105 protein-coding genes and 2 pseudogenes (1 of these 107 running past the window's edge) are annotated in these 115,343 nt (G+C 39.1%); 71 read left to right on the forward strand and 36 right to left on the reverse strand.

Annotated features, from left to right (window positions below):
- The first annotated feature begins 200 nt into the window (after positions 1 to 200).
- The gene (locus tag KTI79_RS14450) at positions 201 to 512 is read left to right on the forward strand and encodes an ankyrin repeat domain-containing protein (RefSeq protein ID WP_086376337.1); all 312 of its coding nucleotides are present in this window, start codon (positions 201 to 203) and stop codon (positions 510 to 512) included.
- Positions 513 to 557: 45 nt separating this feature from the next.
- On the opposite strand, the gene KTI79_RS14455 is transcribed toward KTI79_RS14450, so the two are convergent.
- The 5 genes from KTI79_RS14455 to ribF form a co-directional block, all read right to left on the reverse strand.
- Positions 558 to 1,100: an NADPH-dependent FMN reductase gene (locus tag KTI79_RS14455; protein WP_086376338.1), complete on the reverse strand. Its 543-nt coding sequence runs from the start codon at positions 1,098 to 1,100 to the stop codon at positions 558 to 560.
- 137 nt (positions 1,101 to 1,237) lie between these two features.
- Positions 1,238 to 1,720: a peptidylprolyl isomerase gene (locus KTI79_RS14460; RefSeq protein ID WP_086376339.1), complete on the reverse strand. Its 483-nt coding sequence runs from the start codon at positions 1,718 to 1,720 to the stop codon at positions 1,238 to 1,240.
- 1 nt (position 1,721) lies between these two features.
- Entirely contained in the window at positions 1,722 to 2,252 is a 531-nt protein-coding gene (lspA, locus tag KTI79_RS14465; RefSeq protein WP_005804840.1) for a signal peptidase II, read from the reverse strand.
- Positions 2,245 to 5,082 (reverse strand): isoleucine--tRNA ligase, encoded by a 2,838-nt coding sequence (gene ileS / locus KTI79_RS14470; protein ID WP_086376340.1) that lies wholly within the window; start codon positions 5,080 to 5,082, stop codon positions 2,245 to 2,247. Before ileS ends, lspA begins: the two co-directional genes overlap by 8 nt.
- 61 nt (positions 5,083 to 5,143) lie before the next feature.
- A complete protein-coding gene (gene ribF / locus KTI79_RS14475; RefSeq protein WP_002120723.1) occupies positions 5,144 to 6,145 on the reverse strand; it encodes a bifunctional riboflavin kinase/FAD synthetase in 1,002 nt (333 codons plus the stop codon).
- Positions 6,146 to 6,352: 207 nt separating this feature from the next.
- On the opposite strand from ribF, the gene KTI79_RS14480 reads away from it, so the two are divergent.
- Together KTI79_RS14480 and KTI79_RS14485 are read left to right on the forward strand one after the other, a co-directional pair.
- A complete protein-coding gene (locus KTI79_RS14480; RefSeq protein WP_086376341.1) occupies positions 6,353 to 7,486 on the forward strand; it encodes a TDT family transporter in 1,134 nt (377 codons plus the stop codon).
- Between the two features lie 80 nt (positions 7,487 to 7,566).
- Positions 7,567 to 8,133: a 5'-nucleosidase gene (locus KTI79_RS14485; protein WP_086376342.1), complete on the forward strand. Its 567-nt coding sequence runs from the start codon at positions 7,567 to 7,569 to the stop codon at positions 8,131 to 8,133.
- Positions 8,134 to 8,169: 36 nt separating this feature from the next.
- Here KTI79_RS14485 and KTI79_RS14490 read toward each other — a convergent pair whose 3' ends face one another.
- From KTI79_RS14490 to ubiG, 12 genes are all read right to left on the reverse strand, one after another.
- A complete protein-coding gene (locus KTI79_RS14490) occupies positions 8,170 to 8,790 on the reverse strand; it encodes a TetR/AcrR family transcriptional regulator (RefSeq protein ID WP_009387703.1) in 621 nt (206 codons plus the stop codon).
- Positions 8,791 to 9,049: 259 nt separating this feature from the next.
- The gene (locus KTI79_RS14495) at positions 9,050 to 9,850 is read right to left on the reverse strand and encodes an ABC transporter ATP-binding protein (RefSeq protein ID WP_086376343.1); all 801 of its coding nucleotides are present in this window, start codon (positions 9,848 to 9,850) and stop codon (positions 9,050 to 9,052) included.
- Between the two features lie 13 nt (positions 9,851 to 9,863).
- Positions 9,864 to 10,661, reverse strand: coding sequence for an aliphatic sulfonate ABC transporter permease SsuC (gene ssuC, locus KTI79_RS14500; protein ID WP_002120785.1), 798 nt, complete (start codon positions 10,659 to 10,661; stop codon positions 9,864 to 9,866).
- Positions 10,658 to 11,833, reverse strand: coding sequence for an FMNH2-dependent alkanesulfonate monooxygenase (gene ssuD / locus KTI79_RS14505; protein WP_086376344.1), 1,176 nt, complete (start codon positions 11,831 to 11,833; stop codon positions 10,658 to 10,660). Before ssuD ends, ssuC begins: the two co-directional genes overlap by 4 nt.
- 26 nt (positions 11,834 to 11,859) lie before the next feature.
- The gene (locus KTI79_RS14510) at positions 11,860 to 12,843 is read right to left on the reverse strand and encodes a sulfonate ABC transporter substrate-binding protein (protein WP_086376345.1); all 984 of its coding nucleotides are present in this window, start codon (positions 12,841 to 12,843) and stop codon (positions 11,860 to 11,862) included.
- A gap of 71 nt (positions 12,844 to 12,914) precedes the next feature.
- Complete coding sequence (locus tag KTI79_RS14515) at positions 12,915 to 13,883, reverse strand: sulfonate ABC transporter substrate-binding protein (RefSeq protein ID WP_032042524.1); 969 nt, start codon at positions 13,881 to 13,883, stop codon at positions 12,915 to 12,917.
- Between the two features lie 334 nt (positions 13,884 to 14,217).
- Positions 14,218 to 15,573 (reverse strand): amino-acid N-acetyltransferase, encoded by a 1,356-nt coding sequence (gene argA, locus KTI79_RS14520; RefSeq protein ID WP_017482366.1) that lies wholly within the window; start codon positions 15,571 to 15,573, stop codon positions 14,218 to 14,220.
- Between the two features lie 119 nt (positions 15,574 to 15,692).
- Positions 15,693 to 16,022, reverse strand: coding sequence for an RcnB family protein (locus KTI79_RS14525; RefSeq protein ID WP_017482365.1), 330 nt, complete (start codon positions 16,020 to 16,022; stop codon positions 15,693 to 15,695).
- 240 nt (positions 16,023 to 16,262) lie between these two features.
- Entirely contained in the window at positions 16,263 to 16,676 is a 414-nt protein-coding gene (locus tag KTI79_RS14530) for an RcnB family protein (RefSeq protein WP_009387402.1), read from the reverse strand.
- Positions 16,677 to 16,893: 217 nt separating this feature from the next.
- A complete protein-coding gene (locus tag KTI79_RS14535; protein WP_057085045.1) occupies positions 16,894 to 17,640 on the reverse strand; it encodes a YciK family oxidoreductase in 747 nt (248 codons plus the stop codon).
- A gap of 68 nt (positions 17,641 to 17,708) precedes the next feature.
- On the reverse strand, positions 17,709 to 18,410 hold the full coding sequence (locus tag KTI79_RS14540; protein ID WP_081035361.1) for an HAD family hydrolase: 702 nt from the start codon (positions 18,408 to 18,410) through the stop codon (positions 17,709 to 17,711).
- Positions 18,407 to 19,120, reverse strand: a complete 714-nt coding sequence (gene ubiG / locus KTI79_RS14545) for a bifunctional 2-polyprenyl-6-hydroxyphenol methylase/3-demethylubiquinol 3-O-methyltransferase UbiG (RefSeq protein WP_005804826.1) — start codon at positions 19,118 to 19,120, stop codon at positions 18,407 to 18,409. The genes KTI79_RS14540 and ubiG overlap by 4 nt, the downstream gene beginning before the upstream one ends.
- 180 nt (positions 19,121 to 19,300) lie before the next feature.
- On the opposite strand from ubiG, the gene KTI79_RS14550 reads away from it, so the two are divergent.
- Positions 19,301 to 19,918, forward strand: a complete 618-nt coding sequence (locus tag KTI79_RS14550; RefSeq protein ID WP_002120747.1) for a thiol:disulfide interchange protein DsbA/DsbL — start codon at positions 19,301 to 19,303, stop codon at positions 19,916 to 19,918.
- Positions 19,919 to 20,005: 87 nt separating this feature from the next.
- Here KTI79_RS14550 and KTI79_RS14555 read toward each other — a convergent pair whose 3' ends face one another.
- Together KTI79_RS14555 and KTI79_RS14560 are read right to left on the reverse strand one after the other, a co-directional pair.
- Complete coding sequence (locus KTI79_RS14555; RefSeq protein ID WP_025464204.1) at positions 20,006 to 20,653, reverse strand: TetR/AcrR family transcriptional regulator; 648 nt, start codon at positions 20,651 to 20,653, stop codon at positions 20,006 to 20,008.
- A gap of 138 nt (positions 20,654 to 20,791) precedes the next feature.
- Positions 20,792 to 21,430 carry a TetR family transcriptional regulator gene (locus KTI79_RS14560; RefSeq protein WP_033850857.1) on the reverse strand — a complete coding sequence of 213 codons (639 nt, stop codon included), beginning with the start codon at positions 21,428 to 21,430 and terminating at the stop codon, positions 20,792 to 20,794.
- Between the two features lie 192 nt (positions 21,431 to 21,622).
- Here KTI79_RS14560 and KTI79_RS14565 point away from each other — a divergent pair, with 192 nt between their 5' ends.
- The 5 genes from KTI79_RS14565 to KTI79_RS14585 all read left to right on the forward strand — a co-directional run bounded on the left by KTI79_RS14565 (position 21,623) and on the right by KTI79_RS14585 (position 27,774).
- A complete protein-coding gene (locus tag KTI79_RS14565) occupies positions 21,623 to 22,648 on the forward strand; it encodes a ferredoxin reductase (RefSeq protein WP_086376346.1) in 1,026 nt (341 codons plus the stop codon).
- A 30-nt stretch (positions 22,649 to 22,678) separates the two neighbouring features.
- Positions 22,679 to 23,821, forward strand: a complete 1,143-nt coding sequence (locus KTI79_RS14570) for a fatty acid desaturase family protein (protein ID WP_086376406.1) — start codon at positions 22,679 to 22,681, stop codon at positions 23,819 to 23,821.
- Between the two features lie 159 nt (positions 23,822 to 23,980).
- Entirely contained in the window at positions 23,981 to 24,697 is a 717-nt protein-coding gene (gene rph / locus KTI79_RS14575) for a ribonuclease PH (RefSeq protein ID WP_002120794.1), read from the forward strand.
- Between the two features lie 289 nt (positions 24,698 to 24,986).
- On the forward strand, positions 24,987 to 27,155 hold the full coding sequence (locus KTI79_RS14580) for a phosphocholine-specific phospholipase C (RefSeq protein ID WP_086376347.1): 2,169 nt from the start codon (positions 24,987 to 24,989) through the stop codon (positions 27,153 to 27,155).
- 451 nt (positions 27,156 to 27,606) lie between these two features.
- Positions 27,607 to 27,774: a hypothetical protein gene (locus tag KTI79_RS14585; protein WP_000938938.1), complete on the forward strand. Its 168-nt coding sequence runs from the start codon at positions 27,607 to 27,609 to the stop codon at positions 27,772 to 27,774.
- Here KTI79_RS14585 and nadC read toward each other — a convergent pair.
- On the reverse strand, positions 27,771 to 28,616 hold the full coding sequence (gene nadC / locus KTI79_RS14590) for a carboxylating nicotinate-nucleotide diphosphorylase (protein ID WP_086376348.1): 846 nt from the start codon (positions 28,614 to 28,616) through the stop codon (positions 27,771 to 27,773). The two genes, KTI79_RS14585 and nadC, sit on opposite strands and share 4 nt — an antisense overlap.
- Positions 28,617 to 28,787: 171 nt before the next feature.
- Here nadC and ampD point away from each other — a divergent pair, with 171 nt between their 5' ends.
- Together ampD and murJ are read left to right on the forward strand one after the other, a co-directional pair.
- On the forward strand, positions 28,788 to 29,357 hold the full coding sequence (ampD, locus tag KTI79_RS14595) for a 1,6-anhydro-N-acetylmuramyl-L-alanine amidase AmpD (RefSeq protein WP_086376349.1): 570 nt from the start codon (positions 28,788 to 28,790) through the stop codon (positions 29,355 to 29,357).
- A 72-nt stretch (positions 29,358 to 29,429) separates the two neighbouring features.
- The gene (gene murJ / locus KTI79_RS14600) at positions 29,430 to 30,980 is read left to right on the forward strand and encodes a murein biosynthesis integral membrane protein MurJ (protein ID WP_170248985.1); all 1,551 of its coding nucleotides are present in this window, start codon (positions 29,430 to 29,432) and stop codon (positions 30,978 to 30,980) included.
- A 46-nt stretch (positions 30,981 to 31,026) separates the two neighbouring features.
- On the opposite strand, the gene KTI79_RS14605 is transcribed toward murJ, so the two are convergent.
- From KTI79_RS14605 to KTI79_RS14625, 5 genes are all read right to left on the reverse strand, one after another.
- Positions 31,027 to 31,722 (reverse strand): FKBP-type peptidyl-prolyl cis-trans isomerase, encoded by a 696-nt coding sequence (locus tag KTI79_RS14605; protein ID WP_199964132.1) that lies wholly within the window; start codon positions 31,720 to 31,722, stop codon positions 31,027 to 31,029.
- Positions 31,723 to 31,770: 48 nt separating this feature from the next.
- A complete protein-coding gene (locus KTI79_RS14610) occupies positions 31,771 to 32,496 on the reverse strand; it encodes an FKBP-type peptidyl-prolyl cis-trans isomerase (RefSeq protein ID WP_086376352.1) in 726 nt (241 codons plus the stop codon).
- A 191-nt stretch (positions 32,497 to 32,687) separates the two neighbouring features.
- Positions 32,688 to 34,871 (reverse strand): polysaccharide biosynthesis tyrosine autokinase, encoded by a 2,184-nt coding sequence (locus tag KTI79_RS14615; protein ID WP_086376353.1) that lies wholly within the window; start codon positions 34,869 to 34,871, stop codon positions 32,688 to 32,690.
- A gap of 18 nt (positions 34,872 to 34,889) precedes the next feature.
- A complete protein-coding gene (locus tag KTI79_RS14620) occupies positions 34,890 to 35,318 on the reverse strand; it encodes a low molecular weight protein-tyrosine-phosphatase (protein ID WP_086376354.1) in 429 nt (142 codons plus the stop codon).
- A gap of 4 nt (positions 35,319 to 35,322) precedes the next feature.
- A complete protein-coding gene (locus KTI79_RS14625; RefSeq protein ID WP_086376355.1) occupies positions 35,323 to 36,423 on the reverse strand; it encodes a polysaccharide biosynthesis/export family protein in 1,101 nt (366 codons plus the stop codon).
- A 354-nt stretch (positions 36,424 to 36,777) separates the two neighbouring features.
- Between KTI79_RS14625 and tviB the strand changes: the two genes are divergently transcribed.
- From tviB to KTI79_RS14730, 21 genes are all read left to right on the forward strand, one after another.
- Positions 36,778 to 38,052 carry a Vi polysaccharide biosynthesis UDP-N-acetylglucosamine C-6 dehydrogenase TviB gene (gene tviB, locus KTI79_RS14630; protein WP_086376356.1) on the forward strand — a complete coding sequence of 425 codons (1,275 nt, stop codon included), beginning with the start codon at positions 36,778 to 36,780 and terminating at the stop codon, positions 38,050 to 38,052.
- A 13-nt stretch (positions 38,053 to 38,065) separates the two neighbouring features.
- Entirely contained in the window at positions 38,066 to 39,262 is a 1,197-nt protein-coding gene (locus KTI79_RS14635; RefSeq protein WP_086376357.1) for a UDP-N-acetylglucosamine 4,6-dehydratase, read from the forward strand.
- Positions 39,262 to 40,410 (forward strand): LegC family aminotransferase, encoded by a 1,149-nt coding sequence (locus KTI79_RS14640; protein ID WP_086376358.1) that lies wholly within the window; start codon positions 39,262 to 39,264, stop codon positions 40,408 to 40,410. The genes KTI79_RS14635 and KTI79_RS14640 overlap by 1 nt, the downstream gene beginning before the upstream one ends.
- Before the next feature lie 5 nt (positions 40,411 to 40,415).
- Entirely contained in the window at positions 40,416 to 41,552 is a 1,137-nt protein-coding gene (neuC, locus tag KTI79_RS14645; RefSeq protein ID WP_086376359.1) for a UDP-N-acetylglucosamine 2-epimerase, read from the forward strand.
- Complete coding sequence (locus KTI79_RS14650; protein ID WP_086376360.1) at positions 41,542 to 42,636, forward strand: N-acetylneuraminate synthase family protein; 1,095 nt, start codon at positions 41,542 to 41,544, stop codon at positions 42,634 to 42,636. The genes neuC and KTI79_RS14650 overlap by 11 nt, the downstream gene beginning before the upstream one ends.
- Positions 42,637 to 43,278: a sugar O-acyltransferase gene (locus KTI79_RS14655; RefSeq protein WP_086376361.1), complete on the forward strand. Its 642-nt coding sequence runs from the start codon at positions 42,637 to 42,639 to the stop codon at positions 43,276 to 43,278.
- The gene (locus tag KTI79_RS14660; RefSeq protein ID WP_002063376.1) at positions 43,271 to 44,326 is read left to right on the forward strand and encodes a nucleotidyltransferase family protein; all 1,056 of its coding nucleotides are present in this window, start codon (positions 43,271 to 43,273) and stop codon (positions 44,324 to 44,326) included. The genes KTI79_RS14655 and KTI79_RS14660 overlap by 8 nt, the downstream gene beginning before the upstream one ends.
- Before the next feature lies 1 nt (position 44,327).
- Complete coding sequence (locus KTI79_RS14665) at positions 44,328 to 45,299, forward strand: Gfo/Idh/MocA family protein (protein WP_086376362.1); 972 nt, start codon at positions 44,328 to 44,330, stop codon at positions 45,297 to 45,299.
- 10 nt (positions 45,300 to 45,309) lie between these two features.
- On the forward strand, positions 45,310 to 45,996 hold the full coding sequence (locus tag KTI79_RS14670) for a cytidylyltransferase domain-containing protein (RefSeq protein ID WP_086376363.1): 687 nt from the start codon (positions 45,310 to 45,312) through the stop codon (positions 45,994 to 45,996).
- Between the two features lie 3 nt (positions 45,997 to 45,999).
- Positions 46,000 to 46,770, forward strand: a complete 771-nt coding sequence (locus tag KTI79_RS14675) for an oxidoreductase (RefSeq protein ID WP_032005736.1) — start codon at positions 46,000 to 46,002, stop codon at positions 46,768 to 46,770.
- A gap of 38 nt (positions 46,771 to 46,808) precedes the next feature.
- Entirely contained in the window at positions 46,809 to 48,014 is a 1,206-nt protein-coding gene (locus KTI79_RS14680; RefSeq protein ID WP_086376364.1) for an oligosaccharide flippase family protein, read from the forward strand.
- A complete protein-coding gene (locus tag KTI79_RS14685) occupies positions 47,998 to 48,963 on the forward strand; it encodes a glycosyltransferase family 52 (protein WP_086376365.1) in 966 nt (321 codons plus the stop codon). The genes KTI79_RS14680 and KTI79_RS14685 overlap by 17 nt, the downstream gene beginning before the upstream one ends.
- A gap of 2 nt (positions 48,964 to 48,965) precedes the next feature.
- Positions 48,966 to 50,051 (forward strand): hypothetical protein, encoded by a 1,086-nt coding sequence (locus KTI79_RS14690; protein WP_086376366.1) that lies wholly within the window; start codon positions 48,966 to 48,968, stop codon positions 50,049 to 50,051.
- Entirely contained in the window at positions 50,048 to 50,857 is an 810-nt protein-coding gene (locus KTI79_RS14695; protein ID WP_086376367.1) for a beta-1,6-N-acetylglucosaminyltransferase, read from the forward strand. The genes KTI79_RS14690 and KTI79_RS14695 overlap by 4 nt, the downstream gene beginning before the upstream one ends.
- Positions 50,858 to 50,866: 9 nt before the next feature.
- Entirely contained in the window at positions 50,867 to 51,697 is an 831-nt protein-coding gene (locus KTI79_RS14700) for a glycosyltransferase (RefSeq protein WP_086376368.1), read from the forward strand.
- A gap of 12 nt (positions 51,698 to 51,709) precedes the next feature.
- A complete protein-coding gene (locus tag KTI79_RS14705) occupies positions 51,710 to 52,330 on the forward strand; it encodes a sugar transferase (protein WP_025470407.1) in 621 nt (206 codons plus the stop codon).
- 24 nt (positions 52,331 to 52,354) lie between these two features.
- Entirely contained in the window at positions 52,355 to 53,230 is an 876-nt protein-coding gene (gene galU, locus KTI79_RS14710) for a UTP--glucose-1-phosphate uridylyltransferase GalU (RefSeq protein WP_086376369.1), read from the forward strand.
- A gap of 116 nt (positions 53,231 to 53,346) precedes the next feature.
- The gene (locus tag KTI79_RS14715; RefSeq protein WP_086376370.1) at positions 53,347 to 54,609 is read left to right on the forward strand and encodes a nucleotide sugar dehydrogenase; all 1,263 of its coding nucleotides are present in this window, start codon (positions 53,347 to 53,349) and stop codon (positions 54,607 to 54,609) included.
- Positions 54,606 to 56,276, forward strand: coding sequence for a glucose-6-phosphate isomerase (gene pgi, locus KTI79_RS14720; RefSeq protein WP_086376371.1), 1,671 nt, complete (start codon positions 54,606 to 54,608; stop codon positions 56,274 to 56,276). The genes KTI79_RS14715 and pgi overlap by 4 nt, the downstream gene beginning before the upstream one ends.
- Positions 56,269 to 57,285 carry a UDP-glucose 4-epimerase GalE gene (gene galE / locus KTI79_RS14725; protein ID WP_086376372.1) on the forward strand — a complete coding sequence of 339 codons (1,017 nt, stop codon included), beginning with the start codon at positions 56,269 to 56,271 and terminating at the stop codon, positions 57,283 to 57,285. Before pgi ends, galE begins: the two co-directional genes overlap by 8 nt.
- A 153-nt stretch (positions 57,286 to 57,438) precedes the next feature.
- Positions 57,439 to 58,584 (forward strand): acyltransferase family protein, encoded by a 1,146-nt coding sequence (locus tag KTI79_RS14730; protein ID WP_086376373.1) that lies wholly within the window; start codon positions 57,439 to 57,441, stop codon positions 58,582 to 58,584.
- Between the two features lie 70 nt (positions 58,585 to 58,654).
- On the opposite strand, the gene KTI79_RS14735 is transcribed toward KTI79_RS14730, so the two are convergent.
- Positions 58,655 to 60,025, reverse strand: coding sequence for a phosphomannomutase (locus KTI79_RS14735; protein WP_086376374.1), 1,371 nt, complete (start codon positions 60,023 to 60,025; stop codon positions 58,655 to 58,657).
- A gap of 373 nt (positions 60,026 to 60,398) precedes the next feature.
- Between KTI79_RS14735 and lldP the strand changes: the two genes are divergently transcribed.
- The 4 genes from lldP (at position 60,399) to dld (ending at position 66,145) form a co-directional block, all read left to right on the forward strand.
- Positions 60,399 to 62,066, forward strand: a complete 1,668-nt coding sequence (lldP, locus tag KTI79_RS14740) for an L-lactate permease (RefSeq protein ID WP_171304916.1) — start codon at positions 60,399 to 60,401, stop codon at positions 62,064 to 62,066.
- A 19-nt stretch (positions 62,067 to 62,085) separates the two neighbouring features.
- Positions 62,086 to 62,838: a transcriptional regulator LldR gene (gene lldR, locus KTI79_RS14745; RefSeq protein WP_086376376.1), complete on the forward strand. Its 753-nt coding sequence runs from the start codon at positions 62,086 to 62,088 to the stop codon at positions 62,836 to 62,838.
- Positions 62,835 to 63,986 carry an FMN-dependent L-lactate dehydrogenase LldD gene (gene lldD, locus KTI79_RS14750; RefSeq protein ID WP_004706043.1) on the forward strand — a complete coding sequence of 384 codons (1,152 nt, stop codon included), beginning with the start codon at positions 62,835 to 62,837 and terminating at the stop codon, positions 63,984 to 63,986. The genes lldR and lldD overlap by 4 nt, the downstream gene beginning before the upstream one ends.
- A gap of 452 nt (positions 63,987 to 64,438) precedes the next feature.
- On the forward strand, positions 64,439 to 66,145 hold the full coding sequence (gene dld / locus KTI79_RS14755; protein ID WP_199964133.1) for a D-lactate dehydrogenase: 1,707 nt from the start codon (positions 64,439 to 64,441) through the stop codon (positions 66,143 to 66,145).
- A gap of 48 nt (positions 66,146 to 66,193) precedes the next feature.
- On the opposite strand, the gene KTI79_RS14760 is transcribed toward dld, so the two are convergent.
- Together KTI79_RS14760 and KTI79_RS14765 are read right to left on the reverse strand one after the other, a co-directional pair.
- Positions 66,194 to 67,408, reverse strand: a complete 1,215-nt coding sequence (locus tag KTI79_RS14760) for an aromatic amino acid transaminase (RefSeq protein ID WP_013199242.1) — start codon at positions 67,406 to 67,408, stop codon at positions 66,194 to 66,196.
- Positions 67,409 to 67,743: 335 nt separating this feature from the next.
- Positions 67,744 to 67,878 (reverse strand): annotated as a pseudogene (locus KTI79_RS14765) (hypothetical protein).
- 45 nt (positions 67,879 to 67,923) lie between these two features.
- Here KTI79_RS14765 and KTI79_RS14770 point away from each other — a divergent pair.
- From KTI79_RS14770 to KTI79_RS14805, 8 genes are all read left to right on the forward strand, one after another.
- Positions 67,924 to 68,634, forward strand: a complete 711-nt coding sequence (locus KTI79_RS14770) for a GntR family transcriptional regulator (protein WP_086376378.1) — start codon at positions 67,924 to 67,926, stop codon at positions 68,632 to 68,634.
- Positions 68,627 to 69,511 (forward strand): methylisocitrate lyase, encoded by an 885-nt coding sequence (gene prpB / locus KTI79_RS14775; RefSeq protein ID WP_086376379.1) that lies wholly within the window; start codon positions 68,627 to 68,629, stop codon positions 69,509 to 69,511. Before KTI79_RS14770 ends, prpB begins: the two co-directional genes overlap by 8 nt.
- A 241-nt stretch (positions 69,512 to 69,752) precedes the next feature.
- Positions 69,753 to 70,910, forward strand: a complete 1,158-nt coding sequence (prpC, locus tag KTI79_RS14780; RefSeq protein ID WP_004795430.1) for a 2-methylcitrate synthase — start codon at positions 69,753 to 69,755, stop codon at positions 70,908 to 70,910.
- A complete protein-coding gene (gene acnD / locus KTI79_RS14785; protein WP_086376380.1) occupies positions 70,910 to 73,516 on the forward strand; it encodes a Fe/S-dependent 2-methylisocitrate dehydratase AcnD in 2,607 nt (868 codons plus the stop codon). Before prpC ends, acnD begins: the two co-directional genes overlap by 1 nt.
- Before the next feature lie 81 nt (positions 73,517 to 73,597).
- Positions 73,598 to 75,421, forward strand: a complete 1,824-nt coding sequence (locus tag KTI79_RS14790; RefSeq protein WP_002120817.1) for an ATP-binding protein — start codon at positions 73,598 to 73,600, stop codon at positions 75,419 to 75,421.
- 344 nt (positions 75,422 to 75,765) lie between these two features.
- Complete coding sequence (locus KTI79_RS14795; protein ID WP_001983336.1) at positions 75,766 to 75,900, forward strand: zinc ribbon-containing protein; 135 nt, start codon at positions 75,766 to 75,768, stop codon at positions 75,898 to 75,900.
- A gap of 123 nt (positions 75,901 to 76,023) precedes the next feature.
- The gene (locus KTI79_RS14800; RefSeq protein ID WP_086354728.1) at positions 76,024 to 76,599 is read left to right on the forward strand and encodes a DUF4126 domain-containing protein; all 576 of its coding nucleotides are present in this window, start codon (positions 76,024 to 76,026) and stop codon (positions 76,597 to 76,599) included.
- 405 nt (positions 76,600 to 77,004) lie between these two features.
- Positions 77,005 to 77,514: a GNAT family N-acetyltransferase gene (locus tag KTI79_RS14805; RefSeq protein WP_086376381.1), complete on the forward strand. Its 510-nt coding sequence runs from the start codon at positions 77,005 to 77,007 to the stop codon at positions 77,512 to 77,514.
- Positions 77,515 to 77,879: 365 nt separating this feature from the next.
- Here KTI79_RS14805 and KTI79_RS14810 read toward each other — a convergent pair whose 3' ends face one another.
- Positions 77,880 to 78,164: a hypothetical protein gene (locus KTI79_RS14810; protein WP_086376382.1), complete on the reverse strand. Its 285-nt coding sequence runs from the start codon at positions 78,162 to 78,164 to the stop codon at positions 77,880 to 77,882.
- Positions 78,165 to 78,837: 673 nt separating this feature from the next.
- Complete coding sequence (locus KTI79_RS14815) at positions 78,838 to 79,530, reverse strand: tetratricopeptide repeat protein (protein WP_086376383.1); 693 nt, start codon at positions 79,528 to 79,530, stop codon at positions 78,838 to 78,840.
- Positions 79,531 to 79,791: 261 nt separating this feature from the next.
- Here KTI79_RS14815 and KTI79_RS14820 point away from each other — a divergent pair, with 261 nt between their 5' ends.
- Genes KTI79_RS14820 through KTI79_RS14850 form a run of 6 tightly spaced genes read left to right on the forward strand, consistent with a single transcriptional unit; the run spans position 79,792 to position 85,479 of the window.
- Positions 79,792 to 82,584 carry a type VI secretion system Vgr family protein gene (locus tag KTI79_RS14820; RefSeq protein ID WP_143225032.1) on the forward strand — a complete coding sequence of 931 codons (2,793 nt, stop codon included), beginning with the start codon at positions 79,792 to 79,794 and terminating at the stop codon, positions 82,582 to 82,584.
- Positions 82,581 to 83,699 carry a hypothetical protein gene (locus KTI79_RS14825; RefSeq protein WP_032055683.1) on the forward strand — a complete coding sequence of 373 codons (1,119 nt, stop codon included), beginning with the start codon at positions 82,581 to 82,583 and terminating at the stop codon, positions 83,697 to 83,699. The genes KTI79_RS14820 and KTI79_RS14825 overlap by 4 nt, the downstream gene beginning before the upstream one ends.
- Positions 83,700 to 83,713: 14 nt before the next feature.
- On the forward strand, positions 83,714 to 84,229 hold the full coding sequence (locus KTI79_RS14835) for a hypothetical protein (RefSeq protein WP_086376384.1): 516 nt from the start codon (positions 83,714 to 83,716) through the stop codon (positions 84,227 to 84,229).
- 52 nt (positions 84,230 to 84,281) lie between these two features.
- On the forward strand, positions 84,282 to 84,638 hold the full coding sequence (locus KTI79_RS14840) for a hypothetical protein (RefSeq protein WP_086376385.1): 357 nt from the start codon (positions 84,282 to 84,284) through the stop codon (positions 84,636 to 84,638).
- A gap of 6 nt (positions 84,639 to 84,644) precedes the next feature.
- A complete protein-coding gene (locus tag KTI79_RS14845) occupies positions 84,645 to 84,986 on the forward strand; it encodes a hypothetical protein (RefSeq protein WP_086376386.1) in 342 nt (113 codons plus the stop codon).
- Between the two features lie 4 nt (positions 84,987 to 84,990).
- Positions 84,991 to 85,479, forward strand: a complete 489-nt coding sequence (locus KTI79_RS14850) for a hypothetical protein (RefSeq protein ID WP_086376387.1) — start codon at positions 84,991 to 84,993, stop codon at positions 85,477 to 85,479.
- A 97-nt stretch (positions 85,480 to 85,576) separates the two neighbouring features.
- Here KTI79_RS14850 and KTI79_RS14855 read toward each other — a convergent pair whose 3' ends face one another.
- Positions 85,577 to 86,278, reverse strand: coding sequence for an SDR family NAD(P)-dependent oxidoreductase (locus KTI79_RS14855; RefSeq protein ID WP_086376388.1), 702 nt, complete (start codon positions 86,276 to 86,278; stop codon positions 85,577 to 85,579).
- 608 nt (positions 86,279 to 86,886) lie between these two features.
- Here KTI79_RS14855 and KTI79_RS14860 point away from each other — a divergent pair.
- The 5 genes and pseudogenes from KTI79_RS14860 to KTI79_RS14880 all read left to right on the forward strand — a co-directional run bounded on the left by KTI79_RS14860 (position 86,887) and on the right by KTI79_RS14880 (position 89,857).
- Positions 86,887 to 87,391: pseudogene (locus tag KTI79_RS14860) on the forward strand (DUF2867 domain-containing protein).
- A gap of 77 nt (positions 87,392 to 87,468) precedes the next feature.
- The gene (locus tag KTI79_RS14865) at positions 87,469 to 88,170 is read left to right on the forward strand and encodes a DUF1003 domain-containing protein (RefSeq protein WP_143225033.1); all 702 of its coding nucleotides are present in this window, start codon (positions 87,469 to 87,471) and stop codon (positions 88,168 to 88,170) included.
- A gap of 111 nt (positions 88,171 to 88,281) precedes the next feature.
- Entirely contained in the window at positions 88,282 to 88,947 is a 666-nt protein-coding gene (locus tag KTI79_RS14870; RefSeq protein ID WP_086376389.1) for an RluA family pseudouridine synthase, read from the forward strand.
- Positions 88,948 to 89,073: 126 nt separating this feature from the next.
- The gene (locus KTI79_RS14875; RefSeq protein WP_069035888.1) at positions 89,074 to 89,451 is read left to right on the forward strand and encodes a ribonuclease E inhibitor RraB; all 378 of its coding nucleotides are present in this window, start codon (positions 89,074 to 89,076) and stop codon (positions 89,449 to 89,451) included.
- A 28-nt stretch (positions 89,452 to 89,479) separates the two neighbouring features.
- Entirely contained in the window at positions 89,480 to 89,857 is a 378-nt protein-coding gene (locus KTI79_RS14880; protein ID WP_086376390.1) for a nuclear transport factor 2 family protein, read from the forward strand.
- Positions 89,858 to 89,902: 45 nt separating this feature from the next.
- Here KTI79_RS14880 and KTI79_RS14885 read toward each other — a convergent pair whose 3' ends face one another.
- Positions 89,903 to 91,993, reverse strand: coding sequence for a TonB-dependent receptor (locus KTI79_RS14885; RefSeq protein ID WP_199964134.1), 2,091 nt, complete (start codon positions 91,991 to 91,993; stop codon positions 89,903 to 89,905).
- A 75-nt stretch (positions 91,994 to 92,068) separates the two neighbouring features.
- Between KTI79_RS14885 and KTI79_RS14890 the strand changes: the two genes are divergently transcribed.
- Complete coding sequence (locus KTI79_RS14890) at positions 92,069 to 93,214, forward strand: DUF1624 domain-containing protein (protein ID WP_086376391.1); 1,146 nt, start codon at positions 92,069 to 92,071, stop codon at positions 93,212 to 93,214.
- Positions 93,215 to 93,255: 41 nt separating this feature from the next.
- Here the strand turns inward: KTI79_RS14890 and KTI79_RS14895 are convergent, their stop codons facing one another.
- Positions 93,256 to 93,723: an Lrp/AsnC ligand binding domain-containing protein gene (locus KTI79_RS14895; RefSeq protein ID WP_005804788.1), complete on the reverse strand. Its 468-nt coding sequence runs from the start codon at positions 93,721 to 93,723 to the stop codon at positions 93,256 to 93,258.
- Positions 93,724 to 93,859: 136 nt separating this feature from the next.
- Here KTI79_RS14895 and KTI79_RS14900 point away from each other — a divergent pair, with 136 nt between their 5' ends.
- The 5 genes from KTI79_RS14900 to KTI79_RS14920 all read left to right on the forward strand — a co-directional run bounded on the left by KTI79_RS14900 (position 93,860) and on the right by KTI79_RS14920 (position 100,024).
- Positions 93,860 to 95,125: a D-amino acid dehydrogenase gene (locus tag KTI79_RS14900; RefSeq protein WP_001263969.1), complete on the forward strand. Its 1,266-nt coding sequence runs from the start codon at positions 93,860 to 93,862 to the stop codon at positions 95,123 to 95,125.
- Positions 95,126 to 95,145: 20 nt separating this feature from the next.
- Entirely contained in the window at positions 95,146 to 96,249 is a 1,104-nt protein-coding gene (gene alr / locus KTI79_RS14905; protein WP_086376392.1) for an alanine racemase, read from the forward strand.
- Between the two features lie 10 nt (positions 96,250 to 96,259).
- A complete protein-coding gene (locus tag KTI79_RS14910; RefSeq protein WP_000071347.1) occupies positions 96,260 to 96,619 on the forward strand; it encodes a RidA family protein in 360 nt (119 codons plus the stop codon).
- 161 nt (positions 96,620 to 96,780) lie between these two features.
- Positions 96,781 to 98,220 (forward strand): amino acid permease, encoded by a 1,440-nt coding sequence (locus KTI79_RS14915; RefSeq protein ID WP_086376393.1) that lies wholly within the window; start codon positions 96,781 to 96,783, stop codon positions 98,218 to 98,220.
- 370 nt (positions 98,221 to 98,590) lie between these two features.
- A complete protein-coding gene (locus KTI79_RS14920; RefSeq protein ID WP_410374438.1) occupies positions 98,591 to 100,024 on the forward strand; it encodes an amino acid permease in 1,434 nt (477 codons plus the stop codon).
- Between the two features lie 57 nt (positions 100,025 to 100,081).
- Here the strand turns inward: KTI79_RS14920 and KTI79_RS14925 are convergent, their stop codons facing one another.
- Complete coding sequence (locus KTI79_RS14925) at positions 100,082 to 100,963, reverse strand: LysR family transcriptional regulator (RefSeq protein ID WP_017387402.1); 882 nt, start codon at positions 100,961 to 100,963, stop codon at positions 100,082 to 100,084.
- Between the two features lie 166 nt (positions 100,964 to 101,129).
- Here KTI79_RS14925 and KTI79_RS14930 point away from each other — a divergent pair, with 166 nt between their 5' ends.
- The 7 genes from KTI79_RS14930 (at position 101,130) to KTI79_RS14960 (ending at position 109,721) form a co-directional block, all read left to right on the forward strand.
- A complete protein-coding gene (locus KTI79_RS14930; RefSeq protein ID WP_044425017.1) occupies positions 101,130 to 102,647 on the forward strand; it encodes a CoA-acylating methylmalonate-semialdehyde dehydrogenase in 1,518 nt (505 codons plus the stop codon).
- A gap of 11 nt (positions 102,648 to 102,658) precedes the next feature.
- Positions 102,659 to 103,549, forward strand: coding sequence for a 3-hydroxyisobutyrate dehydrogenase (mmsB, locus tag KTI79_RS14935; RefSeq protein ID WP_032025528.1), 891 nt, complete (start codon positions 102,659 to 102,661; stop codon positions 103,547 to 103,549).
- Positions 103,550 to 103,626: 77 nt separating this feature from the next.
- Positions 103,627 to 105,276 (forward strand): AMP-binding protein, encoded by a 1,650-nt coding sequence (locus KTI79_RS14940; RefSeq protein ID WP_086376394.1) that lies wholly within the window; start codon positions 103,627 to 103,629, stop codon positions 105,274 to 105,276.
- Between the two features lie 11 nt (positions 105,277 to 105,287).
- Positions 105,288 to 106,415 (forward strand): acyl-CoA dehydrogenase family protein, encoded by a 1,128-nt coding sequence (locus tag KTI79_RS14945; RefSeq protein WP_086376395.1) that lies wholly within the window; start codon positions 105,288 to 105,290, stop codon positions 106,413 to 106,415.
- Positions 106,416 to 106,436: 21 nt separating this feature from the next.
- Entirely contained in the window at positions 106,437 to 107,210 is a 774-nt protein-coding gene (locus KTI79_RS14950) for an enoyl-CoA hydratase (RefSeq protein ID WP_086376396.1), read from the forward strand.
- A 12-nt stretch (positions 107,211 to 107,222) separates the two neighbouring features.
- Positions 107,223 to 108,248: an enoyl-CoA hydratase/isomerase family protein gene (locus KTI79_RS14955; RefSeq protein ID WP_086376397.1), complete on the forward strand. Its 1,026-nt coding sequence runs from the start codon at positions 107,223 to 107,225 to the stop codon at positions 108,246 to 108,248.
- 120 nt (positions 108,249 to 108,368) lie between these two features.
- A complete protein-coding gene (locus tag KTI79_RS14960; protein WP_086376411.1) occupies positions 108,369 to 109,721 on the forward strand; it encodes an MFS transporter in 1,353 nt (450 codons plus the stop codon).
- Between the two features lie 90 nt (positions 109,722 to 109,811).
- Here KTI79_RS14960 and abaI read toward each other — a convergent pair whose 3' ends face one another.
- Entirely contained in the window at positions 109,812 to 110,378 is a 567-nt protein-coding gene (abaI, locus tag KTI79_RS14965; RefSeq protein ID WP_086376398.1) for an acyl-homoserine-lactone synthase AbaI, read from the reverse strand.
- Between the two features lie 84 nt (positions 110,379 to 110,462).
- Complete coding sequence (locus KTI79_RS14970; RefSeq protein WP_086376399.1) at positions 110,463 to 110,858, reverse strand: DUF4902 domain-containing protein; 396 nt, start codon at positions 110,856 to 110,858, stop codon at positions 110,463 to 110,465.
- Between the two features lie 759 nt (positions 110,859 to 111,617).
- Between KTI79_RS14970 and abaR the strand changes: the two genes are divergently transcribed.
- The 3 genes from abaR to KTI79_RS14985 form a co-directional block, all read left to right on the forward strand.
- The gene (abaR, locus tag KTI79_RS14975) at positions 111,618 to 112,334 is read left to right on the forward strand and encodes a LuxR family transcriptional regulator AbaR (RefSeq protein WP_086376400.1); all 717 of its coding nucleotides are present in this window, start codon (positions 111,618 to 111,620) and stop codon (positions 112,332 to 112,334) included.
- Between the two features lie 552 nt (positions 112,335 to 112,886).
- The gene (locus KTI79_RS14980) at positions 112,887 to 114,776 is read left to right on the forward strand and encodes a fatty acyl-AMP ligase (protein WP_086376401.1); all 1,890 of its coding nucleotides are present in this window, start codon (positions 112,887 to 112,889) and stop codon (positions 114,774 to 114,776) included.
- 50 nt (positions 114,777 to 114,826) lie between these two features.
- On the forward strand, positions 114,827 to 115,343 hold the start of the coding sequence (locus KTI79_RS14985; RefSeq protein WP_086376412.1) for an acyl-CoA dehydrogenase. It continues 1,259 nt past the right edge of the window; only the first 517 of its 1,776 coding nucleotides appear in the window; the start codon lies at positions 114,827 to 114,829; the stop codon falls past the right edge of the window.

Raw genomic sequence — 115,343 nt, forward strand, 5'->3', positions numbered from 1 at the left:
CGCTGATGGTAGTGTGGGGTTACCCATGTGAGAGTAAGTCATCGCCAGCTCATTATTCTAAACACCCCCATTCTAATAAATGGGGGTGTTTTTTATTGTGTGGTATTTAATTTTTATAAAAGATAGATCCAAAATTAGATTTGTATCCTGACTGTATTCTATGAATATAATAATGAACTCTATTATTTTTGGGTACATCCATGAAAATCAATTCTTTCTCTCCAATACTTGAAGATGATGAAGAGCTATCTTTGCCTGCATTGATTTATTGGGCATCTTTAGGTGATATCGATCAAGTAAAAGAATTACTAATAGAGGGAGAAGATCCTAATCAGACAGATGATGAGGGATATAGTGCTCTACAAGCAGCTGCTGAAAATGACCATTTAGAGATAGTTCAATTCTTAGTTGAAAAAGGTGCGTATGTTGCTTACAAAAGTGAATACACAGCATTAGAGCTTGCAGAAATGGCAGGTAATACTGATGTAGTGGAGTATTTAAAGAGTTTATAAAATTAAAAAGGCCTCTTTTGTTTAGAAAAGAGGCCTTTTGTTCGATTAAGACAAATGATATTTCTGTAGTTTCTCAACAATGGATTGAAGTCCTTTTACTTCAAACTCATTAGCTTCGAATTTTTCATCTTTATTACGTTTAAATATATCTCTTATCTCTATTACAGCATTTGAATCAATGATACTTAAACTTGAGGTGACTTGACGTATTTGGCTAATCGAGCGAGAACCATTTGTTGAGCCATAGCCAATAAATGCAGCAGGTTTACCACTCCACTCTTTGCCTAAATAGTCCAAAGCATTTTTTAAGGCTGGACTGTAACCATGATTGTATTCTGGACTGATAAAAATAAATGCGTCTGCTTGAGCAATTTTGTCTGCCCATTCTTGTTGTTTAGGTTGATCATAAATCCCGGTAGCAGGTGGGTGAGAGCCTGAAAATAACGGTAAATTCCATTCTTTTAAATCAATTACTTCTGTCTGAAAATCTTCTAGATTAAATGATGGAATTGTGGATTCTAGCCAATTGGCAACTTTAATTGCTGTACGTCCTTCACGAACACTTCCTACGATAATATAGACCAGCATGTATTCTTCCTAAGAATTTTTATCTTTATAACTTAATTCATTATATAGATAGGAGAGAATATAGAATTTGTAAGGATTCTTATGTCTCTAATAAAAATTGAATCATAAAAAAGCCCTCATTTAGAGGGCTTTTTTATTTACATTAGCTTAATGCCTTGTTGGCCTTCAGGAGTAACCTTGAATATTTCTACTTCAAAGGTAATGTTTTTACCAGCTAACGGATGATTAAAATCAATTTCTGTAATGTCATCATTAACTGATTTTACTACACCGAATAAGGTGGTTTTTGCCTTATCTTCAAATTCGATCATGTGACCAGGAATAGGGCGTTGCTCAAACTTAATTGTATCGAAAGTTTGAACATTTTCTGGATTCCACGGACCAAAAGCATCTTCTGGTGGAAGGTGTACTGTACGGCGGTCACCCGCACGTAAACCGAATAATGCTTTTTCGAAACCTGGTAAAAGGTTTCCGTCACCAATCGTCAGACTAACTGGCTCTTCACGGCTACGTGTATTGTCAATTTCTACACCATTTTCGATAGCTACAGAAAAGTGTAGATCGACTTTAGAACCTTCTTGGATACGAATTTCTTCGTTAGGTTGAATAATTTCGGTCATATTATGCATCCGAATTTTGGTTACGTTGCTTCTCAAGGAAGAATGTATCAATGAGTAGCAAAATCGTACCTAGGGTGATGGCACTGTCCGCAATATTAAAAGCTGGAAAGTGATGATTTTGGTAATAAACATGAATGAAATCGACCACATAACCTAGGGTAATACGGTCAATTAAATTGCCTAAAGCTCCACCTAAAATTAAAGCGATGGCTACAGGTAGTACCACCATTTTTTTAGGCATACGCATTAACCAAAATACAAAAAGTACTGAAACTAAGCCCGCTAAAGATGTGAAGAAATAGCGCTGCCATCCTCCTGCATCAGATAAAAAGCTAAAAGCTGCACCATAGTTATGTAATAGTGTCCAGTTTAAAAATGGAAGTACCGGTACAGGATCTGCATAGTTGAGATGTGTACTCGCAATCCATTTTGTCCATTGATCCAATACAATGGCAAGGACAGAAAGTCCAAGCCAAATCAGATTATGTGGATAAAACTGGAATAAGCCTTTTTTAGCTTGTGAATTAGGCATATTTTCTCACTTCGCCACGACCAGTGACGTTCACAATACAACGACCACATAAACCAGGATGATCGGCATGTGTATTTACATCTGGAAGAACGTGCCAACAACGTGCACATTTTTCACCTTCAGCTGCAGATATTTGTACACGTAAGCCTTCCATTTCAGTTGCTTCACCTTGCTCAGCAAATGGATGTACTACTACTTGCGAAGTAATAAGAACAAAACGGAGTTCATCAGCCAGTTGGTTTAAAACTGTTTGTAATGATTCACTTGCCCAAAGTTCAACTTTGGCTGAAAGATTACTGCCGACAAGTTTAGCGTTACGCGCTGCTTCAATCTGTTTATTTACTGCAGATTTTACGCTAATCAATGTTTGCCAATCTTCTTCAGAAAGCAAGTTTGCTTTTGATGAAACAGGCAAGTCATACCATTCTGATGTAAATACATACTTTTCAGTTTGTTCTGGAATCAATGGCCAAGCTTCTTGAGCGGTAAAGCTTAGGATTGGGCTCATCCAACGAATAAATGCTTGGACAATATGGTAAAGCGCTGTTTGAGCAGAACGACGTGCCTGAGAATCCGCTTTAGTGGTGTATTGGCGATCTTTAATAATGTCTAGGTAGAAACCACCTAAGTCATTAATACAGAAGCTCGTTAACGCACTACACACCACATGGAAGTTCATTTCTTCATAGGCAGTGATAATAGTTTGTTGTACTTCATTTGCACGCTGTAAGATGTATTGATCTAGAGCAATAAGGTCATCTACGTCCAAAGCATCAGTACTTGGTTTGAAACCATTTAGATTGGCAAGTAAGAAGCGTAGAGTATTACGAATACGACGATAGCTATCACTTACACGGCTAAAGATTTCTTTCGATGCTGCGATTTCATAACGGTAGTCACTAGAAGCTACATATAGACGTAAACCATCGGCACCAAGTTGTTTAATGATTTCTTCAAGTGGGATATAGTTACCTAAAGATTTTGATAACTTACGACCATTTTCATCCACTGTAAAACCATGTGTTAACAAGGCCTTATATGGTGCACGATTGTGAATTGCCATGGACGTTAATAAAGAAGATTGGAACCAACCACGGTGTTGGTCTGATCCTTCTAAATATAAATCGGCAGGGCTTTCTAACTCATCACGTTGCTCAAGTACAGCGTAATGCGTTGTACCAGAGTCGAACCATACATCGAGTGTATCGCGAACAGCGTTATATTGTTCAGCATCTTCACCGATGAAGTCTTTTGCTTCACGTTTGAACCATGCTTCGATACCTTCTTCTTCGATCAGTTGAGCAACTTCTTCGATGAGTTCAGGTGTACGTGGGTGTAATTCGTTCGTGTCTTTATGAACGAAGAATGGAATTGGAACACCCCAAGTACGTTGACGTGAAATACACCAGTCCGGACGACCTTCGATCATTGATTCAATACGGTTTTTACCCCAGTTCGGTACAAACTCGATATCATTTTCAATAGCATTAAGCGCACCTTCACGTAACCCTTTTTGATCCATGCTAATGAACCATTGTGGTGTAGCACGGAAAATAATTGGAGTCTTATGGCGCCAGCAGTGTGGGTAGCTGTGTTTAATTGGTTGATGAGCCCATAAACGGCCTACAGCGCCCAAAGCTTCGATAATCTTTGGATTGGCTTTATAGATGTGTTCACCAGCATAGATTGGAGCAGTTGGGAGATAAACACCATTACCACCCACTGGGTTATCTACTTTAAGGTTGTATTGAAGACCTACTTTATAGTCGTCTGCACCATGGCCAGGTGCTGTATGTACGGCACCTGTACCGCTTGTTGCTATAACGTGTTCACCTAAAATAACCGGAACTTGACGATCAGTAAGTAGAGGGTGTTGTAAGGTAAGGTTTTCAAGAGCCGAACCTGTAAAATCAGCTAAAACAACTGGATTTTCAAGCTTGTAACGCTCAATCGCTGAAGCAACTAGGTCTTTAGCAAGAATGAAGTTTTGCTTACCGCGCTCAGTAGAAACTTGTACCAATTGATATTCAATTTCGGCATGCAACGCAACGGCTTGGTTAGCTGGTAATGTCCAAGGTGTAGTGGTCCAGATCACAATATCTGTCGGATCTTGAACTTCTACGTTTAAACGGACACTTAAATCTTTGAGATCAACAACACCAAAACCAACGTCAATTGCGTCAGATTTTTTATCTTCGTATTCAACTTCTGCTTCAGCAAGAGCTGAACCACAGTCCATACACCAGTTCACTGGCTTTAAGCCTGGCTGGATATGGCCATTTTTCTGGATGAGACCTAGAGCACGAACAATATCAGCTTCTTGTTTGTAATTCATAGTGAGATAAGGATTATCCCAATCACCTAAAATACCAAGACGTTTAAAGTCAGTACGCTGTAAATCAATTTGTTTTAGCGCGTATTCACGGCAAAGTTTACGGAAAGTTGCTGCGTCAACTTTTTCGCCCACTTTACCCACTTTCTCTTCGACTTTTAGTTCGATTGGCAAGCCATGACAGTCCCAACCTGGAACATATGGTGCATCAAAACCTGAAAGCGTACGGCTTTTTACAATAACGTCTTTGAGTACTTTATTGACCGCGTGACCCAAGTGAATTGTACCGTTCGCATATGGAGGGCCATCATGCAAAATATATTTTTTCTTGCCAATACGCGATGCACGAATCTGCTGATAAATGTTGTCGGTATACCACTCTTCTAACCATTTCACTTCACGTACTGCCAAATTTGCTTTCATTGCAAATTGAGTATCCGGCAGGTTTAGCGTGGCTTTGTAGTCCACTGCATTCTCAGGAGTTTGCTTATCGCTCATGCAAGTTTTCTTCCAGTTTAATCAGCTTGGGAGCTGACATGTTTTACAATCAAAATTCGAATTAAAAAGGAAATTGTGTCGTGTCGTTACGATATTGTCGTAACTGTTGCACGTCATTATCAATTCCTGCCTTAAGTGCCTCAAGCGAAGGGTAGTTCAATTCACCATGAAGATAGTGAAGAAAAGTCACCCGCATAAATAAGCCATACAGATTAGCAGAAACATCAGGGAAATGTACTTCTAATCTCCATTCTGGATGTTCTTGCTGAATGGCGGGACGTGTACCGACATGACCTGCGCCATAGAGGCTATTTTCATGATATCCGGCAATTCCCGGTTTCTCTGGTGTTTCTTGGCGTACTTTTTCAGTGAGTGAAGTTGTTTCGCAAATGACTTCAACGCCATAAATACCGTTTAAACAAGGTTTGTGGCGGTTGAGACGAACATTAATGGTTGGAAAATCAAGAGTTCGTCCAATTTGGTCGCCATATTGGACACGTCCAGTAATACTGTACGGACGGCCTAATAATTTAGCTGCTAAAGCGAGATTACCCACTTGAAGTACTTGGCGAATACGGGTTGAACTTACGCGTTCACCTTCAAGTTCAATGGTATGTAAATTTGTGACTTGGAAGCCATAATCTTTTAAAAATTCACTATTGCCTTGGCGGTCTTTACCGAAATGAAAGTCATCCCCTAAAACTAATGACTGGGCATTTAATTTATTTTTTAATAAATCTGCGAAGGCAGATGCGCTCATGCTACGGAAATGTTCATCAAATTTAGCAACCGCAATATAGTCAACGCCAAGCTCAGCTAGGTATTCAACTTTTTCCCGTAATGAATTAATACGAGGAGGTGCATCGTAACCTTTAAAGAACTCAAGAGGTTGTGGCTCAAAAATCATGACCAAAGTTTTTAAGCCTTGTGCTGCAGCAATGTTTTTGAGTTGAGCAATCATCGCTTGGTGGCCTAAATGGACACCATCAAAATTACCAATAGTCACCGCTGTTTGAGGTAACTGAAAATTGGGCGATAACGCATTAAGACGAAGCAGTTTCATGAACTTAAAATATGGCTATTTTTGCAAGGGCTATATATTGCCATAATCTCACAGATTCGTCTTGTTGTTGTGTTTTTACTCAGTTATTTTTCAATATGAATATCTTTATATTTAAAATATTGATGAATTAAATAAAAATAAATCAATTTTTCTTATTATTAGTTTGCTCTACTATGCCTTTATCCACTCTTTGATTAGAGAACTAAGATGAAAAAACCTTTTTATCAATTAAATCAAAGCAAAGATGTTATACGACATTTTACCCCAAATTGGTTTACAGCGACTATGGGTACTGGCGTGGTGAGTATGATTTTAATCCAGCTGCCATTTGCTCAATCTTTTTTATTCACGTTAGCAACTTGGTTATGGCAATTTAATATTATCTTATTCAGCGTTTTTTCAGTTCTTTATTTATTGCGGTGGTTTCTTTTCCCTCATGAAGCGAAGCAAATTTTTAATCATCCAAATATGAGCTTGTTTTTAGGGGCTATCCCGATGGGGCTCGCAACGATATTAAACGGGTTTCTAAGCTTCGGTTTTGGGCTTTACGGTGAAGTCGCAATCCATATCGCCCAAGCTTTATGGTACATCGATGTCTTTTTAGCGCTAGCAATTGCGTGGATTGTGCCGTTTTGCATGTTTAGCCGTCAGAACCATCAGTTACATACGATGACCGCAATCTGGCTTTTACCTGTAGTTGCTTGTGAAGTAGCAGCAAGTTCTGCGGGGATGTTGGTTGCACATTTACCAGCAGATGTGCACAGCTTTCATCTATTACTGGCTGGTTATGTGCTCTGGGGAATCTCTGTTTTACCAGCATTCGCTATTTTGACAATTTTAATGTTGCGTATGGCTTTGCATCAGTTACCTGAAAAAGAAGTCGCTATTTCTAGCTGGCTCTCTTTAGGTCCTATTGGTACAGGTGCATTAGGTTTATTGTTATTAGGCCAGCAGGCACAAAGAGTAGCGCCAAACGTAGGATTTAACCAATTTGCGAATATCTTTCAAGCCTTAGGAGTTGTAGGTAGTCTCGTGCTTTTAGGCTTTGGGTTATGGTGGCTTGGTCTTGCGATTTTAACAACGCTTCGTCACGCAAAGACAGGTATTCCATTTAACTTGGGCTGGTGGGGCTTAACTTTTCCATTAGGCGTATTTATTCTCGCACTATTTAACTTAGGACATCAGGTTGAAGTTGTATTTTTACAATACGTTGCTGTGGCATTGAGTTTTTTATTATTGGCAATGTGGGGCGTGGTAATGAAGAAAACGCTTGCAGGCGCATATAGCGGTCAACTGTTCTTTTCACCGTGTTTAATCGCTTTACAACAAAAAGTGCAGTAATGATGAAAAGGTGCAAAAAGCTTTTGCACCTGATTTATACTTATTTTCAAACTTATTTAATTTTGATTTGAGCTTTTTGAATGAACACTGATATTGCTTTAATTATGGCACTTCCTAATGAATCTAAGGGTTTATTTGAACAAGCAGGTGTAGAAGTCCATTACAGTGGTATTGGTAAGATTAATGCTGCCTTTAAAGCATTTGAAGTTATTCAAAAAACAGGATGCAAAACTTTAATTAACTTCGGTACAGCTGGAAGCTCTGCATTTAATCGACATGATTTGGTCGAAGTAAAAACTTTTGTACAACGTGATATGGATGTTTCTCCCTTAGGTTTTGAAGTAGGAGTAACGCCGTTAGATGATCACTTGCCAGCTGAAATTCATCTTCAACCACATTTTGCTGATTTGCCAAAAGCAATTTGTGGAACTGGAGACTCATTTGAAACAGGTCATCCAAAAGTCGCGTGTGATGTCGTGGATATGGAAGGCTATGCTTTAGCCAAAGTATGCCATAAGTTAGGCGTACGACTAATTTCGGTGAAGTATATTACTGATGGGGCAGATGACACCGCGCATCTGGATTGGGAAGAAAATTTATTGTTAGGCGCCCAGAAACTTTTAGCCCTTTATCAAAACCATTTCTAAAAAAAGATCGGCAAATTTGCCGATCTTTTTTTTGTTTTAACGAGGCAATACGCCGTAGAGCATCAGGTGGACTGTATGCTCAATCGAACGCTGGAACATACTGCGGTTACGAAGCGTTTTACCGGTCACCATTTCCATTTGAGTTGCAAAATCTGCATAGTTTTGCGTAAGGCCCCAAATATTTAAGATCAATAATTCTGGGTCGATATCTGGGGAAATCTTTCCTTCTTCTTGCCAAGTCTGAATGACCTTGGCTTTGCGCTTAAATAGCTTTTTCAAAGGCCCTTTCAGTATAGGTAAAATATGTGGAGCGCCTTGAATAATTTCTAGTGCAAACAATCTTGATGCTTTCGGTTGGCTACGAGACAGTTCGATTTTTTGAATTAAATAGTGAGATAAGGCTTCGGCTGGTTCTAATTCAGCTTCTAAAGTTTGTAATGGGGCCAACCATTTTTGTAAAACGGTTGTGAGCACTTCTACATATAAAGACTCTTTATTTTCATAGTAATAGAAAATATTCGACTTATGCATGTCGGCGAGTTGGGCAATTTCATCCAGACTTGCTCCACTGAACCCATAGACTGAAAAGACGTCAAGGGCCGCAGCAAGAAGCTGATTGCGCTTTTGGGTACTCTTTTTTTGTTCCATCTGCTGCATAATTAAAAAAATAATATTCCCATTGTAAGGGAAATTGTTTGATTTGTGCACAGGTGTCTTGCTTTTTTAATCAAAAAACAGCTAGTTATTTGCGTAATAGATATACTATTGTGCAAAAAATAGAGAGATTCACTAGTTTATTGTTATTCTTAAAAATATTTTTTAAATTTCGCCCTAAAAAAGAGCAATAAAGCAGCAGTTTTATTGCTCGTAAATTGGGCATTTTTCGGCTGAAATATTCTCATTGCTCATCGCAACCTTAAGTTGCTAAAACCGCATCGAGTACTTGTTGCTCAAGCTGAGCAAAAGTAATGCTTTTTTTACGCGGACGCGGCAAATTAACTTGGAAACTTTGAGCAATTTTGCCCTTATCTAATAAGATAATACGGTCAGCCAATTGCACTGCTTCACTCACATCGTGTGTGACCAAAATTGCAGTAAAGCCTTGCTCTTTCCATAAACGTTCAATCAAGCTTTGCATCTCAAGCCGAGTTAGAGCATCTAATGCACCTAACGGCTCATCTAACAATAATATGCGGGGTGTATGCGAAAGTGCACGTGCTAAAGCTGTACGCTGACGTTGACCACCTGAGAGTTGGGAAGGCCATTGTCCTGATTTCTCTTTTAAACCGACTTTTTCTAGTAATTCTTCTGCTAAAGCATGTTGCGATTTTGGTAGCCCAAGTTGAACATTTTGAAGAATATTTCTCCAAGGAAGCAAACGAGGATCTTGAAACATGACACGAATATCGTCGCTCGTAATGCCTTCACGCAAATGTCGGGCAGATTTAAATTTAATTTCCCCAAAACTGGCTTTTTCAAGTTGGGCAATTAAACGTAGTAACGTACTTTTGCCACAACCACTTCGGCCAACAATTGCTAAAAACTCGCCCGGCTGAATATGTAGATCAAGATCTTCGAGGACCTTTACCTCACCATAAAATTTATAAAGTTGCTCAATCAGAATCTCTGCACCTAATACTGGTTCTTGAGATTCTGTTGGTTCTTCCGGAATGAGCTGCACTTCATTCTGATTAATATTTAAATTCAGATTTGTCATGTTCTAAGCTCCCTTATTTCTGATATCCAGAATGCCAACGTAGTAAATAGCGTTCTAAAAGCTGTGCTAAAACATCTGCTAGTTTGCCTAGTAAGGCGTACAGAAGAATACCGACCAGAACTACATCCGTTTGTAAAAACTCACGTGCATTCATGGTCATATAACCAATACCTGCTTGAGCCGAAATGGTTTCAGCAACAATGAGCAATACCCAAACCAAACCTAAAGCAAAGCGTAAACCCACTAAAATAGAAGGCATCGCACCTGGTAGGATAATTTCTTTATAGAGCTGCCAACGTGAAAGTCCATAGCTTTTGCCCATCTCAATCAATTGAGGATCAACTGACCGAATACCGTGATAGGTGTTGATATAGATAGGGAAGAAAACACCTACTGCGACTAAAAATAATTTTGCTGTTTCATCAATGCCGAACCACAAGATGACAAGTGGGATAAGTGCTAAGGCTGGGATGTTACGAATCATTTGTAAGGTCGTATCGAGCAGGGTAGAGGCGAAACGCGAAGACCCGTTGAGTAGACCCAATAACAAGCCTAAGCCACCGCCAATCAACAACCCTAGTAAAGCACGTCCTGCACTGACTTTAACGTGCTGCCAGAGTTCACCACTCACCAGTAGATGCCAAAAGGCGGAAACTACAGCAGTAGGTGCAGGTAAAATACGGCTTTCTAAAAGACCCGAACTTGAGGCAATTTGCCAAACAACTAATAGAAGAATAGGGAAAATCCAAGGCAGCAAACGCTGCCCGATTTGTTTTGTTCCACGTGAAACAACACTTTCAGCTTTGCTCATGCAGGCTCCTTGACGGAACTATTTTGCTTCTTCTCGTCTGGAACATAATTGTTGGCAATAATTTCCCCGAATGGCCCGGTTAAATTTGGCTGAGCAAGTTTAGCGCGAGTTTCAATTGGTAATAACGGGAATACCAACTCTGCAAAACGGATTGATTCTTCAAGGTGTGGATAGCCTGAGAAAATGAAGGTATCAATACCTAAGTCAGCATATTCCTGAATGCGAGCAGCAACTGTTTCAGGATCACCTACAAGAGCTGTTCCAGCACCACCACGAACTAATCCAATACCTGCCCAAAGGTTTGGAGATACTTCAAGCTTGTCTCTGTTGCCGCCGTGGAGAGCCGCCATACGTTGTTGGCCTACAGAGTCCATTTGTGCAAATTTTTTCTGTGCTGCAGCAATAGTCGCATCATCAAGATATTGGATAAGCTCGTTAGCTGCTGCCCAAGCTTGTTCGTTGGTTTCACGAACAATTACATGCAAGCGAATGCCGTAAGTTAATTTACGACCTTTAGTCTCAGCTTTAGCACGAACATGTTCGATCTTTTGTTTGACAGCTTCTGGTGGTTCCCCCCAAGTGAGGTAAGTATCGACTTGCTCAGCTGCAAGATCGACAGCGACGTCTGAAGAGCCGCCAAACCAAAGTGGTGGATAAGGCTTTTGAACAGGTGGGTAAAGTAGTTTTGCATCATCCACTTGTAAGCGTTCACCGTGGAATGTAAAAGTTTCACCTGTATGTGAGCGTGTCAAAATCTCACGCCAGATTTTTACGTATTCATTAGCAGTTTGATAACGTGTTGAGTGATCTTCATATAAGCCATCACCGCGTAGTTCTGCTTCATCACCACCAGTCACTAAGTTGAGTAACACACGGCCATTCGACAAACGGTCAAACGTTGCAGCCATACGTGCTGCCAACGCTGGTGTCGTTACCCCTGGTCGTAATGCAACTAAAAATTTAAGGTGTTGAGTTGCATCAATTAGGCTAGCCGCCGTAATCCAAGGGTCTTCACATGAACGGCCTGTTGGAATAAGTACACCTTCGTAACCTAAATTATCTACTGCCACAGCAATTTGCTTCATATAGGCATGGTCAACCTGACGAGCGCCTTTACTTGTACCTAAATAGCGACTATCACCGTGGGTAGGAATAAACCAGAAAATTTTCATGTGCATTACCTATATGTCTATTGAAATTACTTGGCACCCCAAACAGCTTGTTTAATGCTGATTGGTTTTGGAATGATGCCTTGTTGAGTAAAAATGTCTGCGAGTTGCTGCTGCTCAGCAATCACTTTGCTGCTGAGTGGAGCTGCCGATGATGGGCGTGGACGTCGTTTAATGAATAAATCACTGGTTGCAGGCTTAAGTCCTGTGCTTTGGCCAATCGCACCTGCCGTTTCTGCTTGATGGCTTTGAACCCATTTGTCAGCTTGATTGATTTGTTTGATGAGCCCTGAAACAGCTTTAGGATGTTGTTTAACAAAATTTGGAGCTGCTAAATAAAATGTATAGTTCGGGCTTAAACCTTTACCCGATGCAAGAACACGCGCTTGGTCTTCTAGTTGTGCTGAAGCAAAGTAAGGGTCCCAAATTGCCCATGCATCAACAGCACCCTTTTGGAATGCTGCGCGAGCATCGGCAGGAGTAAGCCAGATCGGAGTAATGTCACTCCAGTTTAGGCCTGCTTTACGTACGGCTTGTACCAGTAAGTAATGTGAACTTGAACCTTTTTGCAACGCAATCCGTTTGCCTTTAAGGTCTTTAAGTTGTTTGAGCTGCGAGTTTTTGGGAACTAGAATTGCCGATGCAAATGGCTTAGCCGCTTCATAAGCAATATAATATAAAGGCTTGCCAGCCGCTTGTGCATAGACAGGAGGTGTGTCTCCAGTAACGCCTACATCAAGAGAACCGACAGCTAAAGCTTCTAAAATTTGTGGTCCAGCAGGAAACTCATTCCAAGTAATTTTTGCATTTGGGAATTCTTGCTCAAATAGTTTTTGCTGTTTGGCAATCGCGAAGTTAATCGAACTTTTTTGAAAACCAATACGAAGTTCTTTCACTGTTGGGTCAATTGCCCAAGCAGGTGCTGCGATTGTTAAACCTAATACAGCGACCGCGCTAAAGCGCTTAACTAACTGAGTCCACTGACTCTTATTAAATAATGACTGATGTTGCATATTGATATCCTTGTTCCCTTAACACAAGGCACAGCATTTATATCGTTATTTAAGCTGTGCCCAAGCTGGGTTTATTTCAGTTTTAAAATGGCTTCTTGAATGGTGAGCTTGTTGGGAATGAGCTTTTGCGCGTAGAAGGCATCAGCTACATATTGTTGTTCTTGGGCTACCTTGTCAGATATTGGCTGAACTCCAAAACCCATACGTGAAATGGAAGTTTTGAGTACATCAAACTCAAGTGCGGTAGGTTTTTCGAGTAACTTGGCAGCTTCATCCTGATGTGAACTTACCCACTCAGTGGTCTGGTTAAGTGTCTGTACAACAATGTTGAGTACTTTCGGATTATTTTCTGCAAATTTACGGTCAGCTAAATAGAACTGATGATTACTCACCAAGTTTTCGCCTGTTGCTAAAACTCGGGCCTGAATTTGATGTTCAGCCGCTGCAAAGAACGGGTCCCAAATCACCCATGCATCGACAGCACCTTTTTCAAAGGCAGCACGAGCGTCTGATGGCGGTAAATAAACTGGTTGAATATCACTTAAGCTTAAGTTGTTGGCTTCTAAAACTTTTAACAATAGATAATGAACATTCGAGCCTTTGTTAAGAGCAACACGTTTGCCTTTTAAATCTTTAATAGATTGGATGGGAGAGTCTTTTTGTACCAATAGTGCTTCAGCTTTTGGCGCAGCAGGTTGGTTTGCGACATAGACTAAATTTGGATTGGCAGCCTGAGCAAAGATCGGTGGTGCTTCACCTGCTTCACCGAGTGAAACACTTCCTACGTTTAAACCTTCAAGCAATTGAGGGCCAGCAGGGAACTCAACCCATTTCACTTGCACGCCTTGTTCTTTTAATGCTTTTTCTAAGTCACCACGAGCCTTTAAAATAGGAAGAATCCCATATTTTTGGTAGCCAATATTTAAAGTTGTGGTGGCTTGTTCCTCTTTTTTGGCACAACCACTTAACATCATCACTCCTGCAAGGCTGGCCGCGATGACTGAATATTTTGCCCATGAAGTGGTGTTGAAAAGTGCCATGAGATTTCGTGCTCCCCGAAAGAGAAAAAGAAAAAATAATTGGATGAGCAGATACCCTAAATGGATTTTTATTTCAGAAAAAATAAGTATTCGGTCTTTATTTATGTAAAAAAAAGCTAAACACAATAGGCTATAAACTTATGCGAAAAAATGATTTATCTAATAGAAATATATTTAATGAATTGCGAGTAAGTTGATGTAAATAAAATAAAAAATATTAAAATCTTAAAAAAATAGATTTTAAAAAAAGTACAACCATAAATTAATCGTGTTTACGGTTGTACTTTTTGAACTAAGCTTATCTGAAATAAGAATATCTTAAAAATAGCAAAGGCTAAGGAAGTGGTTTTTTAAAGACTAAAGAATTTCTTTGATAGTTATAGAGTGCCTGACGAGCATTGGGTAAGTCATCAACAGTAACTTGATGAAAACCATGCTCCAAAAACCAGTGAGCTGTCCGAGTCGTTAAAACAAATAATTGACGAATACCTTGTTCTTTTGCTTTTTCTTCAAGGAATTGCAAAATTTGGCTGCCACGGTTCGATTTACGATAACTTGGATGTACTGCGACGCAGGCAATTTCTGCTGAACGTGTTTCATTAAATTCTGTTGGAATTGGATAAAGTGCAGCACACGCTAGAATCGTACCATCGCGTTCGATAACAGCGAACTGGCTAATCTCTTGCTCTAAACGTTCACGTGAACGATAAACCAAGATACCTTCTTCTTCTAATGGACGTAATAAATTCATTAAACCGCCCACATCTTGAATGTTGGCCATGCGAACTTCTTCATAATGCGCATCGGTAATCATGGTACCAACACCATCACGAGTGAACAGCTCTTCAATTAGTGCACCATCATAGGCATAAGATATGAGGTGAACACGGTGTACGCCTGATAAAGACGCTTTTTTTGCTTGTTGCAAATGTAAAGTAAGTGTTGGGCTAATGGTTTGGTATTGTTGAATATAGTAGTCCAGTTGATGTGGGCTTAATTCACGTAATATTTGCTCATCTTCATTCAGCAATCCTTGTTGCTCACCTAGAAAAATGAGTTTATCTGCTTTTAAGTAAGTTGCTGTTTTAGTTGCGACTTCTTCAGCTCTTAAGTTAAATACCTCACCTGTAGTGGAGTAACCTGTTGGTCCTAGCAGTACAATATTATGGTTGTCGAGGTGTCGATCAATCGCATCGGTATCGATAGAACGAACTTCACCTGTGAGCTGGAAATCCATGCCATCACGAATACCATAAGGTTTAGCAGTCACAAAATTACCTGATACCACATCTATGCGAGCGCCGTACATTGGCGAGTTTGCTAAGCCCATAGAAAGTAATGCTTCAATTTCAAGCCGAATAGAACCTACAGCACTCATGACACAGCTTAAAGATTCACGTGTGGTAATACGGCTGTTGTCATAAAAAGGAGTTTCGATTCCTTTTTCTTTAAGATTTTGATTAATTTGTGGACGTGCGCCATGAACTAAGATTAAGCGGATGCCAAGAGAATGTAATAAAGCAATATCGTGAATGATATGTTCGAAATTAGGATGTCGGACTGCTTCACCACCAAACATCAATACAAAAGTTTTATCGCGGTGAGCATTAATGTAGGGCGCTGAGTGTCGAAACCAGTGTACATAATGCTGGGTGTTATTATGCGACTTACTTTCAGGCTTACTTGGCATACCGATCTCGAATCAACAGCAAAAAGATATAAAGATGATTCTAAACAAAAAAGACTAAAGCCGCATGTTTTAGATAAAAAAACACCTAAATTGAAATTTGGGTGTTTAAATTTTTTTGATTAGTGAACAACTCTAATGATTTTATGACTTTGTTCATTCACTAATACGTAATTTCCGTTCACTTTATACCATTTTTGATAACGACCCGGTTTAGTCAATTTTTGGTGTTGACGATAGTCGATCACGTAACGTGAATGTCGATACTCATGCGGTACAACCTGACCTACTCTCCACGCATTACGATGGTCGTCTTTTTTAATCACTTTAACTGTTTTTACTTCATGGTTTTGATAGTTGCCATGATGATTATGATCATTTGGTGCTGCCATTGCTGTTGTTGCAACTAAGCCACTAAGTGAAAGAACAATCGCTGTTGTTAATTTTTTCATTGTAAACCTCGAATGATGAGTTAAATTTCAATAACTAAAGATTAGTGAACAATTGCAGATAAATCGTGGAGGCTAAGAAGAATAAATGTGAAAACTAATTGTGAAATAAGAAGAAATTAAGAAAATATCTAAAGTGAAAATATAAAAAAGCTTGTATTTTTAAGATAGATAAACAATAAAAAAGGATAAAACCCAAAGGCTTTATCCTTTTTTACTCAGCGATAGCGAGGGTCTATCGCCTTAAAAACCACGAATACTCACAATGCTATTAGAGTCTGTGTCGACTAAAATATAGTCATTGTTGATTTTGTACCATTGCTGATTACGGCCTGGTTTCGGCAAGTTACTGTCTTTATAGTCGACTTTATAGCCATTACCACGATAGTGCTGTGGCATAACATAGCCAGGCTGCCAGCGATGTTGTTTTAAGCGTTCAAAGCCACGTTCTTCGCGCATACGGCGTTCGTCACGGATACGATCTTCATCATGATCACGTCCAAATCCTGGCCCACGATCATTCCACTCACCGCGTGGCCCTCCACCTTTAGGTCCTTTGGGACCATGGCCTCGGTCAAAAGGAGGATCAGCAAAGCTCGCCATACTTGTGGTCAGTACGGTTATGCAAAGGGCTAAGATGGTGAACAACTTTTTCATGATGCATCCTCGTTTACATCTGATGTCTCTCATGTTGAATACTCTACGCGCAAAATGCAGAGAAACTGTGAAGATCATTTAATGGTTCAATTAAAATTACGGATAGATCAAGAGTTTTTATCAATAATAAAAAAGGCTTGTATATATCTTTTCAGGTATAGGCAAGCCAGATTTGATGATTGGCCGTAATTTAATCTAGCTTTTCATCTTTAACTTTTTAATCCTGCGCATCAATACTTTGACCATTGAGTGCCAAGCTATCTTCACCCATTAAATAGAGATAGGCTGGCAAGATCGACTCTGGTGTAGGTAAGGTTTTCGGATCTTCTTGTGGGTAAGCTTTCGCACGCATTGCAGTACGTGTTGCGCCTGGATTAATGCAGTTAAAGCGAATATTTGGATAAGTATTCTCTGCTGCAAAAATTTTGCTCACTGCTTCAATGGCAACTTTTGAGACAGAGTATGCGCCCCATAAAGCACGTGCTTCACGACCTACACCTGAACTGGTAAATACGACAGAGGCATTTTCTGATTTTTGCAAAAGTGGCAATAAGGCTTGAGTCAGGGCAAAAGGAGCTCGTAAGTTAACTGCCATCACGTCATCCCATACTTCGGTAGGATAATGTGCTAGCTCTACACGCTCACCTAAAATACCGGCATTATGCAAAATACCATCTAGACGTCCAAATTGCTTTTCAAGTGTATCGACTAAAAAGTCATAATCACGGTCAGAGGCACTTGAAAGTTGTAATGGTAAAATCGCGGGCTGAGGTGCGCCTAGACTTTCAATTTCATCATAAATCACTTCAAGTTTATTTAAGGTTCTACCATGCAGGACAACGGTTGCACCATGTAGGGCATAACTTAGAGCTGCAGCTCGCCCAATTCCATCACCAGCACCGGTAATTAAAATAATTCGATCTTTGAGTAGATCCGGACGAGGTTGGTATTCTGAATATTTCATTGGTAAACCTCCTTCTTTTTATATTGATAAAACAAATAGCCGTTAAAAAAGTCTATAAAACTCTTAAGTTAACTTATCATACGCTGATTTTCCTGTAGAGCAGGAAGCTTTTGACGTAACATATCGTGTAATTCTGTCACTGTATTTACAATCGAATCGGCCTGCCAAGCGGCTAAATCATCACGGTGTTCAATAGGCAAATAACCGTACGCAGCTAAAATAGTGTACATATTGGCATTGCGACCAGCATCGATATCACGTGGGTGGTCGCCCACATAAATAATTTCATCTGCTGATATATTTAACTGTTTAGCAGCCAAATACATTGGTTCAGGGTCTGGTTTGGTTTTACTGACATCTTCAGGACATACCAAAACCGCACAGCGTTCTGTCAGATTTAACTTTTCTAAAAGAGATTCACTTAAACCGCGTGGTTTGTTGGTCACAATACCCCACGGAATTTGCGCAGCTTCTAACTCTTCTAAGAGTGGATACATACCTTCAAACAGATCTGTATCAACCACAATATTATTGCCGTAAATATCTAAAAAGTTTTGACGATGTGCCAAGAAAATTGGATTGGCCATATCCAGCTCTGGATAAACCAATTTCACCATCGCACGTGCACCTTCAGACACCTGAGTGCGAATAAGATCGGCTTCTACAACAGGGCGTCTTGCATCACGGCACATTTGCTGAATAATACGAATGAAATCCGCAGCTGTATCGATAAGCGTACCGTCTAAATCAAATAAAACAGCTTTCATCATGCACCTGTATTAATCGTATGAACCATATAGTTAACGTCAACATTTGGCGCTAACCAGTAATGCTTGGTCAGTGGGTTGTAATGTAGTCCAGTCATTTCTTTTAACGTAAGGCCTGCATTACGAATATCATGTGCCATTTCAGATGGTCGAATAAATTTATGATAATCATGCGTACCTTTTGGCAACATGCGTAGTACGTACTCTGCACCAATAATGGCAAATAAATAAGATTTTGGGTTACGGTTAATGGTCGAGAAGAACACATGGCCGCCCGGTTTAACCAGAGCCTGACAAGCTTTTACAATAGATGCCGGATCTGGAACGTGTTCCATCATTTCCATACAAGTCACCACATCATATTGACCTGCTTGTTCTTGTGCTAATTCTTCTACAGGAATTTGACGATATTCAATATTTTGAACATTTTCTTGCTGAGCATGTAAACGGCCGACAGCTAGAGGTGCTTCACCCATATCAATGCCTAATACATCTGCGCCACGACGTGCCATGCTTTCGGCCAAGATACCGCCACCACAGCCGACATCAAGTACTTTTTTACCAGCAAGACCGCCTGCGCGTTCATCAATCCAGTTAAGACGTAGAGGATTGATTTGATGAAGTGGGCGAAATTCAGAATGTTGATCCCACCATTTGGCAGCAAGTGCTTCAAACTTTGCGATTTCTTGTAAATCAACATTCAATTGCGACATGGTGCTACCTCTAAACTTGAGTTATCTTTTTGGATGTAGTTCGCCGTTAGTGTAGCGATTATTGGGAAAAAAGCGATAAACCCAATAAAAAACTTCACAGAAGCAAAACGAATTTAGCATATTTGTTTTATATTTAGGGCATAAGCTAATGCATAACAACTTAGAGGAAAAGCTGTAGCAATGAAAAAATTGGTTTTGGGTGGTTTGAGTGCAGCAATTATGGCCGTATCGGGTAGTGCAATGGCAGCAGATTTTGTTGCTGGTAAAGACTACACTGTGATTGCCAATCCAGGCAAAGTGGAAGTTCCGGGGAAAATCGAAGTTCGAGAGTTCTTTTGGTATGGATGCCCACACTGTTTTAAACTTGAACCGCATATGCAAACGTGGTTAAAACAGATTCCTAAAGATGTACGTTTTGTACGTACACCTGCTGCAATGAATAAAATGTGGGAACAAGGGGCACGTACGTACTATACATCTGAGGCATTAGGTGTACGTAAACGCACGCATTTACCACTATTCCATGCGATTCAGGTGAACGGTCAACAAATTTTTGATCAGGCTTCTGCTGCGAAATTCTTTACTCGTTATGGCGTACCTGAGCAGAAATTTAATAGTACTTATAACTCGTTTGCTGTGACGGCAAAAGTTGCTGAGTCAAATAAACTTGCTCAACAGTACCAATTAACAGGCGTACCTGCAGTGGTCGTGAATGGTAAATATGTTGTGCAGGGTGAAGATGGTAAAGTTACTCAAGTTCTTAATTATTTAATTGAGAAAGAACGTAAAGCAAAATAAGTTGTTTAGGCTTTACTTCAAAAATGGGCTTCATACGAAGCCCATTTTTATATTTAATTTATCGTTAATTATCACGAAATAATTCAATTAATTTTTCTGGTTTTCATCTTCAATTTGAAAATTTAAAACGTCAAAATTAGCGGTTTGAGTCGGCAGTGATAATGCTTGGTTAATATATAAATTAATTAATTTTTGGCGAGAACCAATCGAACGCTGATAATAAGTAGAATTTAAAAGTAGTGATGCACCATAAGTCAGTGACCAGATATAAGACAAATAATCACGAATCGACATGTCATAATTTAATGATTTTAAATACTTTTCGGTAATATCTTTAATTGCCAAAATACGCTGCTGTCGAATTTCATACAGCTCTTCGAAAAGATGCTTTAACTTAGACTCTGTCATCGTCAGATTTTCTTCAAGTTGATGCAATAGAATCGTTTTACCTGGTGCAAGTAAATGATGAAGCATGTAATGAGGAGCATACTCTTTGAAATCTGTATTATATTTTTTAGAAATTTCTAAAATTTGCTTTTCATTTTGAATAATGAGCTCAAGTAGAAGCTCATTTTTACTTCTAAAATGCTTATAAAGTGTGCCTTTAGCAATATCTAGCTCGGCCACTAACTCGTCTAGAGTAATTTCCTGATTGTTTTCTAATAACAACTTTTCTGCCACGCTCAGAATTTTTTCTTTACGCATCAAAAACTGTGTATGACGATCAAGATTCATAGGTATTCCCACACCAGTTTGGCCTAACTAATAGTTTACTTCCTGTAAAAAAGAAAAAGACTTTTCTCGAAATTTTTAGCCTTTTTCTTTCTCTCTTTACGTATTACCACATAACCTGTTTTTTGTCATTTGCCGCTTCTATCGTTCCCAGTTTGCAATCCCTCTAAAGAGTAAGCGAACTTGTGTAGAAGCATTTTCAATAAAGGCAGTTTGTTGCAGCTTGAGCTGTTCACCTTGATATTGTTTCGATAGGTTGAGCCACGTCATTGCCCATGTAAATGACATATTAGTCAAAATGGTAGATAAGACATTTAAGTCTTGAGAGTTTTGAATATGTTTAAAATTTTCAAGTTTCGTAAGATCAGTTGTTAGATCTTCAATCAGAAATTCAATTTCTCGTGCAATTGCTGCACGGACTGTTTCTGAGCCGCCCCAACGTTCAGCAATCATAAATTGCCATTGCTTAGGGCTATGATTCACTGCCTGCACAAATAGCTCAATACTGGTTTGGGTTTTAGCAGACTTGTGCTGTAAATAACTTTGACCGAGTTGATGTAAGACACTTTTTAAATGTAGGGCAACTTGATCGACCAATTCCTTGCCGAGCTCATCCATGTCCTGAAAATGGCGGTAGAACGCTGTCGGTACTAAACCTACTTCACGTGCAACTTCACGCAAACTGATACTACTGAACGAACGCCCAGACGTGCTCAGATGCAAGGCTGCATCGAGAAGTGCCTGACGACTTTGCTGTTTTCGTTCATCGCGTATCGACATTAAAAGAACCTATTTAAACCGTGAGCCAAAGTCTAACAAAAAAGAGCAAACTTTCATAAAAAAAATAGTGAACAAGTGTTGACTGAGTGAACGGTTATAAATATAGTGTACATGTGTTCACTATACGAACATGTGTTCACTATACGAACATGTGTTCACTCAAATAAATAGCCAGATACAAAAGAGGAACGTATGAACGCAACACTTAGTTATCAGCCACATTGGGTTCGAGAAGATTTCGTTGATTTTGTCTTGCAGAAAATTAACGTGACTTGGGCGTGGAAAAGGGTACTTGCAGAAGTTACCGCCGTTCAGCCACTTCATACCGATATGGTGCTCATTAGACTTAAACCAAATCGTAATTTTAATTTCGATCAGGTCCGCGCAGGTCAAAGTATTTTACTGACTTTACTTATCGATGGCGTTTACCAACAACGTAGTTACTCGATTATTGAAGTGACAACGCAAGGTGAAATTGCTTTAGGTATTAAAGTCCAAGGCTTGGTGTCTCGTGCAGCTCAACTGTTACATGTGGGTGAGTGTGTTGAAATTTCACAGCCACAAGGTGATTTCACTTTGCATCAAGGCCAACAGCCTGCCATTTTAATTGCATCCGGAAGCGGTATAACTGCAATTTATTCACTCTTGCAGCAAGCTTTAAAACAGCAACTTGAACAAATTCATGTCATTTATTTTAATCGTGCGGAAATTTTTCATGCTGAATTAAAAGCTTTGGCAGAACAGCACCCACAGCTTCAATATCACTTTTTTAATACCAGCGAGCAGAAACAGCATTTAACTAAAAGCTTACTGCAAAAGCTGGTTCCAGATTTCGAGCATACAGCAACTTATGTTTGTGGTCATCACGGCATGATGCAGCAGGCGAATGAAATTTATATACAAAAAGGTGCTCAGTCGCAGCTTCATCAAGAGTATTTTCAGCCACTTCAAGTGACTGGTACACATGTAGCACAGCCTGTTATTTTCCGCCGTGCTCAACACGAGTTTTTAGCTGAAACAAATTTACTGAGCAGTGCAGAGCAAGCTGGTTTACGCCCACAACATGGTTGCCGTATGGGTGTCTGCAATAAATGCAGCTGTACCAAGGTAAGCGGAGTCACTCAAAACCTGTTAACTGGTGAAATTGAAGATCAACCGAACCGTCCAATTAAACTATGCGTGAGCCAGGCATTAAGCCCAGTCACGATTGATCTATAAAAAGAATTAAAGAGGATTAACCCTATGAATATGGCATTAGAATTTTCTACTGTTTCTAAATCTGCTCATTTAACACCTGAACAGACTGAAGAGTTTGGTCGCCGTGTTGAGCAGATTCGTCAAGACGTTATGCAAAGTCTTGGTGAGCAAGATGCAAAATATATCTACAAAGTACGTAATTTTGTTCGCTATACCGAAATCGCATCACGTGGCATGTTGATGTTTGGTGGGTGGATTCCGCCTGTTTGGCTACTAGGCACAGGCTTATTAGGCATTTCTAAAATTGTAGAAAACATGGAACTTGGTCATAACGTCATGCACGGGCAGTTTGACTGGTTAAATGAACCAAGCCTGAACGGTAATACTTACGATTGGGATACCATTGCTTCGGGTGATGACTGGCGTGAAACACATAACTATGTGCACCACACCTATACCAATATTGTCGGTAAAGACCATGATGTCGGTTATGGCATTTTGCGAGTAAGTGATCAACAGAAGTGGGAACCTCGCCACCTGTTTAATATTCCACTCGGTCTACAATTAATGTTTTTCTTTGAATGGTATGTAGGCGTGCAAAACTTACATCTTGAAGATGCTTTAGTTTATAAAACCAAGAGTTGGAAACAGGTTTGGAAAGATTCGGCTAAAGTACGTAAAAAAGCCACACGCCAAGTTTTAAAAGACTATGTATTTTTCCCTGTCATCTCTGGTCCTATGTTTTTACCAGTTTTTGCAGGAAATGTAGTTGCGAATATTATTCGGAATTTGTGGTCATCTGCGGTGATCTTTAATGGTCACTTTACTGAAGATGCAGAAACGTTTGAACCAGATAATACCGATACTGAAACCAAGGCAGAGTGGTATTTACGCCAGATTCGTGGTTCAAGTAATTTTAGTGGTACAGAATGGCTGCATTTTATGAGCGGTAACTTAAGCCATCAAATTGAACACCATTTATTTCCAGATATGCCAGCTAACCGCTATAAAGAAGTAGCCCCGAAAATTAAAGCACTTTGCGCAGAATATGGCATTAACTACAACGAGGCGAACTTTATGCGCCAGTTCTGGAGTGTATGGGTACGTTTAGCGAAATGTTCACTGCCAAACCATACCACTGGAAAAGTGATGCAGGCATTGGAAAAGTTAAAAGCAAAATTCAAGTTTGCATAATCTAAATTATTTCAAAATAGCTCCTTTTTAGGGGCTATTTTTATTTTTGAATTATAAAAATTGCAGACTTACATTTGAAAGTAGGGAATAAACTCAACCTGTCAAAATCCTTTGCTATACTATGCCCAAGTTTGTATTTAAGAGAAGTTAGGAAGGATTATGCGTATTGACCAACGTGCATTAGACCAATTACGTGAAGTGAAAATTACACGAAACTACACCCGTTATGCTGAAGGTTCTGTGCTGGTCGAATTTGGTCACACCAAAGTCCTTTGTACTGCAAGCATTGATAACTCAGTGCCACGCTTTTTAAAAGGCCAAGGCCAAGGCTGGGTAACGGCAGAATATGGCATGTTACCGCGTTCAACACATTCACGTTGTGACCGTGAAGCGGCTCGTGGTAAACAAACTGGTCGTACTCAAGAAATCCAACGTTTGATTGGCCGTAGCTTACGTGCGATGGTTGATTTGAAAAAGCTTGGTGAAAACACAATTACCATCGACTGTGATGTCATTCAGGCTGATGGTGGTACGCGTACTGCTTCAATCACTGGTGCTGCTGTAGCATTGGTTGATGCGATGAATGTTTTATTGTCTCAAAAGAAAATTAAGCATGATCCGCTTAAAGGGTTGGTTGCTGCAATTTCTGTAGGCATGTATCAAGACGAAGTGTTGCTCGATCTTTGCTATGAAGAAGACTCGAACTGTCAAACTGACCTAAATGTAGTAATGACACAAGCTGGTGAGTTTATTGAAATTCAAGGTACTGCCGAAGACAAACCGTTTACCCGCGCTCAAAGCAATGCCATGTTAGAAATGGCTGAAAAAGGGATTGCCGAGCTCATTAAAAAGCAACAAGAAGCTTTAGGCTGGTAATTTTACGCTTTCTAAAAAACGCATCTTTGGATGCGTTTTTTTATGCCTTCATCAAATCGACATAAAAACATCACTTGCCTGTCACTTTTACGCTTTATTAGTAGTTCGCATTTAAACCGTTTGGAAAAAATCAATGCGAAAACTTTCACTTTTATTCATTACATCTTTAGCGCTTATGCTCAGTGCTTGTAACGATGATAACGACTCAGATAATTCATCGCCAACAACACCGCCCACCAGTAATTGCAAAATGCACTGTGCACCATAATAAGAACTCAGGATAGAACTAATGAATCGTCGCGAATTTCTTTTAAACTCTACAAAAACAATGTTTGGGACAGCTGCTCTAGCGAGTTTCCCGCTGAGTATTCAAAAAGCGTTAGCAATTGACGCCAAAGTTGAAAGTGGAACAATTCAAGATGTTAAACACATCGTCATTTTGACTCAGGAAAACCGTTCTTTCGATAATTATTTCGGAACATTAAAAGGTGTACGTGGTTTTGGTGACCGTTTTACCATTCCTATGACAGAAGGCCGAAAGGTTTGGGAACAATATGATGCGAATAAAAAGAAAGTATTGCCATACCACTTAGATAGTCGTTTAGGCAATGCTCAGCGTGTTACTGGTACAAATCATTCATGGTCAGATGGTCAAGGAGCTTGGGACAATGGTCGAATGAGTGATTGGGTAGCACACAAACAACCACAGTCAATGGGTTACTACAAAAAACAAGAAGTCGAATATCAGTTTGCTTTAGCGAATGCTTTTACGATTTGTGATGCCTACCATTGTGCTATGCATGCGGGAACTAACCCGAATCGTAAATTTATCTGGACGGGAACAAATGGCCCTACAGGTGCAGGTGTGGCTAGTGTAGTAAATGAATTTGATGGGATTGGGCCATCAACAAAAGGTTATGAATGGACGACTTATCCTGAGCGCTTACAGCAGGCTGGGGTGACATGGAAAGTTTATCAAAACATGCCAGATAACTTTACCGATAATCCTTTAGCTGGTTTCAAGCAATATCGCCGTGCAAACGAGCAATCTGGTCAGCCTGTCAGTAACGATGCGCTAACGTGCCCAGCATATGATGAAAAGATTGATGCGACTCAACCACTTTACAAAGGTATTGCCAATACCATGCCGGACGGGGGGTTTTTAGGAACTTTTAAAGCTGATATCGCACAAGGTAAATTACCGCAGGTGAGTTGGTTAGTTGCTCCTGCAACTTACAGTGAACATCCGGGGCCATCTAGTCCTGTACAAGGTGCTTGGTATATTCAGGAAGTATTAAATGCATTAACTGAAAATCCTGAGCTGTGGAGCCAAACTGTTTTATTGGTAAACTTCGATGAAAATGACGGTTTCTTTGACCATATTCCTTCACCAAGTGCACCGTCTAAAGATATTAAAGGTGTCGTATATGGAAAAACGACTTTAAGTGATCAGCAACTAGCTTATGAATATTTTGACCATCCCGCAGTAGCGGCTTCAAAATCTCAACCTACGCCAGATGGTCGAGTGTATGGACCAGGCGTACGCGTTCCAATGTATGTGATTTCACCGTGGAGCCGTGGAGGATGGGTAAACTCTCAAGTCTTTGACCATACCTCTATTTTACAGTTCTTAGAAAAGCGCTTTGGTGTGCAAGAGCCTAACATTAGTCCATACCGCCGTGCTGTATGTGGTGATTTAACCACAGCTTTTGACTTTAAAACACCGAATCTTCTACCTGTCGCTGAACTAGAGGGGAAAAAAACAAAAGCTGAAGCCGATGCAATTCGTATTGCTCAAGAATTATTGCCGCAAGTTTCTGTTCCAAGCCAACAGCAATTTCCTCAGCAGGAAATGGGGATTAGACCATCACGGGCTTTGCCATATATTTTGCACACCAGTGCCAAAGTTGATGCGACTAAAAAAACGGTAAAGCTCATGTTCTCTAATACGGGTAAACAGGCAGCCGTTTTCCATGTCTATAACAGATTAGATCTTACGGCAATTCCACGTCGTTATATGGTTGAAGCGGGTAAACAGCTTGATGATGTATGGAATACTGCAAATGGACAGTACGATTTATGGGTACTTGGACCAAATGGTTTCCACCGTGCGTTTAAAGGTAATTTGAGCCAAGCTAACCAGACTCAAGCATTACCGGAAATTAGAGTATGTGTGGAAGAGTGTGATGCGAATTTGTATTTAAAAGTTCGTCACGATGGTAATAAATCAGTCAAAATCAACGTCAAGGCAAATGCTTATCTTCCAAACAAGACATGGACGATTGAAACGAATAGTTCTGAAAAAGAACTAGTTTGGGATATGTCTGAATTTGGTGGCTGGTATGACTTTACTGTGACTTTAGCTGATGACGCTACGTTTAGTCGTCGTTTTGCAGGTCGTATTGAAACTCAAGAAGATTCAATTTCTGATCCATATATGGGTTATTTAGAGTCTTAGGTTGGTAAGTTATTTCCCTTAATGTAGGTATTGAAATTTATACCTCATTAACTGGTGCTAAAAGTCATCTGCAACCTGTCTATAATCTATAAGAATCTTATTTTTGCAACAAAATAAGATAGAGGATGAAAGTGGGCAGGTTTTGCAGATGACAATGCCTTTGGTCTTACGTGGCTTTAGCCGCCACTCAGGGCGCAACCAAAGTAACAGAATGGGCTGTTGGCAAAAAATTCTAAGCGATAAGACTCTGTCGCGTAGGAAAAGAGATATCCATGTCACGATAATAAATAAAGGGAGTTATGCTGTTGATATAAAATATTATGTGGGAATATGCTGTCGTATAGATGAATAATAAAAATAAAGACTTACCTTTTGTAACAGAATCTCCTAAGCCTAGTCATATTTATCTTTTATCTTGAAACCCTGATTTTTAAAGTAATGGGGAAAATTTATGCTACAAGGTTTTATTGTATTATTAGCAGTCGTTACATTTGTTTTAATGGCTGCCGACCCACGTGATGGTGGGGCACAAGCGACTCAGTCAGCATGGCAGAAAACACAAGCGGCAGACATGACCAAGTCGCAAAAAAATACCAATAATGACGCAGATTTTATCTAAGCATTAAAACGCATAGATAAATCAACAGCTCTAACGTCTTTAGTTAGGACGCCCATAGAAATATAGTCAACGCCAGTTGTGGCAACTTCACGCAAGTTTTCAATAGTGATATTGCCAGATGCTTCGAGTTTACAGCGTCCCGCCACATGTTTTACGGCATCAATCATTTGCTGTTGGCTAAAATTGTCGAGCATGACAATGTCCGCACCAGCTTCAAGCGCTTGGTTTAGTTCATCCCAAGTTTCAACTTCTACTTCAACAGGTTTGCCTGGCGCAATTTGATGTGCTTTTGCAATTGCTTGGGCAATACCGCCCGCCGCCATAATATGGTTTTCTTTAATTAAGAACGCATCAAATAAACCAAGACGATGGTTTTGTCCGCCGCCAATAGCAACCGCATATTTTTGAGCAATACGTAAGCCTGGTAGGGTTTTACGTGTATCGAGAAGTTTTGTATTTAAACCTTCAAGATGCTGAACATATTCAGCAGTTTTGGTTGCAACAGCCGATAAAGTTTGAATAAAGTTTAAAGCAGGGCGCTCTACGGTCAGTAAGCTACGTGCAGAACCTGCAAGCTTTAAAAATGCTTCGTTTGCAGTAACACGCTCACCTTCTTGTTTTAACCAAATCACCTGTACAGTGTTGTCATAAGCTGAGATGAGTGCATTTACCCACGGTTGTCCAGCTAAAACCATATCTTCGCGGCTAATGATGGTTGCGGTAGCCTGTTCATCTTCTAGCGTGAGCATGGCGGTAATGTCACCGTCCCCAATATCTTCTTGTAATGCTTGTTGAATATTGATTTGAATTGATTGTTCAAGCAAAGACTGAGGTATGCTCATACGGTTTCCATTTTGTCGATGACCCTAAAACTTGCGATATATTAGCATCGTCGACCTGAAAAATAAGCTGTTTTATGAGATTAATCGCGATAAACAATCGCATTTACTACTTTGAAAAGCTCATAACTGTTTTAAACTAAAATAATTGGCAAGCAATTTATTGGCGTCTCAATGAAGCAAATCACACCGTATGAAGTTATAGATGGACAATTAAAAGGGGCGAGACAAATCCCTTCTCCAAATTTTAACCAGCGTCCGACTGGTACCGAAATTCAAATGATTGTGGTTCATAATATTAGTTTGCCGCCGTCTCAATTTGGAGGCGGCTATATTGAGCAGTTTTTTCAAAACAAGTTAGATTGGTCAATTCATCCTTATTTTCAGACTATTGAAAGCATGCAAGTTTCTACACATCTGTTAATTTTACGTACAGGTGAAGTCCTACAGTTTGTTAATTTTAACGAGAGAGCATGGCATGCAGGACGTTCGAGCTATTTAGCTAAAGTTGAATGCAATGACTATTCAATTGGTATTGAGCTTGAAGGAAGTGATGATTTACCTTTTGAAGACGTACAATATGAAGTGCTAACTGACGTTGTTACCGCTATTCGCCAAGCTTATCCTGAAATTAAAAACCATATTGCAGGGCATTCAGATGTTGCTCCTGGCCGAAAAACCGATCCGGGACCTTATTTTAAATGGCAGCACTTTAGACAATTGTTAGCTCAGAAAAAAACTTGAGTTTGTTCATCATTTCACAACGAAAAGATTTTCTAGTTTCATTACAATAGCGTCTTTCGAATATAGCTGTAGGTGAGTGCGATGGCATTGTGGCGATCGACTTTTATTGTCAGTGCAATGACGATGTTGTCACGAGTGTTAGGGCTCGTGCGTGACGTCGTATTGCTCAACGTGTTTGGTGCAGGTAAAGATTTTGATACCTTCGTCGTCGCTTTTCGTATTCCCAACTTCTTTCGCCGATTGTTTGCCGAAGGCGCCTTTTCTCAGGCCTTTATTCCAGTATTAACTGAATATAAAACAGGTCGAGCACACGCTGAAGTACAGATTTTAATTAGTCGAGTATTTGGTTGCTTGCTAACAGTCATGACCTTACTGACTTTTGTGGCTATGGTTTTAGCACCTGCAATTATCTATATGTACGCACCGGGCTTCCACAGCGATCCGGAAAAGTTCGATTTAGCTGTCAGCATGTTCCGTTTGACCATTCCTTATTTAATGTTTATGTCGCTCACGGCTTTTGCCAGCAGCATCTTAAATAGTTATGGCTCGTTTGCTTCGCCTGCTTTTTCACCAGTTTTATTAAATGTGGCAATGATTGCAGGAGCGTGGTGGCTTACGCCGTATATGGCTGAGCCAATCAAAGCTTTGGGTTGGTCAGTTGTTGCAGCTGGGGTATTACAGTTAGCGATACAAATTCCTGAATTGTGGCGTAAGAATCTGCTGATTCCACCTAAGGTTGATTTTAAACACGAGGGTGTAGAGCGTATTTTAAAACTAATGCTCCCTGCATTATTTGGCGTATCTGTGACTCAGATTAACCTGCTGTTAAATACGATTTGGGCATCCTTTATGCAAGATGGTTCTGTATCTTGGCTCTATAGTGCCGAACGTATGACTGAGTTACCTTTAGGTTTAATCGGTGTTGCGATTGGCACAGTAATTTTGCCTTCGCTTTCTGCCCGTCATGCAGAGCAGGATCAAGCAAAGTTCCGCAGTATGATCGATTGGGCTGCAAAAGTCATTGTATTGGTAGGATTGCCGGCAAGTATTGCTTTATTTATGCTTTCAACACCGATTATTCAAGCATTATTCCAGCGCGGTGAGTTTGATTTACGTGATACACAAATGACAGCTCTAGCATTGCAATGTATGAGTGCTGGTGTAATTTCTTTCATGCTCATTAAAGTATTCGCACCAGGTTTTTATGCACAACAAGACACAAAAACACCAGTGCGCGTAGGCTTAATGTCGGTCGCAGCTAATGCGATTTTAAACGTTGTATTTATTGGCTTCTTTAAGCTTATTGATTGGCATGCAGAACATATGGCACTTGCACTAGCATCTTCAGGTTCAGCGTTAGTAAATGCTGGTTTACTCTACTTCTATTTGCATAAGCGTAATATTTTCCGATTTGGTCCGCATTGGAAAAAATTAGGACTTCAATATGGTTTAGCAAACCTTGCTATGATTGCAGCACTTTGGTTTGGGCTCAATTGGTATAACGGAGAGCTTTCACAGTGGCTTCGTGTTGCCGAAGTCGTAGGGCTATGCGTAGTTGGGATAATTGCTTACCTGATCGGGTTAATCCTTACGGGTTTTCGACCTAGAGATTTAAAACACTAAAAATAAAAAAGCGATCTTAAATGATCGCTTTTTTATACTAATACATTTATTTTGGCAAAACTTGTAGCAATTCAATATCGAAAATTAAAGTGCTGTTTGGACCAATCGTGTCACCTGCCCCGACTTCACCGTAAGCAAGATTGGCAGGGATAAAGAAACGAGTTTTACCGCCTTCTTTCATGGTTTGCAGACCTTCGGTCCAGCCTGCAATCACTTGGCTGAGCTGAAACTCAACTGGATGATTACGTGCGATTGAGCTGTCAAATACAGTTCCGTCGAGTAAGCGACCTTCATAATTCACTTTCACACGTGATGCGGCTTTCGGCTTTTTGCCTGTACCTTCTTTTAATATTTGATATTGGAGACCTGATTTAGTCGTGATTACACCTGATTTTTTTGCATTATCAGCAAGAAATGCAGCACCTGCTTGAGCATTTTGTTGACCTACTTTTTGAAATTCAACAAGCTGCTTAGCTTCTAAAGTTTTTTTATAATCATTAATCGCTTTCGCCATTTCTTCATCAGTTAAGCGTGCTGTTTTACTCTGAGCACCTTCCTGTAGGCCTTGATAAAAAATATCTAGATTCAGATCTTTTAATGCATCAGTATTATTACGGCCCATCAAATAGCCATAGCTATAGCTAAATTGTTCTTTCGCCGGGCTTTTATTTGTAATAGGTGCAGCAGCAAAAACAGATAAACTCATTGTTGATGTTGCAATAATTAAACCAATTTTTTTCATGCCGTTTTCCAAAAAAAGGAGAGTACTGCTTTACTCTCCTGAATGTTTTTATTTCACTGAAATGAGTTCTACATCAAAAATCAGCGTACTGTTTGCTGGAATGCCAGGAAGTTCCTGAGGACCATAAGCAAGATTAGATGGAATGAAGAACGTCGCTTTACCACCTTCTTTCATAAGTTGAAGCCCTTCTGTCCAGCCTGGAATAACCTGATTGAGTGGAAACTCAACTGGTTCACCGCGCTTATAAGAACTATCAAACACTTGACCATTAATTAAACGGCCTTCGTAATGTACCTTAACCATAGATTGCGCAGTTGGTTGTTTACCTGTGCCTTCTTTAGTAATGATGTATTGCAAACCAGACGCTGTAGTTTTTACACCAGCTTTTGTTTTATTTTCTGCAAGGAATTGAACATCTGCAGATTCAGACGCTGCTCCAGCAGCTTGTTCTGGTTTATCTTGCTGTTGCATTTTTTGTTGCAACTCTTTTTCATAAGCAGCAACAGCAGCTTTTAATTCTTCTTGAGTATAAGCACTTGGTTGCTTATTACGAGCATCATGAATCCCTTTCACAAATGCTTTTGTATCTAGTTCAGGTGGAGTTTGCTGAGCAACTTCGTACCCAAGAACATAACTGATTTTTTCAATTGGAGAGGCATTTTTATTTGCTATGCTTCCGACTTCTGTGGTCGGATGTTGGCTTGCATAATAAACTGGTACAAGTGCAGCACCGCCTAAAACTACAGCGACAGCAATGGGTAAGGCTTTACTCATAAAAGGTTCCAAAAATAATCATTTGAGTCTAAAAAGGCTGCTTTTGATCTTAGCATGCTTAAGCATAGAATGTTTAAGAAAAAAAACGAGTGGTTTTTTATATATTTTAGTTAGTTTTAGTAGGGATAGACTTAAAAAAATCTTAAATAAAAAACCGGATCATTTGATCCGGTTCTCTTATCACTTTTCGGTTAATCTTCTTTTTGCGCTTTATATGCGTAAGCGTAGTTATAACCATAACCGTAGCCCGCGCTCGCACGTTGAATGTCATTAAGAATAAATCCGTTGACTTTAACACCTGCTTGTTCAAAGCGGTTAAGGGTTAATTCCAGCTCTTTCATTTGCGACTTCGCATAACGGGCAACAATTAAGTTCACACCTGTATATTGCGAAATAATAATACCATCGGTTACTGCAAGTACTGGCGGAGTATCAATAATGATGTGGTCATATTGACTTTGAACTTTTTCAAGCAAGTCTTTAAACTGATTAGAGCTTAAGATTTCCGAAGGGTTCGTTGGGCTCTTACCACGAGTAATCACATCTAAGTTAGCAACTTGTGTTTTGTGAAGAACCTGTTGAAAGTCTACCTGTCCACTTAGTAGTTCAGAAAGACCAGGTTTTACATCTACATCAAAATATTTATGCATATAACCGCGACGCATGTCAGCATCAATCAGTAAAACTTTTTTGTCACCTTGAGCAAAAATAGTTGCAAGGTTGGTCGAAATAAATGATTTGCCCACTTCTGGAGAAGGGCCAGCAATCATGATGATATTATTCTTAGCATTTGTTAAAGCAAAGTGAATGGCTGTCCGAATGCTACGTAAGCTTTCAATTGCAATATCATCACTATTTTTAACAGCAAGGATAGGAATGCTCTTCTTCTTCTTCAAGATATTCATTCGAGTTTCTTGAATTGGAGAACGTGGAACTGTTGCATAAACCGGTAAATCTAGTTCATTCTCAATTTGACCAGAGTCTTTAATGCCAGTACGTAACATATTACGCAATAGAGCAATTAAAGTTCCAATAAAACCACCAACAAAAAGTGATAAAACTAGAACGAGCAGTTTTTTGGGTTTAATTGGTTCAACAGGTTCAACTGCTGTATCAACAATACGGACATTACCAATTTCGCCAGCTTTGGCAATGCGAAGTTGTTGGTAGGAGTTGAGAAGCGCAGTATAGAGCTGGGTTTTGACTTCTACTTCACGATACAATTGTAAATATTGGCGCTGTACATCAGGTAATTGTTTTAGGGTGCTATTGAGTTCGCCAATTTGTTTATTAATAGCTGCAAGCTGTCCATTAATCTCACGCATTGCTGGGTGTTCTGCAGTGTACTTTGCGACCATTTCAGCTTGCTTTTGTTCAAGTTCAGCTTTTTTAGTCTCTAATGTAATGCTTTGAGTTAAATAAAGCTCAGATTCTTTTGTGACATCAACTGTGTTGTATTGTTGACGGAACTTATTAAATTGACGTTCAGCATCATCTAGTTGTTTTTTAAGGTCTGGTAATTGCTCATCCAAAAACTTTAATGTTTGAGCAGATTCTGCTGAGCGGCGTTCAATATTTTGTGCACTATAAGTCGCTAAAATTGCATTAAGTACTTTGGTGATATGCTCTTTATCTTGACCCTGATAATTTAAACCTAGCACTCCAGTAAGCTTACCGCGTTCTCCTACTGAGTAGTTAGCAGTAATAGCATCTACAGTTGCAGGTAAAGATGAATTAGTAATGTTATAAGTTGCATCAAGCTGATCTTTAGTAAAGACGGCAACTTTCCAAACTCCGTGAGGACCAGCAACACGGTTAGCATGATTTAGAGGAACGGTTAATAGAACCTCTTCTGTTTCTGGATCGGTTAAACGTAAAGATTGTTGATCAAAATTAAGAAGTAAATTTTTATCTAAATAGTATGCTGGTACTTCAAATTCACGAATTTCAAAACTTTTTAAGTCGTCTTTAAATAAAACCGATTTTTGGGTGTATTCGGTTTTATATTCAGTATCGCTTAATAAACGATGAGTAAGGGTATTTTCTGTGCTGGAAACTTGTATATTCAGATGTAAGTCTTTAATGACTGAACCCAAAACCAGACGAGATTTTAAAATTTCAATTTCTGCTTGAGCGGGTGATTTTTGCTCAATCATTTGTGACAAATCGCCTAAAAGTGCTGCAGAGGCCCCTTTACTATCTTCAACCTGAACCAAAGCATCAACCGAATAGGTGTCTGGCGTTACACGTAAATAGAGCAGAGCGCACACAAGGCTTAAAATAATACAGAGCGCAATTAGCTTCCACTGAGCAATGAGTGAAAAAAACAATTCTTTTAAATCAATTGTATCTTCGGTGTTTGTATTTTGGTTCATAAGCTTAAAATCTTGGCGTTAAATATAAGGTTTCCAGTCAGCAACACATTGCTGTATGAGTTGGCAGGTTTCATCAAAAATAGTTTGATCGTGCTGATATGGATCTGGCACGTTTTTGTTCTGCCAATGCCCCAAGCGGTAGATTTTACCTTTTGCAAAGGGCCAAGTTTGCTCAATATGCTTTTGCTGGTTGTTACTCATGACCAAAATAAGGTCGGCTTTTTTAATATGTTCAGCGTTAAGCTTACGTGCCACATGTGGTTGCATGTCAATCCCTAAGCGCTGCATACAAAGTTGTGCTTTATTGTCTGCCTGATGCCCCACGAGCCCTGAAATGCCAGCAGACTCAATATTTAATTGGGGATATTGCTGCTTTAAGAAATATTCTGCCATAGGGCTACGGCAGATATTTCCAATGCAAACCACCAAAATATTTTTAATTTGCATAATATTATTGGCCCAAGCGGTCTATATTATATAAAGCATTTGAGAATGGAATAATTTGGTTAATCACACGCTGCCAACGAGTTAAGCCAGTCGCATCCACATACACAATATCATTACTACGTAGTCTAAATTGATTTGCTAAACCAAAGTCGCCAATACTCATTAAATTTAAGTGATAAATTTCTGTTGTGTGATCATTTGGGTTAGTGCGTACTACATAAATGCGGCTTGCACTTGCCGAGTTCGGGTTAATCCCTAAACTTTCACCTAAAGCATCCGTTAGGGTCATGCCTTGGTCACGCATAGGTAAAGCTTGGTTTTTACCTGACTCACCCATGACATAAATTTTCTGGTTTTCGCGTGTGCTCACATAAATTGTGTCATTGGGTTGAACCAAGAGCTTATGGAGTGAATAGCCAGCTTTTTCTAAATCAATCGTATTTAAATTATAAGTCCGGCCATTCCGAATGAGTTGAATATAAGTATTATCACCTGTGGTAGTAACGCCACCTGCCAGACCTAATGCAGTATAAATGCTGACAGGTTGATCACTTAAATAAAACTGACCGCCTTTGGTGACACTGCCTTGCACAGAGAAGCGTTGACCTTCATAAGATAGTACGCGTACAACTACATCAGGGTTCTTCAAAAAACGAGAAAGTTGATTGTGAAGTTCACGGTTAACTTGAGCGAGTGACTTCCCAGCAGCTTTATAACGACCCACTAATGGGAACTGAATATAACCACTTTGGTCAATAGGGTAACCATTCGCTTGAATAGATTGTTCGCTACTAATGTTATTTACAGGTGGGGTAATTTCAGGGTAGGCCCAAAGCTGAATAGAGAGAATATCTCCTGGGCTTAGGCGGTAAATAGATTGCTGATTTTTAAATAAGCTTGCATAGTCACGCTGGTAGTTGACTTGGGCAGGTTGAATTGCTGGAAGCGTTTCTTGAGAAATTTTAACAACATTAACCGTAGTTCCAAGGTCGGTTCTATAAACGCCTTCATTTGGAATATCGTAAGTTTGTAAACCAGAAGTGACTGCACAACTGGCAGCACTCAAACTTAAGGCAAGAACAGAAAAAAACTGGCAATACTTCACACGCAACCCTTTGTGTATTTATCTTTAATTGATATTGTTCACTGCATACTAACAAGTATCTATTAAACGCAGGATGAACAGATTCTAGCTGAAAAGAAATGAAAAAACACCGGAAAATCGTAGTGCTTTGTATGTTTAGTTTATCCGATAGTGGTATCTAAGCTATAGTCATTTACCAGAAATATTAAAAATGTATTATTTTAGCTAAACTCATCAGTTCTACTTATAAATGCTGTAAACACATTTATACAATTGCTGTGCGGGGATAACTAAAAATCTGATATAGTACGCTAGATTATCAGTGCCAAAAGCATGATTTATTAGATTAAACTCTAAGGAAAAAGGCTCGTTTATATGCAAATTGCCAATTTAAAAATAGCAATTATTGGGTTGGGCTATGTAGGCTTGCCATTGGCAGTTGAGTTTGGGAAAAAAGTACCAGTTGTTGGTTTTGATATTTATCAAAAACGTATTGATGAGCTCAAAAACGGTAAAGATCATACCTTAGAAGTGTCACCACAAGAATTACAACAAGCGGAACAATTAAGTTATACTGCTGACTTGAAGGACTTAAAAGACAGCAACTTCTTTATTGTAACGGTCCCCACTCCAATTGATGACTTTAAACAACCGGATCTTACGCCTTTAATTAAAGCATCGACCAGTATTGGTCAGGTGCTTAAAAAGGGCGATGTGGTAGTTTATGAGTCAACGGTATACCCAGGCGCAACAGAAGAGGTATGTATTCCTGTTTTGGAAAAAGTTTCAGGTTTAAAATTTAATCAAGACTTTTTCGCAGGTTATAGCCCTGAGCGAATTAACCCAGGTGATAAGCTTCACCGCGTAACTAATATTTTAAAAATTACTTCAGGTTCTACACCTGAAATCGCTGATTATGTTGATGATGTCTACAATCTTATAATTGAGGCAGGAACTCATAAGGCGCCGAATATAAAAGTAGCAGAAGCTGCCAAAGTGATTGAGAACACCCAACGTGATGTCAATATTGCTCTTATTAATGAATTGGCGCTTATTTTTAATAAATTAGATATTGATACAGAAGATGTGCTTAAAGCCGCGGGTACAAAATGGAATTTTTTACCATTTCGTCCTGGGTTGGTAGGTGGACACTGTATTGGGGTAGATCCATATTATTTAACCCATAAAGCCCAATCTATTGGATTGCATCCGGAAATTATTTTAGCGGCCCGACGCTTAAATGATCGTATGGGTGAACATGTGGCAACCCAACTTATCAAAGAAATGGTGAAACAGCGTATACAAGTTGTTGGAGCTCGTATTTTGGTGATGGGTCTTAGTTTTAAAGAAAACTGTCCAGATATTCGTAATACAAAAATTGTCGACTTTATTAAAGCTCTGAAAGAGTATGATTTAGATTTAGATATCTATGATCCATGGGTCGATGATACAGAAGTACAACACGAATATGGCCTAGCGCCAATTAAAGAATTACAACAAGGCTTGTATGATGCGATCGTCATTGCGGTAGCACATAACCAGTTTAAATCCATGAGTGTTGATGAGTTCCATGCTTTAGGTAAAGAAAAGCATGTACTTTATGATTTGAAATATGTTTTGGATAAAGAAAGTTCAAATATTAGACTTTGATTAGGGTTTTATAATGTCTACAGATATTCAATTAAATTTAATTGGCAGAACACAAGAGCTTTTTGTTGATGATATTCAACATTGGAATAATAAGTTAATCGAAATTGTTTCTTCATCAAAGTTTTTAGTTTTAGGTGGGGCTGGATCTATTGGCCAAGCAGTTGTTAAAGAAATTTTTAAACGCAACCCTAAAAAATTACATGTTGTTGATATTTCAGAAAATAACCTAACAGAAGTTGTTCGTGATATTCGTAGCTCGTTTGGTTATATTGATGGTGATTTCCAAACATTTGCACTAGATATTGGCTCTGCTGAGTATGATGCATATATTCAGAATGATGGTGATTTTGACTACGTTTTAAATCTTTCTGCTTTGAAGCATGTACGTAGTGAAAAAGATCCATTTACATTAATGCGAATGATTCATGTCAATATTTTGAATACTGAAAAAACGATTCAGCAGTCTATTGAAAAAGGCGTGAAGAAGTATTTCTGTGTTTCAACAGATAAAGCTGCTAACCCTGTAAATATGATGGGTGGTTCAAAACGTATTATGGAAATGTTCCTTATGCGTCAAAGTCAGCATATTGATATTTCCACGGCTCGTTTTGCTAATGTTGCATTTTCAGATGGTTCTTTATTACATGGTTTTAATCAACGTATTCAGAAAAGCCAGCCAATTGCTGCGCCAAATGATATTCGCCGTTATTTCGTTACTCCAAAAGAGTCAGGTGAGTTGTGCCTCATGTCTTGTTTACTAGGTGAGAATAGAGATATTTTCTTCCCTAAGCTTAGCGAGCACTTACACCTCATTACTTTTGCTGATATTGCAGTCAAATATCTTAATAACCTTGGATATGAGCCGTATTTGTGTGAGTCTGAGGATGAAGCGCGTAGCTTAATTCAGACTTTGCCAAAACAAGGGAAATGGCCTTGTTTATTTGCTGGAAGCACAACTACGGGTGAGAAAGATTTTGAAGAGTTCTTTACTGATAATGAAACTTTAGATATGCAACGTTTTAATAATTTAGGTGTTATTAAAAACGAACTAAATGTTGAAGAAGACAAGTTGCATGTATTTGAAGAAAAAATTCATACAATGCTTTTAAATAAGCAGTGGAATAAAGAAGAAATTGTTGATCTATTTAACTATATGATGCCTAACTTTGGACACAAAGAAACAGGTTTATATTTAGATGGGAAAATGTAATGGATACTTCTAAATTTAATCAATTTGTACGAGATATTTATCGTACCAATAATTTTATTCCATTACACGAACCTCGTTTTCTGGGTAATGAAAAGAAATATGTATTAGATACTATTGATAGTACTTTTGTCTCTAGTGTTGGCGCATATGTAAATGACTTTGAAGCCAAGGTTCAACAATTTACAGGCTGTGCTAAAGCTATTGCGACTGTTAATGGAACAGCTGCATTACATATTGCTCTTTTACTAGCTGGTGTAAAGCGCGACGATATCGTAATTACGCAAGCTTTGACTTTTGTCGCAACTTGTAATGCCTTGTCTTATATTGGTGCGGAACCATTATTTATTGATGTTTCATTGAAGACACTCGGTTTGTGTCCAAAAGCATTAGACGCTTATTTGCAAGAAAATGCTTTTATTGATGACCAAGGTGTATGTAAACACAAAGCAACGAATAAACGTATTTCTGCAATCGTTCCAATGCATACATTTGGCCATCCTGTTGAAATTGATGAGCTTCAACAGGTCGTAACCAAGTGGAATATTGCATTAGTTGAAGACGCTGCCGAAAGTTTAGGTTCTTACTACAAAGGGAAACATACTGGAACTTTTGGTCTAGTTTCAGCACTTAGCTTTAACGGAAATAAAGTCATCACTACAGGCGGTGGCGGTATGGTCTTGTGTCAAGATGAAGAACTTGGCATAAGAGCGAAGCACATTACGACAACTGCAAAAATACCGCATCCTTATGAGTTTTATCATGATGAAAATGGTTTTAACTACCGTTTACCGAATTTGAATGCTGCTTTAGGTTGTGCACAAATGGAAGGCTTGGAAGGTTTCCTTGCTAGAAAGCGTGATTTAGCTCAGCAATATCAAGATTTCTTTAAAGATAGTGATATTTCATTTGTTGTGGAACCTGAAGACTGCCAATCTAACTATTGGTTAAATGCCATTGTTTGCAAAGATAAAGCACAACGAGATTTGATTTTGGATGAAACCAATTCAAATAAGGTGATGACTCGCCCAATCTGGACTTTAATGATCAGATTGCCAATGTACCAAACTGCATTACAAGGCGATTTAACTAACTCATTATGGTTGGAAGAAAGAGTCGTAAATATTCCAAGTTCAGTTCCTCTGGAGTAATGAGAATGAAAAAAATAGCCGTTTTTACAGGGACTCGAGCTGAATATGGTTTGCTGTATTGGTTAATGCGAGATATTCAGCAAGATCCAGAGCTAGAGTTACAAATTCTAGCTACGGCTATGCATTATTCGCCTGAGCACGGCGAAACTTGGAAAACTATTGTTCAAGATGGTTTCAAAATTACCGAATCGGTAGAAATGCTATTATCATCTGATACATCGTCCGCTGTTGTGAAGTCAATGGGTGTGGGTTTACTTGGATTTGCAGATGCATTGAAACGTATGCAACCTGATTTATTAGTTGTTTTGGGTGATCGTTTCGAAGCTTTGGCAGTGACGCAAGCTGCTTTAATCATGCATGTTCCTGTTGCACATTTGCACGGTGGTGAAATCACTGAAGGTGCATATGACGAATCAATTCGTCATGCGATCACCAAAATGTCTAATATCCATTTTGCTGCGGCAGAGGAATATAAGAAACGAATTATTCAGTTAGGCGAGCAACCAGAAAAAGTCTTTAATGTCGGCGCCCTAGGCTTAGATCATATCCAGCGTACAACATTTAAAAATATTGCAGAATTGAGTGAATTATATGATTTTGATTTTTCAAAACCATATTTTCTCATTACTTATCATCCCGAAACTAATCTACTAGAAGAAAATGTTGCACCTTTATTTGATGCACTTAAGCAAATAAAAGATGTCAATTTTGTCTTTAGTTATCCAAATGCCGACAATGGTAATACTAACATTGTGAAAGCAATGCTTGATTTAAAAGCACAGTTGCCAGATCGTGTATTGCTTGTAAAGAGTTTTGGTATTCAAAACTATTTAAGTGTTTTGAAAAATGCTTTAGCTATGGTTGGGAACTCATCAAGTGGCTTATCAGAAGCTCCAGCATTACAGGTACCAACAGTAAATATTGGTGATCGTCAAAAAGGACGCTTACGTTGTGAGTCTATACTTGATGTTAGATTAGACGAAAGTGAAATTTTAGGAGCATTGCAAAAAGCAATTAATTTCCCAGACGATGAATTGAGTAAAGTTGTTCCACCATTAGGGTTAGGCAATACTTCTCAGAAAATAATTGAACTTATTAAAACGACCGATTTTAAAAAGAAGGCGCCATTTTATGATCTTTAATCAAGACGAAATTTATGTTATTGCAGAAATTGGTGTAAATCATAATGGCTCTGTAGAGTTAGCAAAAGAGCTTATTTTAAAAGCCAAAGATTGTGGTGCGAACGCTGTTAAATTTCAAACCTTTAAAGCAGATAGTTTATTATCTGATCAAACTGAAATGGCTGCATATCAAAAGGAAAATACCGGTTCTAGCCAAAGCCAATTAGAGCTTGTAAAAAGTTTAGAGCTCACTTATGAGCAGACAGAAGAAATACAGAAATTTTGTGATGAACATCAAATTACTTTTATTTCAACGCCGTTTGACTCTGACAGTTTAAATTTCTTAGTAAATGACATCGATGTACCTTACTTAAAAGTATCATCTGCTGATATTTCAAACTTACCATTTCTTTATGAAATTGCATGTTCAAAAAAACATGTCATTTTATCTACAGGAACGGCGAGTCTAGGTGATATTGAACAAGCCTTATCAGTATTTGCTTTTGTTATTGATAAGGGAACGGAAGTTCGACCATCTCAGCAGTTATTTAGAGAAGCTTATTCTAAAATTTCAGTACGTAAACAGTTGAAGGAACAGGTTTCTATTTTACACTGTGTGACTCAATATCCGGCATTATTTGAAGAAAGTAATCTTAAAGCCATTTCAACTTTAAAAAATGTATTTGATTTGGCAACAGGGTTTTCTGATCATACGCTTGATGAATATGCAGCGGTTATTGGGGTAAGTCTCGGTGCTCGCATTTTTGAGAAGCATATTACATTAGATAAAACGATGGCTGGCCCAGACCACGCAGCATCAATGGAACCCGATGAATTTAAACATTATGTCGAAATTTTGCATAAAACACATGCAGCTTTAGGTGATGGTATTAAATTTATGCTAGAGCAAGAGAGCGATAATTATTACCTAGTACGTCGTAGTATTGTGGCTAAAACAGATATTGCGGAAGGGGAGCTTTTAACCCCTGACAATGTCACGACAAAACGAGCTGGTCGCGTTTGTTTAGAACCAAATAAGTACTGGGATGTTGTTGGTACAAAAGCAAAACGTAGCTTTAAAAAGAACGACTTTATTGAAATTTAAATGAAAAAACTAGCGATTTTTGGTTCAGGTGGCTTTGCAAAAGAGCTAGTAGATTTAGCAATAGATCAAGGCTACCGCCATATATTTTTTTTAGAAAGAAATGCCAAAGATGGTGACACCTTACTTGGTTTCCCCATTTTGCCTGAATCAGTAATACCGACATTAACGGATACGGTATATGCGATCGGTGTTGCTGATCCAAAGATTCGTAAAAGAATATATGAAGCCTATCCCGATTTACCTTATCCCAATTTGATTCATTCTCAATCATCACTTGGGTATGGTATTCGAGAGTTGTTAGAAAATAGTAAAGGTGTGGTAATTGCGGTTGGAGCACGAATTACAAATTCATGTCGTTTTGGTCATTTTATTATAGTAAGTTTTAACAGCACAATTGGGCATGACTGTATTCTAGAAAACTACGTTTCTGTCATGCCAGGTGTTAATGTGTCTGGTTGTGTTCATTTGAAGCAAGGCACTTACATTGGAACAAATGCTGCTATTTTGCCGGGCAAAAGTCCAGAGCAATTGAAATATTTAGGTGAAAACTCCGTTATAGGCGCGGGTGCTGTGGTTGTGAAACATACGGAACCGAATAAGGTCTATATTGGATCACCTGCTAAGGAATTAAGTCGTGACTAGAGATGTTAATAATATAATTTTGCATAAAAATGATTCAATTTTGAAAGCATTAGAGCTACTTGATTTATATGCTTTAAGAATTGTTTTGGTCGTTGATGATCATAATCAATTGATCGGAAGTATTACAGACGGTGATATTCGTAGAGGGCTTTTAAAAGGCCAAGATGTGCATGCAGCTGTTGAAACAATCATGCATACTAATCCTTATAGTATTGAAGAAGGTAGCTTAAATAACCGTCAGATTTTTGAGATCATGCGTGAAAAAAGTTATCTGGCATTACCAGTAATTAAAAATAACCAACTCGTTAATATTATTACGCTTGATGATTTGATTCGTAAAAAACGTAAAGAAAATCCAGTTTTTATTATGGCTGGTGGTTTTGGTACACGTTTACGCCCATTGACAGATACATGCCCAAAACCAATGTTACCTGTTGGTGGTAAGCCTTTATTAGAAACCATTATCTCAAGCTTTAAAAATCAAGGCTTTTATAAATTTTATATTTCTACTCATTATTTACCAGAAGTGATTAATGAGCATTTTGGTAATGGTGAGAAGTTTGACGTACAGATCCAATATGTACATGAAACTGACCCGCTTGGAACTGGCGGTGCATTGAGTTTATTGCCAGCATCAGATATTAAATTACCATTCATAGTGATTAATGGTGATGTACTAACAAACATGAATTTTGAAAAATTATTGGACTTTCATGAAAAGCGCGAAGCTATTGCAACGATGTGCGTGAGAGAATTCCAATATCAAATTCCTTATGGCGTAGTTAACTCTGAAGATAATGTAATACAAAGCATGACTGAAAAACCAAGTTATTTCTTTGATATTAATACAGGTATTTATGTCATTTCCCCTGAATTGTTGGCACAAGTTAATGCACAGTTTATTGGTATGCCGACTATCTTAGAACAGCAAATGGAAAAGAAAAATAAAGTCTTGAGCTATCCTTTACATGAATATTGGCTCGACATCGGTCATATGGAAGACTATAACCGTGCGCAAAAAGATATTCATATGTTGGGTTTAGAATAATATGAAAAATATTGCTGTTATTGGTTTAGGTAATATTGCTACCCGACATCGTCGTAACCTTAAAATGCTTTTTCCTGAAGCACAATTAGTTGTGATGTCTGCTAGTGGCCGTATTCCTAAAGAGCCAGTGGCTGATAGCGATCATATAGCAGAAAGTATTGATGAAATTATTCAGTTGCAAGTTCAGTTTGCAATAATTGCCTCACCAGCTCCTTTTCATGCCCAACATGCAATACCACTTATTAAAGCAGGTATCCCTGTATTAATAGAAAAACCAGTTTCAGTTACCCAGACAGATGCTCAAGCTTTAATTGATGCAGAAGCCCAGTATAAGACACCTGTAGCAGTAGGTTACTGTTTGCGCTATTTACCTTCAGCGCAGCAAGTACGACAAATGATACAAGAGGGTGTCATTGGAAACTTATATAATGCATTTATTGAAATTGGTCAGTATTTACCAGATTGGCGACCTACCAAGGATTATCGCGAAACAGTATCTGCTAAAACTGAATTGGGTGGAGGAGTCTTATTAGAGCTCAGTCACGAGTTAGATTATGCTCAATGGATTTTAGGTTCGCTTACTCCTAAATATGTCGTTTTACGTGCTTCAGAAGAGCTCGGTTTAGAAGTCGAGGATAATGCCGATCTTTTAATGACAACAGCGAAAGGAGCTGTTGTTAATATCCACTTAGATTTTTTGCAGCGTAAAGCACATCGTAAATGTCGTTTTATTGGCAGTGAAGGATGTATTGAGTGGGATTTAATTCGAAATGAAGTTGTGCTTATTAAAGCTAAAGAGCAACAAGAAATTTATAGCGCCCCTGAGTGGGATAAAAATCAAATGTATTTAGAAATGGTTACCGATTTTATTAAAAAAATAAACGGACAGTCAAACCAATCTATAAGTCTGCAAGAAGCTGAAAGAACAGTAGGCCTGATTGTAGAGATGAAAGAATTTGTGACGAAAGAATGAGACTGCTTATATGAGAAATTTTGCATTTATTTTTGCTAGAGGCGGCTCTAAAGGTTTACCTGGAAAAAATATTAAACCATTGGCAGGAAAACCGTTATTACAATATTCAATTGATACCGCTTTAGCATCGGATTTAATTGAACAAGTTTTTGTTTCAACAGATGATCAGGCTATTGCACAAGTCGCTATAGAAGGTGGAGCAATTCTTATAGAGCGACCTGTTGAACTAGCAACTGATCAAAGTCCAGAATGGTTGTCTTGGCGTCATGCAGTTGAGTGGGCAACTGAGCACTATGGCTCATTTGATGGGTTCGTTAGTTTACCTGCAACTAGTCCATTACGTAGCCAAGAGGATGTAGAGGCTGCGATTTTAAAAAGACAAGCAGACACAGCTGATATTTGTATTGCAGTTACACCTGCAAGTCGCAGTCCATATTTCAATATGGTTAAGTACAATGAAGCTGGTTTTGTTGAGCTTGTCAATCAGCCTGAAGGTGAGGTATCACGCCGTCAAGATGCTCCCAAAGTTTTTGATATTACAACAGTAGTCTATGCGACAACACCTGAGTTTGTATTAAATAACTACGGTTTATTTTCAGGAAAAGTTGCGAGTATTGAAGTGCCAAAAGCAAGAGCTGTGGATATCGATGATATTTACGATTTTCGTTTAGCTGAAGCTATTATTAAAGGTGAATAACTGATGCAAAATTTATTAGAGAATAAAACCTTTTTAGTAGCTGGTGCGGGTGGACTACTAGGCACGCGTTTGGTGGCGGCTATATTAGAGCAAGGCGCAAAAGTTATTGCTGCTGATATAAACCTTGAATCTATGGCAACTCGATTAAGTAGTTTGGGAGTTGATCCTACAAACGAAAAGTTATCGTTGGTTTCTTTAGATGTAACAAATGAATCAAGTGTAAAGTCATTTTTTTCAACAGATCTTAAAATTGATGGAGCTGTTAATACAACATATCCACGTAATAAGACATATGGTTCACATTTTTTTGATGTGACCCTTGAAAGCTTTAATGAGAACTTATCACTACATTTAGGTAGTATGTTTTTGTTCACTCAGCAATGTGCAAAATATTTTACACAATGTCAGACTCCTTTTTCGCTTGTGAATATTTCATCTATTTATGGAGTCGTTGCTCCAAAATTTGATATTTATAACAACACAAAAATGACAATGCCTGTTGAGTATGCTGCAATTAAATCGGCAACACTCCATTTAAACAAATACACAGTTGCTTATGTCAACGATAGTCGATTCCGCATTAATTGTGTAAGTCCAGGTGGTATCTTTGATCATCAACCTGAACCATTTTTAGAAGCATATAAGAGCCATACCCATGGGGCTGGTATGTTAGATGTTACAGAAATCATAGGTTCAGTTTTATTCTTACTTTCTGAACAATCAAGATATGTAACAGGGCAAAATATTATTGTAGATGACGGTTTTAGTTTATAAATGAAATTTAGTGCAATCAAAAAATATAGGGCTATTGAATGAAGGTATTAAAAGATAGCTTTATTTATTTGATTGGGGAGCTTTTTGCGAAAAGTCTCCCCTTTCTGATGTTGCCCTATTTAACACGAAAGCTGGGGCCTGATGGTTTTGGTGAGTTATCTTATTACCTAACTATTTTATCTCTATTCGGGATTTTCGTTGGCTTAAGTCAAGACGGTGCAGTTACACGCTATTTTTATTTTTATGGTAAGAAAGCTTTAAATACCATTGTTAAAGCAGGGTATTTATTTAATCTTGCTATTTCTTTTATATTACTAATTGGTTGCTGGTGGTTTAAAGCAGAAATCATGGCATATGTTGTGCTTGCAACAATGTTTCAGTCTTTTGTTAATGTCCAGCTCGCTTTACGTCAGTGCCAAAAACAGCCTTTCAAATATATCGCAATTCAAATTATATTATCCTTAACTAATGTGCTATTTACAATTGCTGCCCTTGAATACTTTAGTCAAGATTTAGTGGCTTATCGAATACTAGCCATTGTTATTGCTAATTTTACTACATTTGTAATTGCAAGTTTAATTTTAGGTGATCTGTTTAGAGATAATTATCGTTTTTCATGGCGAAGACTAAGTCTTGGGCTATTTTATATTTTTTCGTTTGGGCTACCGCTCATTCTGCATCAATCTAGCTTCTTTGTTAAAGGGCAACTAGATCGTATTTTTATTTATCAACAATATTCAAAAGCAGAGCTAGGAGTTTACTCAGCTGGTGTGCAAATAGCAGCTGTATTGCCAATTATTCTTATGGCACTCAATAAAGCAATTGTACCGTATTATTATCAAGGGCTTAAGAATAACTCTTTAACGATAGCTAAGATAAAAAAATATACATTGTACAGCTTGCCTTTAAGTATACTACCTGGAGTAGTAGGTTGGCTTTTGCCTGAACAAGTGTATCTTTGGTTTTTAGGGCAAAGTTATATTGGTTCAAAGTACTATGTTGTGATGTATTTACTAGGCTTTGGGGCTAATCTGCCATATCTTATGTTGGTAAATTACTTCTTTTACCATGGCAAAAATCTAATGATTTCTAAGATAACGACTTTATCATCAATCGTGTATCTAGTCTTTTTATATTTCTTTGCAAAAGAATCTGTAGAATTAATTCCTTATGCTTTGTTAGTTAGTAATTTAATTTTAATTATTAATATGTGGTGGATGTTAAAAAATGTTAGTGACAAATAAAAACTTAATTATCTGTTTGACGCCATTGCAAATGTTAATAATGGAAAAAATACTTAGTAAGAAAAAAAATAGGGGGGAAGATTATACTTTTATTTGTATCTGCTATAACTATAATGAAAAGTATGATACCTATTTTAATAGGTTGAGTAAGAGTGTGGATTCTAGTTTTATATACAAAGTCTCATCTGTAAGTAAGATAGGGAGATTTTTTGATTTATTGAATTACAATAAAAGTATTGTGGATAAATTAGAAGAAAATTTTAATAATATTTATTTTGCAAGTATAGATAATCCATTTGTTCAATTAATTTTGTCTAAAGTAAAAAGTAATAATTTTATTTCTTTTGATGATGGAACCGCTAACTTGTGGGAGAATAGTGTTTACAATAGACCTCTTGAGAGAAGTAATATTCAAAAAATATTATCAAGATTAGTTGGGATAAAATTTAATGAAGAGTTAATTAAATCTAAAATATCCAAACATTATACTATTTTTTATAATAATAGATATTTAAAAGAAAAAAGTGAATTTATTTCATTGTTTAATTTGGGTGTTAAAAATTATTTATATCACAAGAGAGTTAAAATTTTTCTAGGACAGCCATTATCTGATTACGGCTTTGAGCTTTTTAGTAAACAGAACGTGGAAAAAATTATAAAAATGTTAAAAATAGATTTTTATTTCCCACATCCTAGAGAAATAGAAATAATACCTTCACTTGAAATCATAAGAACAAATAAAATATTTGAAGATTATATAATTGAAGTTTTAGGTGAAGGTTATATTGTTGAGGTTTATACTTTTTTTAGTTCGGCAGCACTTACTGTAAGTGGATTGGAAAATGTTCAAATATTTTCTGTCGTAAATAAACAAATCTTTAGTTATTTTTCTGATTTATTTAATATATTTGAGGAAAATGGTATAAGATTTATAGAAGTGGAATTTTGAAGATGCAAATATCTTATAATAGATTAAACCAAGGCGCATTTTTGGTTTTTATTCAGAACATTATCTATTTTATGTATTTGTATACAAGAAGTTATATTTTTTTAATTGTTTTTTTCTTGCTGATGATTCCTTTGTTTTTTTTGGTTGAGTTTAAGAGAAAATATTTAAATTATTATTTTTTTGGGCTTATCTTATTTATATTATTCTTACTAGTAAGTGTATTTTCTCAAGAGTATCCTTTTTGGATCTCGTGGTATAATTTGCTTTATGGGGGAGCTGCACTACTTGCTGCGTATTTTTTTGTAAATAGTGAAAAAGGACTATTATATTCAAAAATTAGTTTTTTTTGCTATAGTGCTTTCTTGTCTTATTTTATCATGAAACTGGGAGGAGATGGTGAGGCATATAATGAAATTTTAGAGGGGTCAAGTCGAAACTATTTGAGTGCTATTTCAATTTTTTTAACAATTAATATATATATACAATTATTGTTTAGAGCAAAATATATACTTTTGTACCCTGCAATAATTAACTTTATTTTATGTCTACTGTTGTTTGGTAGAAGTGGTATTGCTTTATCATTGTTGATTTTATTTTTCGTTATATATATTCGTAGTGTAAAAATATTTTTAGCTTTTTTTATACTCAGTATTATTGTAGTTTTTTATTATCTTGGAAGTATTATTTTTTACTTAGATGAAAAAACAAATTTTGCTATTGGGTTGGAAAGTGAAAGAAGTATATTTCGGAAGGAATATATGAGAGGTATATTTGATAGTTATGATTTTCTGATTGGACGTAAAATATATAATTGTTGTGCTTACATTCAGAGTTTTGGTAATCCTCATAATTCCTTTATCATGGGGCATTTGCGTTACGGTATACTTCATACTTTTTTCTCAATATTTTTGATACTTTTTGTACTATATAAAAAAGATATTATAATGCTATTTTTCTTAATTATTATTTATTCTAGATATTTTCTAGATCAGCTGGGGCTGTTCGCTTTCTTTGATTTCGCTTTATTTAGTTTGATTTTTGTTTCTATATTGGGTCGAGATAAGCCTGTTGGGAGAAAATTTTTATGAAAGAAAGTTATTTAATTTTGACTCATAAAAATATCGATCATATATATAAATTAGCATCAGAAATGCCTGCTTCTAATTTTTATATTCATATTGATTTAAAGGCCGATATTACTCAAATAAGAAAAGGCCTTCATAATATTGAAAATATTTTCTTTGTAGAAAATCGTGTTGATATTAAATGGGCTGGATTTAGTATGATCCAAGCTACCCTAAATTTAATGAACTATGCATTACAGCATGATACTCAGAATGAATACTTTCACTTAATTAGTGGTGATGATGTCATTTTAAAGAAAGAGCAAGTCTGGGACGATTCTACGATCTATATGGAATGTAGAGAATCAGTTGAGCATAGATATCGTATGCGATTTAATGCTCCCCACGCAGATACTCAATATCAAAGAAGTATTTTTGGTAAATTTCTAACACAAGGCTATAAATTTTTAGATAAATTATTTTCATCCACAGAAAAATTCTATTTTGGTAGTCAGTGGTTTTCTATTCGCCGTGCGCAACTGCAAAAGATTTTGGATTCGATTTCTGTTGAAGACATAGAGTTTTTTAGAAAAAAGCTATGTCCAGACGAGCATTTTTTTCAATATTTAGTGATTAAAAACTCATTGTTGGCTAATATTTCTTCTTTAGGGAATAAGCGTTTCATAATTTTTGATGAAAATTACCAACGAGGGTCTAGTCCAATATTCCTGACGACTAAACATCTTCTAAAAGCTAAATCAGAGCAATACTGGTTTGCAAGAAAAGTTGAGCAAAAAGTAATGTATGAATTCTATAATATAGGTAAATAAAAGATTAGTATGAATTTCTCGGTCCTATTATCCTTGTACTATAAGGAAAAACCTGAATATTTTGAGAAGTGCTTTGAAAGTATTTGGGATAACCAATGTCTGAAACCTAATGAAATCGTACTGGTTTTGGATGGTCCCATAGGTGAGGAACTCAATACTTGCGTACAAACGTGGCAATCAAAAATTAGTGATTGCTTAAAAGTAGTTGCACTACCTCAAAATGTTGGGCTTGGGAAAGCATTAAATGAAGGTTTGAAACAGTGCAGTAATGAATGGGTTTTCCGTATGGATACGGATGACATTTGTACTCCTGATCGTTTTGAAAAACAGGTTGCTTTTATAAAACAGAATCCTGAGGTTGTTTTATTTAGTGGGCAAGTGATGGAGTTTGATCAGGATATTTCTGATGCAAATATGCTGAAATCGGTGCCAATGACACATGAAGAAATTAAAGAATTTGCACAAAAGCGTTGTCCATTTAACCATATGTCCGTGGCTTATAAGCGAGATGTAATTTTAGGTTTAGGTGGTTACCAGCACCATTTATTCATGGAAGACTACAATTTGTGGTTACGGGTGATTGGAAATAACTACAAAGTAGCAAACTTGGCTGATGTTTTACTTTACGCTCGTGTTGGTAATGGCATGCACGCACGTCGTAAAGGTTTCGAATATATTAAAAGTGAAAAACAGTTACTAGATTTAAAAAAACAACTAAAGTTACAAAATCCTCTATATGCTAACATGCTGTTTCTGGTACGGTCTGCGTTTAGACTGCTTCCAGCAAATTTATTGGGTAAAATTTATAATACCTTTCTTCGTAAAGATATTAAAAAATGAGTGAATGAAAATATGAAGCGTTTAGTAGACATAGTCATTTCTTTAATAGCTTTAACTGTTCTGTCGCCAATATTTCTGATTGTTGCTTATAAAGTCCGTAAAAATTTAGGGTCACCCATATTCTTTTATCAAGAAAGACCAGGAAAGGACGGAAAATTATTTAAAATGATTAAGTTCCGTTCAATGAAAGATGCTTTTGATGCAGAAGGAAACCCGTTGCCAGATGAGGCACGTATTACCCCATTTGGTCAGAAATTGCGCTCTACAAGCTTAGATGAAATGCCTCAGCTCATTAATGTACTGAAAGGTGACATGAGTGTAGTTGGACCTCGTCCAATGCTTAAAGATTTTGTTGCACTATATTCACCAGAGCAGGCACGCCGTTTAGAAGTGCGTCCGGGAATGACAGGCCTTGCTCAGGTAAGTGGCCGTAATGAGCTAGACTATGAAGAGCGATTTAAGTGTGATGTGTGGTATGTCGACAATCACAATGTTTGGGTCGACTTTAAAATTATGTTTAAAACAGTCAAAGTAATGACTAAGCGTGAAGGCATTAATGCGCCAGGACATGTTGGACCATCTTTATTTAAAGGTAATGATGCTCCAGAAAATGTTGATTCTTCTGTAAAGTAAATTTTATATCTTGAAATCTTTGTTATGATCAAAAAAGCAGTTTTACCAGTAGCCGGTCTAGGCACACGTTTTTTACCAGCAAGTAAGTCAATTCCAAAGGAAATGGTGACTGTTGTTGACCGTCCAGCCATTGAATATGTAGTGCGTGAGGCAGTTGAAGCAGGAATTGAACAAATTATTTTGGTAACTCACTCTTCAAAAGCGTCAATTGAAAATTATTTTGATCGAAACTTTGAATTAGAAACAACATTAGAGCAAAAAAAGAAATTTGATTTACTTGCAGAAATTACCCAAATTGTTCCACCTCATGTGAGCGTTGTAAGTGTAAGACAACCTCAGCCGTTGGGTTTAGGGCATGCAGTTTTATGTGCAAAGAGTATTGTTGGTCAAGATGATTTTGCAGTGTTATTACCAGATGTGTTGGTGAAAGACGACTCGGGACGAAATGATTTAACCCGTATGATTGCACGTTATGATGCAATTCAAGCAGCACAGATTATGGTAGAAGCCGTACCTGATAACCTTGTTGATCAATATGGGATTGTAGATGTAGCGCATAGCCCTAATGAGGGTGAAAGTATTGCTATGCAAGGCATTGTTGAAAAACCAGCAGTTGGCTCTGCGCCTTCTAATCTTTCTGTGGTGGGTCGCTATATATTACCTGCAAAAATTATGCAACTTTTGGAAAACACGCCAAAAGGTGCAGGTAATGAAATTCAGTTAACAGATGCGATTGCAATGTTGCAAGAAACAGATATTGTTGAAGCCTATCGTATGCAAGGCCAAACGTTTGACTGCGGTAGTAAGCTTGGATATTTAAAAGCTGTATTACATTATGGAATTCAACATCCTAAATTAGGGTCGGAATTTAAACAGTTAATTCAAGAGCTTAAGTTGTAGTATTGTGTAGTTCTACTTAAGTATTTGTAAAAACTGCTGAATATAATAAACAGTCCATATATTCTCTTCCCTTAATGGGAAGAGAAATCTATAGAATATTAAAAATCAGGTGTGCAATGAAAATCGCAGTGTTTGGAACCACCTTACACGCTGGTGTAATGGCAGCATTACTAGCTGAATATGGCAATCAGATTTATTGGTGCACAAGTGTCACCTGCGAAGAAAATATTTCTGTACTTTCCTATCAAGATCAAGAAGTTAATAACTATTTAAATAAACAAAGAAGATCGGGTTTTCTACAAGAAAGTCCTTTTTCTGCTATTCCTCTTGATGTTGAGGTTTATTTATTCTGTTTTAGCCCTACACAAATTCAGCTTGCTTTAAATACAGTTGAGAAGTTAAGTCAACGTCCTATTGTTCATCCTCGTTTAATGGTAAATGGTTCTACATTTGGCTTACATGGAACTGATCAGTTAAAACAATATTTACCAAAAGACGAGTGGGTCTATTTCCCTGATGTAATACAAGAGGGGAATGCCATTAATAGCGTATTGAATGTAAAGCATGTCATTATTGGTGTTGAGTCCAATCATGCACGGGATACAATGCAAGAGTTGTTACGCCCATTTTTCCGTTTTAGTTATCAATACTTATTTATGCCAATCTTAGACGCTGAGTTTACCAAACTGAGTATTTCTGGCATGTTGGCGACCCGCATTAGTTATATGAATGACTTAGCTATGGTGGCGGAGAAACTCGGTATTGATATTGCCAACGTAAAGCATGGTATTGCGGCTGATACACGTATTGGTGCGGCTTATTTATCCGCTGGAGTTGGTTTTGGCGGTGAAAATTTTTCGCATGATATTTTAACACTTTCAAGTACTGTTTCTGAAACTGGGGCGAAAAGTCGACTGTTAGAGCAGGTATGGGCGATTAACGAACAACAAAAAGAAATTTTATTCCGTAAGCTGTGGAATTATTATCATTGTAATTTGAATGGTAAAACCGTGGCTATTTGGGGTGCATCCTTCAAAGAAAATACCTCAAGCATACATAACTCGCCAATTCATATTTTATTAGCTGCATTGTGGGCGCAAGGTGTAACAGTACGTTTGCATGATCCTCAAGCATTAGATGAAATTGCCGCTACATATGGTGACCGTAAGGATTTAATACTGTGTACTGATCAATATGAGGCTGCTCGAGGCGCACATGCTTTATGTTTGGTTACCGCATGGAAACAGTATTGGAGTCCTGACTTTAAGCAGTTACAACAATTGATGCAACATCCTTTAATTTTGGATGGGCGTAATATTTATGACCCAGCATATGTAAAGGCTAAGGGCTTTGCTTATGAAGGAGTAGGTCGTTTATGAGTAAATCTATTGAGAAATTTCCTAAAGAGTTGGTTTCACCTTTACTAAAATTACAGTTAATGGGTGAGAAAAATTCAAAGTTACACATAAAAGAATTGTTCGCTTCAGAACCAGATCGCTTTCAACAATATTCTATAAAATTTGATCCATTAGTTTTTGATTATAGTAAGCATCGTGTGACTAAAGACATTTTGGAACAATTGACTGCTCTTGCGAAAACTAAACAATTAAATCAATGGATTGAACGTCTTTTTTCACAAGATAAAGTAAATTGTACAGAGCAACGTGCAGCAATGCATTGGGCACTACGCTTGCCAGCTGACTATTCGAAGTTTCCGGAATTAACAGCACAAGTCCATAGCCAGTTACAACGTATGTATGCTTTAGTAGAAAAGATTCATGCTGGTCAATATCGCGGTGCAACCGGTGAAGTGATTCAAGATGTTGTGAACATTGGTGTGGGTGGTTCTGATTTAGGGCCACAAATGGTTACGCATGCGTTGTCAGATTTTAAAGTGAAAACAGCTAAACCTTTAAATGTTCACTTTGTATCAACCATGGATGGTAGTCAGTTATCGGAATTACTCCATCAACTTCGTCCAGAAACAACACTATTTATTATTTCTTCAAAATCTTTTGGAACGATTGATACCTTATCAAATGCTCAAACGGTACGTCAGTGGCTTGAAAAAACCTTGGGGACACATACTCGAGTTTTAAAAAGTCATTTTGTTGGAGTATCAACAAAAGCAGATAAAATGACTGAATGGGGGATTGCCCCAGAAAATCAATTACTGCTTTGGGACTGGGTAGGTGGTCGTTACTCATTGTGGTCATGCATTGGGTTACCTATTGCGTTGAGTATCGGGGTTGAAGGTTTTCAGCAACTCTTAGCTGGTGCTCATGCAGTAGATGAACATTTTCAAAATACAAGTTATGAGCAAAATATTCCTGTTTTAATGGGATTATTAGGCGTTTGGAACAATAATTTTTTAAATATTCAAACCCATGCCGTATTGCCTTATGATGGTCGATTAAAGTATTTCGCTGCTTATTTACAGCAGCTTGAAATGGAATCTAATGGTAAATCGGTACAACGTGACGGTCAAAAAGTCGAACTCGATACGTGCCCAATCGTATGGGGCGAAGTTGGACCAAATGCTCAACATGCCTTCTATCAGTTATTACACCAGGGAACTCAAGCAGTCAGCTGTGACTTTATTGCCCCAGTCCAACGCTATAACGCTGACCATTTTACCTATGTTGAAAATGCAGACGCTTTAGTCGAACAGCATCATCTTGCATTATCGAATTGTTTGGCGCAATCAAGATTATTGGCCTTTGGTAATGAAGCTTTAGACTCAACTGAATTAGAAAAACTGCCGATTTACAAGCAATATGAAGGTAACCAACCGAGTTCGACCTTATTATTGAAAGAGTTGAATCCATATAGCTTAGGAATGTTAATTGCTTTATATGAGCATAAAGTTTTTGTGCAGTCTGTAATTTGGAATATTAACCCATTTGATCAATGGGGCGTCGAAAAAGGCAAACAGATTGCTGATCAACTATTACCTATTTTAAATGGGGTTCAAAATGATCTTTCATCATTAGATGCCTCAACACGTGGATTAATTAGAATATTATTAGGAAAAGTAGATGGCTAAAATCCTAGTTACTGGTGGAGCTGGTTATATTGGTTCACACACCTGTGTAGAGCTTTTAAATGCTGGCTATGAAGTTATTGTTTTTGATAATCTATCGAACAGTTCTGAAGAGTCATTAAAGAGAGTTCAAGATATCACACAAAAGAGTTTAGCTTTTGTTAAAGGTGATATTCGTAATGCAAATGAACTTGATCGTGTATTTCAGGATCATTCAATTGATGCTGTAATTCACTTCGCAGGTTTAAAAGCAGTAGGTGAAAGTCAGGAAAAGCCGCTAATTTATTTTGATAATAATATTGCTGGTAGTATTCAACTCATTAAGTCGATGGAAAAGGCAGGTGTTTATACGCTTGTGTTTAGTTCTTCTGCGACAGTATATGACGAGGCTAATATATCTCCATTAAATGAAGATATGCCAACAGGTATGCCAAGTAATAACTATGGCTATACTAAACTGATTGTTGAGCAATTATTACAAAAACTGTCAGATTCCAATTCTAAATGGTCGATAGCTTTACTACGCTATTTTAACCCAGTTGGTGCACATAAGAGTGGCCGTATTGGTGAAGACCCACAAGGTATTCCAAATAATTTAATGCCATATGTGACTCAAGTTGCTGTGGGACGCCGTGAAAAGCTATCTATTTATGGTAACGACTACAACACTGTAGATGGGACTGGGGTACGTGACTATATCCATGTAGTCGATTTAGCGAATGCACATTTATGTGCTCTAAATAATCGATTAGAAGCGACAGGTTGCCGCGCATGGAATATTGGCACAGGTAATGGTTCATCAGTTTTGCAAGTTAAAAATACATTTGAGCAAGTTAATGGTGTGCCTGTTGCTTTTGAGTTTGCACCACGTCGAGCAGGGGACGTAGCGACATCTTTTGCCGATAACGCTCGTGCAGTTGCTGAGCTAGGTTGGCAACCACAATATGGTTTAGAAGACATGCTTAAAGATAGCTGGAATTGGCAGAAGCAGAATCCTAAAGGGTATAAATAAGGCTTCGTTTGTAGTAAATGTTTTAAAAATTATTTTGATGCTTTAGTTTATAGAAAACTAAAGCATTTAATCAGATATTTTTTAAGATATTAAAAGTGTTAGAATTATTTTCTAACTATATTTGAAGATTTTTTATTAATAAAAGTATTTCTAATGGATAAAGTACACTCAGCTGAAAGTTTAAGGGGGTTAGCCTGTCTAGCCGTAGTTTTTTCACATTTTTTTGGAACTTTCTTTCCTCAACTACATAATTTTTATAGTAGTAACTTACCAAAATTTGAATTTATTGAATCGATATATAATTCCCCCTTTGCTTTTTTTTATTCTGGTACAGGGGCTGTTTTTGTGTTTTTTGTATTAAGTGGTTATGTGTTAACATTATCTTTCTTAAAATCAAAAGATTCAAAAAAAAAGTTAAAAGAATCTTTAATTAAGCGTTATCCTAGATTAGCTATACCTGCAATTTTTTCTTGTGTATTAATGTGGGCTATACTTCATTTTTCTGTTAATCTGGAGAATGTATCGGAATGGTTTCGTTCAGTAGGTTCTACAGCTCCTAATTTATTTGATGCTATATACTCTGGTGCGATAGGATCATTTATTTTTGGAGAAGCAAAGTACAACCCTGTTCTGTGGACTATGCAAATAGAACTATTAGGTTCTTTAATTATTTATTTTATTTGTTTTTTTCAAAAAAATAATATTATTAAATATTTGTTAATTTTAATAAGTATTTTGGCTTCGATGTCATTATCATTTATAGCTTTTTTAGGCATATTAAGTTTTATACTTGGGCACTTTCTATATTTTTTTTCTAGAAGAATTCCTGAATTTGTATGTATTTTTCTTTTTATTGTTGGCTTGTATTTCTGTGGAGCCCATAATGAGAGTGTTAGTTATAATTTTTTTAGTAAAATACTAGGGGAAAGGACATATAATATTCTAAACTTTTTTGGAGGAGGATTAATTGTTTTTGCATCAATTAAATCCAATCTTATTGATAATTTTTTTAATAAAAATATTTTTTTATTATTAGGTAAGTTGTCATTTTCAATATATTTAATTCATATTCCTATTATGTATATTTTAGGAACTCCAATATTTAATATATTTTTCAATGAAGGTTTTAACTTTCTAACTTCTGCACTAATTTCTATATTTGTCTCTCTGTTTTTTACTATAACTTTTTCATTTTTATATAGTAGATATGTTGATGATTTTGCAATCCAATTCTCTAACAAATTATCTAATTTAATATTGAAGAAAAATAAAAATAATATTTTTGAAAAAACATTATAGTTTGCAAGGCTTTAGATGAAAATAAAAGAGATGGAAAAATAATTTTTCCATCTCTTTAAAAATAAAGATATTAAGACTTAATTAACCCAGTTAACTCATCTACATAATGTTGCATTGGCTGAGCTTGGCGATCGGCACGGCTTTCAATGTTGAGACGTAGTAAAGGCTCAGTGTTTGAAGCACGCACATTAAAGCGCCATGCACTAAAGTCGAGGCTGACACCATCGGTACGGTCAATTTGTGGATTTTGATCGGCATAGAAGTCGAAAATCTTTTGAATCGTAGCTTGTGTATCGGCTACTTTAAAGTTGATTTCACCACTGCAAGGAAACTTGGTAATCATATTTTCAACGAGTGTTGAGAGAGATTGTCCTGTTTCAGAGAGTAGGGCAACGGTGAGTAACCAAGGAATCATGCCGCTGTCGCAGTAAGCAAAGTCACGGAAATAGTGATGGGCACTCATTTCACCGCCATATACAGCATTGTGTTCACGCATAACGTCTTTAATAAATGCATGGCCAGATTTTGACTGGACGGCAACACCTTTGTATTCTTCTATGATATCAAATGTGTTCCACACTAAACGTGGGTCGTGCACAATTTTCTCACCTGATTGCTTAATCAAGAAAGCTTGAGCCAATAGACCAACAATATAGTAACCTTCAATGAACTGACCTTTTTCATCAAACAAGAAACAGCGGTCGAAGTCGCCGTCCCAGGCAATTCCCATATCCGCTTTATGCTCAATTACAGCATTACGGGTACTGTCACGGTTTTCAATTAAAATTGGGTTAGGGATGCCATTTGGGAAAGTACCATCTGCTTCATGGTGAATTTTAATAAATTCAACTGGTACGTTAAGCGCCTTAAACTTTTCTTCAATGGCATCAATCACGTGACCAGCTGCACCATTACCCGCGTTTACCACCAACTTCAGTGGGCGAATTTTTGCAGGTTCAATATAAGTTATTAGGTGGTCAACGAACTCAGGCAAAATGTTATAGCTTTGAGTTATACCTTTTTGACTAACTTCTTCAAAGTTATTGGTCTCTGCTAAAGCCTGAATTTCTTTTAAACCAGTATCGGCACTAATTGGACGAGCGTTTTCTCGAACCAATTTCATACCGTTATAATCCATTGGGTTATGACTTGCAGTAACTTCGATACCACCTTGTACATCTAAATGGAAAGCGGCGAAGTAAACTTCTTCAGTACCCGTCATGCCTAAATCAAGCACATTCACTCCCGCATCATTTAACCCGCGGATGGTCGCTTGTTTTAAAGCCTCACTGCTTAGACGAATATCACAACCTACAACCACAGTCTTTGGTTTATAGATTTGTCCGTAAGCGCGGCCAATTTTATAGGCGATTTCTTCATTCAATTCGGTGCCGAGTTTGCCTCGGATATCATAAGCTTTAAAACACGTTAAAGTAGTCATTATTCAATTCAATACATGTGGTTTGAGTTGTGTGCACATTATACATAGATCATCAAATTAGTACGTTTATAGTTTTTATATTCAAATTTTTCACTTCATTTCTGTAGTTTATATCTAAATTTATAAGAAAGATTTTTACGACTTTAGTCTAATAAATGAATTTATAAATTAGGAATTACTTGATTTTGCTTAGTACTATTGGTCATACCAATTATGGTGTTAATTTAATGATTGATCTTATCAATATCTGTGTTTATGATGCGATCTGTGGTTTAAGGAACAACATTTGCACTTAATTTTTAATTGGTCATACCAATTGTGTTAAATGTTTAAGGATTTAAGGTACAAAAATTCGCCCCGGCATTTCAAGGAGATGACAATGCTCAATATGTGGCAACAACTTTATGACCCTTTAAATAATATTTGGCTGTCCAGTGCGGTTGCATTAATCCCGATTATTTTCTTCTTTTTGGCATTGGCTGTTTTTCGTTTAAAAGGCAGTATCGCGGGTACGGGCACAGTCATTATTGCATTATTGATTGCATTATTTTTCTATCAAATGCCGGGTCAAATGGCCTTTGCGTCAATCATTTACGGTTTCTTCTACGGTCTATGGCCAATTTCATGGATTATTATCGGGGCAGTTTTTCTATACAAAATTTCGGTAAAAACAGGTCAGTTTGAGATTATTCGCTCCAGCATTTTGTCGATTACCGAAGACCAACGTCTGCAAATGCTATTGGTTGGTTTTGCATTTGGTACTTTCCTTGAAGGGGCGGCGGGTTTTGGTGCTCCTGTAGCAATTACCGCTGCACTCCTTGTTGGTTTAGGGTTTAAGCCACTTTATGCTGCTGGTTTGTGTTTAATTGTAAATACAGCACCAGTGGCATTCGGTGCAATGGGTATTCCAATTATTGTGGCAGGGCAGGTTTCTGGTGTAGACACCATGGAAATTAGCCAAATGGTTGGTCGTCAGTTGCCATTTCTCGTGATCATTGTGCTGTTCTGGATCATGGCGATTATGGATGGCTGGCGTGGAGTTAAAGAAACTTGGCCTGCGGTATTGGTCGGTGGTGGCGCTTTTGCGATTGCCCAGTATCTTACATCTAACTTTATTGGCCCTGAGTTACCAGACATTACCGCAGCAATTGCTTCATTGGTGAGCTTAACTTTATTGTTTCGGGTTTGGAAACCAAAACATATTTTCCGTTTTGAACCTGAAGTGGGTCAGACTTTGACTCAGCAACCTACTACGGTTCAACGTTATAGCATTAGCAAAATTGTAAAGGCATGGTCTCCATTTGCCATCTTAACGGTGATGGTCACCATCTGGAGTGTTAAGCCATTTAAAGCATTATTTGCAAAAGATGGTGCTCTTGAGCACTGGATTTTTAAATTAGAAGTACCGTATTTGCATAAATTGGTCGAAAAAATGCCGCCAATTGTGGCAGAGATGAAGCCATACGAAGCGATTTATAAGTTTGACTGGTTCTCTGCAACAGGTACTGCAATTTTTATTGCTGCAATCATCACTGCTATTTTCTTAAAAATGAAAGCAAGTGATGCAGTAACAACCTTCGGTGAAACGCTCAATGAGCTAAAAACACCGATTTATTCGATTGGTATGGTGTTGGCGTTTGCTTTTATTGCGAACTATTCAGGTTTATCTGCAACTTTGGCTTTGGCTCTATCGCATACGGGTCATGCGTTTACTTTCTTCTCACCATTTTTAGGTTGGCTTGGTGTATTCCTTACGGGTTCAGATACCTCTTCAAATGCTTTGTTCTCGGCATTACAGGCGACCACAGCTCAGCAGATTGGTATTCCAGAAGTGTTATTGGTGGCTGCTAATACCAGTGGTGGTGTAACAGGTAAGATGATTTCTCCACAGTCGATTGCGATTGCGTGTGCAGCAGTAGGCTTAGTTGGAAAAGAGTCCGACTTGTTCCGTTTCACGGTAAAACATAGCATCATATTCACTGTCTTTGTTGGCATCATTATTACGGTTCAGGCTTATCTGGTGCCGTGGATGATTCCATAACTCCAGTGAAGGAAACGCGATGAGAATCTCCGATCAAGTGGTCATGAAATTGCAGGCATTAATTGAAGAGCGTCACATGAAAAAAGGTGACCGTTTACCTGCTGAACGCCAGCTTGCAACTAGCTTGGGAGTTTCTCGTCCGTCTTTGCGTGAAGCAATTCAACAGCTCAATAGTCAAGGCGTGCTCAGTAGTCGCCGTGGTGATGGGACTTATATTCAGCAGTTACCTGAGCAGTGGCCACAACAACTGATTGTGAACCCGATTAGTAACCTGATTGAAGAAGATCCGTTATACCGTTTTGATGTGCAAGAGTCGCGTTTGGTACTTGAAGGGGGGACTGCATGGTATGCCGCGTTACGTTCGACCCCAGAAGATCGCGCCAAAATTCATCATTATTTTAATGAAATTAGTCGCCATCAAAATGCGGGTGACTCAGCACAGGCTGCGGTCGCGGATGCTGAATTCCACTTAGCGATTGCTGAAGCATCTCACAATGTGGTGCTGATTCAAATGATGCGAAGTCTATTTGATTTGCTGCAATACAACGTCTTGTTAGGGCGTAAGAAAGTTTATAACGACCCCGTAAATGGTGACTTGCTGAGCGAGCAGCATTTTCAGGTGATGGATGCTATTGATCGTAAAGATCCCGAGGCCGCACGCCAAGCTGTCTGCGGTCATATTGAATTTGTGATTAACCATGTGCGTTCTCTGGATGAAGATGAAGCTCGCCAGAAACGTGCAAATCGTTTAAATAGAGTTGATTCAAAATGATTATTTCTTCTGGCAATGATTATCGTGCTGCGGCACAACGTCGCTTACCTCCATTTTTATTTCATTACATTGATGGTGGAGCGTATTCGGAATATACCTTAAAGCGTAACGTACAAGATTTGTCAGAAATTGCATTGCGTCAACGTGTGCTGAATGACATGTCAGCGTTAAGTTTAGAGACAAAACTGTTTAACGAAACCTTATCGATGCCAGTTGCTTTGGCGCCTGTGGGGTTAACAGGTATGTACGCGCGCCGTGGTGAAGTTCAAGCCGCAATGGCAGCCGATAAAAAGGGCATACCATTTACACTTTCAACGGTTTCGGTGTGTCCGATTGAAGAAGTTGCACCTGCAATTAACCGTCCAATGTGGTTCCAGTTATATGTATTACGTGATCGTGGTTTTATGCGTAATGCTTTGGAACGTGCAAAAGCGGCGGGTTGTTCAACTCTGGTGTTTACCGTAGATATGCCTGTGCCGGGTGCGCGCTACCGTGATGCTCATTCGGGTATGAGTGGACCAAATGCTGCGATGCGCCGTTATATGCAGTCTATGTTCCATCCACATTGGTCGTGGAATGTCGGTTTAATGGGGCGTCCGCATGACTTGGGTAACATCTCTAAATATTTAGGTAAACCAACTGGGCTTGAAGATTATATCGGCTGGTTAGGCTCGAACTTTGACCCATCCATTTCATGGAAAGACCTTGAGTGGATTCGTGAATTTTGGGATGGCCCAATGGTGATTAAGGGTATTTTAGACCCTGAAGATGCCAAAGATGCTGTGCGTTTTGGGGCAGATGGGATTGTGGTATCAAATCACGGTGGTCGTCAGTTAGATGGTGTGATGTCGTCTGCTCGTGCGTTGCCTGCAATTGCCGATGCAGTGAAAGGTGATTTGGCTATTTTGGCCGACTCAGGCATCCGTAATGGTTTAGATGTGGTGCGTATGTTGGCACTTGGGGCCGATACGGTTTTACTTGGCCGTGCGTTTGTGTATGCCTTGGCAGCAGCAGGTGGGCAAGGGGTGTCGAACTTACTTGATTTAATTGATAAAGAAATGCGTGTTGCGATGACGCTTACGGGTGCTAAGTCGATTTCGGATATTAATGCGGATTGTTTAGTGCAAGCGATGAAACAAGGTTTTTAAGAAATAACTTTTTAAGTGAAGCAATAAGCACAGCCTCAGAATTTGGTGATTTGCTAATGTTTTACATATAGGCATTTGTCACTTTTGAAAGGTCAAAAGTAACCAAAAACCTTTTGTTGAGCAAACCGTACTTCCTTGTACAGTTGCTCAACAGGCGGCATCCCTGCCGCCAACGCGTAGCCAATTTAAATTAAATCTAACACCTAGAGACTGCTAGTGCTAAGCGTCACTTACAGCCTGCGTAGCATGAGCAAGGTATTGTTTTTGCAATATAACTGGGAAAATGGATGCAGTGAACAGGTTCTGTAAGTGACAATGGTTTTGATTACTTTTGCCAAAACAAAAGTAATGGAATTAGCTACTTTAAATATTAGTTCTAAACGGAAAAACTCCGTCGAGCTTTTCTGATTTTTAAAAAACTATGTGGTATGGATGACCAAAAGGAAACCATCATGCAAACATTTTCTCCTCAAACAGTGATCGAACGCTTACAAAATATTGTAGGGCGTTCTTATGTTTTGACCGATGACCAAAGTACGCGTCAATACCGTCAAGGTCGTCGTTTTGGTGAGGGGAAAGTACTTGCTGTAGTGGTACCGGGTACCTTGCTAGAGCAATGGCAGGTTTTGCAGGCAGCAATTGAGGCAGATTGTATTGTCATTATGCAAGCAGCAAATACAGGACTCACTGGTGGTTCGACCCCGTATGGTGATGATTATGACCGTCCTGTGTTGGTCATGAGTACGCGCCGATTAAAGGGTATACAAGTTATTCATGATGGTAAGCAAGTGATTTGTTTACCGGGTGCGACCTTAGACAATTTAGAGCAAATTTTAAAAGGCTATGACCGTGAACCTCATTCGGTGATTGGTTCATCTTGTATTGGGGCATCAGTACTAGGCGGTGTTTGTAATAACTCGGGCGGTGCATTGGTACGCCGTGGACCTGCGTATACTGAACTGGCATTATATGCTCAAGTGAATGCTACTGGTCAGTTAGAACTAGTGAACCATTTAGGGGTGAATTTAGGTTCGACTCCTGAAGAAATTCTGACACGTTTAGAGAAGCAGAAATATCAAGCCGCAGATATTTTAGATGATAGCGAAAAGCAGGCATCGGATCATCGCTATGCGCATGATGTGACCCAAGTTGATGAAGATACGCCTGCTCGTTTTAATGCAGACCCGTCACGTTTGTTTGAGGCTTCGGGTTCGGCAGGTAAAGTCTGTGTGTTTGCGGTTCGTCTTGATACTTATGAAAAAGTAGAGAGTAATGTCTTTTATATAGGTACGAATGATGCCGATGATTTAACAGCGATTCGCCGTTACTTACTGACCTCACTACCAAGCTTGCCGATTGCGGGTGAGTATATTCACCGAGATGCTTATTTGATTGGTGAGAAGTACGGAAAAGACACATTCTTATTTATTGAGAAATTTGGCACAGCCAATGTTCCAAAAGCCTTTGCGATGAAAGATAAAGTCGATGGGTTTTTAGAAAGATTTAAAATTAAAGGCTTAACAGATCACATTTTACAGGCCATTACCTTCTTTTTACCCAGTCATTTGCCGAAGCGTATGACCGAATATCGAGATCGTTATGAGCATCATTTAGTGCTGCGTGTCGAAAATAATTCAAAAGCTCAGACCGAGCAGTTTTTAAAAGAATATTTTGCAGTCCATCAGTCAGGACACTATTTCGTATGTAGCGAAGAGGAAGGCCGAAAGGCTTTTTTACACCGTTTTGCTATTGCAGGGGCGGCAATTCGTTATCGTGATACGCATCGTAGTGAAGTTGAAGATATTGTGGCGCTTGATATTGCGTTACGTCGTAATGACCGTGAGTGGGTAGAGCAACTACCAGCCGAGATGGAAAAGAAAATTATCCATAAACTCTATTATGGGCATTTCTTTTGTCATGTGTTCCATCAGGACTATATTCTTAAAAAGGGCAATGACCCGTTAGAAATGGAACATCAAATGTGGAAATTACTCGATGCGCGCCGTGCTGAATATCCAGCAGAGCATAATGTTGGGCACCTTTACATTGCCAAACCTGCATTAGCCAATTTCTATCAAAAACTCGACCCAACCAATAGTTTTAATGTGGGTATTGGTCATACCTCAAAACTGAAATATTGGGGCAAAACCAAATCTTAATATCGAGAAATAAAAAAAGGCGCCGAAGCGCCTTTTTTTATAGATGTATTATGCCGCTTCTGTTGATTTAGCAAGTACTTCTGCAACTGCTTTAGCAACAGTGTAAACATTGTTCATGTTTAAACCTGCTACACAAATACGACCACTACGTACTAAGTAGATTGCATATTCTTCACGCAAGATATCCACTTGCTCAGCAGTTAGACCTGTGTAGCTGAACATACCTTTTTGGTTTACAAGGTAGCTAAAGTCACGGTCTGGTAATGCTTTAGTAAGTTCATCTTTCAAGATGCTACGCATTTTAATAATACGCTCACGCATCTCTTTTACTTCGCCTTGCCATTGTTGGTTAAGTTCAGCGTCATTTAACACTTCATCAACTAACCAAGCACCTGTTGTAGGAGGGCTAGAGTAAATACGACGTACAGTCGCTTTTAACTGACCAAATGTGCACTGAGCAGCTTCTGCATCGTCACATACGAAAGTTAAGCCGCCAACGCGCTCGCCATATAAAGAGAAGATTTTAGAGAACGAGTTGCTCACAATGAAGTTTAGACCCGCTTGGTCTAAAGCACGGATTGCATACGCATCTTCTTCCATCCCGTCACCAAAACCTTGGTAAGCGATGTCTAGGAATGGAATAAGGTTACGGTCTTTTAATACTGCAATTACTTGATCCCATTGCGCTGGGTTTAAGTCAGCACCAGTTGGGTTATGACAGCATGGATGTAATAACACAATGCTTTGCTCAGGCAAAGTTTTAAGTGTAGACAACATACCGTCAAAATCTACACCACGTGTTTCGTTATCGAAATATGGGTAGAAATGAGTCTTGATGCCAGCGCCGTTGAAAATCGCAACGTGGTTATCCCAAGTTGGTTGGCTTACCCAAACATCTGAATTTGGGAAATAAGTTTTTAAGAAATCTGCACCAACTTTCAATGCACCTGAACCACCAAGCGTTTGGATGGTTACAGCACGGCCAGCTTTAACTGCTGGGCTGTTTGCACCAAATAAAAGTGCTTGAATTGCTTCACGGTAAGGTTTGAAGCCTTCCATTGGCAAATAAAGTTTGGTTTTACCGTTCTTAGGCTCAATACGCTTTTGCGCCTCGATAATGGTCTCTAACTGAGGAACAATGCTGTCTTCGTTATAATAAAGACCAATACTCAAGTTCACTTTTCCAGAACGAGTGTCAGCATTGAACTGTTCCATTAAAGAGAGAATTGGATCGCCTGCGTATGGGGGGATATGTTGAAACATCAAAAAAGTCCTTTCATTCAACAATATGCATAGTGCTCGGTTTTTTCTGTCTCGAAAAATACGCCACAACTATGTCGATGCTCAATAATGTATCAATAAAGCTACCGTGAAGCACCTGATAATTTCACTAATATCGATATTTTCTGGCTAAAAATGATAAAAAGATTTAAAAGAAATTACGGTAAATAGATACTAATTTATAACTCATGCTTTCATTCAAGCAGATTGTCTACAATCTTGCTGTAATACATTGGTTGTAGACTAAAGTTTGAAACAAAAGTTTAATGACTAAAACGTAACTAAGAAAGAGTCATAAAACTATAGACAAATTGACACTAAATTATTGTTTTATAAATATTAACTGGCAAGTGGTTTAATGCTTTAAATATAAGGTGATATAAGCGGTCAGGCTATAAAAATTGACCTGATGCGTTCTGTAAAGTGTCAACAATCACCTTGATTTTTTTCATTCATACCGCTATAAAACTCATAATTGATTAAAAATTGTCGACAATATGCAAGATTTGACCCACGCACCAGAGCCACTACAAAGTCAGGGAAGAACACTGACCGAGAATGTATTTAAACAAATACAGACGGCGATTGTTTTGGGTCAAATTCCGGCAGGTAGCAAGATTTCTGAGCCTGAGCTGGCACGCACTTATGGCATTAGCCGTGGGCCATTACGTGAAGCGATTCATCGCCTTGAAGGTCAACGTTTGGTTGAGCGTACTGCACATGTGGGTGCGCGCGTGGTTTCCCTTTCACTGCAACAGTTTAAAGAGCTTTACCAGATCCGTGCGTCATTAGAAGGTTTGGCTTGCAAACTTGCTGCACAGCATATTGATAAAAAGCAAATTTTGGCGCTACGTGATGTATTGCGTATGCATGCCGAAGATGAAAACTTTAAAGCAGGTAAAGGATATTACTTGCAAGAAGGGCAGGACGATTTTCACTACTGCATTATCAAAAGTAGTGGCAATAAAACCCTAGAAAAAATGCTATGTGATGAGCTTTATCACCTCATCCGCATGTACCGAATTCAATTTTCAAACACACCCGATCGACCTAGCAAAGCTTGGGACGAACATATCCGTATTTTAGATGCAATTGCAGAAGGTGATGGTGAACTTGCCGAGCTGCTCATGCATCGACATATCAATGCTTCTTACAAAATTATTGAGCAAACACTGCTACAAGCACAAGGAGAACATAACAATGGCTAAACAATCCGCAGGTCAGCTATTTCGCGATGCAGTAGCCCAAGAAAAGCCATTACAAGTGGTTGGAACCATCAACGCCAATCATGCACTTTTGGCAAAACGTGCAGGTTATAAAGCGATTTACTTATCAGGTGGTGGTGTAGCCGCTGGTTCTTTAGGCTTACCTGATTTAGGAATCAGTAACCTTGATGATGTGTTGACAGACGTACGCCGTATTACTGATGTATGTGATCTTCCTTTATTGGTCGATGCGGACACAGGTTTTGGTGCTTCTGCATTTAACATTGCCCGTACGACAAAAGCACTGATCAAATTCGGTGCTGCGGCAATGCACATTGAAGACCAAGTGGGCGCAAAACGTTGTGGTCACCGTCCGAACAAAGCCATTGTGACTCAAGAAGAAATGGTTGACCGTATTAAAGCTGCGGTCGATGCACGTGGTGATGACAGCTTCGTGATTATGGCACGTACCGACGCATTGGCCGTAGATGGCTTACAAGCTGCAATTGATCGTGCAGGTGCCTACATTGAAGCGGGTGCAGACATGTTGTTCCCTGAAGCAATTACCGAGCTTGATATGTACAAGCAATTTGCTCAAAAGACAGGCGCCCCAATTTTGGCGAACATTACCGAATTTGGTTCTACACCACTGTTTACCACTGAAGAATTAGCATCTGCCGATGTAAGCCTTGCGCTTTATCCGCTTTCTGCTTTCCGTGCCATGAACAAGGCAGCCGAAACTGTGTATGAAACCTTGCGTACAGAAGGTACACAAAAGAACGTGATTGATATTATGCAAACGCGTAAAGAGTTATATGAACGCATTAATTACTACGCGTTTGAAGACTACTTAGACAACGCATTTGCTAAAAAGAAATAAACCAACCTTCTTTTTAAAAGAAGGGGGAAGCGATGGTCTTGGCTATCGTGAGGGCGGCATGGATGCCGCTACGTTGGACTGCGATATAGGGATATATCGTCAGGCCAACAAGGATTTTTGCTTACTTTTCATCCGTGAAAAGTAAGGCGAACGGCAGGTTAATCCCGATATAAGAAGTGAAAATGGTACGACTCCGTCGTGCTTAATAAATAAATTCAGATAGATAGGAAAGGACAATCTTATGAGCTCAAATGAAACAACAACAGGCTTCAAACCAAAAAAATCAGTTGCACTTAGCGGACAAGTTGCAGGCAACACAGCACTTTGTACCGTAGGACGTAGCGGTAACGACTTGCACTATCGTGGCTATGACATTCTTGATCTTGCGGCAGGTAGCCAGTTTGAAGAAGTTGCTCACTTGCTCGTACATGGCAAATTACCAAACAAAGCTGAACTCAAAGCGTATAAAGCAAAATTAAAAGCACTTCGTGGCTTACCAGCAGCACTTAAAACTGCACTTGAACAATTACCACCGTCTGCACACCCAATGGATGTGATGCGTACAGGTGTGTCAGTGCTAGGTTGTTTAACTCCAGAACATGAAGACCACAACGAAGCGGGCGCAAAAGACATTGCTGACAAATTAATGGCAAGCTTAGGTTCAATGCTGCTTTATTGGTATCACTTCAGCAATAACGGTCGTCGTATTGAAGTTGAAACAGATGACGACTCAATTGCAGCGCATTTCTTACATTTACTTCATGGCGAAAAACCATCTGAAGAATGGATTCAAGCAATGCATACCTCTCTTATTTTGTATGCTGAGCACGAGTTCAACGCGTCTACATTTACCTCACGTGTGGTTGCAGGTACAGGCTCTGACATGTACTCGGCAATTACAGGTGGTATTGGTGCACTTCGCGGACCTAAGCACGGTGGTGCAAACGAAGTTGCATTCGTGATTCAACAACGTTACGACAACGCAGACGAAGCAGAAGCTGACATCCGTAAACGTGTTGAAAATAAAGAAGTTGTGATTGGTTTTGGTCACCCTGTCTATACAGTTTCTGACCCACGTAACGAAGTGATCAAGAAAGTTGCGCACGACTTAGCAGAAGCACAAGAGAACACCAAAATGTACCTCATCGCTGAGCGTTTAGAAGCAGTGATGAAAGAAGTGAAAAACATGTTCCCGAACCTCGACTGGTTCAGTGCAGTGAGCTATCACTTAATGGGTGTTCCAACTGCTATGTTCACACCATTGTTTGTGATTGCACGTACAGCAGGTTGGTCAGCGCACGTGATTGAACAACGCCAAGACGGCAAAATCATTCGTCCAAGCGCGAACTACACAGGCCCTGAAAATCTTGAATTTAAACCATTGGCGGAGCGTGGTTAATGAACACAAAATACCGTAAACCGCTGGCAGGAACCCAGCTTGAATATTACGACGTGCGTCAAGCCGTTGAAGATATTCAGCCAGGCGCATACGAAAAACTGCCTTACACCTCTAAAGTACTCGCAGAGCAATTGGTACGCCGTGCCGATGCCGAGAACTTAACTGCCTATTTAACGCAGTTAATTGAACGCCGTCAGGACTTGGACTTTCCTTGGTACCCTGCGCGCGTGGTGTGTCATGACATTTTGGGTCAAACTGCATTGGTTGACCTTGCAGGTTTACGTGATGCGATTGCTGACAAAGGCGGTGACCCATCTAAAGTCAACCCAGTTGTGCCGACTCAGCTCATTGTTGACCACTCTTTAGCAGTGGAATACGGTGGTGCGGATCCAGACGCTTTTGCAAAAAACCGTGCTGTTGAAGACCGCCGTAACGAAGACCGTTTCCACTTTATTGAGTGGACTAAAACAGCATTTAAAAATGTCGATGTGATCCCTGCGGGGAACGGCATTATGCACCAGATTAACCTAGAGAAAATGTCTCCGGTGATTCAGGCGCGTGATGGCGTAGCATACCCAGACACATGTGTAGGTACAGACTCACACACACCACATACAGACGCTTTGGGTGTAATTTCTGTGGGTGTAGGTGGCTTAGAAGCTGAAAATGTCATGTTGGGCCGTGCATCTTGGATGCGTCTACCAGACATTATTGGTGTTGAGTTTGTAGGTCAGCGTCAGGCAGGCATTACTGCAACAGATATCGTGTTGGCTCTAACTGAATTCTTGCGTAAAGAGCGCGTAGTGGGTGCTTACCTTGAGTTCTTTGGTGAAGGTGCTGACAGCATGTCTGTAGGCGACCGTGCAACCATTTCAAACATGACACCAGAATATGGCGCTACGGCTGCAATGTTCTACATCGACCAAAACACAATCGACTACTTACGCCTAACAGGCCGTGAAGATGCTCAAGTGGCATTGGTTGAACAGTACGCAAAAGAAATCGGCCTTTGGGCATCTGATATGACCAAAGCAGAGTACCCACGTGTACTACGTTTTGACCTATCGACAGTCACACGTAACATTGCTGGTCCATCAAACCCACATGCACGTGTTTCAACTGCGGACCTTAAAGAAAAAGGTATTGCGGGTGTTGTTGAAAACCGTTCTGATGGCTTAATGCCAGATGGCGCAATCATTATTGCTGCAATTACTTCATGTACCAACACTTCTAATCCACGTAACACCGTGGCGGCAGGTTTGTTGGCACGTAAGGCAAATGAACTTGGTTTGGTTCGTAAACCTTGGGTGAAATCATCATTTGCACCGGGTTCAAAAGCGGCTGCACTTTACCTCGAAGAAGCTGGCGTACTTAAAGACCTAGAGCAACTTGGTTTTGGTATTGTGGCTTACGCTTGTACGACTTGTAACGGTATGTCGGGTGCGTTAGATCCAGTCATCCAACAAGAAATTATTGACCGTGACTTGTACGCAACAGCAGTACTCTCTGGTAACCGTAACTTCGATGGCCGTATCCATCCATATGCAAAACAAGCGTTCTTGGCATCTCCACCATTAGTTGTGGCATATGCAATTGCAGGTACGATCCGTTTCGACATCGAAAAAGATGCGTTAGGTCATGACAAAGACGGTAACCCGATTTACCTCAAAGACATCTGGCCATCTGACGCTGAAATTGATGCCTTAGTTAAAGAAGCTGTGAAGCCTGAACAGTTCCGTAAAGTCTATATTCCAATGTTTGACTTGGGCGAAGTTGAGCAAGCGAAGAGCCCACTTTATGACTGGCGTCCGCAAAGTACTTACATCCGCCGTCCACCATATTGGGAAGGGGCGTTGGCTGCACCACGTACTTTGGCGAACATGCGTCCGCTTGCGATTTTGGGTGACAACATCACTACCGACCACTTGTCGCCTTCAAACGCGATTTTGATGGACTCGGCTGCGGGTGAGTACCTTCACAAAATGGGTGTACCAGAAGAAGACTTCAACTCATACGCAACGCACCGAGGTGACCACTTGACTGCACAACGTGCAACATTTGCTAACCCGAAACTCTATAACGAAATGGTGGTTCGTTCAGACGGTACCATTAAGCAAGGTTCAAAAGCGCGTGTAGAGCCAGAAGGCGAAGTGATGCGTATGTGGGAAGCAATTGAAACTTACATGAACCGTAAGCAACCGTTAATCATTATTGCGGGTGCTGACTATGGTCAGGGTTCAAGCCGTGACTGGGCTGCAAAAGGTGTCCGCCTTGCAGGTGTTGAAGCGATTGTGGCAGAAGGTTTTGAGCGTATTCACCGTACCAACTTGGTGGGTATGGGCGTGTTACCGCTTGAGTTTAAACCGGGTGTAAACCGTAAGACTTTAAAACTAGATGGTACAGAGCTTTATAGCGTGATTGGTAATATTGCACCGCGTTCGACTTTAACTTTAGTGATTGAACGTGCTACAGCGGATGGTAAAGAAGAGATTCTTGAAGTGCCTGTGACTTGCCGTTTAGATACAGAAGAAGAAGTTTCTGTATATGAAGCGGGCGGTGTATTACAGCGTTTTGCGCAAGACTTTTTAGAAGGCCAAGTGGCTTAATATTTAGTCTATAACTGATTGAAAATTATTCAAAAGAGCCCTATCTTGATGATGGGGTTTTTTTAATTTAATGGAATAAAAATGAAATTGGTTTCAATTGAGATAAAAAATTTTCGCTGTTATGAAGAAAATATTTTAATAAGCTTTGATAACTTAACTACTTTTATTGGTAAAAATGATATTGGAAAGTCTACAATTTTAGAGGCTTTAGAAATTTTTTTTAATAATAGTACAGTCAAAATTACACAGGATGATTTAAATATCAATAGTACGGATACTGATGTAATTATCACTTGTGAATTTAGTGACTTACCTCCAAAAATAATTCTTGATAGTGGTGTGGAAACGAATTTAAAAGATGAATTTTTAGTTAATAAGAATGATAACTTGAAAATTAAGAAAGTTTTTGATTGTTCTAAAAAAAATGTTTCAACCGAAGTCTTTATAAATGCTTATCATCCAACTGCAATAGGTTTTGATAATCTATTAGAGTTAAAAGAGAACGATTTAAAGAAAATTATTCGAGACGGAAATATTGCTAGTACGCTAAAAGGAAATCCCTTAATGCGTAGTGCTATTTGGAGTTCTTGTTCTGATTTATGTTTAGCTGAAAAAGATATTCCTGTTTCAAAACCGAAAGAAGATATTAAAAAAATATGGGAACAGCTAGAAAAGTATCTTCCTATTTTTGCTTTATTTCAGAGCGATCGTAGTAGTAAAGATTCAGATGGGGAAGTACAAGATCCTATGAAAGCTGCTATTGCCACCGCTATTTCTGAGGTTAGAGATGATATTGAAAAAATACAGGAAAAAGTGAAGCAAAGAACAGAAGAAATTGCACGAAAAACACATAAGGCATTAGAAAGTATTGATAAAAACTTAGCAAGTCAATTAACACCTGAATTTACAATGCCAACCAATTCGAAATGGGTTGGACTTTTTAATGTGGGGTTGAATACAGACGATATTCCATTGAATAAAAGAGGAAGTGGAGTTCGACGCTTAGTGCTTGTTAGTTTTTTTAAAGCAGAAGCAGAGCGCCTTTTAAGTGAAAAAAATAAGCAAAGTATCATCTATGCAATTGAAGAACCAGAAACAGCTCAACATCCAAATAACCAAAAGATTCTACAAAGTGCATTTGTTGCTTTAGCCAATGAGGATAATTGTCAGGTTTTATTAACAACGCATAGTCCAGGTTTTGCATGTGATTTACCATCAGATAGCATTAGATTCATTAAAAGAGATGAATTCCATAAACCTGTAATTGAAAAAGGTGTAGAAATATTTGGAGAAGTAGCCAATGCTTTAGGAATTGTTCCGGATAATAGGGTAAAGGTACTTATCTGCGTAGAAGGACCAACAGATGTGAAAGCTATGAAAGCTTTAAGTCTTGCCTTACATAGAAAAGATGCATCACTACCTAATTTATATACAGATCAATCGTTTGCATTTGTTGTAACAGGGGGGAGCACGCTTAAATATTGGATTGATCAACAATATTTGTCTGGTTTGGGAAGAAAAGAATTTCATTTATATGATTCAGACGTGACTAGCTATGCTGCTGAAGTAACAAAAGTAAATACTCGTGGAGATGGTTCCAAAGGTTTTATTACTAAGAAATATGAAATAGAAAGTTATTTACACGCAGAAGCAATTAAGCAAGCATTTGATGTGGATATTGAAGTATTAGATCAATTAAATGAGCAAAAGAAAGCAACTCCAAAATTATTTGCTGAAGCCTATTCACTTAAGCAAAATTTTGATGGAGTGATGGGAGACACGAAAGCTAAAATCTTACTAGCAGATAAAGCCTTTCCTTATATGACAGCGGAGTTGATTGCTCAACGTGATCCAGAAGGTGAAGTTGAGGGATGGTTTAGACAAATGGTAGGGATGTCTAGTTAATTATTCTAAAACAGAAAACCAAGAATATAAAAAAAGCCCGACATCCTGTCGGGCTTTTTCGTATTTGGTTGCTAGATATGACTCCTGTCGTATCTCACGATCCTGATGCATGAACCTATTATTGTTGTTTTATGTTCCGGAACATCCTGTTCCTGTATGAAATCATCATAGAAAAAAAGCAGGGGACAGCCAATCCGCTAAATCCCTAAATCTATGTAAGATAAATCGTACAAATAACATTTTTTGCATTTATGCCATCATCATCGGGCGAAATGGACAATTGACATTCACTTTAAGTGGGTTATATTCCTGTTTAATATATATACGATTATAGGAATGTAATCATGGTAACAGCTGGCGAAAAACCCGGAACAGGCTTCTACTTCTGTGCTCAGTGCGGACATAGAGTGTTTTTAGAAATTAATACCGACCCTTTACCACCTTGCACGAAATGCTACTGCACGCAATTTAAACGTTAAGAATGAAATAATATTTGCGTTCGCATTTAACAAAAAGCCCTGTCACCTGATGGGGCTTTTTTGTTAATTTAAAAATAAGACTTACATAACAAGACCCGTGATGGGCATGAAAAGGAAACCGTTATGGAAACAATATTGGGTTTATGTATTGGCGTGGGGCTGAGTGCTGCCTGCGGTTTTCGCGTGTTTGTGCCGCTACTGGTTATGAGCATTGCAACCATGATGGGATGGTTTGAACCATCAAAAGGTTTTGAATGGTTAGCTCTGCCATCGGTGTGTTTGGCTTTGGGCGTGGCAACGGTGTGTGAAGTCGCAGCTTACTATATTCCTTGGGTCGATAACGCCTTAGACACAGTCGCAACTCCTGCGGCGATGATCGCGGGTACGTTAGCGACAATGGCGGTGAGTAGCGGAGAAATGTCTCAGTTTGCCAGTTGGGCGGCTGCGATTATTGTGGGCGGTGGTACGGCAGGTGTGGTGCAAATGAGTACCGTTGCTGCACGTGGTGTTTCAACTGCAACCACGGGTGGCTTAGGGAATTTTGTTGTCGCGACAGGTGAATGGATTGGAGCGATCTTACTTTCGGTTTCGGCCATGTTAGTGCCTGCACTTGTTGCGGTAGTGGTGCTGATTGCGGTTATTTTAGCGGTACGTTGGATTCGCCATAAAAAGCAAGAACAGGCGCATAGTCCTCTATAGGTTTAGCCTAAACATATTTTAAACAGCAATAAAAAAAGCCCAACATCCTGTTGGGCTTTTTCGTATTTGGGTACTAGATATGACTCCTGTCGTATCTCACGCTCCTGGTGCTTGAACCTATTATTGTTGTTTTATGTTCCGGAACATCCTGTTCCTGTATGAGTTCATATTAGGAAAAAATTGGTAAGTCGCCAATCCGCAAAATCCCTAAAAGTTTGTAGGTTAAAACGTACATTGAAACATGGTGTGAGGCGTTTTGTAGTTACAGAGGGGGCGAATAGAGGGGGCTTACTTTTATACCTAATCATTTAAGATGTTGAGAAGAATAAGAGTTGCTATTGATAACAATATGTTATGTTTAAGTTTGGTTGTAAAAAGAACAATTTTATCGGGAGTAATAAATAAATGACCGTTATGTTGGTAAAACCTCATTTAAGGTTTAAAGAGAGCTATAACAACTATATTAATGAATTAGCAGATGAAGATCGTCACCCTTTGACAACGGAGTTTGACCATACAAATTTTGAATCATTTTTGAATAAACTGAGAGATTATGAAAAAGGGGAATCCCTAGAAGAAGGCCATGTTCCCAACATTACATATTGGTTAGTAGAAGGTAATGAAATTATTGGTGCGTCTAACTTGCGACTTAAACTCAATGAACAGATTGAATATTGTGGTGGGCATATTGGTTTAGGTATTCGTCCTTCTAAACGTGGACAGAATTTTGGCTCGAAATTGTTAGAGCTTACAATTCAGGAGGCATGGAAGCTAGGCCTAACAGAATTACATATACATTGCTATAAATCTAATTTAGCTTCTGCAAAGACCATTCAAGCAAATAATGGCCGCCTTCACTCTGAAATTACTCTCAACCAAGTAGTTCAAAGGTATGTTGTAAATAAAACAATATAAGAATTTTCTTTTAGAGCATTTTTAAACAGCAATAAAAAAAGCCCGACATCCTGTCGAGCTTTTTCGTATTTGGTTGCTAGATATGACTCCTGTCGTATCTCACGTCCTGATGCATGAACCTATTATTGTTGTTTTGTGTTCTGGAACATCCTGTTCCTGTATGAGTTCATATTAGAAAAAAAGAGGGGTGTCGCCAATCCGCAAAATCCCTAAAAGTTTGTAGGATAAAACGTACAAGATCGCTTTCGATATATATTATTTTGAATTCAACTTTAGGCCCCTGTGCCACAACAGACTTTAATCTTTTGCGCTGATTTAAAGTAATAAACTATTGCGGTACAGAGATAAAGAGCTAAGCCAAACGCTTAGCCCAGACTACTTTTGTCACACCGCTGCATGACGCTAAAGAAAGTAGGGGCAAAGTCCCGTGGGAGAACAGGACTTTGCAAACTGACATGTTCTAGCTGCTGCATCAGCTTGGGTGAGTAGGTTTGTTCAAGTCGCTGATAAATACATCCACAACTGGTCTTAGTGTGTCCACCCGACAGGCAAATTTTTTCAAACTCCTGCTGAGTGCGTAAGTTACAACCCGAAATTCCCAAGCTCGCTACAACCAAACTTAAAGCCAAAATAGGTTTATAAATTGTCATATTATTCTCATAATGATTTATATCTATGAGTAGAATAAAAATATAATTTGTTTTAAGGCTTAAAATAATTTTTAGGTAATAATTAACCCTCCCATGTATATAGGAAAATAAAATAATTAAATTTTTAAAATAAAGATAATTTATTTATTTAAAAAATGGGTGTAGAAAAACCAAATTTTAAATAAATAAAATGATTAAGCAGGAGAGGGAATAAGTTTGAAAAATATCATGGTCAACTCCTTATAATTTATGGAGTCCTACCACCAGATTACCGCGAATTAATTTATGGTGGTAGAACGAAAGGGGGTTGACAGACTGGACTCGTAGAACCAGCACGCACGGGGCGTCCCCCTCCCGTCCTACCGCAAAGAAAAGGGGACGCAAGGGTCTAACGAATTATAGTAGAACTATAACCCGCTACGAGTTACGGTCTGTCAAAACCGTCTGGCAATGTAGGCCAGCAACGAGATAATAATCGGTGATTTTAATTACGTCAATTTAATATTTAAAATATTTTTGATTTAATAATAAATCTAAATGTATTTTTAAAATAATAGAATTAATATTTATATTTAATTAGAAAAAATAAATAATAAAATAAGTTGTAAGTGTAATGTTGTTGATAATAGAGATTCATTATCTTATAAATAAAAATATTATAGGACGACAGCTTTTACTCTAAACTTTTAAGCATTTCTTTAGCATCTACATCGCCTGAATCGGCAGCTTGCTGAAACCATTTCTTTGCCAGTTGTAGGTTTTTCGGCGTGCCTTCACCATTTAAATACATCTGGGCCAAGTTGTACTGAGCATCGCTTTCATTATGCTCAGCCGCTTTGGTGTACCACTTAAGCGCTTGCTCATCACTTTGTGAAACGCCGTGACCTTTTTTATATAGATGAGCTAAATTATATTCTGCGGGTGGGTAGCCTTGGTTGGCAGCACGACTAAACCACTCAAACGCCTTTCCATAATTTTGTGCAGTTCCTTCACCTCTGTCATATAGCACCCCTAAGTTATATTGCGCTTTCGCATGGTCCTTGGCCGCAGCCTTAGTAAAATAATCAAAAGCGCGCTTGGCATCTTTTTCAACACCCGTACCTGTGTAATACATCATCCCTAAACTATATTTTGCCCCCATACTTCCATTTTGATCAGCCACAGTTAGCCATTTAAACGCTTGTTCATAGTTTTTAACAACACCTTGTTCACCACTTAAAAGCATCATCCCCAGATGATATTGAGCAACGGATTGTCCTTGTTCTGCACGATATTGAATATCGGCCACGCTCGGTTCAGCAAATGCTGAAGAATGAAAAGAGAAAATCACCGTAAATATATAAAAAGCAGACTTTTCTATTTTCATATCTCATCCTGAATTTTATTAATTTGAGTAGTTACTTTCTTTAATATCCATTTGAATATAAAAGAAAAATATTAAATATGTTTGGCTGATTTAGAGTGCTTTAAAATGATCTGATTTTACGGTTTAAATACCTATTTAATAAGAAATTAACGTAAAACTGCATATTTAGACTAGTTACATTTTGAAAATGAGTATAGATAGACAGATTAGTCTTTTTTTAATTAAAATGCGGCCTAAATATAAGTTTGATTGATAATAAAAATGCAGATGAGTGTGTCGAGTATATTGGAGCGTTTAGGCCTTGTTTCACAAAATCGCGCTGTTCATATCCAATTCTCAAATCAGTCTTTAAATCAGCAAGTTTTCTTGCAACGCATTGAGGGCGAGCATACGCTCAACCAAGGCAGTGTTGCTGAGTTACTGTGTCTGTCGACCAACGCACATATTGCATTAAAACAATTTATTGGCTGTCAGGTTGCCGTAGATCAAGTCACTGACACAGGCCAATTTTTTAGAACAACAGGCATTATTACTGAAGCGAGCCAAGGGCAAAGCGACGGCTCACTCACCATTTATAACCTTACCTTAAAAGATCCAACCGCACTCTGGCATAAACGTCGTAATAGCCGCGTGTTTATGAATAAAAGCGTGCGGGACATTAGCGAAATTCTATTTAAAGAATGGCAAGGTAAAAGCCCGTTATTTGCTTCAAGCTTAACACTCGACACAGCAGGATTAAACAAAGACTATGATGTGCGTCCGTTTGTGATGCAGTCAAATGAAAGTGATTATGACTTTTTAACCCGTTTATGGCGTAGCGAAGGCATTAACTGGCTGGTCGATGAATCGCAACTTTTTGTCGCTGACCCAAATGCTTCTATTCAGCCACAAGTGTTACGTTTAATTGATGATAACCAAAACTATCAAGCCCTTGAACGCCGTAGCCTCCGCTACCAACGCAGCAGTGCGACAGAACAGTTCGATACCATTACCCAAGTCAAAGCTGAGCGCCGCTTACAACCGACTTCGGTTCATGTGCAACGCTGGCAAGCCGATGTCCTACAACAAGAAGAAGGCAGCGGTAGCGTACAAGGCACGCAAAAGCACAGCGAACACTATGACAATGCCAGCCTAAACCTTGAAGATGCATGGCACGTTAGCCCCGCTTGGATGCAGGACTTAAATGGTGAAGACCAAGCTACAGCTTCAGGCAATAGCCAGATTGAACAGCTTAACCAGCACATCAATGCTTACCATCACCTAAGTTCGAAACAATTTACTGTTTCAGGTAATGTTCGTGATGCACAGGTCGGTTACTGGTTTGCACTGAATGACCATCCTGAACTCGACCAACATGATAGTGCCGATAAAGAATTCCTAATCTTAAGTAAGCACTATTACAACCAGAACAATTTACCGAAAGAATTACAACAGCAACTTGAGCGTCTGTTGCCAAAAGACAAGCTCAAGGCAGCTCAACTCGACAGCCAAAACCCCGAGCAGCGCCACTTTGCTGAGCTGAACGTGGTTCGACGTAACATTAAAGCTGTGCCTGAATATAAACCGCTAGAGCACCGACCAGCCGCTCACCCGCAGCGCGCTAGAGTGGTTGGGTTAGAGGGCGAAAGCATCCATGTCGACCAGTGGGGACGCATTAAAGTCCGTTTCTTGTTTACCCGAGCTGATGATCATAGCCATGACGGTGGAGCAGGAAGTAACGACAATGACACTGACTCCGCTTGGGTTGATGTACTCACCCCGTGGGCAGGTGCGGGTTATGGCGCACGCTTCTTACCACGTGTGGGTGAGATCGTGGTGATCGACTTCTTTGACGGCAATATTGACCGCCCTTTTGTGGTGGGACGCATTCATGAAGCCGAACGTCACCCAACCCAGTTTGACCAGAAAGGCCAACTACCTGACACTAAAAAACTGAGCGGTATCCGCTCAGAAGAAGTGGATGGTAAAGGTTTTAACCAACTCCGTTTTGATGACACTACAGGGCAAATCAGTGCCCAACTGCAAAGTAGCCATGCAGCAAGCCAGCTCAACTTGGGTAACTTAAGCCATCCAAAAGACAAGGCGGAAAGTGAAGGCCGAGGTGAAGGTTTTGAGCTACGAACAGACCAGTGGGGCGCAGTAAGAGCTGGCAGTGGTTTACTCGTAAGTACCCATAAACAGGACCAAGCTCAAGGTGTACATCTTGATGCAAATGAGGCTAAGCAACAAATCGAAGGCGGCCTTAACAATGCCAAGGCACTCAGTGAAGTTGCTAAAAACCAGCAAACTGATCCGTTAGAAAATTTAGAAAACCTAAAATCTTTTATTGAAAAACTTGAGCAGCAAGACAACGCAAAAGCCAAAACCTTTAAAGAGGCGATTATGTTGTTGGCGAGCCCAAATAGCATCGCGCTGAGCAGTAACGAAGACATTCACTTAAGCGCAGATGGGCAGCTAAACCAAACTGCTGGAGACAGTATTAACCTGTCTACCCAAAAGAATTTAATCGCGCATGCTCAAAACAAGATTAGCCTTTTTGCAGCGCAAGAAGGCGCAAGACTCTATGCAGGCAAAGGCAAAGTCGAGATACAAGCACAAGGCGACGCAGCAGATTTAATTGCCCGTAAAGCTGTTCAGATTATTTCAGCAGAAGACAAAATTGAAGCGACTGCAGCCAAAGAAATTGTACTCACCGCAGGCGGCTCTCAAGTCAAAATTACCGGTTCAGGCATTTTTATGACTACGAGCGGCAAGTTTGAGGTGAAGGCTGGGCAGCATAAATTTAGTGGCAGTCAAAAAGTAACAACCGATCTACCTAATCTTCCCTCATCACCTAATGGTAAGTACATATTAGAATTCGATGTTCGTCATAAACTTGATAATGTGGCATTAGAAAGCTTACCAACATATAGCCTTATAGACTCTCAAGGTAATATTAGAACTGGTAGTGTTCCAAAAGACGGAATTGTGCGTGTCGCTTCGTCAGATAAAGAAGAAAAATTTACCCTCATGGTTCATAAGTATGATGTAGAAGCTATGGAGGAAAAGGAGTGACTTATACTGCTCGTTTAAAGGTATTTTGCGACAATAAAGAAATTCTGACTAAGCTAAATTATACTTTTACAAATACAACAACAAAACAGAACTATGGAGGCAAGCTTGATGCGAATGGATGTACGAGAGTTTATCCATGCAACAAGTTGGATCTAATTTTTGTTGAACTCATTTTAAATAATTCTAAGCTCGCGAGAATTCGTGTTCCTGCATTGGAAAATGGAGAGTTTAATAAATCCACTTTTCAATTAAAAACAACGAGTGGCTCAACAAAACAGGCTGATACTAATAAAGTACCTGTTAAAGTAAAAAATGAACTGGAAATAGCATTAGATAGTTTAAATGGTACTGCTGTTTATTTTGGAAATAATTTCCTAGCTCATGATTCTCATCTACGTGAAATTTATATCCGTGAAGTGAAAAAGATGAGTGACCGCTACCTTCAGTTAGTCAAAGAAGGAAAGATGACAGTAAAAGAGGCGACCTCAGAGGCAACGAGTTTAAGAAATGAAATATTAGAAGGTATTCGAAAACGTAATTCACCAGTGGGGCGTGCTATAGCAGAAAAAGAAAAACTGCTCACAAAAACAATGGATGAATTCATGGAGTACTATGCATTACAAGAGAAAAACCCCAAATTGTTTGATGAGCTTAAGAGTAAGGGGCGTAGTGCGATAGATAGTTATGTTAAGGCCTCTGCAAAACAAGGAAACCCTATTTTTAAATCGCTTAATGATTCACAAAAGAACCGAGTGTTTTACAGCATATTAAAAGGTTCAGGGAAAACGAATGCTGGATTTAATTCTAAAATTTCATTTATGAAATGGGGGGGGAGAGCAATTGTAGTTTTTTCTGTTGCGTATGCAGGCTATGAAATCTATAACGCGGAAAATAAAGAAAAAGAAATTTACAGACAAGGCGCCTCTATTGGTGCTGGTATTGCAGGAGGCGCGGCAGGTGGAGCAATAGCAGGAGGAATTTGTGGTCCAGGATCACCTATCTGTTCTGGTATTGGTATCCTCATTGGAGGTGCAATTGGGGGGATTGCTGCATATCAACTGGTAGATGCATTCGATAAAGAATTAGAAGCATTTACTGCTTGGACTGTATTTTAAAAAGAGGTAAAACAATGCTATTTAATTTTTTTAAACAAGAAAGTAATCATAAAGAAGAAAAATCTTCTCCATATTTAACGAAAGAATTATCTTGGGATGAAGAAAAAATAATAGCAATTCGATTTAATGGTACGCAGCGGACTATGTATTATAAAAATATTATACGGATAGAAATCATTATTACTAATCTGTATTTACCCGTACCTAAATGGGTTATACAAGATGATAATTTAGAAGATCATACGACAATAGATTTTTATAATGACATAAAGCCAAATATTAATGATTTGGTTGTTGATATGTTTAATAAAAAAATAAAAAATTATGATAACCAGAAAGTTCATGAAAAAATTATAGAAGCAATGGGTGAAAGCAGTGGCTTATTTCATTTATGGAGCAGAGAAGATCTTGAGCAGGTACTAAATAAGATATGGGATAATAATAAAGATAAAATAGAAGCTAATATTAATAAAGCTATCAAAGATGCGGAAGAGCAGAGAAAAAACAAGCAATGGTGGAAAATTTTTTAAAAGATTTAGGATGGGTTGGCTATAATTATGCCCGAAATCTAGAGAAATAAAGATGAACTTTAAAAACTTAATAATATTGTTTTTAATGACAAGTTTTTTAGGGTGTAGTAGAGATTACAAGATTGAACCATATGAGCTCCCAGTAGCTTATGTAGGAAAGTCATATAGTCAATTTATTAAAATTACAGGTGGTAAACTCTCAGAACAACATTTTGAATTAACTTCTAATATTCCAGAAAATCAGGGTTTCCAAATTACTCCAGTAGATGATATAGATGGATACAATCATATAAAAATTGATGGAATTCCAAAATATAAAGGGAAATATGAAATTGTAATTAATGCATATTTCTATGGGCGAGGCGATGACAAGCTAAATAAAACCTATGAATTTGTAGTTAAAGAATAAAAAGACATGTTTCGATATATTTTATTGGCAATGATTCTTAATGGTTGTAGCAACTATGATGTACAACCAAAGGAACTCGCTGTAGCTCATGTCAATGAAGTATATTCCCAGAATATAAAAATTACTGGCGGAAAAGTAGTGGATAAGTACTTTGAAATAGAAACTAATATGCCTGATGATTTAGGATTGAAAATTCAACCGAACAATGATACTAGCGGTTTTAATGACTTTTCAATTAAAGGTATTCCCAAACATAAAGGTGAATATACAATAAATATTTCAACAGGGTTTTATGGCCGTGGTAGTGATCAGCTAAATAAGAAATATAAATTAATTATTTTAGAATGAATAGATGCATAAATATTTTTTAATTATTTTATCCATTTTATTGTCAGGTTGTAATCCTTTAGGCAAAAATGAGAAAGAAAATTCTAAGGATATGACCCTTAAGAATTTAACTTATTCTCATATGGATGGTATGAGTGGTGATGTTTTTAAATTTAATTTAGAAGTAACTAATGATTTAAAGGATATTTATCAAGATGGGAATTATAAATATTCACATTTTAAGTGTGATAATATTAAAAATTACTTTGTGACAGGAGCTATTTCAGTCGAGGGAGAGAAGTTAAAAAATGGAAAATATACTTCATCTGGGTACTTCAAAGTCTGCGAAGATGAATCAATGAATGTATGTATCGATAAGAATCAATTGGAAAAATTGTTAATTAGCAATATGTCTTGTAGAGTAGTTTTTGGGGGCTTATTACAAAGCAGTAAAGTTGTGGCAGATAATATTCTTATATCAAAAGAAGCTATAAGAAAATCCAATTTTCAATAGAGTTTGGAATGAAAAATAATTCTGTGACATACAAACATAAATTTAAAAATCAGAAGAAGCCTAATTAATTATGCTTCTTCTCCCATAAGAAATAATTTTAAGCAGCTTGAATTGCTTCACCACAAAAGGAAACAGTTTCTTGTTTATGCTGGTGTAAATACCAGAACTGCTCTGCAACCGTTTCTGGATGTACCGTGTAGGTCTTATCTTGTGCTCCAGAAGTCCCATCAACGAAACCATTCACAATTACTTGGCTCACGTAAACATTTGAGTCCGCTAGACTATGAGCAAGTAAGTTGGTGGTTTTATATTGGGCGGCAGCGGTAATGGCTAATGATGAATATTCTTTGGCAACTAAATCGATACCCACTGCATCGAAAGCAAAAATTCCGTTTGTCGATAAAATGCTACCGTGGTTCTTTTCTAAATCACCTAAGCAAGCTTGCACCGTCGCAATATAGCTCGAAACGCGTATATGAAAGCTTTTAGTAAGCTCTAGTGGAGGGGTTTCTAAGATATTGCCTTCAATATCATGGAAAGCATTCCAATGAATATTTTTAATGTCTCCTAATCGGTCTTTAATACGATGAATAAGATTTGGTATATCTTCAAGAACCGCTAAATCACATGCAAAAGCGTAAGCTTCAATACCTTGTGTTTTAAGTTCTAAAATGGCTTTTTCGAGTTTTTCAGCATTACGTGCCACTAACCCGATTTTATAGCCTTCTTTACCAAACTTATGTGCTACGGCTTTGGAAATACCTGTTCCATAACCAAAAATTATAATATTGTTGTTCATTATAAAGTTCCAAAAAACCAATCATTTGGTTAGAAATAGTTTATAATATGTTTTTATAATGTATTCAAGCGCAAAAGTTATCTCTAAGAATAGTGCCCAAAGAATAAAAATGCTTAAAAGTGGGGATTAGGGAGTCAGCTTTACATGAGTTATTCGGCTAAACATGCGCTGTTGAAAGAACTTCCAATTTAGCTTATAAATTTTTGTTGGTAAAATAAACCGAAAAATACAAATAAAGTGGAATTTAAATATAATTAATTATTGGTAAATGGTAATAAATTCTTTTAAATTGGCTTAATGTTGTAAAAATTCCCAAAAATATTAAAAATTCGCTTTTCTTAGAAAAACAATCCCGCAGGGTGCTGGCTAAACTATATCTCAAGGGTGTGATAGGGATCGAAAAGAGTAGCATGCACCAAAACGTATAACGTTAGTGTGTACTCACCCAAAAGGTCTCGATTCGGCTTAGGACGCTATAGATCAAAAGTTTATAGGCACAAGGTTATAACTTACAAAGTTATGATTGTTGAAGTAAACCATAGATGTTTTCCCTTGACACCCTAAAAAATTCTCTATAATAAAAACGATACTTTACAAGAATATAATTTATGAATAAGCCTTATCTTTCTTCGCTACCTTCTGACAGTCAAATCTCATCTCAATTGAACAATGCCTACTTCCACGACTCGTGGAGCATTGTGCTTGGTCAACCTGATCTAAGTGTATTTGAGCAGCTTATTAAGCTATTTCAGCACACTCCGCAGTGGATAGAGTGGAGCATGAATATGCGTAATAAAATTACTTCAAAGATTGGGCTTAAAGATTTAGGAAGTTTTAAGCAGATTGATACTCATAAAAAAAGAAAATGAGTATGTGGCAGGCGACCGAATTGGAATTTTTACTTTTTTGCAGCGTACCGAAAATGAATTAGTGATTGGAGACGATGACAAGCACTTAAATGTGACTTTATCTATTTATAAAAATGAAGATACCCAAGTGCTTACCGTAACTACAATAGTGCATATTAAAAATTGGCTTGGGCGATTGTATATGCTACCTGTAATTCCTGCCCATCGAAAAATCGTACCAGCGACTTTACAGATTTTAGGTTAGAACACTATTTTATTTACGATGTGATCAGCCAAAATTGTTTATATAATAATCTTAATATCAATTGCGAGCTGGATAATATGGAGAATAAAAACCAGAATCGGCAATGTGCCGTTTGCAGCAAGAATTTTCCATTAAAAGATCTAGTATCTGGTGAAGTCATTCGTAATGTGATTAGTGATGAAATTTTAAAAGACCATCCAGACTGGAGTTACTCAAGTTTTATTTGTCGGGCTGACCTGGCAGATTATCGAATTAAATATGTGCAGTCGCTATTACGCTCGGAGAAAGGCGAATTATCTAATTTAGAAAATGAAGTGATTGGCAGTATGCAACGGCATGAGCTGATTAGCCGAAATACAGAAACAGATTTTGATCAAAAATGGACGCTTGGAGAAAAACTGGCAGATAAGATCGCGACATTTGGTGGTAGCTTGGCTTTTCTCATTTGCTTTGCTCTATTTTTAACGGGCTGGATTATTCTAAATACAGTTGTGATGGTGGTACGTCCTGTCGATCCTTATCCATTTATTCTGCTTAATCTGGTTTTGTCTTGTTTAGCGGCAATTCAGGCACCGATTATTATGATGAGTCAAAACCGCCAAGAAGCCAAAGACCGCTTACGTTCTCAACATGATTATCAAATTAATTTAAAAGCCGAACTTGAAATTCGCCATTTGCATGAAAAAATGGACCACCTTTTATCGCATCAATGGGAAAGGCTTGCGCATATTCAAGAAATTCAGCTCGATCTTTTAGCTGAAATGAATAAAAAACGATAAAGATTTTCTGAGTTTCACGTGGAACATGAGTAGAGCGTTATAGATTATTTTGCGGTAGGTTCGAAATTTCTTTATGATTTGCCGCCATGCTCCATTGCTGCTTCTACGACCATGCCTTTAAACGATAATTTTGTTTACGCTCCGCCACAAGATCCGCTTTCAATTTTATTTGAAGACGATGATTTGATTGTGGTTGATAAACCTGCTGGCTTGTTGTCGGTGATGGGGCGTTTACCTGAGCATCATGACAGCGCTTATTTACGGGTGTTGGAAAAGTTTCCTTTAGCAAAGGTCACGCATCGTTTAGATATGGCGACTTCGGGCCTACTTATGTTTGCCAAACATCGCGATGCAGAAGTTGCGGTAAGTAAAATGTTTCAGGCCAGAACAGTCAAAAAACATTATATTGCTTTGGTACAAGGCCAAGTCGCACAAGAGGGAAGTGTTGAAGTTCCGCTCATTACCGACTGGGAAAATCGCCCAAGACAAATTGTACATTTTGAACTAGGTAAACATGCTAAAACGTTGTTTCAACCGTTGGTTTATGATGAAACAACAGATCAAAGTCGAGTATTACTTGAACCAGTAACAGGGCGTTCGCATCAGTTACGTGTGCACATGATGCATATAGGACATCCGATTATGGGGGATAAGTTATATCACCCTGAGCCTAAACGTTTTCACTTAAACCGCATGGCCTTACATGCCGCATATTTGGCTTTCCAACATCCCTTAAATGGAACGGATGTGGTGATTGAGTCACAAGTGCCTTTTTAAAATTTATATAATTAAAAAATTAATTTGATGCAATTGGGAACTGAATATATACCCAAACTGCAATAAAAGTCGGGTATTCTTGATGTCGAATAATATTAATACCGCAACAACAACAAGGATCACTTTATGACTCGTGACTACGAACAATTTCCAGATGACGATAACGGCAATGTACTTTGGCAAATGGCTGAAGACGGGGATGATTTAACCGAACTGCATGAAATTGAATTTTCTATTGCTTTTCATGATCAGAAAAATGCAGAGCAATGTGCACTTTATTTGCTTTACCAAGAACAAAAAGTTTCACTTTTTCAAGATGATTCTGTTGAGCCAAATGAATGGGTGATTACCATCTTCGTTAACATGGAACCTGAGTATTCAGATATTGTTGACTTGGAACAATGGTTTGCCAGTATCGCTGAGAAATTTCAGGGCGAATATGATGGATGGGGCTGTATGGCCTATGTCTTCGAGGAAGACGACGAAGAAGATCTGTTGCAGTAAGGTCTAAAATAAAAAGTAGGAGATAAATATGAACTTATCTCAAAAACAAATTGCAGTACGGTTTTTAGAGCTTGCCGCAGCTGGTGAAGTCGATGAAGCCTATAGCAATTACACCGCGCCAAACTTCAAGCATCACAATCCTTATTACGCGGGTGATGCAACTTCTTTAAAGGAAGGGATGCGTGAAAGCGCGGCTGAAACTCCAAACAAAGTCTTTGATGTTCAACATGTCATTGAAGAGGGCGATTTGGTTGCTGTGCATTCAAAACTTGAAATGCAAATGAATGGGTTAACCACCTTGGCCGTGGTTCATATTTGCCGCTTTGAAAAGGGTAGAATTGCTGAGTTTTGGGATATTGGGCAAGTACAGCCCGACCCACTCGTCAATGAAAATGGTATGTTCTAATAAAAAAGCCCGAAAATAATTCGGGCTTTTCTATTTATGGAAGAATTAAAATTTCCACTGTGCCGAAATTGAGGCGTTCAGGGGTTCACCTGGTTGAACCCATAAATCGCTATAGCTTGAGACATAGTAGGTTTTATCAAACAGATTATTTACATTGAGCTGATAACGTAAACGATCAGATGGGGCATAGTAGCTATTTAAATTGACCAGGGTATAGCTTGGTAAATTAAAGCCATTATCTAGATTATGCCCGCTGCGTTCACCGACATAGGTGAGGTTGGCACCTACACCTGCTTTTCGTGGACCTTCTTGTAGAAACTCATAATTGGTGCTTACGGAGCCTTGGTGTTTTGGAACATTGCTCAGACGTGCACCCTTTGCCAAGTCTTGGTCTTTTTCAATTTGAGCATCAGTATAACTATAGTTGGCATTGACGAACCAACGGTTAGTGATTTGGCTATTTAAGTCAAACTCAATCCCTTTACTACTTACTTCGCCAGCTGCGGTTTGGAAGTTACTGTCGATTGGGTCGGTTGTCAGTACATTCTGTTTTTTCATTTTAAACAGAGCGAGACTCAGCACACTTTGGTCGTTTATTTTATATTTGGTGCCGACTTCATAACTTTCGCCTTTTTCAGGGGCAAAAGTCTGACCATTTCGGTTCATACCACTATTCATGGCAAATGAGCGACCATAGTTGGTATAAAACGCCCACTGGTCAGAGGCCTTAAAGTTTACTCCGAAACGCGGACTATTTTGATGAAGTGTCTGGTTGCTTTCAGTCTGAGTCAGGTGATTTTTAAAGTCTTGTTCGACCTGATCAAAACGGTTACCGAATAGCACACTCCACTGATCATTAAAAAAGATCTGGTCTTGAATATTGAGTGCAAAGTAACGCTGCTGTTCTTTGGTATTGGTAAACGGAGCTAAGTTCGGTAAATATTTGCCATATTCGGGTTGGTAAATATCAATTGTGTTAGGCATGCCAGCACTGTGATTACGACGAAGCTGGTTTTGTTTATAGTCGAGTTGACCAAGCTCGGTTGAAAGCAAAATTTCATGGCGAGCCCATGAGGTATCAATCTTGCCAAGTAATTCTGTCTGAGCGAGCACATCTTCACTCTTATAATCACGATAGCGACGTTGACGCTCTAAAGTACGTCCATCGGCTTGCATACGCCGTGGTTCGGTTGCAAAACCGACCATTTTGGCGTCTTTATAGCTGACTGCACTAGTTAGCTTCCAGTCAGGGTTAAACTCGTGACTCAGACGTAATTGGTAAAAGTAATCTTTTATTTTCAAATCGCCGTCGTCAGGTTCACCTGTAAATGTTTTCGGGTCCATCACAAACTGGTGATTGACTGTGCTTACCCCACGATCAAAGGTTCCTTTGTGCTCTGTAAATTCACTGTCAAAGTCGAGTTGTGTCTGGTCTGAAATTTTCCATGTGAGCTGCGGTGAAAAGAACCAGCGTTCACTGCTGACATGATCACGGAAGCTTTGATTATCTTCGTGAGCCACTGCTAAACGATAGGCCAGTTCATCGTTAATAGGGGCAGTATGCTCCAGACTTATGCGATATTGTTCTTGGGTATTGGCACGTAAGTTAAGTTCACTTTCGCTTTCCCACTGTGGTTTTTTACTGTTGAGGTTCAGCAAACCACCTGTTTCGCCGCGACCATATAGCGCCGCCATCGGTCCTTTTAAAAACTCTAAAGATTCAATATTCACTACATCTTTTGGAGCGCTAATTCCTCGGTTAACACTCAAACCGTTACGGATCATAGCCGCACCTAAATTGGGATCGGTACTAAAACCGCGGAAAGAGTAATTATCCCAAAAGCCACCACCGAAACTGTTTTGATGAAAAACCCCGCTCACTAAGCTTAATGCATCATCAATCCGTTGCACGTCTTGCTGTTCCATTATTTGTTTAGAAAGATAAGCACGGTTAAAAGGGACATCTAAAACATCGTGAGTAAATTTAGTTGCCGAGCTATTTTGGCTCACATCTTCTCGGGTACTTTCAGCCTGAACACGTATGGTCTCAAGTACCGTTGACGTTTCCTCTCCCCAAGTGAGTGTCGATATAAATGATAGACCTAACGAAGACAACAATCCTAATTTGTGTCGCATAAATAATCAGCCATAAAAAGACAAAAGGAATTAAATGTAATAGTATAACGTTACATTATTTTGTTGATTACTGCTATGTCTATAGAAAAAAATATTGAACGTTTACAGTCGATTGATGCATTGCGTGGTTTGGTGATCATCATTATGTTGCTCGACCATGTAAGAGAAACTTTCTATTTACATAAACAGGTTACCGATCCAATGGACGTAACAGTAACAGAACCAGCATTATTTGGCAGTCGATTATTGGCACATATTTGCGCTCCGGTTTTTGTACTTTTAACGGGTATTTCTGCGTTTTTATTTCAATCAAAAAAACAGGACTTACAACAAACGCGTGCCTTTCTATTAAAACGTGGCTTATTTTTAATTGTATTAGAGCTTACGCTTGTGAATTTTGCATGGACAGCAACTTTTCCACCCGAAGTCATTTATTTACAGGTGATCTGGGCGATTGGTATTAGCATGGTGGTGCTAGCGTGCTGTGTAAGTTTGCCTTTGCCTGTTCTTGCGGGCGCAGGTTTAGTTATTGTTTTTGGGCACAACTTGCTAGATTCAGTGCACTTCTCACAAGGCATCCTACAGAATATATGGTTGGTTTTACATGACCGTGGTTGGATTGAGATTGCAGGCATCAAGCTTCGCACAAGCTATCCTGTTTTACCTTGGATTGGCGTGATTTTATTGGGCTATGCGTTAGGTCAGTTCTTTAGTTCAAAATATTCAGCAAAGCAAAGAAGCCGCACTTTACTCAGCCTTGGTTTAGTAAGTATTGGATTGTTTGTTTTACTGCGTTTTATCAACGTCTATGGCGACCAGCCGTGGCAACATTTTGAGTCATTACAACTGAGTCTCATGAGCTTTTTTAATCTCACCAAGTATCCGCCGTCTTTATTATTTATTTTGCTGAATATTGGAATTGGCTTGATTGTGCTGGTGGCTTTTGAGCGTATGCAGCAATATTCATTTCTAAAACCCTTGGTGGTGTTTGGCTCGGTGCCTATGTTCTTTTACTTACTGCATTTATATGTGTTGAAACTGATGTATGTGTTTGCGCTCAGTGTGTGGGGAGCTAACTACGGAAACTATTTGTCGGTCAATCATGTGTGGATGCTGTGGTTAATCACGATTGTGTTGTCTTTTGCGCTCTATCCAGCAGTTAAGTGGTTCTCGAAGTTCAAACATCAAAATAAACATATTTCGATTTTAAAATATTTCTAATTTCCAAAAGGTGAGTAAAGCGATTTCAATTAATGCTCGCTTTACTTGCTTACATCTAGATATAGAGTTTCTTTGACTTCTTCCATAACCACATAACTGTGTGACGATGCTGAAGCGGGGAGTTTCTTTAGTAGATCTCCTAATAAGCGACGATATGCACTCATTTCTTTTAAACGCGCTTTTACGAGGTAGTCAAATTCGCCTGAAATAAGGTGACATTCAAGCACTTCAGGAATTTCGACTAAGTCTCTGGCTACCTGATCAAACACATCGCCAGATTTGGCAGATAACTTAATTTCTAAAAAGACAAGCAGGTTACGGTCCACAAAGGCTGGGTTTAACCGAGCGTAATAACCCATGATAATGCCATCGCGTTCTAGGCGTTTTACACGCTCCGAACAGGGGGTGGTCGACAGGTTAACTCTCGATGCCAATTCACTAATCGCAATTCGTCCTTCGCGCTGCAAAATATCCAGAATCATGCGATCTATACGATCTAAGGGGCGCATAGATATTTCCTCTTTTTTTAAAATTCTCGTGAGAAAAACATAAATTTACCTAGATTATAGCCTGAAAAACAGTGAAATAAACTATTGAAGCAGAAATATACTAGTTAAATAAACTGGTGTGCGTGAGGGAATGGAAATGCGCGTAATTGTTTTAGGTAGCGGCGTTATTGGAGTGGCAAGTGCCTATTATCTAGCTCAACAAGGAGCTGAGGTTACTGTTCTCGATCGCCAGTCAGGTCCTGCTGAAGAAACAAGCTTTGGTAATGCAGGTCAAATTTCGCCTGGGTATTCTACCCCTTGGGCAGCACCAGGAATTCCTTTTAAAGCCGTGAAATGGATGTTTCAACACCATGCACCGCTTGCGATTAATTTAGATGGCAGCATGTGGCAGTTACAGTGGATGGCGCAAATGCTAAAAAATTGTAATCCACAAAGTTATGCTGTTAACAAAGAACGTATGATGCGCGTGGCTGAATACAGCCGTGACTGCTTACGTGAACTTAGAAAAGATACGGGTATTAACTACGAAAACCGTGCTAAAGGTACGTTGCAGTTATTCCGTAAAGAAGCACAAATGGAAGCGGTTCAACGCGACATTAGCGTGCTTGAAGAGTGCGGCGTAAGCTACGAATTATTAAATGGCAACGAACTTGGTCGTGTAGAACCAGCGTTGGCAAATGCGCAAGATAAACTTGTCGGCGGTTTGCATTTACCAAATGATGAGACAGGCGACTGTTATTTATTTACCAATGCTTTAGCTCAAATTGCTAAAGAGCTAGGTGTTAATTTTCAGTTTAATCAGAACGTAGAAAAATTGATTGTTGAAGGCGATGAAATTAAGGGCGTTCAGGTCAATGGTAAAGTCTTAACCGCAGACCGTTATGTTTTAGCGTTTGGTAGTTATTCACGTGATTTCTTGAAACCACTTGATCTACAGTTGCCTGTATATCCTGTGAAAGGTTATTCGTTGACGATTCCAATTGTTGACCCAGCTTTTGCTCCGCAATCTACAGTACTTGATGAAACCTACAAAATTGCGATTACTCGTTTTGACCAGCGTATTCGCGTAGGCGGTATGGCAGAGCTAAGCGGTTTCAATTTAGGTCTGAACGAAGACCGCCGTGCAACCTTGCAAATGGTGACACAGGACTTGTTCCCGGGCGGCGATATGGCACAGGCGTCTTTCTGGACTGGTTTACGTCCAATGACACCAGACAGCACTCCAATTATTGGCGCAACTCGCTTTAAAAATCTGTTCTTGAATACAGGTCACGGTACTCTAGGCTGGACGATGGCGTGTGGTTCAGGAAAATTAATCAGTGACATCGTATTGAATCATAAGACTGATATCAGTACCGATGGCCTTTCAATTCAGCGTTATTCACACGCGCATGCTGCATAACGGACGTTAGGAAAGTAATCATGCCTCGTCCTATTACCGCAGTCATCCACCGTCAAGCCTTACAAAATAACTTGGCGGTGGTACGCAAGGCTATGCCAAACAGTAAGGTCTTTGCCGTTGTAAAAGCCAATGCTTATGGACACGGAATTGAACGTGTTTATGAAGCGTTTAAAGCGGCAGATGGCTTTGCCTTACTTGATCTTGATGAAGCAAAACGAATTCGTGCTTTAGGCTGGACAGGTCCAATTTTATTGCTCGAAGGAATTTTCTCTCCTCAAGATTTATTTGATTGTGTGCAGTACCAACTCAGTTTCACCATTCATAGTGAAGCGCAAATCGAGTGGGTAGAAAAGCATCCTTATCCGGCTCAATTTGATGTTTGCCTAAAAATGAATAGTGGTATGAACCGTCTTGGTTTTAAACCACAGCACTATGTTCAGGCTTGGGAACGTTTAAACAACTTGGCGAACGTGTCCAAGATTACGCACATGATGCATTTTTCAGATGCAGATGGCGATCGTTTCGGTCAGCAAGGTATTGATTATCAAACCACTGCATTTGAAGAAATTGTTAAGGATTTACCGGGCGAAAGATCGGTAAGTAATAGTGCGGCAATTCTGCGTTATCAAGACCAGCTCAAATCAGATTATGCACGTAGTGGCATCATGCTCTATGGCAGCTCGCCAGACTACCCGACGCATAGTATTGCGGACTGGGGCTTACAACCGACCATGAGCTTACGCAGCGAAATTATTTCCGTTCAGCATTTAGAACCAAATGAAAGCGTAGGTTATGGCTCAAACTTTGTCGCAGAGCAACCCATGACGATTGGGATTGTGGCTTGCGGCTATGCCGATGGTTATCAGCGTATTTCACCAACAGGTACGCCTGTTTTAGTGGACTCTGTCCTCACTCGTACAATTGGCCGTGTCAGCATGGATATGTTGGCAGTCGATTTAACAAGTATTGAAAATGTCAAAGTCGGCAGTGAAGTCGTGCTTTGGGGCCAATCAAGTACAGGTGTCGTTTTACCTATTGATGATGTCGCTGTTTCATCCGGTACGGTGGGCTATGAACTGATGTGTGCTGTCACCGCCCGTGTTCAATTTATTAATCAGGTATAAGGAAATCCGAATGTCTAATTCAGATATACAAAAGATTAACACTAACGAAGTCATGAGCGCCGTGACTGTTTTTAACAAAGTGGTTTATCTGTCAGGTCAGGTACCTAAAAATACCGAGCAAGACGTGGCAGGCCAAACTCGTGAAATTCTTGCCACGATTGATGAACTTTTGGCATTAGCCAATACCGACAAATCTCGCTTGCTCTCTGCACAGCTCTATTTAAAAAATCTTTCTGACTTTTCAACCGTAAATGCAATTTGGGTTGACTGGTTAAAAGGGTGTGTTGCTCCATCGCGTGCCACAATTCAGGCCGATTTGGTCAATCCAGATTGGTTAATTGAAATTGCCGTGACGGCAGCACAAAAGTAATTCGTTTTTACTCTAAAAATGATGATGTATCTAACAGAAGGAAGATAGATACGGTTTATCCAGTCATTTTTGGTGAACAGATTCAGCGGCCTATGGCATACGGTTCGATTTTCGCCATAGGTTGCTGATCTTAACAAAGGAATTCAAAAAGGAATTTTAATATGACAATGGCTCGTCATTCAGATACGGAAAATTCTCCTGATCATCTGCAACGAAAACTGTCTAACCGTCATTTACAACTGATTGCTATTGGCGGTGCAATTGGAACCGGCCTATTTATGGGGTCGGGCAAAACTATCTCCCTCGCAGGTCCTTCAATTCTTTTGATCTATATGATTATTGGAGGAATGTTCTTTTTCTTAATGCGTGCAATGGGCGAGTTGCTCCTTGCAAATCTGCATTACAAATCTTTTGTTGATATGGCTCATGACCTGATTGGTCCTTGGGCTGGTTATTATTTGGGCTGGACTTATTGGTTAGGTTGGGTGCTGGTGGGTATTGCGGACCTTTCAGCGGTCATTAACTATTTAGGTTTCTGGCTACCCGATGGTGCAAGCTTCTCTCCGATACAGCAAGCCATGATTAGTGCAGGCTGTGTGTTGTTTGTGATGGGCCTTAACCTACTGACAGTACGCCTATTTGGTGAAATCGAATTCTGGTTTGCTCTCATTAAGATCTTGGCGATTATTGGCCTGATCGGAGTGGGTGGCTACATGATTTTCAGCCATTTCCAAGCTCCTCAAGGCGCTGTTGCAAGCATTAGTAATGTCTGGTCACATGGCGGTTTATTCCCGAAAGGTACGGAAGGCTTCTTGGCAGGATTCCAGATTGCTGTATTTGCTTTTGTCGGGGTGGAACTTGTAGGTACGACGGCTGCTGAAACCAAAGATCCACAGAAGAACTTACCGAAAGCGATTAATGCGATTCCGGTACGTATTATTTTATTCTATGTGTTGGCACTCTTTGTGGTGATGTCGGTAACCCCTTGGGATCACATTCGTGCAGATAAGAGCCCGTTTGTTGAGTTGTTCTTAAATGCCGGTATTCCTGTTTCTGCGATCATCATGAACTTGGTGGTGCTATCTTCTGTCATGTCTTCAATGAACAGCGGCGTGTTTTCAACCAGCCGTATGTTGTTTGGTTTATCAAAAGACGGTCAGGCACCGGGTGCATTTGGACGCTTATCAAAACGTGCAGTCCCTTCAAATGGTTTGATTTTCTCTTGTACTTTCATTATGGGCGGGGCAGTGCTTCAGTACTTTGTTCCAAACACGATGGAAGCATTTACTTTAGCAAGTTCACTCTGTGTAATTCTATTCATTAGTGTCTGGAGTCTTATCATGGTGTGCTATTTACGCTACCGTAAATTACGTCCTGAATTACATGAAAAATCAACATTCAAAATGCCAGGTGGCGTTTGGATGAGTTATGTTGTTTTGGCATTTATGCTTTTCACTTTAGTCATCTTGGCATTAGAGCCAGATACATTGAAAGCTTTATATGTCAGTCCAGTATGGCTGGTCATTTTAGGTGTTACCTATCATGTGCTCTATAAACCACGCATGAAAAAACTAGGACGTGAACTCGTCAACGATCATTAAGTTATATTAAAAAGCCAATCAATCATGATTGGCTTTTTTTATTTTTATTAGTTTTTTTATCGGAATAATATTGTTTATTTTTGGATCAATAGAGCAGTTTGGAGGGTATTCGAAAAGTACATATAGCAGGATCACATGCTACACTTCGGCTAATCTGGAAACCCAGATGGATTAATTAAAATTGCCGTGAAGGCAGTACATAAATAATGTGACTTAAAAAAATCAGGACAAACGATTTATCAATTAAGGAAAAAATATACTTGAACATCTTGTCCTGAGGTATAGACTCAGCAACCCACGATATACGGTTCGTTTTTCTCCCTATAGGTTGCTGATTTAAGTTAAGCAAAATATAAAAAGGACTTCTAATATGACAATGGTTCATCATTCTGATGAGGCAGGCTCCCCTGATCATTTACAACGGAAATTAAATAATCGCCATCTACAAATGATTGCAATTGGCGGTGCAATTGGAACCGGCCTATTTATGGGCTCGGGCAAAACCATCTCCCTCGCAGGTCCTTCAATCCTCGTTATCTACATGTTAATTGGTGGCATGTTCTTTTTTCTGATGCGTGCATTGGGTGAACTACTGCTTGCCAACTTACATTACAAATCATTTGTCGATATGGCTTATGACTTGATTGGCCCATGGGCTGGCTATTATATAGGCTGGACTTATTGGTTAGGCTGGGTACTAGTCGGTATTGCTGATTTGTCTGCGGTCATTAACTATTTAAGTTTCTGGCTGCCCGAAGGCGCCAGTTTCTCACCAATGCAACAGGCCATGATTAGTGCAGGCTGTGTACTATTCATTTTAGGGCTTAACCTTCTTACGGTGAAGTTGTTTGGTGAAGTTGAATTTTGGTTCGCACTCATTAAGATTTTAGCCATTATTGGCTTAATCGGAGTAGGTGGCTACATGATCCTTACTCATTTTCAAGCTCCGCATGGTGAGGTTGTGAGTGTAAGTAATGTGTGGTCGCATGGTGGCATATTTCCAAAAGGTGTAAGCGGATTTTTGGCAGGTTTCCAGATTGCCGTGTTTGCCTTTATTGGTGTTGAGCTGATTGGTACAACAGCCGCTGAAACGAAAGATCCAGAGAAGAATTTACCGAAAGCAATTAACGCGATTCCAGTACGTATTATCTTGTTCTATGTGTTGGCACTCTTTGTGGTGATGTCAGTAACACCTTGGAATCACATTCGTGCAGATAAAAGTCCATTTGTTGAGTTGTTCTTAAATGCGGGTATCCCTATTTCTGCAATTATTATGAACTTGGTTGTACTGTCTTCGGTGATGTCTTCAATGAACAGCGGTGTGTTTTCAACCAGTCGTATGCTGTTCGGTTTATCGAAAGATGGTCAGGCGCCAAGTGCATTGGGGCGTTTATCAAAACGTGCCGTACCTTCAAATGGTTTAATCTTCTCATGTATTTTCATTATGGGTGGGGCAGTGTTGCAGTACTTTGTTCCAAACACGATGGAAGCATTTACTTTGGCAAGTTCACTCTGTGTGATTCTCTTTATTAGTGTATGGCTTCTGATCATGGCATGCTATTTACGTTACCGTAAGTTGAGTCCAGAGTTACATGCTAAATCGACCTTTAAAATGCCGGGCGGGGTGTTGATGGCGTATGTGGTCATCGCATTCTTCTTGTTTACTTTGGTGATTTTGGCGCTAGAGCCAGATACTTTGAAAGCACTCTATGTTAGTCCATTATGGCTAGTTGTTTTAGGCGTTAGCTATCATGTGTTTTATAAACCACGCATGAAAAAACTAGGCCAAGAAACTTTTGATTAATTATTAATAATTTTAAAAAAGCCAATCAATCATGATTGGCTTTTTTATTTATACTCTCTAATCAACCAACAAATGTTGATATTTATCGGCTTGTTTACGTAGATAATCCCAGACGAGTTTAATGCGCGGTTCATGTTGTAAATCAACAAAGGTCAGCATCCAAAACGTGTGGGTAAAGCGAACTTGTTGCTCTAACACTTCTTCAAGTTCCGGTTTATCATCTGCCAAAAACTTGGGCAAAATCGCAAGTCCTGCGCCAGCACTCACCGCAATTTGTTGGGCCAAAATACTGCTGCTACGGAAGTTAGCATTCAGCTTTAAAGGTAAACGTTCTAGACAATACAACTCAGGGCTATACACTAGATCATCAATATAGTTCACAAAGCGATGTTGGGTTAAATCTTCTAAGGCACGGATAGGCGGGTTTTGAGTCAGATAGTTTTTGCTACCATAAATTTTTAAACAATAATCTGATAATCGCGTAATGATGTAAGGGCCAGACGTAGGACGATCAATTGACACAACAATATCTGCCTCACGGTGTGAAAGCTTAATCATTTTTGGCACTGGAATTAGGTCGATGGTGAGCAGTGGATATTGAATCGAGAACTCAGCCAATAACCGAGCTAAAAAAGCAGTACCAAAACCTTCAGGTGTGCCAATTCGCACACGACCTTGCAAAGGTTGGTGTGGTTTTTCAATTTGTAAGAAAGCTTGTTCCATTTGCTCAACTCGAGGAACCAGTGCCATCCCTTCGAGTGTTAGCTCATAACCTGTCGCTTCACGCTTAAACAGCGTTGTACCCAAAGCAAGTTCTAGGGCCTGAATCCGTCTAGCCACTGTACTGTGTTCGACACCAATAATCCGCGCAGCGTTGGTCAAAGTTTTAGTCCGAGCTAAAACCAGAAAAAAATGTAGATGATCCCAATCCACTTTCATTTTTGTTGTCATCCTTGTGCATATTTGCACAACAATCGTGCATGAATTTCCGTTGGTGGTCAAAGTTTTCTTTGCTAGTCTCAATTGAAACTGGAATAAAGAAAATACGATCAAAAAGTATTTTCTAATAATTGAACACAATAAAAATATGGCCTACGGAGAGGTTATGAACACAATCCAAAAAATCGAATTGGAAACCGCTAAATTACTCATTAACGGAAATTTTATCGAATCTGAAACACAAGAATGGCAAGACATTATTAACCCTGCAACACAGGAAGTGATTGGTCGTGTACCATTTGCAACGGTTAAAGAAGTTGACGCTGCTATTCAAGCTGCACAAGATGCTTTTGCTTCTTGGCGCCAAACCCCAATTCAGGCACGTATGCGCATCATGCTCAAGCTACAAGACTTAATTCGTGCCAACATGAAAGAAATTGCACAAGTATTGACGGCTGAACAAGGCAAAACCTTGGCAGATGCAGAAGGTGATATTCAACGTGGTCTAGAAGTCGTTGAACATGCTTGTTCAGTTGGCACTTTGCAAATGGGTGAATATGTTGAAGGTGTCGCGCGTGGTGTAGACACGTATACCTTGCAACAACCTTTGGGTGTCTGTGCGGGTATTACGCCGTTTAATTTCCCAGCCATGATTCCACTTTGGATGTTCCCAATGGCAATCGTGTGCGGCAATACATTTGTTTTAAAACCATCAGAACAAGACCCGTTATCAACCATGATGCTGGTTGAACTTGCCATTCAAGCAGGTATTCCAGCAGGTGTACTCAACGTTGTGCATGGTGGCAAAGAAGTGGTTGACCGTTTGTGTACCCATAAAGACATTAAAGCGATTTCATTTGTAGGTTCAACTGCGGTTGGAACACATGTTTATAACCTTGCAGGACAACATGGCAAACGCGTTCAGTCGATGATGGGTGCAAAAAACCATGTGGTTGTGATGCCAGATGCCAATAAAGAGCAAACCTTAAATGCTCTAGTGGGAGCAGCGTTTGGTGCAGCAGGGCAACGTTGTATGGCATTGTCTGTTGCAGTCATGGTTGGTGACAGCAAACAGTGGATTCAAGAGTTAGTCGAAAAAGCCAAAACCTTAAAAGTAAATGCAGGCCATGAACCAAATACTGACATTGGCCCAGTCATTTCAAAACGTGCTAAAGCGCGAGTGCTGGACTTAATTAATAGCGGTGTTGAGCAAGGTGCAGAACTTCTGCTTGATGGTCGTGATGTTCAAGTACAAGGCTATGAATCGGGTAACTTTGTCGGCGCGACGATTTTTAGTGGCGTAAATACCGATATGCGTATTTATAAAGAAGAAATCTTTGGCCCTGTACTTTCGATTATTTGTGTAGATACCCTTGAGGAAGCGATTGCGCTTATCAACGCCAATCCATTTGGTAACGGTGTAGGTCTATTTACTCAAAGCGGTGCCATTGCACGTACTTTCCAAAACTTAATTGATATTGGTCAAGTGGGTATCAATATTCCAATTCCTGTGCCAGTGCCTTTCTTTAGTTTTACGGGTTCAAGAGGTTCAAAACTGGGTGATTTGGGACCATATGGCAAACAGGCTGTGCAGTTCTACACTCAAACTAAAACCATTACCAGTCGCTGGTTTGAAGATAGCCATGAAGTTGGCGGTGTAAATACAACAATTAGTTTACGTTAAGGGGATCACGGATGAATATCGCCTTTATCGGTCTAGGGAATATGGGCGGCAAAATGGCCCATAACCTACTGAAAGCCGGAATCAAAGTTTATGGTTATGACCTCAGTGAAGTCGCGATTCAGCACTTTGCCGAGGCAGGTGGGGTAGTGTGTGATAGTCCACAGGATGCAGCTAAACAAGCAGATGTCGTTATTACCATGTTGCCTGCGGCAAAGCATGTTAAGGAAGTTTACTTAGGTGAAAATGGTGTATTGGAGGTGCTAAAAGCAGGTAGCTTATGCATTGATAGCAGTACCATTGACCCACAAACCATTAAAGACATTGCCACTGTTGCACATAGCAAAAATATTAAAATCTGTGATGCACCCGTCTCTGGTGGAACCATTGGTGCTCAAGCAGGAACCTTAACCTTTATGGTGGGTGCCGATGATCAAACCTTTAACGAAGTAAAACCTGTGCTTAGCCACATGGGCAAAAACATAGTTCATTGTGGTGATGTCGGTGCAGGCCAAATTGCCAAAATCTGCAATAACCTGATTTTGGGTATTTCAATGGCAGCGGTGGCCGAAGGTATGGCACTTGGTGTGAAACTCGGCATCGACCCACAAGCATTGGCCGGCGTCATTAACACCTCAAGTGGTCGTTGCTGGAGCTCAGATGTGTGCAACCCATGGCCGCATATTAATGAAAATGCCCCAGCATCTCGAGGCTATCAAGACGGCTTTGCAACTCAGCTGATGCTAAAAGATTTGGGTCTTGCAGTAGAAGCGGCAGGCCAAGTCAAACAGCCAGTCGTATTAGGTGGCATGGTGCAACAGCTGTATCAGCAAATGTGCATGCGCGGTAATGCTAATCTCGATTTTTCGAGCATTATTCAGCAATACCTGCCACAAGAGGCATAACGGTAAAGCCAAAGGATGGCTTTAAACACATTAAACCCTGTCGTGAATAACAACAAATCCGGACTGAGGGAAAAGATATGATGGATTATCAAAATGCTGCACAGACTTTCGATTTGGAAAGCACTGCAAAACAGATGTTATCAGGTTCACTTGATGCCTTAAATGCTTGTTATGAATGCTGTGATCGACACGCAGATGGCGACAAAATTGCGCTGTATTGGCAAGGAAAAGATGGTCGCAAAAAGCAATATACCTTCCGTGAATTAAAAGAGTGGTCGAGTCAGTTTGCCAACTTTTTAAAATCACAAGGTGTAAAAGCAGGTGACCGTATTTCAGGTCTATTACCAAGAACACCTGAATTGATCGTGACGATTTTTGCAGCTTGGCGAATTGGTGCTGTCTATCAACCACTATTTACTGCATTTGGCCCAAAAGCGATTGAGCACCGTATTCAGCTTGCACAAAGTAAGCTAGTGGTGACCGATATGGGCAACCGTAGCAAGCTTGATGAAATTGAACATTGCCCTGCAATTGTGACTGTCGCCGACGCACAAGGTACTCCGCTTAAAGCAGGTGATTTTAATTTTTGGAATGAAGTGAAACAGCAGTCTGATCAATGCGATCTGGTTATGCGTAGCATTCAAGATCCTTTCTTGCTCATGTTTACTTCAGGCACTACAGGTCCTGCTAAACCATTGGAAGTGCCTTTAAAAGCATTGATTGCCTTTGGTCGATATATGCAAGATGCCATTGGTTTAACCGAAGAAGATTCGTTTTGGAATATTGCTGATCCGGGCTGGGCGTATGGTCTCTACTATGCGATTACTGGGCCGTTATTCTTGGGTCACGCTACTTTGTTCTATGAGGGTGGTTTCAGCACAGATAGCCTATGCCAAATTGTGAAAGATTATAAAGTTAATAATTTGGCAGGTGCACCAACGGCTTACCGTATGATGATGGCAGCTGACCCAGCACAAATGGCGCCCTTAAAAGGGCAGTTCCGTGTAGTGAGCAGTGCAGGAGAGCCGTTGAATCCAGAAGTGATTCGCTGGTTTAAACAAGTGCTTGATGCTCCAATTTATGACCATTATGGGCAAACTGAAGTGGGCATGGTGGTGTGTAATCATCATGGCTTAAAGCATGAAATTCATGCCGGTTCAGCAGGTTTCCCAAGTCCGGGCTACCGCGTTGCGATTGTCAATGAACAAGGTGAAGAGCTTCCAGCGGACACCCCAGGAATTTTAGCAGTCGACATTAGCCAGTCTCCAATGATGTGGTTCGGTGGCTATAAAGAAAGCCGTAAATCGCCTTTCGTTGGTCATTACTATTTAACTGGCGACACTGCCGAGCTTCATGCCGATGGCAGCATGAGCTTTGTTGGTCGTAGTGATGATGTAATCACTACATCGGGCTATCGTATTGGGCCTTTCGATGTAGAAAGCGCACTACTCGAACACGATGCTGTAATTGAAGCAGCAGTGATTGGTGTACCTGATCCGGACCGTACCGAAGTGGTTAAGGCCTTCGTAATTTTAGCTGCGGATGCTCAACCTTCCGATACGCTTGCTGAACAACTCAGTCAATTTGTAAAAAAACGACTTTCTGCACATGCTTACCCACGTTTAGTTGAATTTGTGAGTGAATTACCTAAAACTCCAAGTGGCAAAATTCAGCGCTTTTTATTGCGTAATCAAGAAATTGTTAAACAACAAGCTAAAGCAGGGTAAAGGAAATAATAATGCAATTTACCGAAGAACAATTACTCATTCGTGATATGGCGAAAAGTTTCGCCCAAGAACAAATTAAGCCTCATGCCAGTGATTGGGACCGAGACGGAACATTCCCGAAAGATACTCTGACTCAAATGGGGCAACTCGGTTTTATGGGAATGCTTGTTTCAGAGCAATGGGGTGGTTCAGACACGGGTAACTTAGCCTATGTACTGGCTCTTGAAGAAGTTGCGGCAGCAGATGGCGCAACCTCAACCATTATGAGTGTACATAACTCGGTTGGCTGTGTGCCTATTTTAAAATTTGGTACCGACGAGCAAAAAGAGCGTTTTTTAAAGCCTTTGGCTCAAGGTGAAATGATCGGTGCTTTTGCTTTAACCGAACCGCATACCGGCTCAGATGCGGCAGCCATTAAAACTCGTGCAGTGAAAGATGGTGACGATTACATCTTAAATGGTGCCAAGCAGTTTATTACCTCTGGTGATAATGCTGGTGTCATTATTGTGTTTGCCGTGACCGATCCGAGCGCAGGTAAAAAGGGCATTAGTGCCTTTTTAGTTCCACGCGAAACTCCAGGCTATGAAGTGATTCGTGTTGAAGAAAAACTAGGTCTGCATGCGTCGGATACCTGCCAAATTGCGCTGACAGATGTACGTATCCATAAAAGCTTAATGCTGGGTAAAGAAGGCGAAGGCCTGAAAATTGCTCTCGCCAATTTAGAAGGTGGACGTATTGGTATTGCTGCACAAGCAGTCGGTCTAGCACGTGCGGCGCTCGAAGAAGCGACTCGCTATGCCAAAGAGCGCATTACTTTTGGAAAACCAATTTTTGAGCATCAAACCATCGCGTTTCGCCTTGCCAGCATGGCAACAGAAATCGAAGCAGCGAGACAACTGGTTCACTACGCTGCGCGTTTAAAAGAAGCAGGTCAACCATGTCTCAACGAAGCTTCAATGGCCAAGTTATTTGCTTCAGAAATGACGGAGCGCGTGTGTTCGAGCGCCTTACAAGTGTTTGGTGGCTATGGTTATCTCAGAGACTTCCCAATTGAGCGCATCTATCGTGATGCGCGTATTTGCCAAATTTACGAAGGCACCAGTGATATCCAACGTTTAGTGATTGCACGTAGTCTATAAAATCAGAACAAGGAATAAGTAATGCAGTGGCAAAGTATTTTATTAGAAAAGTGTAATGGGATTGGACTGATTACATTAAATCGCCCTCAAGCGCTCAATGCTTTAAACAGTGAATTAATTAGTGAAATTAATCAGGCATTAGATCAGCTCGAAAAAGACCGCGAAATTGGTTGCATCGTATTGGCAGGTTCTGAAAAGGCTTTTGCCGCAGGCGCTGATATTAAAGAAATGGCTGATTTGGCATTCCCTGATATTTATTTAGATGATTTTTTTCATCTTGCAGACCGTATTGCACAGCGCCGTAAACCTTTAATTGCTGCGGTGAGTGGCTATGCATTGGGTGGTGGCTGTGAATTAGCACTCATGTGTGACTTTATTTATTGTGCTGACAACGCCAAGTTTGGTTTACCCGAAGTCACTTTAGGGGTAATTCCGGGTATTGGTGGGACACAGCGTTTAACCCATGCCATTGGTAAAGCCAAAGCAATGGAAATGTGCCTTACCGCTCGTCAAATGGGTGCAGTAGAGGCAGAACAAAGTGGTTTGGTTGCACGTGTGTTTAGTAAAGAAGAATTACTTGAACAAACCTTGCAAGCCGCTGAAAAAATCGCAGCACGGTCTTTAACTGCAAACATGATGCTCAAAGAAACGATTAACCGTGCTTTTGAAGTGAATCTGACTGAAGGCTTACGTTTTGAAAGACGCATGTTCCATTCAATATTTGCAACATTTGACCAAAAAGAAGGAATGCAGGCTTTTGTTGAAAAACGAAAGGCAAATTTTAAAAATCAATAAGAGATCAATAAAATGAATACAGAAAATCACTTAATGATTGAGCAACAAGGTAAGTTGGGCATTATTACCTTAGATCGAGTGACTCATCTCAACGCATTGTCGCTAGATATGATTAAAAGTATTGGTGCCCAATTGGAACTGTGGCGAAATGATGCTGCTGTTCAAGCAGTTTTAATCAAATCAAATAGTCCAAAAGCCTTCTGTGCAGGTGGAGATATCCGCTATCTCTATGATAGTTATAAAAATGGCACGGCCGACTACAAAGGCTACTTTAGCGCCGAATATAAAATGCTAAATATACTGCGTGAATATGAAAAGCCAATCATTGTTGTGCTTGATGGCTATGTATTAGGTGGCGGTTTTGGCTTGGCTCAGGCTTGTCACATTGTGGTGAGCAGCGAAAAGTCCAGATTTGCCATGCCTGAAACAGCGATTGGTTTTTTCCCAGATGTTGGGGCAACACACTTCCTGTCTCGCCTTGATGATATTGGCGTTTATATGGCAATTACGGGTGAGCAGATCAGCAGTAGCGATGCACTCTATCTCGATTTAATTGACTACCATGTGCCAAGCGAGCAGTTACAAGCGTTGCAAGATGCTCTTGTTGAAGCGCCAAGTTTAAGCAAAGAGGGAATTGAACGCATCATTACCCGATTTATTACTCGCCCTGCCGAAAGCGAATTAAAACAATTGGCTGAAGGTATTCGTAAACACTTTGGATATCAGCATTTAGATGAAATCGAGCAAAGTCTTGAAAATGAACAAGATGAAAGCTTAAAAACTTGGGCAAGTAAGATGCTCAGCATTTTGCAGCAGCGCTCATTTATTGCCAAACAAACCAGTTTAAAACTGCAACATTTAGGTCGAGGTCTCTCCTTACCTCAGTGCATGCAGCTTGAACGTGATTTACAAGATATCTGGTTTGAGCATGGTGACTTTATTGAAGGTGTTCGTGCTCTCATTGTCGATAAAGACAAACAACCACAGTGGCAAGAACGTAATTCGAGATTTGAGCCAATTTTAGAAAAATTGAGCTAAACCGAATTACAAAAACATAAAAAGTTTAAGGAGATAAAGCGAGACCTGAAAATGCTTATGGTCAGGGCTGGTCATAAGCATAAAAAAGATAAAACAAGAAAATCTAAAAAGGATATTACGATGCAATCAATACATGGAAACGGTTCAAATACTAAAAAGTCGTCACATCGATTAGCAGGCATCTCTAGCATGGTCGGCACCACCATTGAGTGGTATGACTTTTTTATTTACGGTGCGGCAGCAGCGCTCATTTTTAATAAGCTATTTTTCCCAAATCTAGACGCACTTACCGGCGTGCTTGCTGCATTTGCAACCTATGCCGTTGGATTTATTGGGCGACCATTAGGAGGCCTGGTCTTTGGTCACTTTGGTGACAAGATTGGCCGTAAATCGATGTTGCTACTGACCTTGATGCTCATGGGGATCCCAACCGTACTTATTGGCTTATTACCAACTTATGAATCAATTGGATATTGGGCTGCGATTGGTTTGGTTGTCTTGCGATTCATTCAAGGTATGGCAATGGGCGGTGAATGGGGCGGTGCTGTGCTCATGGCCGTTGAACATGCACCAGAAGGCGGTAAAGGATTCTGGGGAAGCTTGCCTCAAGCCAGTACAGGTGGTGGCTTAATGCTAGCCTCAATCGCTTTGGGTCTGGTGTCGTTATTACCTGAAGAAGCACTGTTTAGCTGGGGTTGGCGTTTACCATTTCTTGCCAGTATTATTTTACTGGCAGTGGGTTGGTATATACGTGTAAAAGTGCCTGAGTCGCCAGATTTCGAAAAAGTAAAACAACAGTCTGAAGAAGTCAAAGTTCCTGCTTTACAGGTTTTTAAAAACCATCCAAAGCAACTCATCACCATTATTTTGGCTCGCGCAGCTGAGAATGCATGGTTTTATATTGCCTCAACATTTACATTGGCTTATACCACTGCACAACTTGGAATCCCACGCCAAGAAATTTTATTTGCCACCATTTGCGGCGCAGCCGTCATTTTATTTATGACGCCGTTATGTGGACATTTGTCGGATAAAGTAGGCCAACGCAATATGTTTATGTTTGGTCTATGCATATTGGCGCTTTATTGCTATCCATTCTTTACCATGCTCAACACAAAAGATCCTGTATTAGTTTGGACAGCAATTGTTTTAGCGATTGGTGTTGTGTTCCCGATTATGTATGCACCACAAGCTCAGCTTTTTGCACGTCAATTTCCAGCGGAAATTCGTTATAGTGGAATCTCGATTTCGGTACAGTTAGCTGGCGTATTGGGTGGTGGTTTAGCACCGATGATTGCTACTAAATTATTGAGCGTTGGGCAAGGTAATCCATATCTAATTATGCTTTATATTGGAAGTATGGCTGTGGTTGCAATTATATCGACGACATTTATGCCACGCGATTGGAGTCCTAAAACAGATGAAGCTTATTATAAAAAGTCGAATTTAAATTTAAAAACCAAGATTGATTGATAAGCCTTAAGATTCTTGGTCATATTGTTACCTGACTATATAAAAATTGGGACTCATGCTAAAAAATAGGTATGAGTCCCAAATAAGCAATTAAACATCAATCAAGCAGGCAAACATCGCATATCCATTAATAACCATAGGTGGGCCCGCGCGATGGGCCCGAAAACCCGCAGCACGTAATAAACGTTCTACACCAAGAGGAGAGGTCGTAATGAGTTGTTTGGCGCCTTGTTCTCTTGCAAAGTTAATAGCTTCTTGCAGAATGGCAATAGAAACTGGCGATGACACTGCTTGACTCGCTGTGGTAGGTGGATTCGAGAAATCTACAGCTGAAAACCTTGAGAGTTCCCAAATTTCTGGCGAGCAGGGAATAGGCATTCCATTCATTAATTGGGGAAATATTTCACCCAGTAAATAGGGTTGAGTCGTGGGTAGTAATCTTGCACAGCCAATAATATTGGATTCTCTATCTTGAGCGACTACATAAGCTGTGTCGACTTTATCAAATTGATCTAGTTCTTCATTGTTTGGACAGTTCAACTCCCATCCCAAATGCTCAACAAATACCCTGTAACGGTAACTTTTAAATTTGGTATACAAGCCTTCTGAAAAATTGTTTTGAAATCCAGCAATAATATTCATTACAAGTGCTTCCACTTATTTTTCAAGCGACTTTACTGAACAGCTGGAAAGGCGGTAACTGTAAGAATTTACAGGTTTCTAAGAGATGGTTTGACTTAATTAAGACTGGATTAATGACGTATTGATTTGGGCATAAATAAACGGTTCCCAGAATAAAGTATCTATTTTTTTCTTGAGGAATGTTTCATTGGTATCAAACCCGATATCTATACCAGATATATCAACAATCATGATATTGCTTCGAGGCAAACCTACTCGTTTTACGGTAGTGATGCCATTGTACTCAATAAATTCCCAATCCCATCCGGTACTTAAAGCTGGAGTTTTTAACGTTGCCCATTCGGTAAAACCATAATAGAGAATTTTAGAATCTTCAATTTGTGTTGATTCAACAATAGAGATGATGTGTTGGAGAGGATAACTCATGAGTTGGTTTTCGTTCATTCGAATAAAACCATCTGTTGAGATAGAGAAATGAGGGAGTATGCTAACCATGCTACCTGCTTAAGTACCCTAAATTAAGATTTAGTGAATAAATAACATAAATTTTTGCCAATAAAATACTGTTATATTTAACAGGTTAACTATAATTTGATGGTGCACCTTTAAGCTATTCTTATCAGAGATGTTTTTGGGTAAAAACTCTTTTTTTTAACGAGACTAGCTCGATAGAATCTATTAGATAGTCAATAATTTTAATACTAAAATAATAATTACAAGTATGGGGAGTTTTGCTGTAATTGTTTGGTTTTTAAAATATTATAATTATTTTTAGTTTTTTATATAAAAAACAGGGGAATTGGAGGTATTGAATAATTGAAAGGCAATATTATTTAATTAAATTAATAAAAACATACTCTCAAGATTAAGTGATCGAGTTCTCTATAAATTAAAAAAATATATATTTTGGAATAAAATGCATCCTGTAAATTTTAATTTTTAAAGCATAATCTGCGCATGAAATATAACAACCTTGAAAGCGTTCAGACATATAGTTTATCTGAATAATTTGCAATCATTCCGGGCTTAAAAGTGTTGTTAATTGGATAATGAATTCAAAATCTGTAATTGAGGGCTCTAATAGAAGAGCAGGTGCCGAAAATATATTTAGTAACCTAAGAGTGTTTTAGATTATTGATGATCTTTATTGAAATTACGGTAAAAGATTAGGCTTACACTTCAATTTGATTACTTTGGATTCACAATATGCAACCGAACAAAAAATAGTTTGTGAATGGAGTCTAATGAGAGCAAATGGAAAGTTGGCAAGAGGATTTATTATCAGCATCTTTGGTGGTAAAAAATGAATACCAGTTGTTTGAGATCGTTAAATCTACAGCATTAAAGCTCGGATTTGACTATTGCGCTTATGGTATGCAATCACCCTTATCTATTGCTGAACCAAAAACGATTATGTTGAATAATTATCCAGAAGCATGGCAGAAACGTTATGTGGAACGGCAATATGTGAAGATAGATCCGACAGTGCAGCATTGTATGGTATCACTTCAACCTCTTGTTTGGTCGAGTCAATCTGCAAAGACACAGGCCGAAAAAGATTTTTGGGAGGAAGCGCGTTCTTATGGTTTAAATGTCGGTTGGGCTCAGTCAAGCCGTGATTTTATTGGGACCAGAGGAATGCTAACACTAGCAAGATCCAACGACCAATTATCAGAAAAAGAGCAAAAGGCACAATATACGAATATGTACTGGTTGACTCAAACAGTGCATTCTAGCATTGCTAAAATGGTGAATGATGCAGAGTTTGCTCAATTCAATCTTTATTTAACGAACAGGGAAAAAGAGGCGCTACGTTGGACTGCTGAAGGTAAAACGTCAGCTGAAATAGCTCAAATTCTTGGAGTAACTGAAAGAACCGTAAATTTCCATCTCAGTAACTCCATGCAAAAGTTAAATGTAAATAATAAAATTTCAGCAGCTATTCGGGCGGTAATGCTGGGGCTTTTATAGAGATTATAGAAAATAGAGGAATTTAATATTAGACTTAAGAAAAAATAAATATTTTAATATTTGTATGTTTAGTTTAAGGGAGCTAAATTTTATTATTAAAACATAATATAAATCTTTTTGTTTATTAATATCTATGTTGTGCTATTATATAAATATAATAGTTTTATTTTATAATTTTTATAAAACAATTTAATCTAAAGTTAAAAACAATAAAAAAGAAACTTTTAAGAGTAAAAAGCCTTTGAAATCTTGGCTTATGAGTATCTAAATTAGAAATGGATGAGGCTTTAATTTAAAATAATTATAAGAAATTAAAAATATATAGTTGCTCAAAAAATGATTTATATAAAGGATTTAGCTTCTTAATTTTCGATAAGTGACCACTTACCTGTAAATCCTTACAGGTGTAACAAATAACATTCATAATTAAAATATAATGTGAATTTATATTTTAAACAAAAAGTATATTCATTTTATTAAAAGCCCTAGCTAGAAATGTAATTTCTGAATTAGCGAATTTCAAGGGTGAATTATAATTAATCGGAGTAATTTATGGCTGTAATGGATACGGATAATATCATTGCAACATTGGAATCCCACGCAAATTTAAATGGAAGTAAGGTTGCTTTTGAGTATTTAGGGCGCCAATCAGGTGGCATTCATTCTCTTACGTATGAAGATTTGAATACGCGCGTTCAACATCAAGCTCAGATATTAATGAACCTTGTAGATAGTGGTGATCGTGCAGTGTTGTTGTTCGAGCCTGGGCTAGACTTTATCGTATCGTTCTTTGCTTGTCTAAAAGCTAAAATTATCGCAGTACCAGTTAGTTTGCCGTTTAATCGTAATGGTTTTTCTAATATTTTGAATATTATGAATGACTGTGAACCAAAGATAGTACTCACAACAAAAAAGATTCTTGAGCTATCGGGTCTAATCACATTAAAAGCTCAAAATGAAAGTTTAATACTACATGCTGTTGACGCCGAATTTCAGCGTGACTTGGTGGAAAAAGATCTCCCGTATATTGATGCAGATGATGTTTGCTTCCTTCAATACACTTCAGGATCAACAGGTTGGCCTAAAGGAGTAATTGTCACCCACAAAAATATTATGGCAAATGAAGCCATGATTGCTGAAGCCTTTTGTACACAACCTGATGATATTGGCCTGACATGGCTGCCTGTTTATCACGATATGGGATTAATTGGCTCAGTTTTGCAAACCGTTTATGTAGGGCTGACTTGTTATGTCATGTCGCCGCTGGACTTCATTCGAAGACCTCTTAAATGGCTACAATTTATTAGCGAAAGAGGCGTCACGATTAGTGGTGGGCCAAACTTTGCCTATGAATTGTGTCTGAATCGCATCACTGATGAGCAGGCCGCATCGCTTGATCTAAGCCGTGTACGTGTCCTGTTTAACGGAGCAGAGCCAATCAAAGCTCACGTCATGCAGCGTTTCATGGAGAAGTTCAATACTCAATCGAAATTGAAGCTAGATACTTTCTTGCCATGCTATGGCCTGGCAGAAGTGACGCTTTTAGTTAGTGGTGTGACAGGCCCTCTCAATGCGATTTCGCTTGATCGTGACAAGTTAAATGCTCACTTGGTAGAGAAAAGTCAGGATCAAACTGCGGTGCAAGTGGTGAGTTGTGGCAAGATCTCGGCACACATTGATTGCCGCATTGTTAATCCACATACTCGTAAAGAAGTAGCGGCTCATGAAGTTGGTGAAATCTGGCTAGCAGGAGAGAGCGTTACAGCAGGTTACTGGCAGAAGCCAGAGGTCAATCAAGAAACCTTTGAAGCAACTATCCTTGATGAGGCAGGTCAGCCGAGTAAAGAATATTACTTAAGAACGGGTGATATGGGCTTTATTAAAGATGGAGACCTGTATGTAACTGGCCGTCTTAAGGATGTGATTATTATCCGTGGTAAGAACTATTACCCACAAGACATTGAATGCTCTGTTGAAACGGCACATCCTGCCGTCCGTAAAGGCTGTGTTGCAGCAGTAAATTTTGCTGATTCTGATGGCGTTACAGTTGTACTTGAGATTAAGAAGAAGTCCTTAGACAAGACACTTAATTTTGAAGCCATCAGAACTCAGGTTAAAGAACAAGTTGCAGCTGATATTGGCTTACCTGTAGATGGCGTCTATTTATTGCATCAAGGCCGAATAAATAAGACCACTAGCGGCAAAATTAGAAGAAGAAAAATTAAAGAGCAGATCGAACGCGGTCAACTGGTCTGTTTAACCCATCCAAACCGTAGAACGGTGATTGCTCGAAACTATGTCAAAAACGGCTTAGAAGTCATCCGTGATCGTGAGCAGCGGGGGCAGCTGATTCGTTATAGCTCCAATCTACTCAACTCAATGATCAAGGAACGTGAAGTACGCACGCTGATTTTTAATCGTCTGAAAAGTGCTTTGTTTTAACCCTTACCCTTTAATCATTTGAGTGAAAATTCATGTCACTTACATCCAATTTGCGGCAGTTTCAATCTGCTGCTCGTCTGGAGCAAATTTTAGGCTCCGTACACGATACCAATAATGATTTTTCTTGGTCCGCAGCCATCGAGCGTGATGAGAAAGAGCAGTACCCTCAGCGAGCTGTTGATTTCCTGAATGCGGTGGGTATGAACCGTTTTTATGTACCTTCAGAACTTGGAGGTCGTATGGAAGTTGGTGAGGAGTTGCTATATCTGCATCGTGTGTTAGCACGACGTGATCTAACCATCAACTCGACCTATAGTACGAATGCTTGGTCTGTGATCGTATGGATCGGGGGTAATGCGAACCAATGCCAAAATATCGCTAGTCGAATTTTGAGTGGTGCTGCTCCAGCGCTGGCTTATAGCGAGAAAGCCCATGGTGCCGATCTGCTATCTAGTGAAGTAACTGCACAATCTGCCGAGAGCAAATATGTCTTAAATGGCGAAAAATGGTCGATCAATCGTGCCACTTTAGGTGACTCTTTAAGTCTGATTGCTAAAACATCGAATG

It is taken from the genome of Acinetobacter sp. WU_MDCI_Abxd143 (genome assembly GCF_025514195.1).
GTDB lineage: Bacteria > Pseudomonadota > Gammaproteobacteria > Pseudomonadales > Moraxellaceae > Acinetobacter > Acinetobacter pittii_H.

Bases quoted from the DNA above. Each gene is read 5' to 3' on its own strand.
- KTI79_RS14900 (WP_001263969.1), top strand. From the start codon at position 93,860: ATGCGCGTAATTGTTTTAGGTAGCGGCGTTATTGGAGTGGCAAGTGCC.
- KTI79_RS14955 (WP_086376397.1), top strand. From the start codon at position 107,223: ATGAATACAGAAAATCACTTAATGATTGAGCAACAAGGTAAGTTGGGC.
- acnD (WP_086376380.1), top strand. From the start codon at position 70,910: ATGAACACAAAATACCGTAAACCGCTGGCAGGAACCCAGCTTGAATAT.
- KTI79_RS14540 (WP_081035361.1), bottom strand. From the start codon at position 18,410: ATGATGAAAGCTGTTTTATTTGATTTAGACGGTACGCTTATCGATACA.
- KTI79_RS14560 (WP_033850857.1), bottom strand. From the start codon at position 21,430: ATGTCGATACGCGATGAACGAAAACAGCAAAGTCGTCAGGCACTTCTC.
- KTI79_RS14770 (WP_086376378.1), top strand. From the start codon at position 67,924: ATGCAAGATTTGACCCACGCACCAGAGCCACTACAAAGTCAGGGAAGA.
- lldR (WP_086376376.1), top strand. From the start codon at position 62,086: ATGAGAATCTCCGATCAAGTGGTCATGAAATTGCAGGCATTAATTGAA.
- KTI79_RS14940 (WP_086376394.1), top strand. From the start codon at position 103,627: ATGATGGATTATCAAAATGCTGCACAGACTTTCGATTTGGAAAGCACT.
- KTI79_RS14855 (WP_086376388.1), bottom strand. From the start codon at position 86,278: ATGAACAACAATATTATAATTTTTGGTTATGGAACAGGTATTTCCAAA.
- KTI79_RS14890 (WP_086376391.1), top strand. From the start codon at position 92,069: ATGTCTATAGAAAAAAATATTGAACGTTTACAGTCGATTGATGCATTG.
- KTI79_RS14460 (WP_086376339.1), bottom strand. From the start codon at position 1,720: ATGACCGAAATTATTCAACCTAACGAAGAAATTCGTATCCAAGAAGGT.
- KTI79_RS14815 (WP_086376383.1), bottom strand. From the start codon at position 79,530: ATGAAAATAGAAAAGTCTGCTTTTTATATATTTACGGTGATTTTCTCT.
- KTI79_RS14760 (WP_013199242.1), bottom strand. From the start codon at position 67,408: ATGTTTCAACATATCCCCCCATACGCAGGCGATCCAATTCTCTCTTTA.
- KTI79_RS14680 (WP_086376364.1), top strand. From the start codon at position 46,809: ATGAAGGTATTAAAAGATAGCTTTATTTATTTGATTGGGGAGCTTTTT.
- KTI79_RS14550 (WP_002120747.1), top strand. From the start codon at position 19,301: ATGAAAAAATTGGTTTTGGGTGGTTTGAGTGCAGCAATTATGGCCGTA.
- pgi (WP_086376371.1), top strand. From the start codon at position 54,606: ATGAGTAAATCTATTGAGAAATTTCCTAAAGAGTTGGTTTCACCTTTA.
- KTI79_RS14885 (WP_199964134.1), bottom strand. From the start codon at position 91,993: ATGCGACACAAATTAGGATTGTTGTCTTCGTTAGGTCTATCATTTATA.
- rph (WP_002120794.1), top strand. From the start codon at position 23,981: ATGCGTATTGACCAACGTGCATTAGACCAATTACGTGAAGTGAAAATT.
- KTI79_RS14790 (WP_002120817.1), top strand. From the start codon at position 73,598: ATGAAATTGGTTTCAATTGAGATAAAAAATTTTCGCTGTTATGAAGAA.
- KTI79_RS14515 (WP_032042524.1), bottom strand. From the start codon at position 13,883: ATGGCACTTTTCAACACCACTTCATGGGCAAAATATTCAGTCATCGCG.
- galU (WP_086376369.1), top strand. From the start codon at position 52,355: ATGATCAAAAAAGCAGTTTTACCAGTAGCCGGTCTAGGCACACGTTTT.
- tviB (WP_086376356.1), top strand. From the start codon at position 36,778: ATGCAAATTGCCAATTTAAAAATAGCAATTATTGGGTTGGGCTATGTA.
- KTI79_RS14525 (WP_017482365.1), bottom strand. From the start codon at position 16,022: ATGAAAAAATTAACAACAGCGATTGTTCTTTCACTTAGTGGCTTAGTT.
- KTI79_RS14950 (WP_086376396.1), top strand. From the start codon at position 106,437: ATGCAGTGGCAAAGTATTTTATTAGAAAAGTGTAATGGGATTGGACTG.
- KTI79_RS14960 (WP_086376411.1), top strand. From the start codon at position 108,369: ATGCAATCAATACATGGAAACGGTTCAAATACTAAAAAGTCGTCACAT.
- KTI79_RS14495 (WP_086376343.1), bottom strand. From the start codon at position 9,850: ATGACAAATCTGAATTTAAATATTAATCAGAATGAAGTGCAGCTCATT.
- KTI79_RS14555 (WP_025464204.1), bottom strand. From the start codon at position 20,653: ATGAATCTTGATCGTCATACACAGTTTTTGATGCGTAAAGAAAAAATT.
- KTI79_RS14675 (WP_032005736.1), top strand. From the start codon at position 46,000: ATGCAAAATTTATTAGAGAATAAAACCTTTTTAGTAGCTGGTGCGGGT.
- KTI79_RS14810 (WP_086376382.1), bottom strand. From the start codon at position 78,164: ATGACAATTTATAAACCTATTTTGGCTTTAAGTTTGGTTGTAGCGAGC.
- KTI79_RS14730 (WP_086376373.1), top strand. From the start codon at position 57,439: ATGGATAAAGTACACTCAGCTGAAAGTTTAAGGGGGTTAGCCTGTCTA.
- KTI79_RS14695 (WP_086376367.1), top strand. From the start codon at position 50,048: ATGAAAGAAAGTTATTTAATTTTGACTCATAAAAATATCGATCATATA.
- lldD (WP_004706043.1), top strand. From the start codon at position 62,835: ATGATTATTTCTTCTGGCAATGATTATCGTGCTGCGGCACAACGTCGC.
- alr (WP_086376392.1), top strand. From the start codon at position 95,146: ATGCCTCGTCCTATTACCGCAGTCATCCACCGTCAAGCCTTACAAAAT.
- KTI79_RS14655 (WP_086376361.1), top strand. From the start codon at position 42,637: ATGAAAAAACTAGCGATTTTTGGTTCAGGTGGCTTTGCAAAAGAGCTA.
- KTI79_RS14970 (WP_086376399.1), bottom strand. From the start codon at position 110,858: ATGGTTAGCATACTCCCTCATTTCTCTATCTCAACAGATGGTTTTATT.
- KTI79_RS14485 (WP_086376342.1), top strand. From the start codon at position 7,567: ATGAACACTGATATTGCTTTAATTATGGCACTTCCTAATGAATCTAAG.
- KTI79_RS14925 (WP_017387402.1), bottom strand. From the start codon at position 100,963: ATGAAAGTGGATTGGGATCATCTACATTTTTTTCTGGTTTTAGCTCGG.
- KTI79_RS14865 (WP_143225033.1), top strand. From the start codon at position 87,469: ATGGAGAATAAAAACCAGAATCGGCAATGTGCCGTTTGCAGCAAGAAT.
- KTI79_RS14915 (WP_086376393.1), top strand. From the start codon at position 96,781: ATGACAATGGCTCGTCATTCAGATACGGAAAATTCTCCTGATCATCTG.
- KTI79_RS14490 (WP_009387703.1), bottom strand. From the start codon at position 8,790: ATGCAGCAGATGGAACAAAAAAAGAGTACCCAAAAGCGCAATCAGCTT.
- KTI79_RS14455 (WP_086376338.1), bottom strand. From the start codon at position 1,100: ATGCTGGTCTATATTATCGTAGGAAGTGTTCGTGAAGGACGTACAGCA.
- KTI79_RS14945 (WP_086376395.1), top strand. From the start codon at position 105,288: ATGCAATTTACCGAAGAACAATTACTCATTCGTGATATGGCGAAAAGT.
- KTI79_RS14605 (WP_199964132.1), bottom strand. From the start codon at position 31,722: ATGAAAAAAATTGGTTTAATTATTGCAACATCAACAATGAGTTTATCT.
- prpC (WP_004795430.1), top strand. From the start codon at position 69,753: ATGAGCTCAAATGAAACAACAACAGGCTTCAAACCAAAAAAATCAGTT.
- KTI79_RS14535 (WP_057085045.1), bottom strand. From the start codon at position 17,640: ATGAAATATTCAGAATACCAACCTCGTCCGGATCTACTCAAAGATCGA.
- neuC (WP_086376359.1), top strand. From the start codon at position 40,416: ATGAAAAAAATAGCCGTTTTTACAGGGACTCGAGCTGAATATGGTTTG.
- ribF (WP_002120723.1), bottom strand. From the start codon at position 6,145: ATGAAACTGCTTCGTCTTAATGCGTTATCGCCCAATTTTCAGTTACCT.
- ubiG (WP_005804826.1), bottom strand. From the start codon at position 19,120: ATGTCGCAATTGAATGTTGATTTACAAGAAATCGCAAAGTTTGAAGCA.
- KTI79_RS14450 (WP_086376337.1), top strand. From the start codon at position 201: ATGAAAATCAATTCTTTCTCTCCAATACTTGAAGATGATGAAGAGCTA.
- ssuC (WP_002120785.1), bottom strand. From the start codon at position 10,661: ATGAGCAAAGCTGAAAGTGTTGTTTCACGTGGAACAAAACAAATCGGG.
- galE (WP_086376372.1), top strand. From the start codon at position 56,269: ATGGCTAAAATCCTAGTTACTGGTGGAGCTGGTTATATTGGTTCACAC.
- KTI79_RS14735 (WP_086376374.1), bottom strand. From the start codon at position 60,025: ATGACTACTTTAACGTGTTTTAAAGCTTATGATATCCGAGGCAAACTC.
- KTI79_RS14800 (WP_086354728.1), top strand. From the start codon at position 76,024: ATGGAAACAATATTGGGTTTATGTATTGGCGTGGGGCTGAGTGCTGCC.
- KTI79_RS14920 (WP_410374438.1), top strand. From the start codon at position 98,591: ATGACAATGGTTCATCATTCTGATGAGGCAGGCTCCCCTGATCATTTA.
- KTI79_RS14795 (WP_001983336.1), top strand. From the start codon at position 75,766: ATGGTAACAGCTGGCGAAAAACCCGGAACAGGCTTCTACTTCTGTGCT.
- KTI79_RS14685 (WP_086376365.1), top strand. From the start codon at position 47,998: ATGTTAGTGACAAATAAAAACTTAATTATCTGTTTGACGCCATTGCAA.
- KTI79_RS14705 (WP_025470407.1), top strand. From the start codon at position 51,710: ATGAAGCGTTTAGTAGACATAGTCATTTCTTTAATAGCTTTAACTGTT.
- KTI79_RS14615 (WP_086376353.1), bottom strand. From the start codon at position 34,871: ATGAACCAAAATACAAACACCGAAGATACAATTGATTTAAAAGAATTG.
- KTI79_RS14670 (WP_086376363.1), top strand. From the start codon at position 45,310: ATGAGAAATTTTGCATTTATTTTTGCTAGAGGCGGCTCTAAAGGTTTA.
- KTI79_RS14570 (WP_086376406.1), top strand. From the start codon at position 22,679: ATGGCATTAGAATTTTCTACTGTTTCTAAATCTGCTCATTTAACACCT.
- KTI79_RS14510 (WP_086376345.1), bottom strand. From the start codon at position 12,843: ATGCAACATCAGTCATTATTTAATAAGAGTCAGTGGACTCAGTTAGTT.
- KTI79_RS14585 (WP_000938938.1), top strand. From the start codon at position 27,607: ATGCTACAAGGTTTTATTGTATTATTAGCAGTCGTTACATTTGTTTTA.
- KTI79_RS14620 (WP_086376354.1), bottom strand. From the start codon at position 35,318: ATGCAAATTAAAAATATTTTGGTGGTTTGCATTGGAAATATCTGCCGT.
- KTI79_RS14635 (WP_086376357.1), top strand. From the start codon at position 38,066: ATGTCTACAGATATTCAATTAAATTTAATTGGCAGAACACAAGAGCTT.
- prpB (WP_086376379.1), top strand. From the start codon at position 68,627: ATGGCTAAACAATCCGCAGGTCAGCTATTTCGCGATGCAGTAGCCCAA.
- KTI79_RS14610 (WP_086376352.1), bottom strand. From the start codon at position 32,496: ATGAGTAAAGCCTTACCCATTGCTGTCGCTGTAGTTTTAGGCGGTGCT.
- KTI79_RS14805 (WP_086376381.1), top strand. From the start codon at position 77,005: ATGACCGTTATGTTGGTAAAACCTCATTTAAGGTTTAAAGAGAGCTAT.
- KTI79_RS14870 (WP_086376389.1), top strand. From the start codon at position 88,282: ATGCCTTTAAACGATAATTTTGTTTACGCTCCGCCACAAGATCCGCTT.
- KTI79_RS14530 (WP_009387402.1), bottom strand. From the start codon at position 16,676: ATGAAAAAGTTGTTCACCATCTTAGCCCTTTGCATAACCGTACTGACC.
- KTI79_RS14580 (WP_086376347.1), top strand. From the start codon at position 24,987: ATGAATCGTCGCGAATTTCTTTTAAACTCTACAAAAACAATGTTTGGG.
- KTI79_RS14845 (WP_086376386.1), top strand. From the start codon at position 84,645: ATGTTTCGATATATTTTATTGGCAATGATTCTTAATGGTTGTAGCAAC.
- KTI79_RS14820 (WP_143225032.1), top strand. From the start codon at position 79,792: ATGCAGATGAGTGTGTCGAGTATATTGGAGCGTTTAGGCCTTGTTTCA.
- KTI79_RS14930 (WP_044425017.1), top strand. From the start codon at position 101,130: ATGAACACAATCCAAAAAATCGAATTGGAAACCGCTAAATTACTCATT.
- KTI79_RS14690 (WP_086376366.1), top strand. From the start codon at position 48,966: ATGCAAATATCTTATAATAGATTAAACCAAGGCGCATTTTTGGTTTTT.
- KTI79_RS14875 (WP_069035888.1), top strand. From the start codon at position 89,074: ATGACTCGTGACTACGAACAATTTCCAGATGACGATAACGGCAATGTA.
- mmsB (WP_032025528.1), top strand. From the start codon at position 102,659: ATGAATATCGCCTTTATCGGTCTAGGGAATATGGGCGGCAAAATGGCC.
- KTI79_RS14700 (WP_086376368.1), top strand. From the start codon at position 50,867: ATGAATTTCTCGGTCCTATTATCCTTGTACTATAAGGAAAAACCTGAA.
- KTI79_RS14850 (WP_086376387.1), top strand. From the start codon at position 84,991: ATGCATAAATATTTTTTAATTATTTTATCCATTTTATTGTCAGGTTGT.
- nadC (WP_086376348.1), bottom strand. From the start codon at position 28,616: ATGAGCATACCTCAGTCTTTGCTTGAACAATCAATTCAAATCAATATT.
- KTI79_RS14840 (WP_086376385.1), top strand. From the start codon at position 84,282: ATGAACTTTAAAAACTTAATAATATTGTTTTTAATGACAAGTTTTTTA.
- lldP (WP_171304916.1), top strand. From the start codon at position 60,399: ATGACAATGCTCAATATGTGGCAACAACTTTATGACCCTTTAAATAAT.
- KTI79_RS14910 (WP_000071347.1), top strand. From the start codon at position 96,260: ATGTCTAATTCAGATATACAAAAGATTAACACTAACGAAGTCATGAGC.
- abaR (WP_086376400.1), top strand. From the start codon at position 111,618: ATGGAAAGTTGGCAAGAGGATTTATTATCAGCATCTTTGGTGGTAAAA.
- KTI79_RS14665 (WP_086376362.1), top strand. From the start codon at position 44,328: ATGAAAAATATTGCTGTTATTGGTTTAGGTAATATTGCTACCCGACAT.
- KTI79_RS14880 (WP_086376390.1), top strand. From the start codon at position 89,480: ATGAACTTATCTCAAAAACAAATTGCAGTACGGTTTTTAGAGCTTGCC.
- lspA (WP_005804840.1), bottom strand. From the start codon at position 2,252: ATGCCTAATTCACAAGCTAAAAAAGGCTTATTCCAGTTTTATCCACAT.
- KTI79_RS14980 (WP_086376401.1), top strand. From the start codon at position 112,887: ATGGCTGTAATGGATACGGATAATATCATTGCAACATTGGAATCCCAC.
- ssuD (WP_086376344.1), bottom strand. From the start codon at position 11,833: ATGAAAATTTTCTGGTTTATTCCTACCCACGGTGATAGTCGCTATTTA.
- KTI79_RS14565 (WP_086376346.1), top strand. From the start codon at position 21,623: ATGAACGCAACACTTAGTTATCAGCCACATTGGGTTCGAGAAGATTTC.
- argA (WP_017482366.1), bottom strand. From the start codon at position 15,573: ATGCCAAGTAAGCCTGAAAGTAAGTCGCATAATAACACCCAGCATTAT.
- KTI79_RS14895 (WP_005804788.1), bottom strand. From the start codon at position 93,723: ATGCGCCCCTTAGATCGTATAGATCGCATGATTCTGGATATTTTGCAG.
- KTI79_RS14835 (WP_086376384.1), top strand. From the start codon at position 83,714: ATGCTATTTAATTTTTTTAAACAAGAAAGTAATCATAAAGAAGAAAAA.
- KTI79_RS14715 (WP_086376370.1), top strand. From the start codon at position 53,347: ATGAAAATCGCAGTGTTTGGAACCACCTTACACGCTGGTGTAATGGCA.
- KTI79_RS14640 (WP_086376358.1), top strand. From the start codon at position 39,262: ATGGATACTTCTAAATTTAATCAATTTGTACGAGATATTTATCGTACC.
- ileS (WP_086376340.1), bottom strand. From the start codon at position 5,082: ATGAGCGATAAGCAAACTCCTGAGAATGCAGTGGACTACAAAGCCACG.
- ampD (WP_086376349.1), top strand. From the start codon at position 28,788: ATGAAGCAAATCACACCGTATGAAGTTATAGATGGACAATTAAAAGGG.
- KTI79_RS14650 (WP_086376360.1), top strand. From the start codon at position 41,542: ATGATCTTTAATCAAGACGAAATTTATGTTATTGCAGAAATTGGTGTA.
- KTI79_RS14480 (WP_086376341.1), top strand. From the start codon at position 6,353: ATGAAAAAACCTTTTTATCAATTAAATCAAAGCAAAGATGTTATACGA.
- dld (WP_199964133.1), top strand. From the start codon at position 64,439: ATGCAAACATTTTCTCCTCAAACAGTGATCGAACGCTTACAAAATATT.